At 64.2% G+C, this 115,343-nt stretch carries 96 protein-coding genes, 1 tRNA gene and 1 pseudogene (1 of these 98 running past the window's edge); 53 read left to right on the top strand and 45 right to left on the bottom strand.

Annotated features, from left to right (window positions below; translation table 11 throughout):
• Positions 1–178: 178 nt before the first annotated feature.
• Positions 179–1,012 carry a hypothetical protein gene (locus ABXH26_RS12700; protein WP_353567450.1) on the bottom strand — a complete coding sequence of 278 codons (834 nt, stop codon included), beginning with the start codon at positions 1,010–1,012 and terminating at the stop codon, positions 179–181.
• A 179-nt stretch (positions 1,013–1,191) separates the two neighbouring features.
• On the opposite strand from ABXH26_RS12700, the gene ABXH26_RS12705 reads away from it, so the two are divergent.
• On the top strand, positions 1,192–1,737 hold the full coding sequence (locus ABXH26_RS12705; RefSeq protein WP_353567577.1) for a phage integrase N-terminal SAM-like domain-containing protein: 546 nt from the start codon (positions 1,192–1,194) through the stop codon (positions 1,735–1,737).
• Between the two features lie 1,052 nt (positions 1,738–2,789).
• Here ABXH26_RS12705 and ABXH26_RS12710 read toward each other — a convergent pair.
• The 3 genes from ABXH26_RS12710 to ABXH26_RS12720 all read right to left on the bottom strand — a co-directional run bounded on the left by ABXH26_RS12710 (position 2,790) and on the right by ABXH26_RS12720 (position 6,162).
• Positions 2,790–3,581 (bottom strand): SDR family NAD(P)-dependent oxidoreductase, encoded by a 792-nt coding sequence (locus ABXH26_RS12710; protein ID WP_353567451.1) that lies wholly within the window; start codon positions 3,579–3,581, stop codon positions 2,790–2,792.
• Positions 3,581–4,006, bottom strand: coding sequence for a DUF6941 family protein (locus ABXH26_RS12715; RefSeq protein WP_353567452.1), 426 nt, complete (start codon positions 4,004–4,006; stop codon positions 3,581–3,583). Before ABXH26_RS12715 ends, ABXH26_RS12710 begins: the two co-directional genes overlap by 1 nt.
• Before the next feature lie 107 nt (positions 4,007–4,113).
• The gene (locus ABXH26_RS12720; protein WP_353567453.1) at positions 4,114–6,162 is read right to left on the bottom strand and encodes a penicillin-binding transpeptidase domain-containing protein; all 2,049 of its coding nucleotides are present in this window, start codon (positions 6,160–6,162) and stop codon (positions 4,114–4,116) included.
• Between the two features lie 412 nt (positions 6,163–6,574).
• Here ABXH26_RS12720 and ABXH26_RS12725 point away from each other — a divergent pair, with 412 nt between their 5' ends.
• Positions 6,575–7,606 carry a LuxR C-terminal-related transcriptional regulator gene (locus ABXH26_RS12725; protein WP_353567454.1) on the top strand — a complete coding sequence of 344 codons (1,032 nt, stop codon included), beginning with the start codon at positions 6,575–6,577 and terminating at the stop codon, positions 7,604–7,606.
• Between the two features lie 83 nt (positions 7,607–7,689).
• Here the strand turns inward: ABXH26_RS12725 and ABXH26_RS12730 are convergent, their stop codons facing one another.
• Entirely contained in the window at positions 7,690–8,085 is a 396-nt protein-coding gene (locus ABXH26_RS12730; protein ID WP_353567455.1) for a YkgJ family cysteine cluster protein, read from the bottom strand.
• Complete coding sequence (locus tag ABXH26_RS12735) at positions 8,085–8,810, bottom strand: peptidoglycan recognition protein family protein (RefSeq protein WP_353567456.1); 726 nt, start codon at positions 8,808–8,810, stop codon at positions 8,085–8,087. The genes ABXH26_RS12730 and ABXH26_RS12735 overlap by 1 nt, the downstream gene beginning before the upstream one ends.
• Positions 8,811–8,909: 99 nt before the next feature.
• On the opposite strand from ABXH26_RS12735, the gene mfd reads away from it, so the two are divergent.
• The 12 genes from mfd to ABXH26_RS12795 all read left to right on the top strand — a co-directional run bounded on the left by mfd (position 8,910) and on the right by ABXH26_RS12795 (position 23,454).
• A complete protein-coding gene (mfd, locus tag ABXH26_RS12740; protein ID WP_353567457.1) occupies positions 8,910–12,065 on the top strand; it encodes a transcription-repair coupling factor in 3,156 nt (1,051 codons plus the stop codon).
• A gap of 921 nt (positions 12,066–12,986) precedes the next feature.
• Positions 12,987–13,463 carry a 50S ribosomal protein L9 gene (gene rplI / locus ABXH26_RS12745; RefSeq protein ID WP_353567458.1) on the top strand — a complete coding sequence of 159 codons (477 nt, stop codon included), beginning with the start codon at positions 12,987–12,989 and terminating at the stop codon, positions 13,461–13,463.
• Positions 13,464–13,558: 95 nt separating this feature from the next.
• Entirely contained in the window at positions 13,559–14,680 is a 1,122-nt protein-coding gene (gene tgt / locus ABXH26_RS12750; RefSeq protein WP_434783427.1) for a tRNA guanosine(34) transglycosylase Tgt, read from the top strand.
• Positions 14,677–15,036 (top strand): preprotein translocase subunit YajC, encoded by a 360-nt coding sequence (gene yajC / locus ABXH26_RS12755; protein ID WP_353567460.1) that lies wholly within the window; start codon positions 14,677–14,679, stop codon positions 15,034–15,036. Before tgt ends, yajC begins: the two co-directional genes overlap by 4 nt.
• A 24-nt stretch (positions 15,037–15,060) precedes the next feature.
• Complete coding sequence (gene secD, locus ABXH26_RS12760; RefSeq protein ID WP_353567461.1) at positions 15,061–17,499, top strand: protein translocase subunit SecD; 2,439 nt, start codon at positions 15,061–15,063, stop codon at positions 17,497–17,499.
• Between the two features lie 202 nt (positions 17,500–17,701).
• Positions 17,702–18,952, top strand: a complete 1,251-nt coding sequence (nuoD, locus tag ABXH26_RS12765; protein WP_353567462.1) for an NADH dehydrogenase (quinone) subunit D — start codon at positions 17,702–17,704, stop codon at positions 18,950–18,952.
• A gap of 16 nt (positions 18,953–18,968) precedes the next feature.
• On the top strand, positions 18,969–19,670 hold the full coding sequence (locus ABXH26_RS12770; RefSeq protein WP_353567463.1) for a thioredoxin-like domain-containing protein: 702 nt from the start codon (positions 18,969–18,971) through the stop codon (positions 19,668–19,670).
• 18 nt (positions 19,671–19,688) lie between these two features.
• A complete protein-coding gene (locus ABXH26_RS12775; RefSeq protein ID WP_353567464.1) occupies positions 19,689–20,264 on the top strand; it encodes an NADH-quinone oxidoreductase subunit NuoE family protein in 576 nt (191 codons plus the stop codon).
• A 30-nt stretch (positions 20,265–20,294) separates the two neighbouring features.
• Positions 20,295–20,585: a ribbon-helix-helix protein, CopG family gene (locus ABXH26_RS12780; protein WP_353567465.1), complete on the top strand. Its 291-nt coding sequence runs from the start codon at positions 20,295–20,297 to the stop codon at positions 20,583–20,585.
• Complete coding sequence (locus ABXH26_RS12785) at positions 20,572–20,955, top strand: type II toxin-antitoxin system VapC family toxin (RefSeq protein ID WP_353567466.1); 384 nt, start codon at positions 20,572–20,574, stop codon at positions 20,953–20,955. Before ABXH26_RS12780 ends, ABXH26_RS12785 begins: the two co-directional genes overlap by 14 nt.
• A 12-nt stretch (positions 20,956–20,967) precedes the next feature.
• The gene (nuoF, locus tag ABXH26_RS12790) at positions 20,968–22,380 is read left to right on the top strand and encodes an NADH-quinone oxidoreductase subunit NuoF (RefSeq protein WP_353567467.1); all 1,413 of its coding nucleotides are present in this window, start codon (positions 20,968–20,970) and stop codon (positions 22,378–22,380) included.
• Between the two features lie 162 nt (positions 22,381–22,542).
• Positions 22,543–23,454 (top strand): rhamnogalacturonan acetylesterase, encoded by a 912-nt coding sequence (locus tag ABXH26_RS12795; protein WP_353567468.1) that lies wholly within the window; start codon positions 22,543–22,545, stop codon positions 23,452–23,454.
• Between the two features lie 59 nt (positions 23,455–23,513).
• Here the strand turns inward: ABXH26_RS12795 and ABXH26_RS12800 are convergent, their stop codons facing one another.
• From ABXH26_RS12800 to ABXH26_RS12815, 4 genes are all read right to left on the bottom strand, one after another.
• Positions 23,514–25,391, bottom strand: coding sequence for a tagaturonate epimerase family protein (locus tag ABXH26_RS12800; protein ID WP_353567469.1), 1,878 nt, complete (start codon positions 25,389–25,391; stop codon positions 23,514–23,516).
• Positions 25,392–25,447: 56 nt separating this feature from the next.
• Positions 25,448–26,218, bottom strand: coding sequence for a DUF6805 domain-containing protein (locus tag ABXH26_RS12805; protein WP_491850099.1), 771 nt, complete (start codon positions 26,216–26,218; stop codon positions 25,448–25,450).
• 6 nt (positions 26,219–26,224) lie between these two features.
• Positions 26,225–27,838: a glycoside hydrolase family 127 protein gene (locus ABXH26_RS12810; protein ID WP_353567471.1), complete on the bottom strand. Its 1,614-nt coding sequence runs from the start codon at positions 27,836–27,838 to the stop codon at positions 26,225–26,227.
• A gap of 118 nt (positions 27,839–27,956) precedes the next feature.
• Positions 27,957–28,029 (bottom strand) — tRNA-Ile (locus ABXH26_RS12815).
• Positions 28,030–28,483: 454 nt separating this feature from the next.
• Here ABXH26_RS12815 and ABXH26_RS12820 point away from each other — a divergent pair.
• Positions 28,484–28,996 (top strand): tyrosine-type recombinase/integrase, encoded by a 513-nt coding sequence (locus ABXH26_RS12820; protein ID WP_353567472.1) that lies wholly within the window; start codon positions 28,484–28,486, stop codon positions 28,994–28,996.
• Positions 28,993–29,739 (top strand): hypothetical protein, encoded by a 747-nt coding sequence (locus ABXH26_RS12825; protein ID WP_353567473.1) that lies wholly within the window; start codon positions 28,993–28,995, stop codon positions 29,737–29,739. Before ABXH26_RS12820 ends, ABXH26_RS12825 begins: the two co-directional genes overlap by 4 nt.
• A gap of 482 nt (positions 29,740–30,221) precedes the next feature.
• On the opposite strand, the gene ABXH26_RS12830 is transcribed toward ABXH26_RS12825, so the two are convergent.
• Positions 30,222–30,524, bottom strand: coding sequence for a hypothetical protein (locus ABXH26_RS12830; RefSeq protein ID WP_353567474.1), 303 nt, complete (start codon positions 30,522–30,524; stop codon positions 30,222–30,224).
• Between the two features lie 137 nt (positions 30,525–30,661).
• Positions 30,662–31,183: a hypothetical protein gene (locus ABXH26_RS12835; RefSeq protein WP_353567475.1), complete on the bottom strand. Its 522-nt coding sequence runs from the start codon at positions 31,181–31,183 to the stop codon at positions 30,662–30,664.
• A gap of 194 nt (positions 31,184–31,377) precedes the next feature.
• Between ABXH26_RS12835 and ABXH26_RS12840 the strand changes: the two are divergent.
• A pseudogene (locus tag ABXH26_RS12840) lies at positions 31,378–32,004 on the top strand (IS110 family transposase); the annotation flags it as partial.
• A 255-nt stretch (positions 32,005–32,259) separates the two neighbouring features.
• On the opposite strand, the gene ABXH26_RS12845 reads toward ABXH26_RS12840, so the two are convergent.
• The 14 genes from ABXH26_RS12845 to ABXH26_RS12910 form a co-directional block, all read right to left on the bottom strand.
• Positions 32,260–32,859, bottom strand: coding sequence for a hypothetical protein (locus ABXH26_RS12845; RefSeq protein ID WP_353567476.1), 600 nt, complete (start codon positions 32,857–32,859; stop codon positions 32,260–32,262).
• Positions 32,860–33,004: 145 nt separating this feature from the next.
• Positions 33,005–33,247, bottom strand: coding sequence for a hypothetical protein (locus ABXH26_RS12850; protein ID WP_353567477.1), 243 nt, complete (start codon positions 33,245–33,247; stop codon positions 33,005–33,007).
• Between the two features lie 273 nt (positions 33,248–33,520).
• A complete protein-coding gene (locus tag ABXH26_RS12855) occupies positions 33,521–34,024 on the bottom strand; it encodes a hypothetical protein (RefSeq protein WP_353567478.1) in 504 nt (167 codons plus the stop codon).
• Between the two features lie 140 nt (positions 34,025–34,164).
• Positions 34,165–34,773: a hypothetical protein gene (locus ABXH26_RS12860; protein WP_353567479.1), complete on the bottom strand. Its 609-nt coding sequence runs from the start codon at positions 34,771–34,773 to the stop codon at positions 34,165–34,167.
• 150 nt (positions 34,774–34,923) lie between these two features.
• Positions 34,924–35,223: a hypothetical protein gene (locus ABXH26_RS12865; RefSeq protein ID WP_353567480.1), complete on the bottom strand. Its 300-nt coding sequence runs from the start codon at positions 35,221–35,223 to the stop codon at positions 34,924–34,926.
• A gap of 736 nt (positions 35,224–35,959) precedes the next feature.
• Positions 35,960–36,409 (bottom strand): hypothetical protein, encoded by a 450-nt coding sequence (locus ABXH26_RS12870; RefSeq protein ID WP_353567481.1) that lies wholly within the window; start codon positions 36,407–36,409, stop codon positions 35,960–35,962.
• Positions 36,410–37,150: 741 nt separating this feature from the next.
• The gene (locus ABXH26_RS12875) at positions 37,151–37,411 is read right to left on the bottom strand and encodes a tyrosine-type recombinase/integrase (RefSeq protein WP_353567482.1); all 261 of its coding nucleotides are present in this window, start codon (positions 37,409–37,411) and stop codon (positions 37,151–37,153) included.
• A 1,162-nt stretch (positions 37,412–38,573) separates the two neighbouring features.
• Positions 38,574–40,391, bottom strand: coding sequence for a sodium:solute symporter family protein (locus tag ABXH26_RS12880; protein ID WP_353567483.1), 1,818 nt, complete (start codon positions 40,389–40,391; stop codon positions 38,574–38,576).
• Between the two features lie 10 nt (positions 40,392–40,401).
• Positions 40,402–40,686: a DUF4212 domain-containing protein gene (locus ABXH26_RS12885; protein ID WP_353567484.1), complete on the bottom strand. Its 285-nt coding sequence runs from the start codon at positions 40,684–40,686 to the stop codon at positions 40,402–40,404.
• A gap of 62 nt (positions 40,687–40,748) precedes the next feature.
• On the bottom strand, positions 40,749–42,029 hold the full coding sequence (locus ABXH26_RS12890) for an AI-2E family transporter (protein WP_353567485.1): 1,281 nt from the start codon (positions 42,027–42,029) through the stop codon (positions 40,749–40,751).
• Positions 42,030–42,097: 68 nt separating this feature from the next.
• Complete coding sequence (locus tag ABXH26_RS12895) at positions 42,098–43,093, bottom strand: TIGR01777 family oxidoreductase (protein WP_353567486.1); 996 nt, start codon at positions 43,091–43,093, stop codon at positions 42,098–42,100.
• A 14-nt stretch (positions 43,094–43,107) separates the two neighbouring features.
• A complete protein-coding gene (locus ABXH26_RS12900; RefSeq protein WP_353567487.1) occupies positions 43,108–43,584 on the bottom strand; it encodes a thiol-disulfide oxidoreductase DCC family protein in 477 nt (158 codons plus the stop codon).
• Between the two features lie 36 nt (positions 43,585–43,620).
• A complete protein-coding gene (locus ABXH26_RS12905; protein ID WP_353567488.1) occupies positions 43,621–44,019 on the bottom strand; it encodes a hypothetical protein in 399 nt (132 codons plus the stop codon).
• Between the two features lie 55 nt (positions 44,020–44,074).
• Positions 44,075–44,596 (bottom strand): GbsR/MarR family transcriptional regulator, encoded by a 522-nt coding sequence (locus tag ABXH26_RS12910; protein WP_353567578.1) that lies wholly within the window; start codon positions 44,594–44,596, stop codon positions 44,075–44,077.
• A 170-nt stretch (positions 44,597–44,766) separates the two neighbouring features.
• Between ABXH26_RS12910 and ABXH26_RS12915 the strand changes: the two genes are divergently transcribed.
• The 5 genes from ABXH26_RS12915 to ABXH26_RS12935 all read left to right on the top strand — a co-directional run bounded on the left by ABXH26_RS12915 (position 44,767) and on the right by ABXH26_RS12935 (position 52,889).
• Positions 44,767–47,856, top strand: coding sequence for an Ig-like domain-containing protein (locus ABXH26_RS12915; RefSeq protein WP_353567489.1), 3,090 nt, complete (start codon positions 44,767–44,769; stop codon positions 47,854–47,856).
• Positions 47,857–47,985: 129 nt separating this feature from the next.
• A complete protein-coding gene (gene pdxH, locus ABXH26_RS12920; RefSeq protein ID WP_353567490.1) occupies positions 47,986–48,621 on the top strand; it encodes a pyridoxamine 5'-phosphate oxidase in 636 nt (211 codons plus the stop codon).
• Between the two features lie 108 nt (positions 48,622–48,729).
• Positions 48,730–49,482 (top strand): ABC transporter permease, encoded by a 753-nt coding sequence (locus ABXH26_RS12925; RefSeq protein ID WP_353567491.1) that lies wholly within the window; start codon positions 48,730–48,732, stop codon positions 49,480–49,482.
• Positions 49,482–51,011 carry a Gldg family protein gene (locus ABXH26_RS12930; protein WP_353567492.1) on the top strand — a complete coding sequence of 510 codons (1,530 nt, stop codon included), beginning with the start codon at positions 49,482–49,484 and terminating at the stop codon, positions 51,009–51,011. Before ABXH26_RS12925 ends, ABXH26_RS12930 begins: the two co-directional genes overlap by 1 nt.
• Before the next feature lie 3 nt (positions 51,012–51,014).
• Complete coding sequence (locus ABXH26_RS12935; RefSeq protein WP_353567493.1) at positions 51,015–52,889, top strand: DUF4340 domain-containing protein; 1,875 nt, start codon at positions 51,015–51,017, stop codon at positions 52,887–52,889.
• Here the strand turns inward: ABXH26_RS12935 and purC are convergent, their stop codons facing one another.
• The 4 genes from purC to ABXH26_RS12955 form a co-directional block, all read right to left on the bottom strand.
• Complete coding sequence (gene purC / locus ABXH26_RS12940) at positions 52,890–53,606, bottom strand: phosphoribosylaminoimidazolesuccinocarboxamide synthase (protein ID WP_353567494.1); 717 nt, start codon at positions 53,604–53,606, stop codon at positions 52,890–52,892.
• 46 nt (positions 53,607–53,652) lie between these two features.
• Entirely contained in the window at positions 53,653–55,599 is a 1,947-nt protein-coding gene (locus tag ABXH26_RS12945) for a right-handed parallel beta-helix repeat-containing protein (RefSeq protein ID WP_353567495.1), read from the bottom strand.
• Between the two features lie 156 nt (positions 55,600–55,755).
• Positions 55,756–57,729, bottom strand: a complete 1,974-nt coding sequence (locus ABXH26_RS12950; protein WP_353567496.1) for a glycosyltransferase — start codon at positions 57,727–57,729, stop codon at positions 55,756–55,758.
• Positions 57,730–57,825: 96 nt separating this feature from the next.
• Positions 57,826–59,526: a metallophosphoesterase family protein gene (locus ABXH26_RS12955; RefSeq protein WP_353567497.1), complete on the bottom strand. Its 1,701-nt coding sequence runs from the start codon at positions 59,524–59,526 to the stop codon at positions 57,826–57,828.
• An 84-nt stretch (positions 59,527–59,610) separates the two neighbouring features.
• Between ABXH26_RS12955 and aroC the strand changes: the two genes are divergently transcribed.
• Complete coding sequence (gene aroC, locus ABXH26_RS12960; RefSeq protein WP_353567498.1) at positions 59,611–60,696, top strand: chorismate synthase; 1,086 nt, start codon at positions 59,611–59,613, stop codon at positions 60,694–60,696.
• 64 nt (positions 60,697–60,760) lie between these two features.
• Here the strand turns inward: aroC and ABXH26_RS12965 are convergent, their stop codons facing one another.
• Both ABXH26_RS12965 and ABXH26_RS12970 read right to left on the bottom strand, forming a co-directional pair.
• A complete protein-coding gene (locus ABXH26_RS12965) occupies positions 60,761–62,029 on the bottom strand; it encodes a tetratricopeptide repeat protein (RefSeq protein WP_353567499.1) in 1,269 nt (422 codons plus the stop codon).
• Positions 62,030–62,049: 20 nt separating this feature from the next.
• A complete protein-coding gene (locus ABXH26_RS12970) occupies positions 62,050–63,591 on the bottom strand; it encodes a DUF4331 domain-containing protein (protein WP_353567500.1) in 1,542 nt (513 codons plus the stop codon).
• Between the two features lie 161 nt (positions 63,592–63,752).
• Between ABXH26_RS12970 and ABXH26_RS12975 the strand changes: the two genes are divergently transcribed.
• A complete protein-coding gene (locus ABXH26_RS12975) occupies positions 63,753–64,160 on the top strand; it encodes a hypothetical protein (RefSeq protein ID WP_353567501.1) in 408 nt (135 codons plus the stop codon).
• A 16-nt stretch (positions 64,161–64,176) separates the two neighbouring features.
• On the opposite strand, the gene ABXH26_RS12980 is transcribed toward ABXH26_RS12975, so the two are convergent.
• Positions 64,177–65,517 carry an OmpP1/FadL family transporter gene (locus ABXH26_RS12980; protein WP_353567502.1) on the bottom strand — a complete coding sequence of 447 codons (1,341 nt, stop codon included), beginning with the start codon at positions 65,515–65,517 and terminating at the stop codon, positions 64,177–64,179.
• Positions 65,518–65,743: 226 nt separating this feature from the next.
• Between ABXH26_RS12980 and ABXH26_RS12985 the strand changes: the two genes are divergently transcribed.
• From ABXH26_RS12985 to ABXH26_RS13030, 10 genes are all read left to right on the top strand, one after another.
• Entirely contained in the window at positions 65,744–66,310 is a 567-nt protein-coding gene (locus ABXH26_RS12985; protein ID WP_353567503.1) for an RNA polymerase sigma factor, read from the top strand.
• A complete protein-coding gene (locus tag ABXH26_RS12990) occupies positions 66,307–66,984 on the top strand; it encodes a cupin domain-containing protein (protein WP_353567504.1) in 678 nt (225 codons plus the stop codon). The genes ABXH26_RS12985 and ABXH26_RS12990 overlap by 4 nt, the downstream gene beginning before the upstream one ends.
• 49 nt (positions 66,985–67,033) lie before the next feature.
• Positions 67,034–67,840, top strand: a complete 807-nt coding sequence (locus ABXH26_RS12995) for a hypothetical protein (RefSeq protein WP_353567505.1) — start codon at positions 67,034–67,036, stop codon at positions 67,838–67,840.
• Between the two features lie 93 nt (positions 67,841–67,933).
• Positions 67,934–69,418: an Asp-tRNA(Asn)/Glu-tRNA(Gln) amidotransferase subunit GatB gene (gene gatB / locus ABXH26_RS13000; protein ID WP_353567506.1), complete on the top strand. Its 1,485-nt coding sequence runs from the start codon at positions 67,934–67,936 to the stop codon at positions 69,416–69,418.
• A gap of 41 nt (positions 69,419–69,459) precedes the next feature.
• Positions 69,460–70,002 carry a nucleotidyltransferase domain-containing protein gene (locus ABXH26_RS13005; protein ID WP_353567507.1) on the top strand — a complete coding sequence of 181 codons (543 nt, stop codon included), beginning with the start codon at positions 69,460–69,462 and terminating at the stop codon, positions 70,000–70,002.
• A complete protein-coding gene (locus tag ABXH26_RS13010; protein WP_353567508.1) occupies positions 69,999–70,193 on the top strand; it encodes a hypothetical protein in 195 nt (64 codons plus the stop codon). Before ABXH26_RS13005 ends, ABXH26_RS13010 begins: the two co-directional genes overlap by 4 nt.
• A 49-nt stretch (positions 70,194–70,242) precedes the next feature.
• On the top strand, positions 70,243–71,043 hold the full coding sequence (locus tag ABXH26_RS13015; protein ID WP_353567509.1) for a DNA-methyltransferase: 801 nt from the start codon (positions 70,243–70,245) through the stop codon (positions 71,041–71,043).
• A 70-nt stretch (positions 71,044–71,113) separates the two neighbouring features.
• On the top strand, positions 71,114–72,412 hold the full coding sequence (locus tag ABXH26_RS13020) for an AAA family ATPase (RefSeq protein ID WP_353567510.1): 1,299 nt from the start codon (positions 71,114–71,116) through the stop codon (positions 72,410–72,412).
• The gene (locus ABXH26_RS13025) at positions 72,409–73,014 is read left to right on the top strand and encodes a hypothetical protein (protein ID WP_353567511.1); all 606 of its coding nucleotides are present in this window, start codon (positions 72,409–72,411) and stop codon (positions 73,012–73,014) included. The genes ABXH26_RS13020 and ABXH26_RS13025 overlap by 4 nt, the downstream gene beginning before the upstream one ends.
• 258 nt (positions 73,015–73,272) lie before the next feature.
• Positions 73,273–73,971 carry an HU family DNA-binding protein gene (locus tag ABXH26_RS13030; protein WP_353567512.1) on the top strand — a complete coding sequence of 233 codons (699 nt, stop codon included), beginning with the start codon at positions 73,273–73,275 and terminating at the stop codon, positions 73,969–73,971.
• 110 nt (positions 73,972–74,081) lie between these two features.
• Here the strand turns inward: ABXH26_RS13030 and ABXH26_RS13035 are convergent, their stop codons facing one another.
• Both ABXH26_RS13035 and ABXH26_RS13040 read right to left on the bottom strand, forming a co-directional pair.
• Complete coding sequence (locus ABXH26_RS13035; RefSeq protein ID WP_353567513.1) at positions 74,082–77,024, bottom strand: NACHT domain-containing protein; 2,943 nt, start codon at positions 77,022–77,024, stop codon at positions 74,082–74,084.
• A 2-nt stretch (positions 77,025–77,026) separates the two neighbouring features.
• A complete protein-coding gene (locus ABXH26_RS13040) occupies positions 77,027–78,400 on the bottom strand; it encodes a KAP family P-loop NTPase fold protein (RefSeq protein WP_353567514.1) in 1,374 nt (457 codons plus the stop codon).
• 241 nt (positions 78,401–78,641) lie between these two features.
• On the opposite strand from ABXH26_RS13040, the gene ABXH26_RS13045 reads away from it, so the two are divergent.
• The 9 genes from ABXH26_RS13045 to ABXH26_RS13085 all read left to right on the top strand — a co-directional run bounded on the left by ABXH26_RS13045 (position 78,642) and on the right by ABXH26_RS13085 (position 89,931).
• Complete coding sequence (locus tag ABXH26_RS13045) at positions 78,642–79,412, top strand: disulfide bond chaperone (protein WP_353567515.1); 771 nt, start codon at positions 78,642–78,644, stop codon at positions 79,410–79,412.
• A 334-nt stretch (positions 79,413–79,746) separates the two neighbouring features.
• The gene (locus ABXH26_RS13050) at positions 79,747–80,574 is read left to right on the top strand and encodes a fructosamine kinase family protein (protein WP_353567516.1); all 828 of its coding nucleotides are present in this window, start codon (positions 79,747–79,749) and stop codon (positions 80,572–80,574) included.
• 52 nt (positions 80,575–80,626) lie between these two features.
• Positions 80,627–81,412 carry an NlpC/P60 family protein gene (locus ABXH26_RS13055; RefSeq protein WP_353567517.1) on the top strand — a complete coding sequence of 262 codons (786 nt, stop codon included), beginning with the start codon at positions 80,627–80,629 and terminating at the stop codon, positions 81,410–81,412.
• Positions 81,318–82,079 carry an SDR family oxidoreductase gene (locus ABXH26_RS13060; protein WP_353567579.1) on the top strand — a complete coding sequence of 254 codons (762 nt, stop codon included), beginning with the start codon at positions 81,318–81,320 and terminating at the stop codon, positions 82,077–82,079. The genes ABXH26_RS13055 and ABXH26_RS13060 overlap by 95 nt, the downstream gene beginning before the upstream one ends.
• A gap of 127 nt (positions 82,080–82,206) precedes the next feature.
• Entirely contained in the window at positions 82,207–82,959 is a 753-nt protein-coding gene (locus tag ABXH26_RS13065; protein ID WP_353567518.1) for a PEP-CTERM sorting domain-containing protein, read from the top strand.
• A gap of 129 nt (positions 82,960–83,088) precedes the next feature.
• Positions 83,089–86,271: a preprotein translocase subunit SecA gene (secA, locus tag ABXH26_RS13070; RefSeq protein WP_353567519.1), complete on the top strand. Its 3,183-nt coding sequence runs from the start codon at positions 83,089–83,091 to the stop codon at positions 86,269–86,271.
• Positions 86,272–86,402: 131 nt separating this feature from the next.
• Positions 86,403–86,660 (top strand): 30S ribosomal protein S21, encoded by a 258-nt coding sequence (gene rpsU, locus ABXH26_RS13075; RefSeq protein WP_353567520.1) that lies wholly within the window; start codon positions 86,403–86,405, stop codon positions 86,658–86,660.
• Positions 86,661–87,742: 1,082 nt separating this feature from the next.
• Positions 87,743–88,168 (top strand): MarR family winged helix-turn-helix transcriptional regulator, encoded by a 426-nt coding sequence (locus ABXH26_RS13080; RefSeq protein WP_353567521.1) that lies wholly within the window; start codon positions 87,743–87,745, stop codon positions 88,166–88,168.
• A gap of 32 nt (positions 88,169–88,200) precedes the next feature.
• Complete coding sequence (locus ABXH26_RS13085) at positions 88,201–89,931, top strand: chloride channel protein (protein ID WP_353567580.1); 1,731 nt, start codon at positions 88,201–88,203, stop codon at positions 89,929–89,931.
• Between the two features lie 1,080 nt (positions 89,932–91,011).
• Here the strand turns inward: ABXH26_RS13085 and ABXH26_RS13090 are convergent.
• The 6 genes from ABXH26_RS13090 to ABXH26_RS13115 all read right to left on the bottom strand — a co-directional run bounded on the left by ABXH26_RS13090 (position 91,012) and on the right by ABXH26_RS13115 (position 97,560).
• The gene (locus tag ABXH26_RS13090) at positions 91,012–91,878 is read right to left on the bottom strand and encodes a ThuA domain-containing protein (protein WP_353567522.1); all 867 of its coding nucleotides are present in this window, start codon (positions 91,876–91,878) and stop codon (positions 91,012–91,014) included.
• A gap of 19 nt (positions 91,879–91,897) precedes the next feature.
• Positions 91,898–93,064, bottom strand: a complete 1,167-nt coding sequence (locus ABXH26_RS13095; protein WP_353567523.1) for a Gfo/Idh/MocA family protein — start codon at positions 93,062–93,064, stop codon at positions 91,898–91,900.
• 75 nt (positions 93,065–93,139) lie between these two features.
• Entirely contained in the window at positions 93,140–94,192 is a 1,053-nt protein-coding gene (locus ABXH26_RS13100) for a sugar phosphate isomerase/epimerase family protein (protein WP_353567524.1), read from the bottom strand.
• Between the two features lie 71 nt (positions 94,193–94,263).
• On the bottom strand, positions 94,264–94,977 hold the full coding sequence (locus ABXH26_RS13105; protein ID WP_353567525.1) for an aminotransferase class IV: 714 nt from the start codon (positions 94,975–94,977) through the stop codon (positions 94,264–94,266).
• Between the two features lie 7 nt (positions 94,978–94,984).
• Positions 94,985–96,025 (bottom strand): GNAT family N-acetyltransferase, encoded by a 1,041-nt coding sequence (locus ABXH26_RS13110; RefSeq protein ID WP_353567526.1) that lies wholly within the window; start codon positions 96,023–96,025, stop codon positions 94,985–94,987.
• Between the two features lie 125 nt (positions 96,026–96,150).
• The gene (locus ABXH26_RS13115) at positions 96,151–97,560 is read right to left on the bottom strand and encodes an MBL fold metallo-hydrolase RNA specificity domain-containing protein (protein ID WP_353567527.1); all 1,410 of its coding nucleotides are present in this window, start codon (positions 97,558–97,560) and stop codon (positions 96,151–96,153) included.
• A gap of 277 nt (positions 97,561–97,837) precedes the next feature.
• On the opposite strand from ABXH26_RS13115, the gene ABXH26_RS13120 reads away from it, so the two are divergent.
• From ABXH26_RS13120 to ABXH26_RS13150, 7 genes are read left to right on the top strand one after another with little or no spacing between them, the layout of a single operon-like run.
• The gene (locus ABXH26_RS13120; RefSeq protein ID WP_353567528.1) at positions 97,838–100,447 is read left to right on the top strand and encodes a hypothetical protein; all 2,610 of its coding nucleotides are present in this window, start codon (positions 97,838–97,840) and stop codon (positions 100,445–100,447) included.
• The gene (locus tag ABXH26_RS13125; protein ID WP_353567529.1) at positions 100,444–101,073 is read left to right on the top strand and encodes a hypothetical protein; all 630 of its coding nucleotides are present in this window, start codon (positions 100,444–100,446) and stop codon (positions 101,071–101,073) included. Before ABXH26_RS13120 ends, ABXH26_RS13125 begins: the two co-directional genes overlap by 4 nt.
• Positions 101,070–102,062, top strand: a complete 993-nt coding sequence (locus ABXH26_RS13130) for a prenyltransferase/squalene oxidase repeat-containing protein (protein WP_353567530.1) — start codon at positions 101,070–101,072, stop codon at positions 102,060–102,062. The genes ABXH26_RS13125 and ABXH26_RS13130 overlap by 4 nt, the downstream gene beginning before the upstream one ends.
• Entirely contained in the window at positions 102,059–103,528 is a 1,470-nt protein-coding gene (locus ABXH26_RS13135; protein WP_353567531.1) for a hypothetical protein, read from the top strand. The genes ABXH26_RS13130 and ABXH26_RS13135 overlap by 4 nt, the downstream gene beginning before the upstream one ends.
• Positions 103,525–104,859 (top strand): hypothetical protein, encoded by a 1,335-nt coding sequence (locus ABXH26_RS13140; RefSeq protein ID WP_353567532.1) that lies wholly within the window; start codon positions 103,525–103,527, stop codon positions 104,857–104,859. The genes ABXH26_RS13135 and ABXH26_RS13140 overlap by 4 nt, the downstream gene beginning before the upstream one ends.
• Positions 104,856–106,232, top strand: a complete 1,377-nt coding sequence (locus tag ABXH26_RS13145; RefSeq protein ID WP_353567533.1) for a hypothetical protein — start codon at positions 104,856–104,858, stop codon at positions 106,230–106,232. Before ABXH26_RS13140 ends, ABXH26_RS13145 begins: the two co-directional genes overlap by 4 nt.
• A 7-nt stretch (positions 106,233–106,239) precedes the next feature.
• Complete coding sequence (locus ABXH26_RS13150) at positions 106,240–106,449, top strand: hypothetical protein (protein WP_353567534.1); 210 nt, start codon at positions 106,240–106,242, stop codon at positions 106,447–106,449.
• A gap of 8 nt (positions 106,450–106,457) precedes the next feature.
• Here ABXH26_RS13150 and ABXH26_RS13155 read toward each other — a convergent pair whose 3' ends face one another.
• Genes ABXH26_RS13155 through ABXH26_RS13165 form a run of 3 tightly spaced genes read right to left on the bottom strand, consistent with a single transcriptional unit; the run spans position 106,458 to position 111,650 of the window.
• Positions 106,458–109,628: a glycosyl hydrolase 2 galactose-binding domain-containing protein gene (locus ABXH26_RS13155; RefSeq protein ID WP_353567535.1), complete on the bottom strand. Its 3,171-nt coding sequence runs from the start codon at positions 109,626–109,628 to the stop codon at positions 106,458–106,460.
• 27 nt (positions 109,629–109,655) lie between these two features.
• Entirely contained in the window at positions 109,656–110,552 is an 897-nt protein-coding gene (locus ABXH26_RS13160; RefSeq protein WP_353567536.1) for a hypothetical protein, read from the bottom strand.
• 57 nt (positions 110,553–110,609) lie between these two features.
• On the bottom strand, positions 110,610–111,650 hold the full coding sequence (locus ABXH26_RS13165) for a hypothetical protein (RefSeq protein WP_353567537.1): 1,041 nt from the start codon (positions 111,648–111,650) through the stop codon (positions 110,610–110,612).
• Between the two features lie 259 nt (positions 111,651–111,909).
• On the opposite strand from ABXH26_RS13165, the gene ABXH26_RS13170 reads away from it, so the two are divergent.
• The 3 genes from ABXH26_RS13170 to ABXH26_RS13180 all read left to right on the top strand — a co-directional run bounded on the left by ABXH26_RS13170 (position 111,910) and on the right by ABXH26_RS13180 (position 115,298).
• Complete coding sequence (locus ABXH26_RS13170) at positions 111,910–112,458, top strand: peptidylprolyl isomerase (protein ID WP_353567538.1); 549 nt, start codon at positions 111,910–111,912, stop codon at positions 112,456–112,458.
• Between the two features lie 276 nt (positions 112,459–112,734).
• On the top strand, positions 112,735–113,187 hold the full coding sequence (locus ABXH26_RS13175) for a hypothetical protein (RefSeq protein WP_353567539.1): 453 nt from the start codon (positions 112,735–112,737) through the stop codon (positions 113,185–113,187).
• A gap of 146 nt (positions 113,188–113,333) precedes the next feature.
• Positions 113,334–115,298, top strand: a complete 1,965-nt coding sequence (locus tag ABXH26_RS13180) for an ABC-F family ATP-binding cassette domain-containing protein (protein ID WP_353567540.1) — start codon at positions 113,334–113,336, stop codon at positions 115,296–115,298.
• A gap of 3 nt (positions 115,299–115,301) precedes the next feature.
• Here the strand turns inward: ABXH26_RS13180 and ABXH26_RS13185 are convergent, their stop codons facing one another.
• Positions 115,302–115,343 carry the final stretch of a squalene/phytoene synthase family protein gene (locus ABXH26_RS13185; protein WP_353567541.1) on the bottom strand. It continues 843 nt past the right edge of the window, so only the last 42 of its 885 coding nucleotides appear in the window; its start codon lies beyond the right edge, outside the window; it ends in the stop codon at positions 115,302–115,304.

The raw sequence follows: 115,343 nt of genomic DNA on the forward strand, positions 1-115,343 counted from the left end.
ACGGCCATCCGCCGCCGCCCGATCACGGCAAGTCGTTGACCCACAGACGCGGATTGAAACCGCAAGAGCGATAGCCACACCGCCCGTCCAACCCGCCTGGGCCCGTTCAACAACCGATAGCTTCGGGGCTACCGCCCGAAGCTATCTTTGGGGTTCGCCATCTGCTTACATTCTCGGGCTAGAAGCCAAACGGGTTCGAAGGCGTCGAGGACCGAAGTAGAAGATAGATGCCTCCACCAATATAAACGAGCCCGAATATCAACGTCATAATTCCCCGCCTTAGTTTTCTTCCAGCTTGGGGCCGCAGAAGCGTCTCAACATCGGAATCAGGCTTCTTCACACGGTATCTTCTGGCAAAGATTAGCGGTATGGCACAAGCGATTGTACCCACTCCGATCATCGTATACGCCGGAAATCTTAATGATCGAGAGAGACCCTCATACCGCTCTAATGGGGTGGAAATATCGCCTTTGAAGGTTACAGCCTGAATCTGTCGCTGTCCAACCACAGCACCAACAACCGAAACGTCACAATCGGATGGACCCTCGTAGACCAATTGCACGATGGCGCCGTCGTCGGGTTCGAGAATATCGAAGCTCAGCGGAACGGGAGCCTTCAAGTCGGTTTTGTCGTCGATCTTCAGCCCAGTTTCTGGGCGACTTATTCGCGTTAATGCTGACTCAAGAATCATGCAGCCATCAGGCAAGCCGATGGTAATTGGACGGAGAACGTCTGCGCGACGAATCGGCTTGTTGCCCGAATTCCAAACCGCAAGCTGAATAGAATTCACCGCGCCAGTCAGCTCACGGTCACGATGAAACATCTTTAGGTCCGATGCCACGCCGGGAGTAACAATCGGAGTTCTGACTGGATGAACGTAATATAGTAGCTTTGGAGAGACGACCGAGGACCGTGCGAAGTATATTCCGAGTGGAATACCTATGATCGATGCAAAGGAACCAACTATTCCTATCCACGGGTTGGAAAAGAATGTCAGGATACGGTTATTCATTGTCGAATTTCTTTCGGGCGAACAGTTTAAAGGTTTTCCTAGCTAGAAAAGCGGAGATCCTTGTCGGCGGACAGGAAAAAATAGGCCCTAGGGTAGGTTGTGATTGCTAAAATCGCTCCTAGGGGCTTTTTTGTCTTCGATGGAAGGGGAAGTCGCAAAAGGGCGAATTGGAGCGGAGGATGCGGGTGGAGGTGAGACGACGGGGGTTGACCCTCCGGACCGAGGAGGGCTACGTGAGCTGGTACCGCCGTTTCGTGAAATTCCACGGACTGCGGCATCCCTCGGGGATGGGCCGGGTGGAGGTGGAGGCATTTTTGAGCCATCTGGCCATGGATCGCAAAGTCTCGGCGTCCACGCAGTCGCAAGCGCTCAATGCGCTGGTGTTCCTGTTCCGGGAGGTGCTGAAGCAGCCTTTCGAGGGGGTCGAGGCGGTGAGAGCGCGGCGACCCCACCGTCTGCCGGTGGTGTTGGACCGGGAGGAAGTCAGGCGTCTGTTGGCGGAAGTGCCTGAAGGGACTCCGAGATGCCTGGTGGGGCTCCTCTATGGCTGCGGCCTGAGGGTTTCCGAAGGATTGAGGTTGCGGGTGAAGGACGTCGATTTCGGCAACGGGCTGGTGTGGGTGAGGCAGGCAAGGGCAAGAAGGACCGGTGCATCGCGATGCCGAAGAGGCTGGCGGACGGCCTCCGGCGTCAAGTGGCCGACGGAAGCGGTGGGAAACCGTTAGCCCCCCCTTTCCGATGCCCCTGCCGGGGGTGAATTTCCTTGGGCCGTTGGTTCGTCTTGGGTGCGTCGGGCAGGGAGGGACTCGAAGTGAGACCTCAGGGGGGCGGAGTTCTGGGGGCCTGCCCGGCGGTCGATGCCCGCCGCCCCCGTGCAGGAGCGGCGGGCTTTCGACCGCCGATTTCTTGAGGCGGGAAACCGGTCAATGCCGTTGGTTCGTCTTGGGTGAGCCGGGCAGGGAGGGACTCGACGTGAGACCTCAGGGGGGTGGAGTTCTGGGGCCTGCCCGGCGGTCGATGCCCGCCGCCCCCATGGGGTCGGCTGAAGCCGACGCACGGGGACGGGCGGGCAGGTTGCCCGCTCTCCCTATGGGCATGCTGCCGCTCTTGGTCGTGGGCGGCGACCCCGGCCGGTGAAGTGGAGCAACGACGATGCGAGATCGTCCATGCGTAAGGGATGCAGCCGAAAAGAGGTCCATCCCCCCTTCCCCAGCATGATCTCGATTCGTAACCTCCGAAGATGCGGGCCTGCAAGAAGAGGAGATGGCATGAAAATGCGCGATTCGGGCGAATCCCACCATCGGGTCCGTCAGGTTGCGAATTTGCCCGTCGGATCACCGATTTGGCCGCCAAATTAGAAATTTATCCGGCAGATCACTGATTTTTCCGCCAGATCACTGATTTGCGCGGGAAATTTGAAATTCGATGAGTCGAATTTCAAATTCGGCGGCCAAATCAGTAATTCGTTAGCTTAAGTTTCAAATTCGGCACGCAAATCACTAATTTACGCGCCAAATCACTGATCTGGCGGGGCGTTTTTGCCCCACGATTCGCACACCTCGCTGGTAGCCAATTCCTTATCCATTTGGAGACGCCGCAAGCAGCCCGAGGATAAATTTTTACATCTCCTGCGGCAAAATCACGCGCAGCGGAAGAAGTCCCGCCGTTTCCATGGAGAGAGACGGTGGAACGATGGATCCTGATCGGGAAGCCTCTTCGTTTCCTTTCCTCCTCCCGAAGGAAAAGGCCCCCACCCCGCGGTTGCCGGACGGCTGGCTCAGCGCCGGGGTCGCGAGGACATCGCGAGGCGGATGAGGGCGAGCGGCAGGAGGCTCAGGAGGGCGGCCGCGGCGGCGATCTTGAGGCCCGGATAGACCCGCGGGCGGTCGAGCTCCACGCCATCGAGCGCCTCGGACACCACCGTGGAGGCATCCACGTAAGACCACTCGCGCATCGGCAGGTCCTTGTTCTTTTTCCCGTCCCGTGCGGCCACCTCGCCGAAGCCGGTGTGAACCGGGCCGGGACAAAGGGCGGTGACGCGGATGCCGTGCTCGCGCAGTTCGATGCGCAGGGCCTCGGAAAAGCTGGAGACGTAGGCCTTGGTGGCGGCGTAGACGGCGAAGTCGGGGATCGGCAGCAGGCTGGCCAGCGAGCTGACCTGGATCATGTCCCCGCCCCCGTGGGCGATCATCCGCGGAGCCACCGCGTGCGACATGGCGGTGAGCGCCTCGACATTGAGGCGCAGCATGGCCTCGAGTTTCGACCACTTGGCTTCGGTGAAATCGCCGTAGTCGCCCATGCCGGCATTGTTGACCAGCAGGTCGGGCGCACACGCTCCGCAGGCGGCGAGGATGCGCTGGCGGTCGGCCGGATCGGTGATGTCCGCGGCCACGGTCACCACCTCCAGCGAAGGATGCGCCCCACGGAGCCCGTCGGCGAGCCGCTCGAGCAGGGTTTCCCTCCGGGCCGTCAGGACCAGAAGCTGGCATCGGCCGGCGAGCTGCCGGGCGAATTCCGCTCCCAGACCGGACGAGGCGCCGGTGATCAGGGCGCACCGGTAGGCTTTCATCAGCCCGCCGGGTTCGGAGCCGGTTGCTCGACGTGGACGATGCGCAGCGGCAGGCGCATCAGCAGCTCGCCATCGCAGGAGACATCCACCGAGTAGATGCCGGCGGCCGGGAAACGCAGGCCCTGGAGGTTCATGATGAGGTTGCGGGTGAGGAAGGGCACGTTGGGCGGCAGCTGGACCTCGAACTCGGGCTCGATCGGCATGTTCTGGGGGTCGAGCGCCTCGCCGTCTTCGTTGATGATGTTGATCGAGAGCTTGTGGCGGCCGGCGTCCTCCTGCGTGAAGCAGAAGCGGAGGGCCAGAGCGCACATCGGGTGCACGACCGGCAGCGCGCGGGCGGCGAGGGTGTCGAAGGTGCCGCTCACGACGAGCTTGCCATTGTAGTCGGCGGCGAAGTCACAAAGGGACGCGATTTGGATATCCATGGGATCTAGTTTTCGAACTGAGGGTTTCGCGGGCCCGACGGGGGCGCGCGGGCGCGACCATCACCCCTGCCATCCCACCCGTCCAGCGTGGAACCGCCGATTTTTCGTCACGGCTGCCCGCTGCCCGGGTCCATGGGTTCGACGGCGTTCACGGCGGGGTCGAAGGGCTCGTCACCGGTATCGAGCTGCTCCTCGTCGACCGGCAGCGCCGAGGGGACCTGTTCGTCGTCGCCTTCGATCAACTCATCTTCGAGGGGGCTGACCGGCAAGGCACGGAGGACGCCCTCGCTCTTCTCTTGTTCCTCCACCTCATCGACGACGGCCACCGCCTTGGGGGCGGGCTTGCACATCTCATCGATCTCGTCGCGGAAGTGGTCGAAAAACGCGGGCACCATCGGGGCGGCGTTGCGGCCGCCGCTGACGGACTGGCCGGGCCGTCCTTCGTAGAGGCATGCGAAGGCGAGGCGTGGTTGTTCGGCGGGCATGAATCCGGCGAACCAGGCCACGCCCTGGCGCTTGCTCTGTGGGCCCCACTGACCGGTGCCGGTCTTGCCGCAGATCTCGATCCAGCCCAGCCCCCCGGCGCGGCCGGTGCCGCTGTCGACGACCTCGCGCATGCCTTCTTTGACAATGTCGACGGCCTTTTCATCGAGCCCGAGCCAGTTGCGTTTTTCCGGCTGGGCCGATTTGAGCACGCGGCCGTAGCCATCCTGCACCTGCATCACGAGGTGGAGCTTCGGCAGCACCCCGCCGTTGGCGATCCCTGCCATGCCTTGGGCCACCTGCAGCGGCGTGGCCAGCACGGCACCCTGGCCGATCGACCAGTTCGCGGCGTCGCCATCAGTGATGGGGCGGTGGTATTTTTCCCGCACCCACTCCGGCGTGGGGATGAAGCCACCGAACTCGCCGGTCAGGGGCAGGCCGGATTCGGAGCCATAGCCAAGCCGGCGGGCCAGCGCCAGAAACTGCCCGGAGCCGACCTTGTTCCCCACTTGCGCGAACCACGGGTTGTTCGACCATTTCAGCGCGCTGACCACCGACAGGTCCCCGTAGGCGGAGTGCGACCAGTTCCACAGCTTGTGGTTGCCATACGTGAGGTAGGCCGGGCAATGGAAGGTCGTGCCGCGGTTGATGGTGCCGTTGTTCAGTGCGGCGAGGGCGATGATCGGCTTGAACGACGACGCGGGCGGGTAGCCGCCTTGGAAAGCGCGGGCGTAGAGGGGTTTGTCCGGATCCTCCTGAAGCTCCACGAACTCCTTCTGGCTGATCCCCGGGATCCAGTCGTTGAGATCGAAGCTCGGGTTGGACGCCATCACCAGCACCTCGCCGGTGACCACGTCGATCACCACGAAGGCACCCCGCTTGGCGTGATCATCCAGCACGTCCTCGGCGCGCTTCTGCCAGCGGAGGTTCAGGGTGGAAACCACGGCTCCTCCGGTGCGCGGTTTGCCCCGCTGCTCGCGCAGTAGCATTTCCCCCTTTTCATTGAACACCATCCGCAGGGTGGCGGACGTGCCGGTGAGTTCCTTGTCGTAGATCTTCTCGAAGCCGGTGCGGCCTTCGGGCTTCTCCCACAGCGGGTCGTTCAGGTTGATCGGTCCGGTGGGCAGCTTCCCCTCATCGCCGGTGTAGCCGATGATATGCGCGGCGAGGTCGTGCTCGGGGTAGTAGCGCTCGTAGATCGCCTGCAGCTCCACGCCGCGCGGCAGCTTCTTTTCCAGCTCTTCGGCCTCGGAGGCCTTGATGGTGGTGGAGATGGGCAGCGGCAGCCAACGGCGGTGCCGGTAGTGCTGGTAAAGTTCATCGTCGGTCGGCTCGTGGACGGCCCCGAACAGGCGCTTCGCCGCTTCCACCTTTTCGCGGCCCCAGGCGACCACGGAATCGCGCTCCTCGTTGGAGAACTGCTCGTATTGCACCGCCAGGCGATACACCACCCGGTTCTGGGCCAGCGGAAAACCTTCGCGGTCGAGGATCGGCCCCCGCGGCGCCGGGATTTCCAGCTGGATCGTCCGCGCGTCCTTGCGGTTGAAGATCGAAGCATCGTCGGCCGAGCCGATCGCGGACGGAGGATCTTCCGCCGGCGCGTTCTGGGCGTGGGCACTGAGTCCGACGACCGCGAAGGCCGCAAGCCGGTAAAGAGGGAAAGGAAACCGCATCCGGCATGGAGCCTAGATCGCGAGCGATGGCAGGGCAACGCCCAAAAGAACGGCCGTTCAGCGGGATTCCTGCCGGCGGAAAAGCCGTTGCCCGGCTGCATTCTCCTTCCCGGACGCACCTCCCGCCCCCCCTTCCCTCACGCGGGGCTCGATCCCGCCGGCCGGCCGGGATGTGCAAAATGTGCACATCGGGCGGGCTGAAGGGCTTGCCGGGGTCCTCGAATCCCGGCCGATTCCGGCATTCCTTCCTTTCGGTTTGATTTCCCGGTTGCTCCGCCGGCGGATCCCCCCCGAAAATTAGTCGCCGTGCCGAGATCCGTGCTCGCATCGGCGAAAACTCTGTGGGAATCTACGAAACACTCACCCGTATTTCTACGTGCTGAAATCATCTACATTCGATCTTTTGAAGCAAATGGAGGTCGCGACGACCTTCGACGAACTGTGCAGCCTGGTCACCGGGGATCTGCCGCCGCTCGTCAACGCGGCGGCAGGCACCGTTTTCCAGATGCTCGACCACCGGAAGGTCGAGATGGTGCGGGGAGACTTCAGCAAGGATAAAACCGCCGACAACTTGCAGCGGCTCAATGCGCTCCTTGAGCAGCATCCGCTGAGCGACGTGCTCCTGGCGCCGCTGGGTGGCCAGCTGGGCATCACGGTGAGCCGCCGCCTTCCCTCAGGCGAGTATAGCAAGAGCAAGTTCGCCAGGGAAATGTATCCCGAGCCGGTGACCGATTCCATGATCGGTGAGTTGTTCTCGTGGTGCCGCCGCAGCGCGGTGCTGACCGTCCGGCGCACCGAGGGGACCTTCACCGATGAGGAAATCGAGCGCTTCGATGTGGTCATCTTCGCCGCCAGGACGCTTTGCGATCGGATCGCCGGGCGCAACGTCGAGCGGGAGGTGCACAACTTCTTCATGACGCAGAGCGGAGCCGGCCCGGTGATGGCCTTCCTGATGAAGAGCGACGGCGGGGTGATGCCGGTGAACTACGAGGCACTGCGCTTCGTGGAAACGAACTGGGCGGCGGACGAGGCTTTCCGCCAGCTCGACGACAGCGAGGTCCGCCGCATCATGTCGCGGGTGGAAAGCTCGTGGCAGGATCCGCTGCGGGCCCGCTTCCAGGCCGTCGAGCTCGACCTCGGCGCCGGCAAGTCGACCTTTTATGTGCTGCCGAACTCGCTCAAGCAATTCTACATCTTCACCATCGGGCCTTCCCGCGAGCAGGGCGGCGAGGACCGCTCGCGGCTGGTGCTCACCGGCCGCCAGTGCGAGATCATGGAATGGATCGCCGAGGGCAAAACCAGCTGGGAAGTGGCCACCATCCTCGGCATTAGTCCGCGGACGGTGGAAAAGCACATGGAGGCCATCTTCCAGCGCCTCAACGTCGAGAACCGGGTGGCCGCCGCGCGCCGCTTCCTCGACCTGAAGGCGGGCGTGACCTTCTGAGTCCGTTTCCCCGACAGGTTCGCGGCCGGCAGGTCACGAACTCTCCGCCGTGCACCCCATGCGGCCGACCGACCGCGGCCCGATCAGGCCAGCCCCCGGTCGCGCGCTTCGGCCATCGGGATCGGCCGCGCTTCGCAAACCTCGCGCCAGCCCGGGAAGTTCCATTTGTTCGGGAAACCGGCGCACTGCGAGGGCTTCACCGCGTGGATCCGGCAGCCGCCGTCTTCCAGCATGATGCAGGCGTGGTCGGGCTGCTCGATCAAGGACAGTCCCTGGCGGTTCGTGCGCAGCCGCGTGAAGCGCTCGATGAACTCGCTTTCCTCCAGCCCGAGGTGGGCCGCGATGCGCGGGATCTCGTGCTCCTCCAGCCGGACGTCGCCCGGCCAGCGGCAGCAGGCGGTGCATCTCCGACAGACGTAGTAGGTGTCCGGGTCGAGCCAGGTGGTGGCGTTGCCCGGGCTGCCGCAGGAGGCGTCCATCAATTCGCCGCGTCGTAGTACTTCTGGCACAGCTGCTGGAAGCGGCGCCACTTGGCCCCGGGGCGCCCGTTCTCGAGCAGGAAGTGCGGGCAGTTCTTGTGCGGTTGGCTGAGGCCCTTCCGCTCCCAGTGGTAGTGCGGCACGATGCGGCTCGCCGGAATGTGGTACTGGTGCATCAGATAGGCGGTGAGGCGGGCGGTGCGGTCGATGGTCGCCTGGATGTTGCTCCCCCGCTGTTCACACATCTCGATGCCGATCGAGTAGTTGTTTCCCGGCCCGTCGAAGTCGGCATGCTCGCCCTGCTCGGTGCAGGGCATGTGCTGCACGGCGCTGTCGTCATCCACGGTGAAATGCCAGATCAGGTAGCCGATGCGATTGCCGCCCCGGCGCATCGGGGCACGCAGGGCGCCGCGTTTGAGGGCCAGCGCGTGCCGTTCGGCGTCGGCACTGTAGTTCTGGGTTGAGTGGATGGTGATGTAGCGCGGCGTCATCGGGCGGTATTTCCAGCGGCCCTTGGTCCCTTTCGGCACCATGTCGACGTGGAGGTTGATCGACCGCCGGAGGCCAGCGACTCCGTTTGTTTTCACCTGGGACACACTGGCCGCGGAGGTCCGGCTGCCAAACACCGGCACGCTGACATCGCTGTAGCCCGAGGACGGTCCGACCTGGCTGCAGTGCGAGAGGGTCAACGCCAGAACCGGAAGAAGGAAGAACTGCCAACGCATGGGGCAGGAAATACCACGCCCCGCACCGGCCGCAAAGCCGCGAAATCCGCATCGCTCCGCCTCCTTGCCAAAGCCCCGCGGCTCCCCCACGTTCCGCCCGTGCCTTCTCCGGCGCCCGATGCCTGGTTCCGCCCCGCCGCGGACCAGCCCGATTTCCGGAAACGCCTGGCCTCCGTGGCCGCAGGCGGCGGCCCCACCGTGTTCGATCACGTCGATCCCGCCGCGCGGGCGTGGCTGATCGCCCTGATCCTCGGCCACCCGGAGCCGACGCCGCGGGCGTGGATCCTCGACCCCTCGCCGAAAAACCGCGAGCGACTCGCCGCCGAGCTGCGGCTGTGGGGCGTGAGGGCCCGCATCCTGCCCGACCCCGCCACCGTCATCGAGGGCGAGGAAACACCGGACCCGGAGGGCGAGGCCGACCGCATCGACACCCTCGACTGGCTCCACCGCGCCAAACGCTGCGTGGTGCTCGCCGCGCCCGACGCCTTCGACCACCCCGCGCCGGTGCCCGGCGAGCTCTCGGCGGCGCGCGTGGTGCTGAAACGCGGCGAGGAAACCGATCCCGCGGAACTCGCCCGGCTGCTCACCGGGCAGGGCTTCGAACGCACTCCGCTGGTCCAGGGCCGCGGCCAGTTTGCGGTCCGTGGCGGCATCCTCGACATCTTCCCGTGGCACGTGCCGATGCCCTTCCGCGTCGAGTTCTTCGACACCGAGATCGAGTCGATCCGCGAGTTCGACCTCGATTCGCAGACGTCCGCCCGCAAGCTCGACCGCGCCGAGTTCGCCCTCGCCGATCCGGACATGGACGGGGCCGTCGGCGACTACCTCCAGCCCGGCGACGTGGTCATCGAGCTGGCCGATGATCCGGCGGAAAGCGACGCCGCGGTGGTCATCACCGCCCAGCCCGCCGATCCCGACGCCGAGGAGGACTTCTCGACCGCCTGCCACGCCGAGCCTTTCGGCCGCTTCGAGGCCGGCGACTTCGTACTCGAGGAAATCCGGCGCGACCGCTTCATCCAGCAGCTCGCGAGCTGGCATCGCGAGGGCTGGCACACCGCGCTCGTGTTCGCCAACCAAGGCGAGGCGACCCGTTTCCTCGAGCTCCTTCCCGCCGGCGGGGCCGATCATTTCACCGCCCTCACCGGTGACCTGATGGAGTCCTTCACGGTCCCGAGCGCCAGGGTGGCCATCCTTTCCTCGGCGGAAATCTTCGGCCGCTACCGCACGACCGCCACCGTCGCCTCGCGCACCAGCCGCCGCGCTGCGGAGGCAAAGGCCTCGCTGGAGGAAATCAACGAGGGCGACCTGGTGGTCCACTCGGAGTATGGCATCGGTCGCTTTTCCGGGATCCGTCGCAGCGAGGAAACCGAGGAGCTGCTCATCGAGTACCGCGATGGTTCGTCGCTCGCGGTGCCGATCGACCAAGCCCACCTCGTCGGCCGCTACGTCGGCCTCGGCGGCAAGGACCCGGAGCTGTCGAAACTCGGCGGCACGGCTTGGAAAAAAGTCCGCAAGCAGGCCGAGGACGCGATCCTCGACTACGCCGCGCGCCTGCTCCGCGTGCAGGCCGAGCGGCAGACGCACGAGGGCTTCGCGCACCCCGCCGACTCGCGCTGGATGTGGGAATTCGAGCAGTCGTTTCACTACACCGAAACCACCGACCAGATGCGCGCCATCGCCGAGGCCAAGCGCGACATGGAGTCGAAGAAACCGATGGACCGGCTGGTCTGCGGCGACGTGGGATTCGGGAAAACCGAGGTCGCCATCCGGGCCGCATTCAAGGCCGTGACCGGCGGCAAGCAGGTCGCGATCCTGTGTCCGACCACCGTCCTCGCCGAGCAGCACTGGCGGACCTTCCGCGAGCGGATGAGCGACTACCCGGTCCGCATCGACCTGCTCAACCGCTTCCGCACCGCCGCCGAGGCGCGCGCCACGGTGAAGGGGCTGGCCGACGGCTCGGTCGACATCGTGATCGGCACCCACCGGCTGCTTTCCGGCGACATCGCCTTCAAGGACCTCGGGCTGGCCGTAGTCGATGAAGAGCAGCGCTTCGGCGTGAAGCACAAGGAGCGCTTCAAGGAGATGTTCCGGCAGATCGACGTGCTCACGCTCTCCGCCACGCCGATCCCGCGCACGCTTTACATGGCCCTGATGGGCGCGCGTGACATGTCCACGATCGACACCCCGCCGCCGAACCGCGTGCCGGTCCACACCTCGGTCACGCCGTACGACGAGCGCGTCATCCGCGAGGCGATCCGCCGCGAGCTGGCGCGCGGCGGCCAGGTGTTCTTTCTGCACAACCGGGTCAAATCGATCGAGATGGTCCGCAAACGCCTCGCCGAGCTCGTGCCCGAAGCGAAGATCCTCGTCGGCCACGGACAGATGGAAAAGGACGAGCTGGAACTCGTCATGCGCGCCTTCGTCCATGGCGAGGCCGACATTTTGCTGGCCACCACGATCATCGAGACTGGCATCGACATCCCGAACGCGAACACGATCCTGATCGACCGCGCCGACCGTTTCGGCCTGGCCGATCTCTACCAACTCCGCGGCCGGGTCGGTCGCGCCGGGGAAAAGGCCTACGCCATCCTGCTGCTGCCTCGCGACCTCGTGACCGCCGGCGACGCGCGGAAACGCATTCACGCCATCAAGCAGTACACCGCGCTTGGCTCCGGCTTCCGCATCGCCATGCGCGACCTCGAAATCCGCGGCGCGGGAAACCTGTTAGGCACCAAGCAGTCCGGCCAGATCGCGGCGATCGGCTTCGACCTCTACTGCCGGCTGCTTCGGCAATCGGTCGACCGCCTGCGTGGCAAGCAGGCGATCCACCGCCACGAATGCTCGTTCAAGGCGGACTTCCTCGTCGTCCGCGAGGCCGCGCATTTGAAGGATCCGGGGAAAGGCCTGCCCGCCTATTTGCCCGGGGCTTGGCTGGAGGACACGCAGCTCCGCGTTTCCGCCTTCCGCGAGCTGTCCGAAGCCGCCGACGAGCGCGAGCTCGATGCGTTGACCAAGCGCTGGACCGACCGTTTCGGCCGGCTGCCGGGGCCGGTGGTGAACCTCCTTGATGTCACCCGCCTGCGCCTGCTCGCCGCCCATGTCGGGATCGCCTCCGTAGAGATCCAGGGCCAGCGGCTGATGATCCACCGCAACGGCGACTACCTGTTTCTCGAAGGCAAACGTTTCCCCCGACTCACCGAGACCCAGCCCCACGCGATGCTCAAAGAAGCGATTTCGATGGTGCGCTCAATCTAAGACCCCGGCAGCGGCATCCGGGCACAAGCGGGCCGGTGAGTGGATCCGGGGATCGGAGGTTCAGTCTCACGGGGGAAAAGATGGATTGAAGGGGGCTGTTGAAGGGGTGCCTCGGACTGGTGCTTCGGACTGGTGCTTCGAGGGGGCTTTGAAAATTGGCTTCGAGGGAGTGACTTCGCAGCGTCCGGGCTCCGAGGGCCAACGGCCCGCGCCATACCAGCCCGGGCTGAAGGCCCGGGATCAGAATCGCATTTCATCGGAGGGCTGAAGGCCTGATACATGCATCTGGGAACTTCGCCTCCTCCCCCCGCATGTGTCAGGCTTTCAGCCCTTCCCTTTCAATCCGCTCTGCAAGACCCGGGCCTTCAGCCCGGGCTGGTATGTCCGGGGCTTTCAGCCCTCGCTTCCCGGTCCTCGCACCAGGCACCAAGGACGATCGTGGCGGGCTCTCGAGCTTGTTCGTACGAGGTAAAATGGGGCAGGCTCCCAGGATCGGCGGCCCCAGGCACGCCGCTCCTTTATCGACCACGGACCAAGCACCAAGCACCACGGACCAAGCACCACGGACCAAGCACCACGGACCAAGCACCACGGACCAAGCACCACGGGCCAAGCACCAAGCACCAAGCACCAAGCACCGCACCAAGGACGATCGTGGCGGGCTCTCGAGCTTGTTCGTACGAGGTAAAATGGGGCAGGCTCCCAGGATCGGCGGCCCCAGGCACGCCGCTCCTTTATCGACCACGGACTACGGACCACGGACCAAGCACCAAGCACCGGCCCCGCTCTTCCTCTTCGCCGAACGAAACCCGCCGCTTATTTCGGAAAATCCGGCGTTCCACCGGCCGGGACCTCCATTTTCCTTGACTCGGCCTCTTCCGACACCTACCTCCCCGCCCCCACGAACGACCACCAGACGTCATGGCAAACGCACAAGTGATTCTCCGCGAAAAAATCGAAGGGCTCGGCGCCGAAGCCGACGTCGTGAAGGTCCGCGCCGGCTACGCGCGCAACTTCCTCGTCCCGCAAGGCAAGGCCTACGAAGCCTCCCAGGAAAACCTCAAGCACGTGGAGGACCTCAAGGTCGCCCGCGCCCAACGCGAGGCCGAGGAACTGCAGGTCGCCCAGGAACTGGCCACCAAGATCTCCAAGCTCCGTCCCAAGTTCACCCTCTCCACCGGCCAGGGCGGCAAGGCTTTCGGCTCGGTGACCTCGATCGACATCCACAGGGAGCTCGAAGCCGCCGGCATCGAGATCGACCGCCACGCGATCCACCTCGACAAGCCGATCAAACGCTCGGGCAAGAACGAGGTCGTGGTCCAGGTCCACCCAGAGGTGACCACCACCCTCACCATCAACGTCGAGACGGACGGCACCGAGGACGACTCCGCCGAGTAAACGGAGCACAGGCGTCCCGCCTGTGAACCCATCAAGACATCTCACCTGCCGGGCGGATTCCTGAAAAGGGTCCGCCCGTTTTCATGCCCACCCGCATGTTCGAAGTCCTCCAGCGCGACCCCGCCAGCCAGGCCCGCACCGGCCGCATGCAGCTCGCCCACGGCACGGTCGAGACCCCGATCTTCATGCCGGTCGGCACCCAGGGCTCGGTCAAGACCCTGCACCCGGATGAACTCGAGCTGCTCGGCGCCCAGATCATCCTGGGAAACACCTACCACCTCTGGCTGCGGCCCGGGCCCGACCTGATCCGCGACTTCGGCGGGCTCCACGGCTTCGCCGACTGGAAAAAGCCGATCCTCACCGACTCCGGCGGCTTCCAGGTCTGGTCGCTTTCGAAGCTGCGCAAGATCACCGAGGAAGGCGTCCGTTTCCAGAACCACCTCGACGGCGCGAAGATGCTCCTCACCCCCGAGCTGAGCATGGAAATCCAGGCCTCGCTCGGGTCGGACATCGCGATGCTCTTCGACGAGTGCCCGCCCTACCCCTGCGAACGGAAATACGCGGAGAACTCGCTCGGCCTCACCACCCGCTGGGCGAGGCGCTGCAAGGACTGGATCGCCGCCCACGAGCCGAAGTCCGGCGACGGCCGCCAGTGCCACTTCGGCATCGTCCAGGGCTCCGTCTGGGCTGAGCTCCGCGAGCAATCCGCCCGCGAACTCGTCGAGCTCGACTTCGACGGCTACGCGATCGGCGGCGTCTCCGTCGGCGAGCCCGAGGAGGAAATGTTCCGCGCCATCGAGCACAGCGTCCCTTTCCTGCCGGAAACCAAGCCGCGCTACGCCATGGGCCTCGGGACCCCGCCGCAGATTCTGGAAATGATCGCCCGCGGGGTGGACATGTTCGACTGCGTGATGCCAACCCGCGTCGCGCGCCACGGCCAGGCCTTCACCCTCGACGGCCCGATCCACATCAAGAACCTCGAGTTCGAGCGCGATCCACGGCCGCTTTGCGAGTCCGCCCACCCGCATGTGGCGAGGTTTTCGCGGGCCTACATCCGGCACCTTTTCCGGGCCGGGGAAATCCTCGCTTTGCGGTTGCTTTCCTTTCACAACCTGCATTTCCTCCTCGGCCTCGCGGCCCAAGCCCGGGCGGCGATCGGGGCTGGAAACTACCTCGAATTCAAAGACTCCTTCATCCGCCGATACACCCAGGCATGACCATGCTCCTCGCTCTCCAGTTTCTCGCCGCCGACCCCGCCCCGAAGCCCGGTGGCGGCATCCTCAGCAGCCAGCTCCTGATGCCGATCCTTCTGATCGTCATGTTCTACTTCCTGCTGATCCGCCCGCAGCAAAAGCAGCGCAAGGAACTGCAGGCCCGAATCAACTCGCTCAAGACCGGCGACCGCGTCATCACCACCGCCGGCATCCACGCCCTGGTCCACCACATCAAGGACAAGACCGTGACCCTCAAGGTCGCGGAAGGCACCATGATCGAGTTCGACAAGCAGGCCATCGCTTCCGTTCACAAGAAAGACGGCGCGGTGACCGAGGACAAGGTCGCCGAGACGAAGTAACTCCCATTTTCCCCAACTCCGACGATGACACCCGTGCTTGGCGTCACCCTGATCTCCGACCCGCTGGCCCTGTTCCTGTCCGGACTCGGCCTGTTGATTCTCTTCATCTGGTACTTCGCCACCGAGGCGGAGAAAAGGAAGCGCAACGTCGGCACCGTCCTCACCCTCGGCGTGTGCGTGCTCTCGGCCCTGGCCCTGTGGCCGCCGAAGGACAGCCTCAAGGGCGGCATCGACATCGTCGGCGGCTCCGCCTTCACCCTGAAGGTCCAGCCGAACGTCGATGAAACCACCGGCCAGGTGATCGCCCTGCGCCAGCGCGACCTCGACGAGGCCGTGCGAGTCATCGAGAAGCGCCTGTCGGAAACCATTCCCAACTCCGAACCGCTGGTCGTCAGCAGCGGCGAGGATTCCATCATCGTCCAGGTCCCCGGCATGGAGCCGGAAACCGCAGCCAACGTCCGCGAGGCACTCCAGAAGGTCGCCAAGCTCGAGCTTCGCGAGGTGAGCCGCGAAGGCGGCGCCATCGCCAAGGCCGTCTATGACGGCGACGAGGTCGTCCCCGGCTACGCCGGCTTCAAGTATGAGCGCGAGAACCGCGACGGCGAGATGGTCACCGACTACCTCCTGCTCAGCAAGCGGACCGCCATCGATGGCAAGGACGTGGCCGATGCCTGGCCGCAATCGGTCGGTGCCGACCATCAGGTGGGCATCAAGCTGACCTCCGAGGGCGGCAAGAAGATGGAGAACCTCACCAAGGGCATGACTCGGGAAGTGGACCGCATCGCCGTCCTGCTCGATGGCGAGGTGCTCACCGCCCCGGTCGTGCAGACCGTCCCGCTCGGCCAGAATTTCGTGATCCAGGGCCAGGACTCCTTCCACGACGCCGACAAGCTCGCCAGCCAACTTCTCAACCCCCTGCAGAACGCCCTGCAAATCTCCGAGGAGCGCTCGATCGCCCCCACTCTGGGTGCCGCCGTGGTCAAACAAGGCCTCACGGCCGGGATCGCCGGCCTCGCCTTCACCGCGCTGTTCCTGTTCTTCTACTACCGCTCCGTCGGCCTGATCGCGGTGGTCGCCCTGATCATCAACTCGCTGATCATCTTCGGTGCGATGGCGATGTTCAACTTCACCTTCACCCTGCCGGGCATCGCGGGCATCATCCTCACCATCGGCATGGCGGTCGATGCCAACGTGCTCATCTACGAGCGGCTGCGCGAGGAAATCGAAAATGGCAAGTCCCTGCACACCGCCATCGACACCGCCTACGCCAAGGCCTTCTCGGCGATTTTCGACTCGAACATCACCTCGCTGATCACCGCCGTCATCCTGTTCTGGAAGGCCAGCGGCACGGTCGCCGGCTTCGCCGTCACCCTGACCATCGGCCTCTTGGGCTCGATGTTCTCCGCCATCCTGATCACCCGCGTGATCTTCCGCTGGCTGCTGGATTCGGGCATGATGAAGAAGGTCACGCTGCTGAACTTCTTCCGGAAGTCCAACTTCGACTTCCTCGGCAAGCGCCGCCTTTCCCTCTCCTTCTCCAGCCTGCTGGTGGTGGTCTGCATTGCCACCCTGGCGGTGAAACAACAGGCCTCCCTCGGCGTCGACTTCACCGGCGGCAGCCTGATCGAGTTCCAGTTCCCCGAAAACTCCGAAGGCATCCGACACGCCGATGCCGAAAACGCCCTCAAGGACCTCGACCTCGCTTCGAAGCCGATCGTCCAGGAAGAAAAGGTCCCGGGCAGCGGCGAGCTGCTCACCATCCGCGTCGCTTCCGAGGATGCCGCGGACGTCGAAGCCCGCCTGCGCGAGGCTTTCCCCGACCCGCTCGCCACCCGCGTGCCCACCGCCGACGGGGCCGATGACACCAAGTATCTCGTCGAAGCCACCATCCAGTCGGTTTCGGCCGCGGCCGGTAAGTCCTTCCTGATGAATTCCGGCCTCGCGCTGGGCATCGGCCTGCTCGCGATCTTCATCTACATCAGCCTGCGCTTCGAGTTCGCCTTCGCCCTCGGCGCCTTCCTCGCCCTGGTCCACGACGTGATCGCCGCGGTCGGCATCGTCATCCTGATGGGCGGCGAGCTGTCGCTGATCCACGTCGGTGCCATCCTGACCATCGCCGGTTACTCGATCAACGACACCATCATCGTCTTCGACCGCATCCGCGAATCGCTGCTCACGGAAACCGGTCGCATCAAGGACATCATGAACGCCGCGCTGAACGCCACGCTCTCGCGGACGATGCTGACCTCGCTGACGACCATCTTCACCGTCGCCATCCTGGCCATCTTCGGCAGCTCGGGCCTGCGGGACTTCTCGATGATGATCCTCGTCGGCCTGATTGTCGGCACCTACTCGTCGATCTTCGTCGCCTCGCCGATCGTCCTGATCGCCGCCCGCAAGAAGAACCTCCGCAAGCAGGTCATCGAGTCGAGCCTTCTCGAAAAAGGCCAGGCCGAAGCTTGAGCTTCCGAGGATTTCAGAAACCACGGATTTACGGATTTCGGGATTTCCATCCAAATCATCCCAAAATCCCTTCAATCCGTGGTTCCACACAAACGCCTCTCCGGCACCGCGACGCGCACGCCGCGGCGGCTTGTGAAATATTTCACAAAGCCCTTGCGAGCCCTAGGCGATTGGCCCCTTATTCCCGCCGCCGCGTCATTTCATGAGCAGTCCGACTTCCACTGATTACGAAGCTCCCGACGTCGCCTCGAAGCTCGCCGACTATCATTCGGAGACCGAGGACCTGATGGGGGAAAAGATGGTCCTGAACATGGGCCCGTCCCACCCGGCCACCCACGGGGTGCTGCGGCTGGTGCTGGAGCTGGACGGCGAGGCGATCACCAAGGCGGATCCGGACATCGGCTTCCTCCACCGCGGCGACGAGAAGATCGCGGAAAACATGCACTACAACCAGTTCGTGCCCTACACGGACCGGCTCGACTACCTGGCCCCGCTGGCCAACAACGTGGCCTACGCCTGCGCGGTCGAGAAGCTGATGGGCTGGGAGCTGCCCCCCCGCGGCCAGGCCCTGCGGGTCCTCTGCTGCGAGCTGGCCCGGCTTTCCTCCCACATGCTCGGCGTGGGGGTCTGCGCCATGGACGTGGGCGCGATGACCGTGTTCCTCTACACCTTCACCGAGCGCGAAAAGGTCTACAACATGTGCGAGCAGCTCACCGGCGCTCGTTTCACCACCTCCTACACCCGTGTCGGCGGCCAGCTGCGCGACATGCCCCCGGGCTTCGAGGCCACCGTGCGCCGCTTCCTCGATGAGTGCGCGACGACGATCGACGAAGTCGGCCGCCTGCTCGACAACAACAAAATCTTCCGCGACCGGATGTGCGACATCGGCGTGATCGGCCCGGAAAACGCGATCGCCTACGGTCTGACGGGCCCGAACCTGCGCGGCTCGGGCGTCGCCCGCGACCTCCGCAAGGACAACCCCTACCTCGGCTACGAGAAGTATGACTTCGACGTGCCGGTGGCCGACGAGGGCGATTGCTACGCCCGCTATCAGGTCCGGATGGAGGAAATGCGGCAGTCGATCCGGATCATCAAGCAGGTCCTCGACACCATGCCCGACGGCCCGGTGAACCTGGCCCACGAAAAGAGCATGCTGCCGAAAAAGGAGCGCGTGCTGATGTCGATGGAGGAGCTGATCCACCACTTCATCGTCGCCACCCAAGGCATCGATGCCCCCAGCGGCGAAGTCTACTTCGGTGCGGAGAATCCCAAGGGCGAGCTCGGTTTCTACATCCACTCGACCGGCGGCGGCGTGCCCAACCGGCTGAAAATCCGCAGCCCCTCCTTCTGCAACCTGTCGATCTGCTCCAAGCTGCTGCCGGGGCACATGGTTTCGGACATCCCGGCCATCCTCGGCTCGCTCGACTTCGTCATGGGCGAATGCGACCGCTGATGTTATCGGTGCACCGATGAAAGCTACAACCCTTCTCCTGAGCGCCCTTTTCACCGGCCTGGCCTCCGCGGATTTCGAACCGTGGACCAATCAGGACGGCAAAACCGTCGACCTCGAACTCGTCTCAAAAAGCGAAAAGGACGGCGACACCGTCGGCACCTTCCGCATGCGCAACGGCCACACGGTGGACGTCGCGGCCTCGACCCTGTCCGCCGACTCGGCCTCCCGCCTGATGGAATGGGAACCCTCCGGGGAAACCGCGGACGCAGGCACCGCCCCTGCCGGCGGACCGAGCGTGTTCGACGACATTTTCGATGGCAACCTGGTCAAGCTCGACGGCAAGCGGCTCAAGAAAGTGAAGGACTTCCAGCCGCCGAAGAAGCACTACATCTTCTACCGCACCGCCTCCTGGTGCGGACCGTGCCACAAGTTCACGCCGTCCCTGGTGAAGTACTACAACGAGCATAAGTCCGACGACTTCGAGCTGGTGCTCATCACCTCCGACAGCAGCGAGGACGCCATGGAGGGCTACGCCGAGGAGATGGAGATGCCCTGGCCGCAGCTCAAACTCCGCAAGGTGGAGAAGTTCGACAAAGAGCACCCCGACAAGTGCAAGGGCATCCCCTACCTCGTGGTGACCGACCTCCAAGGCAAGATTCTCGCGGAGGGCAACGCCTACGGCATCTTGCCGCAGCTCGATACGCTCCTCAAAGACTGACTTTCCCGATATCCGCCCATGTCCGACAGCACCCTCGCGTCCTTGATTGCCTCCCCGGAAACGCCGGGCTCCAAGCACTTCCCGCCCTTCATCGCCGATGACGCGCTGGAGGCCGAGGCCGCCAAGCGCCTCGCCCAGTTTCCCGAGGACCGCAAACGCTCGGCCGTGCTGCCGATCCTGCACCACATCCAGCACAAGCACGGCTTCATCCCCGCCGAGGGCATCCAGTGGACGGCCGACCGTGTCGGCATCGAGCCGGTCAAGGTGCTGGAGGTCGTGACCTTCTACCCCGGCTTCCGCCAGACCGCGCCCGGCAAGTTCCACATCCGCGTCTGCCGCACGCTCTCCTGCGCCATGGGCGGCTCCTACGAGTTGATGGACAAGCTGTGTGAGATCACCGGCATCGACCGCGAGTCGCTCGATCCCCACCACCACCCGGTGGCCGTGTCGCCCTGCGGCACCTGGTCGGTCGAGTTCGCCGAATGCCTCGCCTCCTGCGGCACCGCCCCCGTCTGCCTGGTGAACGACGACTTCCACGAGGGCATCGCGCCGGACAAGGCGCAGGGCCTGCTCGACTCCTACCCAGCCTCTTGATTACCACATCCCGTGTGGTAATTTCGCTTCATGAGCACCCTCAAACGCACCAGCATGGCGCTCGATGCCGAATCGCTCGATACCTTGGAGCAACTCAGCCGCAGCTGGGACGTCTCCAAGGCCGAGGTGATCCGCCGCGCCCTGCGGAGCTCGAAGGAGGCCGATGACAACGCCAAGCCGCCGCGCCGGACTCCCCTCGAGGCGCTGATGTGGCTGCGGGAAAATGGCATTTCGCGCGAGGAGGCTGAAGCATTCAAAGCCGAGATCGGAGCCGAACGAATGGCTCGGAGAGACCCATGGGAACGCCATGCTGCACCTTGATACCAACGTGTTGATCGATCTCTCATCCAGGCAGTCCACGATCGCCGATACCGCCGCATCCTGGCTTCAAGCGGGCGAATCCTTGGCCTGTGCCTCCGTGACTTGGACCGAGTTCTGCAACGGCCCCTGCAACGAGGAGCAAAGAAGTTCCGCTCTCAGCCTGATCGAAGATCGGATTTCCGATTTCACCCGCCACGATGCCGAGTTCGCTTCCGAGCTGTTCAATGCCACGGGGAGACGGCGCGGCTCCGTCATCGACTGCATGATCGCCGCTTGTGCGATCGCGGAGAACGCCCGTCTCGCCACCTTCAATCTCCGGGATTTCCAACCCTTCGAACCCCACGGTCTCCGTCTCCAATCCCTCACCTGAACCGACCTCGCCATGTCCGACATCACCTACAAGCCCGGCAAGGAGCCCGATCCGCGGGAGTACCGCATGATCTTCAAAAACGTCGACCGCGAGGGTTGGGACCCGTCGATCGACACCTACCTCAACGACGGCGGCTACGAGCAGCTGAAGAAAGCCATGGACATGGACCCCAAGGTGATCACCGAGGAGGTCAAGAAATCCGGCCTGCGCGGCCGCGGCGGCGCGGGTTTCCCGACCGGCATCAAGTGGACCTTCATCCCGCCGAACAACACCAAGCCGGTCTACCTGATCTGCAACTGCGACGAGTCGGAGCCGGGCACCTTCAAGGACCGCTACATCGTCCACCAGGACCCCCACCAGCTCATCGAGGGCATGGTGATTTCGTGCTACGCCGTCGGTGCGAAGGTCGCCTACATCTACATCCGTGAGGAGTTTCCCGAAGGGGCCAAAATCCTGGAGAAGGCGATCGAGGAAGCCCGCAAGAAGAACTTCGTCGGCGCCAACGTCCTTGGCTCCGGGTTTGACGTGGAAATCTACGTCCACCGTGGGGCCGCCGCCTACATCTGCGGCGAGGAGACCGGCCTGATCGAGTCGCTCGAAGGCAAGCGCGCCTACCCGCGGATCAAGCCGCCCTATTTCCCGGCCGCGCTGGGCCTCTACATGTGCCCGACCATCGTCAACAACGTCGAGTCGCTGTGCCACGTGAAGCACATCATCCAGCGCGGCGGCGAGGAGTACGCCAAGCTCGGCGTGCCGCGCAACAACGGCACCCGCATCCTCTGCGTCTCCGGCGACGTGAAAAAGCCCGGCTATTTCGAGGTCGAAGTCGGCAAGCTGACCATGCGCGAACTGCTCTACGACATGTGCGGCGGCCCCAAGGACGGCCGCGAGTTCAAGGCCGTCATTCCCGGCGGCTCGTCGTCGAAAATCCTGCGCTGCGACGAGGAGTTCACGCTGAAGGGCCAGGGTCCGGACGGCAGCGACAAGAAGATCACCTTCTGGGACATCCCGATGGACTTCGACTCGCTCGCGGCCTGCGGCTCGATGGCCGGCTCGGGCGGCGTCATCGTCCTCGACGATTCGCGCAAGATGTCGTGGGTGCTCAACAACATCAACCAGTTCTACGCCCACGAATCCTGCGGCCAGTGCACGCCCTGCCGCGAGGGCTCGACGTGGATGCGCAAGATCTCCGACCGCCTCGTCGCCGGCCAGGCGACGCCTCAGGACATCGAGACGCTGGAGAGCGTGGCCTATCAGATCGACGGCAAAACGATTTGCGCCTTCGGCGAAGCATCGTCGTGGCCGGTCGAGGCGATCATCGGCAAATTCCGCGAGGAACTGCTCGCCGACACCAGCGAGGCCAACGAGGACGCCCGAGTGAGCCCGGAAGGCCAGGCCCAGCGCCGCTACCTCCAGCAGGTCTGACGACGCCGCGTTTCTCCTGAGGGCCACTCTCCCAGCCGCTCCACGGCCAGACCCGAGCGCGCCGGTTCGTTTCGTCTTCGAGGGCCGGCCACCCCGGTCGAAACCTCCCCTCCATGGGGAATGGGACGAAAGGAAAGCCCGTGCTTAACTCGGTGGCCCGACATGATTGCCCGCCTTCTGCCCCACGCCGGAAGGGGGTGGCTTTACGCCACCGCCCTATTCGCCCTGATGTCCCTGGCATCCGCCCAAGGGATCGCCAGGCCCAAGCTGAAGATCGATGACATTCCGCGGGAAACACAGGCCGGCGAAGGCCCGGGGCGATACGTGCCGCCGGTTCCGGCGAGGAAGAACCTGCCGACGCTGTGGCTGATCGGCGACTCGACCGTGCGCAATGGCTCGAAGGGCGACAACGGCCCCGAGGGCCAGTGGGGCTGGGGCGCGCCGATCACGGCCTACTTTGACCTGAAGAAGATCAACGTGGTCAACCGCGCGCTCGGCGGGACCAGCAGCCGTTCGTTTTATCACGACCGGTGGGAGGACGTCAGAAAACGGATCAAGGAGGGAGATATCGTGATGATGCAGTTCGGTGCCAACGATCACGGCGGAGCGAAGGGCAAGGGCGCGCTGGACGGCGTGGGCAACGAAACCGAGATGAATGGCGACGAAGAGGTTCACAGCTTCGGCTGGTATCTGCGCAGGTATGTCGAAGACACCCGCACGCAGGGCGGGAAGCCGGTGGTGTGCTCGCTGACACCGCGCAAGTCGTGGGCGGCAGACGGCAGGTTCCGGCGCGGCGGTGGCCACGCCGAATGGGCCTGGCAGGCGGCCAAGGAGACGAACGCGGCTTTCGTTCCATTGAACGAGATCATCGCCCGGCGGTACGAGAAGCTGCGCGAGCGCAAGGTGGACGCGCTCTACGTTCCCTCGCCCGCGGAGACCTTGCACACCGGCTGGGACGGAGCCGTGGTGAATGCCGAGTGCGTGATCGCCGGATTGAAGGCGCTGGATGAGGACCCGCTGGCGGATTTTTACAGCAAGCGCGCGGGCGCGATCCGGGCGTGGAAACAGCGGTAGATCCGAAAGAGAGGTGCCGGGATGGTGACCCTTCGCGGACGAAAGGGGGGCGCCCGGCGCTACCCTGCGATGTCGGCAAGCATGGCGTCGAAGGACGTGTAGCCCTCGAGTTTCTCCGCCGCGGCCCGGCAGGTGGCGGCGGGAACGATGCCCGTGTTTTCGCAAAGGAAAATGATGTAGCGCGCGACGTTCGAGGCGAAGTTCAGGCGGCCCACATCACTGATGGCATAGAAGCGCTCCCGCTGGCGGTAGCCGGCGGGCGAGTGATCGCCCAGGGCCGCCTTGTCGGCCTTGCCTCCCGCGGCGAGGACATAGAGGAAGTTATACTCGAACCAGAACATCAGGTCCGGGTCCGGGTCGAGCGACTCCAGCACCTCGCGGGTGCGCTCCGCCGAGGAGTGAAGATCGGCCGGCTCCGCCTGTCCCGCCGTCTTCAGCGATTCGGAGATGAAGGTTCGGGCCATGGAGCGCTCGGTCTCACTCTCGGCGAAGGCGCCGGCCACGGCGAGGTCGAGGGTGAAGGCATACCAGTCCTTCCACAGCTTCTGGTCGGCCTCGTCTGCGGAGGAGAATAGGGCGCGACCCATCTCGTAGGTGTAGCGGCCGCTGGTCTTGATCTCGAGCCGTCCGCCCGTCACCTCGCCCATGATCTGGTAGTTCTCGGCCGACTTGCCGGAGCCCGAGTGGAAACCGATGCTCACGCCGAAGGCGCGGCACACCTCCCACTGGCGTCCGATCATTGCACGCAGCTCCGCGTGGTCCGGATACGGCATGTTCTTTTGAAAGCCGAAGGCGGGCGCGATGAAGTTCACCGGCATATCCATCGCCTCGCAAAGGGCCAGCATGATGGCGGTGGCTTCCGCCGTGGTCAGGCCGGGGAGTTCATCAATCGACAACTCCCGGAGATAGATGCATCCGACTTGGGTGGAAAAATGCTTTTCCCGGATCGCGCGATACTTTTCATCGCGGATCCTCATCTTCCTCATTGCGGGCCAAACACGGCATAGCAGCTCGTTGAACTCCGATTCGTCGAGCGCCACCCCGGCATCGGCCACGCGGGTCTTCACGGTGGCCACCAGGGCGGCATCGACCTCCGAGGAAACATAGGCCGCCTGGGCGTGGGCACCCTCGGGAAGCCGGGTGACGCTGAGTTCCGGTGACAGATCGAAGGTGATGTAGGAGGCGAGCAGGCAGCCCTGCACGAGCTGGTCCTCGCGTGCGTCGTACCACCCGCCGATCGGTTGGTGATCGGCATTGAAGCTCCACGCGATCTTCCGCAGGTGGAAGCCGGTCTTCAGCTTGGCGAGCACGCAGCCGTGGCTCATGCCCTCCACGCTCTGGCCCTGGTGGCCTTCCGGCACGTCGGCGCCGATGAAGGGAAACGGCACCCTGGCCAGCCGGTCGGCGAGCATCGCATCCACATCGAACACCAGCTCGCGAGGGATGCTGCTCTGGTTCGCGGTGACGCCCGTGCCGAGCTGTGCCATGGCCCAATCGACCCCCGGCCAGTGAAGCGTGGTGAAACGGGCGCCCACGCCAATGGTCGCCTCTCCCAGCCGCTGGTTGGCGGTCGGGAACACGGTGGCCTCCGGGTCATGCTGCTGGATGGCGTCCTTCATTTCCAGCAGGTGCGCGAAGGTCGCGGGAAAGGCCAGGCGACCGTCGGCGAGATCGATCGAGTCACCGGACAGCGCGCCGCTCCCCCGCCCCTCGGCTGCAGGAGCCAGCAGCCAGGCGTGATCGCCTCTGGCGTTCTCCGCGAGCTGCCATGTCCCATCGACGGTCGTCACCGAGCTGTGCGGATACACCGTGATCCCCTCACCCGCCTGCAAATCCGCGGCCAGCGCGCACCAGTCCAGACAGAAATCCGGGCTGACGCACGGGTTGTTGGCGATGCGGAGGTCGTTCGCGAGCAGGAAATCGTTGATGGCACTCATGGGTTTGCGGGTCCACTGTGGCCGCTTCGACCGCCGGGACAAGTACCCCGATCCTTCTACTCCGCCTTCATCAGCCGCACTTCGTAGATCCCTCCGGCGACCCATTTCGTGGCCACGAAGCGGATGGTGAGCTTGCCATCCCCGGCTGCCGCCAGGACCTCAGCGGGGATCGGGAAACGCTTGTCCATGAAGCGGCCCGGCATCTCCGCGTCCAGCGTGACCTGCGCGATGCGGTTGCCGTCGGCGAAAATATCAAAGGCCCGGTCGCGGTCGCCGCCCCACAGGGTGAGTCCCAGCTCGGCCGCGGACGCGCCCCGGGTATCGAGCGTGTATTGGAACGACTTTCCATCCCGCCAGCGCCGGCCCTCGTGCTCGCCGGTCTGGGTCTGCTCACCCTCGAAACCGTGCTCCACCTCGGGCTGTTGCTCGCCGGTCGCCACCGCATCGAGCGTGCGCGCTTCGAGGGCCTCGCGCGCCTTTTCCGCGGCAGCCAGCTCCGCCTGCCGCAGGGCCAGTTCGTTTTCCGAAAGGATGTTCCAGTAGATCTGGTAGCGCTGCCCCTGAAGGCCGAAGAACGGAGTCAGTGGCAGACCGTCCGAAGAAGGCGGACTGACCACGTCCTTGATCCGGAAATGAAGCGGCTGCCCATCGGGATCCGGCACCACGTGCCGCGGCAGCTCGGCGGGGGTGGTCGCCAAGGCCGGCACCTTGTCCAAGGGCACCAGCGGCCCGCCCGCGATATGGTCGCCGCGTCCGGACCCCGCCCGCTCGCCGATGAGGTCCTTCGTCCCGGCCGGCGTGGCCATCACCAGGGGCCCGTGCAGGATGGCATACTAGTCGGACCCGTCGGGCAGCTCTTCGACGCGGGTCCGCATCGGCAGCGCGACCTCGACCCGGTCGCCCGCCTCCCATTCACGACGGATGGCGGCATAGGAGCCCGGCTCCGATGAAATCCGGGCGTCCTCGCCATGGATCGTCACCTTGAAATCCTGCTCAGCGACCCAGTCCGGGTGCCGGAGGTGCAGCGTGAAGGTCCGGGGCTGCGGCGGATCGAGGATGAGCACCGATTTTTCCTCGAACGGAAACTTCGTCTCCTGCCGCAACTTGAGGCCTCTGGGCGAGGTCTTCAGCTCGGAGGCGATGAACAGGTTCACGTAAAGGCCATCCGGCGCCAGCGCGTAGATGAACTTTCCATACTTGCCCGGGTTTTCCATGCCGCTGCCGACGCAGCACCAGAACGACTTTTCCGGCGTGGAATAGACGCGGTAGTGAGCCGGCCGCAGCGGGGTGAAATAGACGTAGCCGGGATGCCCGGGGTCGATCGCCGACAGGATGTGGTTGAAGAGCGCGCGCTCATAGAAGTCGGCGTATTCCGCCTTCGGATGGCGCTCGAAGAGCTGCTCGGTAAGGCGCAGCATGTTGTAGGTGTTGCAGCTCTCCGGCCCTTCGCGGTGTTCCAGCATGCCGTGGAAATCCCGGGGATCGTTGAAGTGTTCCGAAACGCTGTTTCCACCGAAGGCGATGGTCCGTTTCCCCACCACGTCCTGCCAGAAAAACTCGGCCCCGGCGTCGGCACGGGCGTCGCCGGTGAGCGTGGCGATCCGCTCCAGGCCGATCACCTTCGGGATCTGCGTGTTCGCGTGCTTGCCGGTCAGCTCGTCGCGCTGGTCGATCAACGGGTCGAGGATGGCGTGGTGGTTGAAGCGCTTGGCGAGCTCGAGGTATTTCTCATCGCCGGTGATCGCCGCGATGTCGGCGAGCACTTCGTTCATGCCGCCGTGCTCGGAGGTCAGCATCGCCTGCACCTGCTCGTCGGAGAGCCGGGAAACGAGGTCCGCCGCCCAGTCGCCGAAGTTCACCAGCAGGCTCTTGGCCTTTTCCCGCCCGGCGATCTGATAGGCATCGCGGAGACCGGCGAAGGTTTTGTGGATGTTGTAGAGCGGCACCCACTTGTCGTTGAGGCCGAAGCCGTGGGCGTTGATCTTCCCGTTCGCGACGTCCTTCCACATGGCTTTTCCGCCGGGCACGCCGCCGAGATAGCCGTTGCCATTGGCCTTCTGCACGCCCTCCAGCTCGTCGAGCATGGAGTCGAGACGCTTGGCCAGCTTGCCGTCCGGGGTGTCGGCGCCCGAGGCGATCATCATCGACAGCGCCGAAAGATAGTGGCCGGCGGTGTGGCCATCGAGGCCCATGCTTTCCCAGTTGCCATAGGGCGGTGCCTTCGGCCGCAGCCCCGCCTCGCGCAGAAAGGGCGCCAGCAAGCGGTCGGGATCGAGGTCGAGCAAGTAATCACGGTTGGCCTCCACGGCGCGGGCGAAAGGGCCGTCCCCGGTCAGGCGCACGGAAGTCAGTGGAAAAAGCCGGGCACCGCCGACCTCCGCCCGCCCGATAAGCGGTAGCAGCAGGGAGATCGCGGAGGCCGCGCCACAAGAAAGCAAGCGGGTCATGAGCAAAGAAACGTTTCACATCCCGGCTCTTTGGCAAGCTTCGCCCCATCGACCCATGTGGGGAGACGGCCATGCCGAGCAGACCCGATTTTCAACCCATGACGGCGTGCTCAGGAAGTAGGCCCGGCGGGATTCGAACCCGCGACCAAGGGATTATGAGTCCCCTGCTCTAACCGCTGAGCTACAGGCCCTTTAAAGGATTCCCGACGATTTCCTTGATCCGTCCATACCGCGCTGGAAGCAAAACGACACGCCTTGAAGCAAGACGCTCTCAGTTTCGAAAATCCAGAGTGGCGAACCTCTTTCGTCATCGGGGCGGCAATTACTACGCAGTCGCCAAGGTGGCTGGCAAGGTTCGACGTCGGACTCTCGACACCGACGACTTCAACCTGGCCAAGAATCGCCTCCCCGCAGCACTCGAGGAACTCCGTGGGGCTTCAGCCGCCGGGACCGCTGGCACCCTTCGGGAAGCGATCAATGCAGAGGCAGACGGGAAGGATCCGACCGTGAAGGCGACCACCCGCCGCTATTATCGACAAGTTGCCGCGAGCCTCCTGAAGACGAGCGACGCCAGCGACGAGAAGCCAGCCGAGAAACCACTCCCTAGGGCCACGGTGGCCGATTTGAGAGCCTGGATGGACGAACATGCCGAGCGGGCGAGCCCGGATCCTCGACAGCATCGCTTCCCAGCAAAAGCGATCGAGCAAAGCCGCTGCTACCGTGGTCCAATTCCTCGCCGGCACTGGGCTGCGCATTTCCGAAGCTCAGTCCCTTCGGTGGCGCGACATCGAACCAGAGGCCTTCGTTCTCCGGACCGCGAAGAATGACGAACTTCGGAGAGTGCCGCTCACGACGGCAGCCAAGGAAGCGCTGGAAACCCTCCGGGCCATGTTCCCCTCCGGTGCACAGGATCCGGTGTTTCCGATGAAGTCTCCTCGAATCGCCCTGGCGAACGCCTGCAAGCGGCTCGGCCTCCCTCATCTCCGAATCCACGGCCTCCGCCACATCTTCGCCACTCGGACTCTGGAAGCCGGCGTCGATGTTCCCACGGTGGCCGCTTGGCTGGGGCATCAGGACGGCGGAGCCCTCGCCATGCGCACCTACTCTCACATGATCGAAAAGCACTCCGACCAACAGATTCACAAAGTCAGGATATGAGCGACCTCCCCGACCAATTCACCCTCGCCTCTCTCGCCACCTCTTGCGAAGGGCAGACACCCGAGTCGCGGGTTCGAGCCGCCCTCAGCATTTGGCGAGCCGCTGGTGAGATGATCGAAAAGGAGCGGCCTCGCCCGATGGTCGACTACTACTCACAGCAAGCAGCGGAAATCATCCGGGCGGCGACCGATTCAATACCCTTCGCCTCGTGGCTCAGCTCGATGATGCCGGGTTTGAAACCCCAGACCAGAAGAGCACGCTACCTCGATTTCCTATTCGCCAAAATTGAGGCGGGGCACGCATTCGCGAGGGAATACCTCAGAGGGTTCCATTCGATGCCCCAGGAGAACGACGATGAAAAGAAACTCACCGAGATGGACCCCATCTTTCACGAGGAGGCGAGACAGGTCGTGATGCCGGAGCAACGCGGCTCGGCCCCTCGCCCGGTGACTCTGGATCCTTTCAACCCTCCTACCGAAACGACGAAGGCAGACCCGACGTTCATCTGGAGCATGATCACCACTCCCTACTCGAGCGGCGTTTCGATCCAAGAGCCGAGAAAAGCCACCGATCAGGCGAAACACCTCGCACAATGGCTGGAGGAGCATGGCATTCCTCTCACCGATGCCATACGCACGGAGACTGCCAAGTTTCTTCGATGGCACGCGAAATCCCGAAAGCAAGCCCGCTCCGAGAACGCCAAGAAGGCAGCCCGGGCAAGGCATTCTGGCGATCGGAAATAGTTCGCCCCGCCCGTTACCGACTGCGCCAGAGAAGGCGAGGATCGGGTCGCTATGAACGATTCTATTCCGATCAACAGCAATATTGTCCGCACTCCTGAACTCCAGCATCTGGCTCAGCAGGTGGCCCGACTCTGGGGGCTATCAGTTCGCTTCGAGCCGATCGCCGGGAACCATCTGATTCCTCCGGACTTCCCGCGAGCGCGGTTCGTTGCCTTCACTCTCTCCTCAGGCTCCAAATTCCAGTCAGGCCAGCTTGAATGGATCAAATGGGACCGGGTAACCAGCCTCGAACAGAAACTCAGCAGCTTGCTCCCGCGGAGGTAGAGAATGGCCCCGGTCTCACTGGGGGAGAAACCGGAGCCTTTTGAGGGAAGACAATCTTAGGGCTCAATCTCCGACTCGTGGCGGGCATGGGATTGGGTGAGGCTTGTTCTGCATTATTTCTAGCGGTTTGCATGTAGCAGAACCGCTGCGAACTCAGTTCATTCTGGAACACGCTCTGACCAAGTCTCCATTCCATGTGGCGGTCGAAAAATCAGATATCCTGATTCAATCCATGCCGTCACATGCGCATTCAGGTTCTCTCGCGTGCCAACCACAAAGCCATCATCCACAATCTTGAATCGAAGTTTATGAACACTCATTCTACCGTCATCTTGTCGATAGCTCATCAGAAGAATATTCGGCTCAATGAACTCATATTCCTCGTCGCCGTCCGATACATTCTCAATCTCACTCCCAACAATTCTCCATCGCCCATGCAGATCAGTTAGATGGAGCTTCATTTCTTTGCAGAACGTCGAGTCCTCTCACACCCGCCCGAAGGCGAGGCTTCGACTGGGGTTTGAGGTTGGATGGACATGACGGCTAGAACTCGCGGCGGGTCAGGGGTTCTGTGAGCCGACTTGTTCGCCCATCTCTTCTATTCTCGATCCTGTGTGCTGTCAGTGTGCGGTCGCAACGCAACTTCAATGGTGCTTGAGTACGGTAGCACTCCAAAAAACCGGTCAGTGATGCTGAATCGCGGCCCGTCCTCGGATGTTCTCGCGAAGACGATTAAGCGACCCGTGGGAGCTTGCGGCATGATACTCTCTTCACCATCTTCGTCGTCGCCGACCAAATACAATCCACCGTAATACACGCTTAACGCCTTCCCCCGAAGAAACTCGTCGCCCTTCAGAACCTTCTCCACCTTGAGTTCGATTGTCATCCCTGCATGTCCCATCGTGGAGTTGATCCCACCCTGAGTAACTTCAGCTATGCAGATAAGGTCCGAACGATCCGCTAATTGTCTAAATCGGTCTTCCTCGACCTTCATTCTCGCGACGTTACCGGCAATCTCTGCATCCGTGAGTTCTCCTAGGCAAGCACCTGCTGCCGCAAGAAAGGCAGGCACTAGGATGGCCACGCGGAATCCTGAGGATCGTATCGATGCACTTTTCATGGCGAGACCCTATGGCTGCGACTTGAAGCAGTCGGGCGCCTCCGGGGTGGGTTGAAGGTTGGAAAGGAGGTGTCGTGTCTGGTTCAATCCGTGGGCTATCGCCCCGACACGTCGCGGCGACCTATCCAACATCAATCGATCGCTACGAATGAAAACGAACTCAGACACGACCCGCTCACTACCTCGGACTCGACGTCCATAAAGAACAAACGGTCATCGCGATCCTGGACGACGACCGCGACGCGGAGCCGCGCCACTATGGATCGGTCACGACTTCCCAGCACGCGCTGGAGCGCGCCGTGCGCCGCATCGCGAAATCACAAGGCCGCAAGCTCTCCGACCTCCACGTCGGTTACGAGGCCAGCGGCTGCGGCTTCTGGATTGCCCGCAGGCTCCGGCAGATGGGCGTGCGCTGCGAGGTCATCGCCCCCTCGCTCATCCCCACGCGCTCCGGCGATCGCGTGAAAACCGACAAGCGGGATGCCGCCAAGCTCGCCCGCTTGCTGCGCGCCAATGATCTCGTCGCCGTCCCTATCCCCGACGCGCTCGACGAAGCCATCCGCGACCTCTGCCGCGCCCGCACCGACGCCGGCGACGACCTCCGCCGCGCCAAGACACGCCTGCTCGCGCTGCTCCGCCGCCTCGGCTACCGCTACGACGGCAAGACCCACTGGACCCAGGCCCACCGCAACTACCTGCGCGGGCTCAAGCTCCCCGATGCCGCCCACCACCGATCCGAATCCCGGAGCGGTTCGCCCTGCGGCCCCCGCGGAGGTCGTCAAACGGCCATCCGCCGCCGCCCGATCACGGCAAGTCGTTGACCCACAGACGCGGATTGAAACCGCAAGAGCAATAGCCACACCGCCCGTCCAACCCGCCTGGCCCCGTTCAACAACCGATAGCTTCGGGGCTACCGCCCAAAGCTATCTTTGGGGTTCGGCTTCTTGTTTTAGCAGGTTCAAGCACTGGTGCCTACCCTGCCTAGGTCATTCAAAAATCAGCCCCTGCGACAACGAGCAAACCTACAGGATCTGGGCCTCTGGAACGGAGCAACACAACCCATCCTTTTCTGCTGGTCACCACGCCTTTGCTCCGCGTGATCCCGTCCGAATTGTTGCCCCGATTCGTTCTTCGAGCGTGACCTCAATATCAATGAGTTCGCCGTTAACGGACCGACTCGCTACCGATGCATTCAGATTTCTACCCTCCGAAGAAACGGAGCCCGTGTCGGAAACCGATGTGGAGCCCAAGTTTATTGAAGGAAGGATCTCTCGCATTTGCTCCCGAGAGAACAATCCGAGTAACTGCTCGGAGAAACGCCGTTCCTCTGGAGAAGTGTCGACATCTGGATTCTCGATACGCTCTACTTCAGGAAAATGGCTCAAGACTTTTGAGAGTTCGTCAGGTGACAACCGGATCAGTCCAAGTTCACCGTCGATGAGTGCCAGTTTGGACGGAAGACTCGCTGTATTATCAATCGGGTCCCTTCGACGCCGTGCGTCGGCTCCTCGTTGTTCTTCGGTGGCAGCCACAGTGTCTCTTACCTCCACGGGTCGCACTTCGGGCAATTTGGAAACGAGGGAGTCTTTGCTTTGTTGTGTGACCCGCCAAAGGGTTGTGATGGCCGCGATAAGAACAAGCACCAGTACAAGGGGCCATTTAGTCTTGTAGGTCATTATTTGCAGATTGAGATAGGGACGCCGGTCATCCGGCGCCCCCCTCGCAGATCCCGGCGTGCGGAACTACCGCACCGGGCTCCTCGGATGGACGCGCTTCGATTCCGCGACGCCGTTGGTTTCTGTTTCTGACTTCATCGTTTACTCATGCTCTCCCGGCTTGTCGAGCCTCCCGCCAGCTCCAGGGTAACGGGGTTTCCAAGATCTTCGGCCGCGGTATTTTCCACCGCTCCCATGCCTCGGCAAACTCCGCCCAGGTGAAGCTGCGCCGCTGGCTGCGGCGGTTCCACCATTTTAAGGCCAAGCGCCGGACCTGGTGCAGCAGTTGCCACAAACGCAGCGAATTCCCGATCACTCCGAAGTAGCGGCTGCGAACGACGGCTTTCACCGTAAAAGCGCCCATGCTTCGCCGCGTCCCGGAAACCCCGCTCCACCGGCGACTCGCACTTCTCCCGGCGCGGGCGAATCCCGGAGCGATTCGCCCCGCGGCCCCCGCGGAGGTCGTCAAACGGCCATCCGCCCCCGCCCGATCACGGCAAGTCGTTGACCCACAGACGCGGATTGAAACCGCAAGAGCGATAGCCACACCGCCCGTCCAACCCGCCTGGGCCCGTTCAACAACCGATAGCTTCGGGGCTACCGCCCGAAGCTATCTTTGGGGTTAGCCTTTCTTGTTCCGGATCTCTAGGTCCTTCTCACCGGCAGCCATCACTTCAGGGCTTCCTGCGCGATACTGGGCTTCATGATACTCAGTTCCATCCTTCGGCCAGTTGCCTGAGCAAACATTGTCGAAGTAGGTTATTGAGCCGTCCGGATAAACGATCCAACCCCACCCACAATCGTTCTGGAATAAACTCATGTAATTTCGAATGGGAATGTTCCGAAGCGGAGTGGGATCGGTCTCTTCGTTTGAGGAGCGACGGTCTCCGTAGTGAAGCAACCGCACAGTGATCCCCAGTGTTTCGAGGCGGTCCCGAACCAAATCGAAATTCCTTTTTGGTGAGCTTGAATAAAGATTGGCGTTCGCGAATCTCTCGGCTTCAAGGAGTTTGAGAGTTGCCTGCGCCTGCTTTGATAATTCCCGAACAGCCTCTCTGTGTTCCTCAGCTACCAGTGGGGAAACAAACATCAACGCGAGAAAGGCTGGAACCAAGGTGCGCATCATAAGGTTTCTTTGCCGATTGAGGTAGGGACGCCGGTCATCCGGCGCCCCCCTCGCAGATCCCGGCGTGCGGAATGACCGCACCGGGCTCCTCGGATGGACGCGCTTCGATTCCGCGACGCCGTTGGTTTCTGTTTCGGACTTCATCGTTTACTCATGCGCTCCCGGCTTGTCGAGCCTCCCGCCAGCTCCAAGGTAACGGGGTTTCCAAGATCTTCGGTCGCGGCATCTTCCACCGCTCCCAGGCCTCGGCAAACTCCGCCCAGGTGAAGCTGCGCCGCTGGCTGCGGCGGTTCCACCATTTGAAGGCCGAGCGCCGGACCTGATGCAGCAGTTGCCACAAACGCACCGAGTTCCCGATCACTCCGAAGTAGCGGCTGCGAACGATGGCTTTCACCGCCGAACGCAGGCCCACCCTGAGGAAACGAAATATGAAGAGCAATGGTTCGAACCTCCTGCTTCCCTGCGACGTTCTCAATCAACACTTGCGCTCCGCCACTAGCGGACTTGGATTGATTTTCTTCTGGTTCAGATATTATCAACGGAACCTTCACAAGGCCGGTCCCTGGGATCTCAAACTCGATCTTCCAGTCACTCTCCGCCCCTCTCGATATCTTGGCTACGTTCATTATCTCATCCATCGGAGCCCACGCCATAACCCACGTTCCTTCGCTAATATCCGCAGCTGGCAGCGCGACCGGAGTCATGAGCGCGATCAGAAGCGGGACTAAAGTCTTCTTGGGTGTCTTCATATCTTGGTTTTTGCAGCTTGAGGTAGGGACGCCGGTCATCCGGCGCCCCTCGCAGATCCCGGCGTGCGGAGTTACCGCACCGGGCTCCTCGGATGGACGCGCTTCGATTCCGCGACGCCGTTGGTTGCTGTTTCTGACTTCATCGTTTACTCATGCTCTCCCGGCTTGTCGAGCCTCCCGCCAGCTCCAGGGTAACGGGGTTTCCAAGATCTTCGGCCGCGGCATTTTCCACCGCTCCCAGGCCTCGGCAAACTCCGCCCAGGTGAAGCTGCGCCGCTGGCTGCGGCGGTTCCACCATTTGAAGGCCAAGCGCCGGACCTGGTGCAGCAGTTGCCACAGACGCACCGAGTTCCCGAGCATCTGCCGGTCGAGCAGGCGGGCAAGCGACCGGAAGCGATGCTTCGGGTCTTTCGCCGCCTTGGTTTCCAGGGCGGACAGGGTGCTTGACACGCTTGATGAGAGGGTCGTCCGTCCTCTCGCGTGGGTGCTCTGTCCGCGTTGTCCATCCGCCCGCTCCTTTGCCATGGGATCGGCTTTCCCGTCTCGGACTACTATGGGCGGATCTGATTCCCGGCGGCCCTGCATGTCGTCTCCAGTGAGTTGATCGACATGGAGCCGCTGGAGATAAATCGTCTCCTGCGGCATGGCCTCCGGGCCTCCCGAGTTCAAGGTGCCGCCCTCCTCAGGGCGGTCATTGGTTCGCTTCTCTTCCGACATGCCACGGTCTTGCTGGACCCCGACGGAACCTTGGGACACTCGCCTGTGACGCATCCTTCGGTGCTGGCTTCCCTGTAACGTTAGCAGGTCGCCTTCCGCATCGCACTCTTACGGGGCTGTATCAACCTTCAGGCGCTTGCGAGACGCCCTGTGGCCTGCCGGATTTTGTCCCCTTCGGGACCTGCGGTCAGGCTGCGCGGTTGGATCGCACTCCGTGCTTGGCAGTCTGTGTACGCTTCGATAAAGCCGTTTCCCCATCCATGGGACGTGACAGGCACGTCTTCCGGAGTTTCGTTGTTCACGCGGTTTCTCCCGCGACATTTCCATGGGTTAGCTGACTTCATCGCAACACTCGGTAATGACTACTGGCTAGGTTTTGTCATATCTGGACTCTCACCAGATCAGAAGCGCCTCGCTTCGCTCGGCGCACAACGATAGAGTGGAGGCACCGGCGGAGGGAAGCTCGAATTCAACTTGCAGCGTTTTCGCCGGTTGCCTCGCACGGCTTGTGCTGCGATCGGATTCTCTGGGGATAGATGGTCAAAGCGAGCTCAAGTCCGAGTTCTTCCATACGGCGAAGAGTGTCGACCGAAAGACGATCATTGAACGGACTGCAAAGATCATCTGCGAGGTAGCCAAGATCAATGACTCTTCTTGTGGCATGCTCCCAGACTTCACGCGCCAAACCTTGCAACTCAGAGATCGAATCACAAAAAGCTCCAATCTTCTCTTCGGCTGTCTGATCATCGCGGTCTTCATCCGAGTGAACCTCGAACGAAGCAAGGTAGGAAACCGGATCAGTCGAACCGCAATACATCTCGGATAATCGGTTTCCATATTGGGCAAAAAACGCCCTAATCGGCTCCAAGTCTTCGCTGGAAGCAATCTCCAAATCGGCGTTAATAAACTCAATCGGCATCGAACATGGGGTATCTATGATTCTTGCAGAACAGGGTGTTTAATAGGCGATTCGGATCGTATATCTCGAACGCCATCGGGGGCAGGATGACAGGCGATTTGTTGATTTAACAAGGAGAATGGGAGGGTTGGAGCGTGATATCAGGGGCGCGAGGGATGAGCTGGAGGACGGTGGGGCGCTGCGCTGATATATCGGCGTTTGGCGTCGCGCGAAGGCCGTATTGGGTCCGGGTGTGGAGGTTTTACGCGATGTCGGGGTGGTTTTGCCTCGTGTCGAAGCGCTCCGGAACGGGGTCGGGGCGTTTGGAGCGATGACGGGGCGATCGTGGTTTGGAAGGCGAGGTAGCGTCCGCGCTGGATTCGGCCTTTGGAGTTTAGATCCTTGGAGCACCGGGGCGGGAATTGCCGGGACGGTGGAGAGCGGGTCCGCCTGCGCCCCTTGCGGGGCTTGGATGAGATGGGCTTCGGATCCACCGGGTGAACCCGGTGGCTACAGCCCTACGCCCCGGTGGGGCTGAACGGCAGTGGAACGCCGGCCTTTTCGAGCTTTCGAGCTTTCGACCTTCCGACCTTCCGACCTTTCGAGCTTTCGAGCTTTCGAGCTTTCGAGCTTTCGAGCTTTCGAGCTTTCGAGCTTTCGAGCTTCAGACTTTAGCTCCTTGGAGCGGCGGGGCGGAGTTGCTGCGGTTAGAGTCACCGGCCGTTGGAGGGGTCTTTGACTGGAGCCTCGCGGTGCTGCCTATCACTGGAGTATTCCAGCATCGAGCGGGCTCTCCACTCCGAGGCCGTTTTCTCCAATCGCGACGTGGAGACTCGGTGGCGGTGATGTCATCGTGCCCAGAGGTTCCTGAATCCGGCGCAGGTCGGTCCCGCTCTCCAGCAGGTGGGTGGCGAAGGAGTGCTGCAGGGCGTGACTGGTGACCTGCTTTTCGATCCCGATCGCGTGGGCGGCTCGCTTGATCGCGCGGTTGTAAACGCCGTCGTGGAGATGGTGGCGGCGCACGATTCCCCCCGGAGAGTCCTCCCTTCCGACCGTGGCGGGATCGATGGCGGTTTTGGTGGCGGGAAAAAGCCAAAACCACGAAGCTTTGCGAGGCCCGGCGGTATTTGCGCGAGAGCGCGTTGGGCATCCAGACGCCGGCGAGGGCCGCCTCGCGATCTTATCAAGCTTCGGAAGGGGCGACGGAAGCCGTCGGAGAACGTTCGCCCCCCCTTCCGATGCCCCTGCCGGGGGTGAATTTCCTTGGGCCGCTGGTTCGCCTTGGGTGAGTCGGACGGGGAGGGACTCGAAGTGAGACCTCAGGGGGGCGGAGTTCTGGGGGCCTGCCCGGCGGTCGATGCCGCCGCCCCCATGCAGGAGCGGCGGCTTTCGGCCGCCAATTTCTTGAGGCGGGAAACCGGTCAATGCCGTGGTTCGTCTTGGGTGAGCCGGGCAGGGAGGGACTCGAAGTGAGACCTCAGGGGGATGGAGTTCTGGGGGCCTGCCCGGCGGTCGATGCCCGCCGCCCCCCATGGGGTCGGCTGAAGGCGACGCACGGGGACGGGCGGGCAGGTTACCCGCTCTCCCTATGGGGCATGCTGCCGCCCTTGGTCGTGGGCGGCGACCCCCGGCCGGGGAAGCGGAGCGATGACGATGCGAGATCGTCCATGCGTAAGGGATGCAGCCGACAAGAGGCCCATCCCCCCTTCCCCAGCATCATCTCGATTCGTAGCCTCCGAAGATGCGGGGCCTGTAAGGAGAGGAGATGGCATGAAAATGCGCGATTCGCGGCGAATCCCACCATCGGGTCCGTCAGGTTGCAAATTTGCCCGTCGGATCACCGATTTGGCCGCCAAATTAGAGATTTATCCGGCAGATCACTGATTTTTCCGCCAGATCACTGATTTGCGCGGGAAATTTGAAATTCAATGAGTCGAATTTCAAATTCGGCGGCCAAATTAGTGATTCAAAGGAATTAATTCGAATATCTCTCGTCTCCCCCGGCGCGGAGATAAAATTTTATCCGATCAAAGCCGATCCGCCGCTCTTCAAGGGTTCGCCCTTGAAATTCACCGGCCGCCGGCGACTGCATTGAGGCGCGGCGCACCTTCCTTCGCTCGCCAGAACGACGGAGAGGCCTGGCAGGTCCGGTTGACTGCGCCCCGGTCGGTGGCTGGATGGCCCTTCAATGAGCCACCGGGCCGCTGTCCTCCTCACCAAAGGCGGCGCGGGGCAGGCGCACGCGCTCGACCAGGTCCTTCACCGCTTCGGGCGGCGCGGGCGTGGCGAGAGAGATGGCGATGGTGACCGCGAAGTTCACCAACATGCCGATCATGCCGATGCCCTCGGGCGAAATGCCGAACCACAGCTGCTCGACTTTTCCCTGTCCGAGGCCCGGCAGGCCGAACTTGAAGAAGCAGATGTAGAGCGCGGTGAAAACGAGGCCGCAGAGCATGCCGGCCACCGCTCCCTCACGGGTCGCGCGTTTCCAGAAGATGCCGAGGATGATCGCCGGGAAAAACGATGAGGCCGCGAGCCCGAAGGCGAAGGCCACGACCTGGGCGACGAAGCCCGGCGGCTTGATGCCGAAATAGCCGGCCACGCAGACCGCGACCCCGGCCGCCAGCCGCGCCACCAGCAATTCCTTCTTTTCCGAGATCGAAGGGTTGATCGTCCGCTTGACCAGATCGTGCGCCACCGAGGTGGAAATGACGAGCAGCAGGCCTGCCGCGGTGGACAGGGCCGCCGCCAGTCCGCCGGCCGCGACCAGACCGATCACCCAGTTCGGCAGCTGCGCGATCTCCGGATTGGCGAGCACGATGATGTCGGCATCGATGTAGAGCTCGTTGGTGGAAGGCGTCGGCGCATTGGTCACCAGGCGCTCGCCGGACGGGCCGGCGGTGCCGTCCTCGTCGAAAGTCGGAGCCAGCTTCGGTGCCCCGGGCGCGGGAGCGAAGGGCGCGCCGCTGCCATCGTACTGCACGCGGCCGTCGCCGTTCTTGTCGAGCCAGGCGATCAAGCCGGCGTGCTCCCATTTCTTGAACCACGACGGCACCTCGGCGTAGGATTTCCCGGGGATGGTTTCGAGCAGGTTGGTCCGTGCGAAGACCGACACGGCCGGCGCGGCGGTGTAGAGGATGGCGATGAAGAGCAGCGCCCAGAAGGCCGACTTGCGGGCGTCGCTGACCTTTTTCACCGTGTAGAAGCGGACGATCACGTGCGGCAGACCGGCGGTGCCGACCATCAGGGTCAGGGCGATCGCGAACACGTCGATCATCGGCTTGTGGCCCTCCGTGTAGGCGGCGAAACCGAGCTGCTCCTGCAGGCCGTCGAGCTTGTCGAGCAGGTAGGTGCCGTCGCCGGTGGTCGCGCCGAGGCCGGTCTGGGGCAGCGGGTGGTTTGTGAGCATCAGCGAAATGAAGATCGCCGGCACCATGAAGGCGAAGATCAGCACGCAATACTGCGCCACCTGAGTGTAGGTGATCCCTTTCATCCCGCCGAGCACCGCGTAGAAGAAGACGATGGCCATGCCGGCGATGACGCCCATGTTGATGTCCACATCGAGGAAGCGGGAAAACACGATCCCCACCCCGCGCATCTGGCCGGCGACGTAGGTGAAGGACACGAAGATAGCGCAGATCACCGCCACCACGCGGGCGGCGTTCGAGTAGTAGCGATCCCCGATGAAGTCCGGCACGGTGAACTTCCCGAAGCGCCGCAAGTACGGCGCGAGCAGTAGAGCGAGCAGCACGTAGCCGCCGGTCCAGCCCATCAGGTAGACGGAGCCATCGCGACCCATCGAGGAGATCAGCCCCGCCATGCCAAGGAAAGACGCGGCGCTCATCCAGTCGGCACCGGTGGCCATGCCATTGGCGATGCTGGGCACGCCGCCGCCGGCGACGTAGAAGTCCTTGGTGGAGCCGGCCCGCGACCAGATGGCGATGCCGAGGTAGAGGGCGAAGGAAAGACCGACCAGAAGCCAGGTCCATTGGGTGACGTCCATGGTTCCGGGCTCAGTCGTTTTTTCCGAGAAGCTCGCGGTCGAGCCGGTCCATCACCTTCACGTAGGCGGCGATCAGCAGCACGAAGGCCACGATGCTGCCCTGCTGCGCGAACCAGAAGCCGAGCTTGAAGCCGGTGCCGGGGATGCGGATTTTGTCGAGCTGATCGACGAACAGGATGCCGCAGCCGTAAGACACCGCGAACCACACGCTCAGCAGGCCGGCCAGCCAGCGCAGGTTTTTTTTCCAATAGCGGCTCCGGGCCGCTTCGTCGGGAAGGGTTTTCTCGTTACTCATGGGTTTCCGACCCGTCTAGCAGCCGGGCAAAAAACCGCCAAGTCCCCTGTTTGAGAAATCGCTCAGGAACGTCCGGCCGCTTCGGCGGCGTCGGTCACCCCTTCCTCGGGTTTCTCCTTCACGCCCTCGGTCAGGATCCGGGCCTCTTCCGCCGGCCGGCGCGGCTCCTTTCCAATCGCCACCGCGATCCAGCGGAACTCGTCGCTGCTGTCGAGGAGCACCTTGACGACCATCGTCAGCGGCACCGCCAACAGCATCCCGATCGGCCCCCACAGCCAGCCCCAGAAGATGACGGAGACAAGCACGATCAGGGTCGAAAGCCCGAAGCGGCGACCCATCAGCATGGGCTCCAGCACGTTGCCGAGGAAGGTATTGATCAGGAGGTAGCCGCCCAGCACGGCCACCGCATAGGGCGGGCCGGAGACGAGCAGGGCGAGCAGCGTCGGCGGCACGCCGGCGATCACCGAGCCGACCACCGGGATGAAATTCATCGCGAAGGCCATGATTCCCCACAGCAGCCAGAAATCGATCCCCGCCGCCCAGCACAGCGCGCCGGCCATCAAGCCGGTCACCAGGCTGATCGCCGTCTTGATGCCGAGGTAGCGCTGGGTATCGCGCAGCGCGATGAGCATCCGCTGGATGTTCGGGCCGCGCGCCTCGCTGATGGCCTCCATCCGCCGCCCGAACATGCGGGCCTCGGTGAGCATGAAGATGGTGAGGATGATCACCACCACCGAGGTGCCGAAGAAGCTCACCAAGCGCCCGAGCACGTCCGTGCCCACGTTGACGATCTGGCTGAATCGCAGGTCGCGGAGCTGGCCGACCATGGCCTCGGCCACCTTGGAGACCCGCGCGTCCTCGTCCGGCACGGGAATCGGCTCGACCGGCTGGGCTTTCGGGGCCTCGGCGATGGCCTCATCGAGTTCCTCCTCGCTCATCCCGCCTTGGGCCGGGCTCGGTTCCCACAAGTGCTTGATCCAGTCCTCCGCCCCGGCCACATCCTCGACCATCTTGTCGAGCTTGGCCGCCGTGAGGTCCTTGTACTGCGATTCCCAGCGGGTCTGCAAATCCCCCACCACCGACAGCGCACAGAAGATCACGCCGGCCAAAAATGCGAAGTCCACCAGCACCGTCAGCAGGACCGCAATGGTCCGCGGGACCCCGCGGTTGCGCAGCCAGTTGGTGATCGGAAAGCTGACCGTGGCGATGAAGAAGGCCAGCAGGACCGGCACGAAAAAGCTCTGGGCGGCCTTGAGTCCGGCGATCAGCACCACCAGCGCCGCCAACAGCATCAGCACCTGGGCGGCGCGGGGTCGGCGGAGCGGACTGCTGGTTGGCGTCATCGGGTCGGGCCGACTCTAGTCCGCCCGGCTGGGGGTGACAAAGCAATCCTCCTTTTCCCACGCGAATTTCACGCCGGCTCCACCCGGCGCGGGGAAACCCAAGCCCGGTGACCGACGCTGCGTTTCACCGGTCGACCGAAAAAGCCCTCGACGCCGGGCCGCTCGAGCAGGTCCGCCACCGCTGGCCCGAGTTCCGGCCAGCGGAAGCCGAACCCCTCGGCCTCCAGCCGTGCCGGCACCACCCAGCGGCTCTTCAACACCAGCTCGGTCTCGGTCCGCATCAGGCAGGCTCCGATTTCCAGCATCCAGCGCGCGGCCGGCAGCCCCACCGGCATGGCCACCGTTTCCCGCAGGGTCCGCATCAGCTCCGCATTCGTCGGGACCCGCGGGGCGGTCAGGTTGAAGACGCCGTCAGCCAGCATGTCCTGCTCGAGGTGCTCCATCGCGCCGATGAAATCCTCCATGTGGATCCACGCCACCCGCTGGCGGCCCGGCCCCATGCGTCCGCCGAGGCCGCTCTTCGCCAGGCGGCGCAGGACTTCCAGCACCGTTCCGGGCTCATCGGCCAGCACCATGCCGGTCCGCAGCGCCACCTTCCGCACCGCTCCCGGCACCTTGGCGGAAAAAAACGACTCTTCCCACGCCCGGGCGACTTCCACCGAGAAGCCCTCGCCCGGTTCGCCCGACCACTCGTCCTGCGGCCGGTCCCGCGCGTCGCGATACCAGGTCGCCGTGCTGGAGTTCATCCACACCCGCGGCGGCACCTTGCAGGCGGCGATCGCCTCGCCGATCGCACGCGTCGAGTCGACCCTCGAGGCCAGGATTTCCCGCCGGTTCGACTCGTCGTAGCGGCAATCCACCGAGCGCCCCGCCAGATTGACCACCAGCGCCGCGCCCTCCAGCGCCAGCGACCACGGACCGGGCGTCCGCCCGTCCCACGGCAGGAACATCGCACGCCGGTCGATGCCCTCCCCGTGCCGCGCCACCGCCGCCACCTCGCGGCCCTGGTCGAGGTAGTGCCTCGTCAGATAGCGCCCCAGGAAGCCGTTGGCGCCGAAAATCACGACATTGCCCGTGTTCACCGGCCACCTCCCTCCACCGTGGCCATGGTCGGAAAACGGCAGCTGCCGGAGTCGCACTCCTTCTCCAGCGGGGCGAGCGCCTCCGCCAGCTCCGCCTCCGATCGCAGGCTCGCCAGCGCCGAGATCCTCAGGCGGTTCCGCGAGATCGCGTGGACGATCGTTTCCAGCCACGGGCGGAAATGGGGTGCCGCCAGCCGATGGGACCACAGCCGGTATTCCCGGGTCGCCCACAGGCACACCAGCCAGGCATCGCTGCCCTGCCACCAGCGTCCGTCATCGGCCCGCACCACACAGTCCCGGTCGGCCCCCAGCTTCAACAGCCCGGGAAACTCCCGCTCGGCCCGTGGGGAATCGTAGCCGATGAACTCCACCTCCACCCACAGGGCGCTCGTTTCCAGCCATTGGCGGAACCGGCAGCACAGACCGCAGCGGACATCGTAAAAAACCGTCAACCGTTTCATCGTGGATTCCATGAGCTTGTGGTGACCTTGGCGATCCGGCACCGCCCCTCACCGCACCGGGGTGACCACCCCCGCGGGCGGCACCGGGGGGCCGCTGCGTTCCAGCTCCGCGCGGCGGCGGAGTCGCGTGAAAATGAACAGATTGAAGAAGTGCATGGCGCCCAGCACCAGCAGCACCACCCCCATCTTGCCGCTCAGCACCTCGAAAACCCCGCGCACCTCCGATACCTCCCCGGCCACCTTCAGGTAGAGCGAGACGAAGCCGATGTTCATCAGATAAAAGCCGACCACGAGCAACTGGTTCACGCTGTCCGCCAGCGCCTCGCGGCCGTGGAAGCAGTCGATCAGGAAAATCCGGCCATTGCGGTGGAGCGTCCGGGCCACCCAGATGGTGAGCGGCACCGCCAGGGCCAGATACAAGGCGTAGGTCATCGTCGTCGCATTCATGATTTATCGTTCGTTTTGTTGTTTCGGGAAATTCTGAAAATTACGGGTAAAATCCTCAGCCCAGCAGTTTGGCCGCGAGCTGGACGGCGAAGCCGTGCTTCATGGTTGAAACGCGATCCGCCACCGTGGAGGCGAAGCCCACGAACTCCTCCAGCTGGCGCATCTGGTCATGAAACTGCCGGCCCTCCGCCGTGGTGAGCTGGCTCGTTTCCTCCGCGCACTGGTGCAAGACCCCCAAAGCGGGCTCGATTTCCCGCCGTTTGCGCTCCTTCGCCACGATCGTAAAGATCTGCCAGACATCCTTTTCCGCCTCGAAATACTCCTTCCGGTCGCCCTTCTTCACCACGATCCGCACCAGGCCCCAGGCCACCAGTTCCTTGAGGTTCGTATGCGCGTTCCCCCGACTGATCTGAAGTTCCTCCATCACCTCGTCCGTGCTCATGGGCGCCGGGGCGACCATCAGCAGCGCATGAATTTGAGCCATAGTGCGCGGAATTCCCCACTGGGTGCCCAAGGCCCCCCATTGGCCTACGAACTGCTCACGTGCTTCTTCCAACTTTGACCGCTCGTCTGTCACTGTTTTCAGAAAATACCGAAAACAACCCCAACGCAACCCTAAACACGAACTCCCCGCCGAAAGGTTCCGTCTTGATTCCTCGCGAGTGACGAATCAGACACGAAGCAAACCGTGGCGCGGTCTCCTGTTTGGAGCAAACAATCCCTGTCGATCAACCCAGAAGTCAGTTTATGAAACACCGTAATCTACGAGCCAGTTCTGCTGTCTCCTTCCTCCCGGCGGCAATTGTTGCCATCTCGGCTGCGGGTGCCGCACCCGTCGAAATGAATGGCGCGGGCAGTTACAGCGAAAATTTCGATACTCTGCCGATTGCTGAAGCCAGCAACACTTGGACGGATGATACCACATTGAACGCTTGGTATTCGAACCGGGTTGTCATCCTTGCGGATACAGGATCGACGACCTCAGGTGGTCTTAGGGGCTATGGCGCCCTCGATTCGACCGAACGGGCGCTGGGGTCCCTTGGCTCAGGCTCGGCAAATCCCGTAATCTACGGAGTGCTTCTCTACAATTCAGGCAGTGTTCCGGTTGAGATCAGTTCGATCACATACACCGGCGAACAATGGCGTGTAGGTGGCACGAACGCCGTGGATAATACCCTTTCCGTCGATTATCAGGTCTACGATACCGACCCCAGTGCCGGTCTCGACCTCTCTCTTGGTTCTTGGTCGGCGATCCCTACGGCGAATTTCAGCTCGATCACCGACAACGGAACTGCTGGGGAGCTCGATGGCAATGCACCGGAAAACCAGCTGGCGGTGGACTCAGGCTCGATTCAAATCGTGGTGCCTGCGGGACAGTATGTCGTCGTCCGCTGGTCGGATCCGGATAACTCCAGCAGTGATAACGGCCTTGCGGTGGACGATCTGAACATCCAGTGGGTTGAGAGTACCGGAGTGGATGTGTTGCCCCCGGAGCTGGTGAGCACGACTCCAGCGGACGACAGCGTCACCGTACCCGTTGAAACCGTGGAAGCGGGCGACACCCTCGTTGCCCTCTTCAATGAAAACATCCAAGTCGGAACCGGTATCATCAACATCCGTGAGGTGGATGGTGATGCGATCGTCGATAGCATCGACGTGACCGACGACTTCAACTTCTTCGCCTTCGACAACGAAGCCGACATCACCCTCGGCACCTCCCTCGAACAGGGCAAGGCCTATTACGTGGAGATCCCGAGCGGCGCGATCCTCGACCTGGAAGGCAACGCCTTCGCGGGCACCACCGCGACCGACTGGAACTTCGAAGTCCCTGCCCCAGCCGGTCCGCCGAGCGTGGTGGTGAACAAGATCCTCAACGGCGCACCCGACACGGTCGAGCTGCTGGTCATCGCGGATGGCACCCCCGGCACGGAACTCGACATGCGCGGCATGATCCTGAAGGACTTCTCCGGCAGTGGCGATAACGGTGGCCGGTATCTCTTCACCGATGACGCGCTGTTCTCGGACTTGACGGCCGGCACGCTGATCACGGTCGTGTCCGGTTCATCGGTTTCTTCCGATACGGATGATTCCGACTTCACTCTAACGCTCGGTCTGGAGGATCCGGTCTATTTCACCCATCTCGCCGGCGGCTTCGATATTGCCAATACCGACATGGTGATGATCAAGGCCGCGGGGAGCGACGAGGCAGGTGTGCTCGGCGGCATCCACGCTTTGGTGGCTGGATCGCACCCGCTGGCAGCGGACTTCACGGGTGCAAAACTCACCTCCGAGTTCGGAGGTTCCAACAGCATCATTTATGCGAACAACTCGACGAGCACGCTCGATGACTATAACGGGTCCGACACGTCGCTTGTTCCCTCGACCGAGCTTTCATTCGGCGCGCCGAACAATGGTGAGAACGCCATCTACATCGCCTCCTTGCGTGGGACGAATCCCGCTGACGGAGACGGTGCGGCCTTCGTAGTCAATACGACTGACACGAGCATGTTCAATTCGCTCCAAATGTTCGACGACGGCCAGACGGGACAGTCCGCGACCGTGTTCATCAATGCCACCATCAGCAGCGTCACGCTCAGCGATGTGACCGTGGAGGTCCCCTCCGTGCTCGGAACTCCGACGGTAGGGACGGTTTCCCTGTCCGGCTCCGGTGCCACGAGTGCCACCTTCGGCGTTTCCGGACAGACCATCACCATTTCCAATGCCGCTGTCACAGACGTCGATGACCTGCAGGTAACCGTGACGGGCCTGTCCACTCCGGTTCCTGTGGCGGGAGAGACTGGCAATTACCCCTTCCAAGTCTCAACGACCGCCTCGGGAGGATCTCTGATGCCGATTGCTAATCAGCCAGCGGCCCACGTGATTGCACCCATCATTGGAATGCGTGGCATCAATGCCAATGGAGTTGCAGTAGAGGCAGGCACGGTGGTCGCCGTGGAAGGCGTTTCTACCGAACAGGATTTCGGAAATACCGGAACCTCCAACTTCAGCGCCTTCATCCAAGACTCTACTGCCGGGGTGAACATCTTCTCCTCGTCGGAAGATCCGATGCTGGTCCGTGGCAATCGCTTCGCCATTGTCGGAACGGTCGCCCAATTCAACGGACTGACGGAAATCGTTCCGCTTTCCGCTTCCAGCGTGGTCGCACTGGGTGCCGATGTCGAACCAGCTCCGGTCACGGTTTCGCTGGCGACACTTCTTGAGAATCCTGAAGACTACGAGGGTCGCCTGATCACTGTTGAAGCCCTTTCCTATGTTTCGGGGACATGGGGTCTAGGTCAAACCGTCAAACTTGAGGACTCCTCTTCGAATCGCTTGGATATTCGCATCCAAGGCGGCTCCAGCGCCGCGACGGAGCCGGTTTACCCCGCTTCCATCACTGGTGTGCTCGGTCAGTATGACACTTCTTCACCCTACAACGCCAGCTACCAGCTGATGCCCCGTGACGAAGCCGATGTGGTCGGTGGCGTCTCCGGCGGCGGCTATGCCGATTGGGCGGCGCTCAATGGCGTGACGGAAGGTCCGGATGGGGATGACGACATGGATGGCATTGCCAACCTGATCGAATACGCCCTCGGCCTGGATCCCCAAGTGGGGAATGGTTCGCCGGGGACCTTCGATGGCTCGACGCTGAGCTTCACGAAGTCGGCCACCGAGCGGACCGATGTGACCTACACCATCGAAACCTCGTCCGACCTCGGCGTTTCCGATCCGTGGACTCCGGTCACGGCGGACACCAACGATGCGAGCACGATTTCCTACACCCTGCCGACGAGTGGCGCGAGGTTGTTCGCGCGCCTGGTCGTGACCCAGAACTAAGAAGACTTCCGGCCTGCTGCTTGGTCATCATCGTCGGGCGGTCCCGGGAAATCCGGGGCCGCCCGATTCGTATCGAGGCGGGCCGTTTTTTGCGGCTGCAAGCCGGCGGGAAAGCGGCTTGGGTTGGGCATGGACCTGTCCGACTTCCGCCGCGAGTACTCCGCCAAGGGCCTTCATCGCGAAGACCTGTTCGACGATCCGATCCGCCAGTTCGAGGCGTGGTTCACGCAGGCGGTGGGCCTCAACCTTCATGAGCCGAACGCGATGTCGCTGGCCACCGTGGGTGGCGGAGGCATGCCGCTGCTGCGGACGGTGCTGCTGAAGTATTTCGATGCCCGGGGCTTCGTGTTTTTCACCAACTACGAGAGTCGCAAGGCCCGGCAGATCGAGGTGAACCCGCAGGTGTCGCTGCTGTTCCCCTGGATCACGCTCGAGCGGCAGGTGGTGGTGCAGGGCCGGGCCGAGCGGGTGGGAACGGCGGAGTCGCTCAAATACTTCGCCAGCCGCCCGCGCGACTCGCAGATCGGGGCCTGGGTTTCCAGCCAGAGCTCGGTGATCAGTTCGCGCAAGCTGCTGATGCAGAAGCTGGACGAGCTGAAACGGAAGTTTTCCGACGGGGAGGTGCCGCTGCCCTCGTTCTGGGGTGGCTTCCGGGTGGTGCCGGAAACCGTCGAGTTCTGGCAGGGCGGTCCGGCCCGGCTGCACGACCGCTTCCTCTACCAGCGCGCCGGCGAGGAGTGGGAGATCGAGCGCCTGTCCCCGTGAGGGCGTCCTCCTCGCGGCCTGGCCTCCCGCCCCTGCGTTTTTTGGTTTTCCGCCCCGGCGGCATTCCGTAAGCAAGCGGCCCGCCGCCGCATCGCGACACCCGTTCCCATGTCCACCCTTCTCATCCTGCTCCGCAAAGAGCTCAAGAGCTTCATTTACAACCCCTTCGGCTGGGTGGTGGTGGCGGCGGTCACGCTTGCCAACGGAGTCGGCATTTCGACCGCCATGAAGGGCTTCGTCGACACGCCCTCGCAGGACAGCCTGACCTTCGTGACCTTCCATTCGCCGGTATTCTGGTTCTGGTTCCTGTTCATTTTCCCGCTGATCACCATGCGGCTGTTCGCGGAGGAGGAAAAAACCGGCACGCTCGAAACCCTGCTCACCGCGCCGGTGCGGACCTGGCAGGTGGTGGGGTCGAAATACTTGGCGGCGCTGGTGTTCTTCTGCCTGGCCTGGCTGCCGACGCTGATCCAGTTCCACCTCTTCGGCTGGGTGGCGGACTTCCCGGACGCCTGGACGCCGGGCGAGATGGGTGCCACCTACCTGATCCTGTTCCTGATGGGTGCGGCCTTCACGGCGGTCGGCTGCTTCGCCTCGGCGCTGACCTCCAGCCAGATCATCGCCGGGCTGCTGACGCTCGCCTTCCTCATGCTGCTCTACTTCATCGGCTACGTGCCGGTGATCTGGGGCGGCTCGTTCCGCGGGGTCGGCATCTTCGACTACATCTCCTGCCAGAACCACCTCGCCACCTTCGCCAAGGGCTGGATCGACACCAAGCCGGTCGTCTACTACCTCACGCTGGCGGCCACCGTCCTTTTCCTCACCTATCAGGTGGTCGATTACCGCCGCTGGAAACGCTGATGTCCCAGGATTCCCCGAAACCCGCCCGCCCGATCACCCGCTTCCGAGTCGGGTTCCTTTCGGTCGTCCAGATCGTCTGCGTGATCCTGTTGTTCCTGGCCGTCAACTTCCTGTCCTCCCAGTATCACCAGCCCTTCGACCTCAGTGATGACCTCGGTTTCACGCTCTCGCCCTCGACCCAGCGCTACCTGGAGTCCCCGGCCGTGCAGGAGCGGGAAAAGCCCATCCAGCTGATCATCGCCTTCCCGGCCGACTCGCCCTTCTACCCGAGAATCCGCCCCATCGCGGAGGAGATCGCGCGGGTGTCGAAGGGCAAGGTGGACCTCACCGTCATGGACCCCATCCGCTCCGCGGACAAGGCCGAGGCGCTGGCCGCCGAATACCACCTCCAGTTCACCCAAGGGCTGGTGGTGATCGATGCCACCCCCGCGCCCGGCGCGGAAACCGAGGGCTCCCCCGCCGAGGCCGCGGGCCAGGGCAAGCACGTGCAGGTGGTCCGGCTGGAGGACATGCTGGTGTTCGAGACCGATGCCCAAAACCAGCGGCGGGTCCGCGGCTTCATCGGCGAGGAGGCCTTGCGGGCGAGCTTGGTGAACGCGATCGAGGGCAAGCCCCGGCGGATGTGGGTTTTCACCGACAAGAGCGACCTGACCAGCGGAGCCAACGAAGGCGTGTGGGGCACGCTGGTCACCCAGCTCGCCACCCAGAACATCCTGGCCGAGGAAAAATCCCTGGCGGAGACCGAGCAGGTGCCGGAGGACGTGGATGCGGTCGCGATCATCGGCGCGGCCACCGAGTTTTCCGCCGCCGAGCTGGCGGTGCTGGAGAACTACTGGCGCAGGCCCCGGTCGTCGGTGCTGATCACCACGGGAAATGAAAACGTGCCGGCCGGTCTGCGGGCCTTCCTGCGGACCTACGGCGTCACCCCGCAATCCGATCGCGTGATTTCGACGCACGGTGGCAAGGTTCAGACCACCGTGACGGCCACCTTTTCCAAGGGCCTCGACTTCCTCCGCGACCTGGCGGGAAAATCGACGCAGCTGGAGGGCCCGACGCGCAGCCTGGAGGTCCGCGAGAACGCCGAGGATCTGCTCAATCAGCGGATCATGCCCTACGCCCTGCTCAACGCCGGATCGAAGTTCTGGGGCGAGAGGGATTTCCCTTCCGAAACGCCGGTGCGCGATCCCGATGCGGAACCCGCCGCGCCCGCCCTGGCTGCGGCGGTGGTGCGCGGCAATGCCACCGACGACCGCTTCGCCGGGCAGGTCTCGCGCATGGTGGTTATCGGCAACACCTCCTTCCTTTCCCCCCAGCACCTCCGCACCACCAACCTGGACTTCTTTTCCTCCTGCGCCAACTGGCTGATCGGCCGCGAGGACCTGGCCGGCCAGGGGCCCTCGAACCTGCGCCTCTACAAGCTGCCGCTGCTGCCGCCCCAGGTCACCTTCATCAACCGCGTCAACCTCATCGCGCTGCCGGCCCTGATCCTCGTCATCGGCGGCTTCGTCTGGTCCTCGCGCCGTAGCTGAGCCATGCGTTCCTACGCCACCACCACCCTGCTGATCCTCGTCACCCTGGTCACGGTGGCGATCGCCGGGATCTACGTGCGGCAGGGCGACCTTTCCCGCTTGTTCGGCCAGCCGGCCACCCACATCGGACAGACGCTCTACGACTTCGACCCGCGGCTGGTGAAGCACATCTACCTGGCCTCCAACGGCGTCGGAGCGAGCTGCATGCACAGCGAAGACAAGGGCTGGCTGGTGGTCGAAAAATGGGGCACCGACCGGATGGATCCACGGGCGGCCCAGAAGCTGATGGAGTTCGTGCTCGGCGCCCGGGTCGAGGGCGGCATCCCGACCGACAAGCTTGAAAGCTCCGCCATCAACTTCGCCGACGGCAAGTTCGCCCTGCGTTTCGGCGATGCCGCCGACGAACCGCTGGCCAAGTTCTGGATCGGCCACCGCACGCCGTGGTTCGGGACCGAAGCCGAAAGCGGCGACCCGATCCCGACCGTGTTCGTCGCGCCCCGCGACCGCAGCCGCAAGGACTACGTCTATGCCTGCACCGACGAGGTCGGCATCCGGGACGTGCTGGGCGATGGCTTCCGCCACCTGCGCGACCACCATCCCTTCCTGTTCCGGCCGAATCTCATCGAGCACCTGCGGATCAAATCGACCCAGGGGGAAATGATGCTCACTCAGGCAAGGCCCGGCTTCTGGTCGATCACCAAGCCCCTCGACCTCAAGGCCGATCCCGGCAAGGTCAAAACCCTCCTGCAAGGACTCTACGACCTGGAGGCGGTCCGCATTTACAACCGCGACGAGGTCACGCTGCCGGCCGACAACACCCAGTCCCACCAGCAGGTCGCGCTCAAGCTGTTCACCGCGGAGGAAGAGGTCGTGCTCGATATCTACCCGCCGGCGACCGAGGTCTCGCAGACCGTCATGGCGGTCATCAGCGACCGGCCCAACACCGTCTTCGAGCTGCCGCGGGTGAAGTCCACCGATCCGGGCATCAAGACCTCGCTCACCGAGCTGCCGCTGACCGTGAATTCCCTGCGGGATCCGACCCTGACCTCAATCGCCCCGGCCGGCATCCGCAGCATCTTCATTTCCCCGGCCACCGGCGAGGACATCCGCATCACCCGGCCGACGCCGAAGGACCACTTCGAGCTGCTGATCGATGGCGGACTCGAGGAGCCGAACGAGGAAGCCCTCTACGCCCTGATCAAGTCGGTCAGCGAGGCCAAGGTGGCCGAGTTCGTCTCGGACACCGCCACCGACCTCGCACCCTACGGGCTCGACCAGCCCTTCCTCATCCTCCGCTTCGCCGGCTTCGACGATTCCACCATCGAGCTGCGTTTCGGCGAAGGCAAGGACGGCGGCATCCACGTGATGCGCGGAGGTACGACGACCGTCGTACGCATCGATCCCGCCCTGCTCGGCGTGATTCCCACCCACCTCTGGGAGTGGCGGAATCCGCATCTGTGGAAAATCAGCCTGCCCGACGTGATGGGCCTGGCCCGCCGCGTCCCCGGAAAGCCCGAACTCCAGCTGCTCTACGACTTCGCCTCGGAAACATGGAGCGCCAAGCAGGAGGGCGAGGACCGCTCGGTCGGGCTCAATGCCGGAAGGGCCAACCAGCTCCTCAAGCGGCTGCTCGAGCTGAAGGTCGCCAATTGGCTGCCGCCGGGACAGGCGGATCCCATCCAGCTGGCCGCCGATCCCGGCCTGGTCATCGAGCTGCTGGTCCAGGAGCATAAGGACGATGGGCAACTCCTCGGAATCCGCCGCGTGCAGCTGATCGTGAAGGGCAACGTCGGTGCCACCAACACCCGTCCGGAGGCCTTCCTGCTCGATCCGAACCTGATCGAGCAGCTCAAGATCGACCTGTTCGCCTTCGACTGATCAGGCGGAAGTCGCCTTTTTCACCCGCTCCAGCACCTCGGCGTAGGCCTCCATCACGTTGCCCAGGTCGCGGCGGAAGCGGTCCTTGTCCATCTTCTCGCCGGTCTTCAGGTCCCACAGGCGGCAGCCGTCGGGGCTGATCTCATCGGCCAGCACGATCTTCGACGGATCCTCCGCCAGGCGGCCGAACTCGAGCTTGAAATCGACCAGCTTGAGTCCGCACTGGGCGAAGAACGCGATCAGGATGGCGTTCACCTTCAGCGCCGACTCGCGCAGGAAGGCGAGGTCGTCCTCCGAGGCGAGGCCGAGTTCGCGGATGTAGTCGTCGTTGACCAGCGGGTCGCCCAGCTCGTCGCTCTTGATCGAGAACTCGACGATCGGCCGGGAAAACTCCCGCCCTTCCGCGACCCCGGTGCGTTTGCAGAAACTGCCGGCCGCCAGGTTGCGGACGATCACCTCGACCATCAGGATATCGACCTTCCGCACCTCGACGTTGGTCTCATCGATCTGGCGCACGAAGTGGGTCGGCACGCCCTCCTTTTCCAGCATGCCGTAGATGGCGGTGCTGATGGCGTTGTTGAGCCGGCCCTTGTCGTCGAAGCTGGCCTTCTTTTCGCCGTTGAAGGCGGTCGCGTCGTTCTTGAACTCCATGCGGAGCACGTTCGGATCTTCCGTCGCCCACAGCCGCTTGGCCTTGCCTTCGTAAAGGAGAGTCATGCCGCTAGGTACGGAGCCGCCGACGCGCGGTCAAGCAAGCTCGGCTTCAGTTTCCGGCAGCAAAACTGACGTTCTGGCGCAGATCGCGGCCGTCGTTGGAGCGCAGCCGGTTGGTCTCGTAGGTGTCGGCCCGCAGGCCCTGCTCGAGCGTCAGCCCGTCGCCGTAGTTGTCCTCCAGGGTGTTCTTCTCGACCCTCACGCTGAGCGCGGCGAAGCGGATCAGCATGCCGCCGAGATGATTCTCCGAGCAGCTGTTGCCGTGGACCGTTCCGGCCGCCCCCGCGCTGAGCAGAATGCCGTATTCGCGGTTGCCGGTGATCGTGTTGCCGGTCAGCTCGAGCTTCTCGGCGGCGGAGTCGACGAGGATGCCGTTGCGGCTGTTCTTGGTGGCCTGCGAGTCGGTGACCACCGCCGAGGCGCCATCCCAGATTTCGTAGCCATGAGCGAAGTTCCCGGTCGACTTGCACTCGCGGGCGACCATCCGACTGCCGGACCCGCGGGCGGAAAAGCCGTCCCAGCCGTTGTTCTCGAAGCCGCACTGGACGGCTTCGGCCTGGCCGGCATCGAGCACCTCGAGGCCGTTGCCTGAAGCATCCTTGAAGGTGCAGCCGGAAAACTCCACCTCGCTGCCGCGGACCTGGACCGCCGGGAAGCGCTTGTCGGAGGCGTCGAAGCCCTTGCATTGAAAGGTAATCCCGGTGACCACCGCCCCGGTCGCTCCGGGACCGAAGGTGATCGCCGGAGCCTCCAGGGCGGTCGATTCCAACATCGTCCCCCCCTCGCCCGCGCCTTCGATTTGGACGGGGAAATCGACGACGACGCCGGCATCGAAGGTCCCCTCTCCCAGCACCACGCGGTCCTTCGCCCGGACGTTCTTCAAGGCATCGGCCAGGGTCGGCACGTCCTTCGGCACATGCAGCGTGCGGCTGTAGGAGGCCACCTTTTCATACACCTCGCGGACCTCGGGGTCGTGCGGAGCCAGCGCGATCGCTTCCCGCATCCACTCCATCACCTTGGGATCAAACTTGCCGGCATCCCGCAGCTTGGCGGAAGCCGCCAGCTCCCGCGCGCGGGTGAGGTCGAGCCGTTCCTGCTCGCGACCGGCGGCGATCTCCTTCGCCAGGACGGTAATCAAATCGTCGCCGGGAATCGCGTTGGCCAGCTCGGTCACGCCGTCCTCGGCCACCGCCCAATCGCGCTGCTCCACCGCCTCGCGCACCTCGGCGCCGAGGGTCTTGCGCAGGGAGTCATTGCGGGCGTTCCGGATCTTCTCGCTCAGCGCCAGGACCGCCTCGTCCTCCGGATAGCGGGCCAGCACCTTGTCGGCGGCCTCCCGAGCATCGTCGAGCCGGCCGGCCTCGAAGGCGGCTTGGGATTCGCCGGTCCAGTATCCGACGAATTGCTCCTGCTCCTCCTGCATGCCCACCTCGATGCTGCGTCTGCCGTTGGCGGCGATGGCCGAGCCGGGATCCAGCTCCTCGATCCGCAGGTAGCTGCGGGTCGCCTCCTCCCAGCGCCGGCTGTTCACCAGCCCCGCACCAAGCCGTTCGAGGAGCATGATCTCCTTGCGCCGGTTCAGCTTGTTGACATCGGAGACATACTTGTAGGCCATGCCGCCGCCGATGCCGCCGATGACCATGAAAATCATGGTGTAGACCAGAAAGCGCCCCTTCGAGGACTTCTTCGCGGGCTCCTGCACGGGTTCCGGAACCTTGGGTTCCTCCGGCTTCGGCGCGGGCGCGCCCATCACGTCGTGGGGCACCACGGTGGTGCGCGTCGGTTTCGGCGGAGCCGGCTCGTCGAGGAAATTGTCGCGCTTCGACTTCATCGCCGACCCGGAGACCGATCCCGGCACCAGGGCCATCACGCCGGCCAGCTTCGCCTGGCGGCGGCGGTCGGCTTCCTCGCGCAGCGCCGCCATGGCCTGGTCGAACAGCTCAAGCTCGGACTGGAATTGGTCCGCGAGCTTGTCGGTGGGGGCAGTGCGGACCATTTCGGCAAGCCGCTCGCGGGCCTCGCCGAGACGCCGCACCGCTTCGCTCGGCTCCTCCTCCGTCGAAATTCCCAGTATTGCTCGTGCCTCCTCCAAGGTCATGGTGGGCGCGCTTTACCACCCCCGTCTGGGTTCGGAAAGCCCCCTTTCGGGAAATCACGCGGAGAGCGCGGCCGGCCCGGTCTCCGCTCCGCGAAGGGCGCCATTCAGCGGTCGCTCGCCGTCGTGGAGGCGCTGGCTCAGACCTGCCATGAAATCCTCGTAGCGGACCAATTCCATGGTGCCGTCGAGGTGCTCGATGATCGCCGTCAGGCTCTCCACCCAGTCGCCGGAGTTCAGGTAGCGCACGCCGCCGACCTGGCGGTCCTCCGGGGTGTGGATGTGGCCGCAGATGATGCCGTCGCAGCCGCGGCGGCGGGCGTATTCCTGAAGCTGGTGCTCGTAGTTGTCCACGAAGCTCACGGCCGACTTCACCTTGGCCTTCACCTTCTTGCTCAGGGAAAAATACTCCTTTCCGCGCCACGCGCGCCAGTGGTTGTACCAGCGGTTGATGACCAACATCGAGTCGTAGCCCACGGCCCCGAGCACCGCCAGCCACCGGTGGTGGGTGGAAACGCTGTCGAAGCCATCGCCGTGGACGACCAGGTAGCGCTTGCCGTCGACCCCGGTGTGGAGGTGCTCCTTGACGAACTCGATCGCGCCGAAGGACAAGGGCAGGAAGCGGTCCAGCACGTCGTCGTGATTGCCGCGGCAGTAGACCACCCGGGTGTTCTCGCGCTCGGTTTTCTTGAGCACCTTGCGCACGAAGCGGCTGTGGCGCTTGCGCCATTTCGAGCCGCGCTTGAGCGCCCAGCCGTCGATGATGTCGCCGTTGAGCACCAGCTTCTCGCACTTCACGTGCTGCAGGAAATCCACCACCTCGTGAACCTTGCTTTCGGCGGTGCCGAGGTGGATGTCCGACAGGAACACGGTCCGCAGCTCCATTTTGCCGAGCTTGCGCTTTTCCTTCCTCCGCAGGGGTTTCGGGCCCGCCGCGCGGGAAATCCGCTCCAGCTCCGCCTCGAAGGTCTCCACCACCTGGTCCCAGCCGACCTCCTCGACCGAGCGCCGGGCCTCGGCGCGCAGGTCATCCTGCCACAGGGTCAGCGCGAAGCCCGCCATCTCGCAGAACTCGTTCGAGTTCCCTTTCTGCGCCTTGAGCCCGTTGCGCCCGTGGTCGACGTGGCGGGCCGAAGCGGCGTAGTCGTAGCTTACGGTCACCAACCCGGAGGCCATGCCCTCGAGCAGCACGTTGCCGAAGGTTTCCGTTTCGCTGGGGAAAAGGAGGATGTCGGCCGAGGCATAGTGCCGCGCCAGATCCTCGCCACTGCGCACGCCGGCCCAGTGGACGAAGGGATGCTTCGACTTCAGCGCGTCCTTCACCGGGCCGTCACCCACGCAGACGCACTGCAGGTCCGGCATCCGCTCGCGCATCCGGCGGAAGCACTCCATCGCCAGCGGCAGGTTTTTTTCCGGCGCCACGCGGCCGACCACGATCGCCACCGGCGAGCCCTCGCGGGCGCCCCATGAGGCTCGCAGGTTGGTGTCGCGCCGGTCGGGATGGAAAAGCTTCGTGTCCACCCCGCGGCCGAGCAGCGAGACGTTTTCAAAACCATGCTCGGTCAGCGCCGCCACCACGTCGGGGGTCGGTGCCAAGGTGACCGCGGCCTTGCGGTGCACGCGCCGCAGCCAGGCCATGGTCGCCGGCTGGAGCCCGCCGAGGCGGTACTGCTCCATGTACTGGTGGAAATTCGTGTGGAAGCCGGTGGCCACGGGGATGCCGAGCAAGTTCGCGGCCTTGATGGCGGAGATGCCGAGCGGGCTCTCGGTCGCCACATAGATCGCGTCGGGCCGGCGTTTCAGCCAGCGCTTGCGCAGCTTGAAGGGCCCGGGCAGGCCGACCCGCACTTCCTTGTAGCCCGGCAGCGAAATGGAGGCGGCCAGCGTTTCCCCGGCGGTCTTCGTTTCCCCGGTGCGGACCACGTGGACCAGGTGTCCCCGCTCCCGCAAGCCGTGGGCGAGACGCCCCAGAGTCATGGCCACTCCATTGATGTCCGGTGCGTAGGTGTCGGTGATGATGTCTACCCTCATCGGTTAGGGGCGCTTGAAACTACCCGCCATTTAAATAACCGATTGAGTCGCCCGCCAACGTCTGCATTTCGGTGTCGGTTTCGACACCTCTTCCGCTCACCTCCGCCAGCGGCGCTCCATCGTTTCCAGCTCCTTGCCGTCGATGTCCTTGGCGATGGCCTTCCAGCCGAACGGACCCAGCTCGACGCGGTAGAAGTGGTTCACGCCCTGCGCCGCGATCAGCCACGGGCGCTTCTTCAGGGCATCCTCGGGGACCGTACGGGGATGGACCGACCACGCCCCGGCACCGAGGTAGGGAACGCCGGCCTTTTCATCCACCTTCCCGCCGCGCAGGGGATGCGTCATGGAAAACACGTGGTGGTCGTTCTCGAACACGGCATCGACCTGGAACTTCTCGATCAGCGGGCACCACTCGGCCTGGATTTCCTTCGAGTCCTCCTTGGTCCCGCAGCCCCAGGCCGGCCGGTGGTAGCAGACGAACAGCCGCGGGATTTCGCGACGCGCCTCGAGCGTCTTTTCGAGCCATCCGGTCTGCGCCGCGACCGCTTCGACGTGGCCGGAGTCGAGCAGGACGAGTGACATTTCGTCACCGAAATCGATGGCCTGCCGCGCGCTGCCGGTCTGCGGCATCTTGAACAGCGAAAAGAACTCCCGCGCGTGGTCGGGGCCGGGAGCATCGACCGGACGGTAGCCGTTGCCGACCACCTCGTGGTTGCCGATCGCGACCACCAACGGGACCAGCCGGCCGTCGGGCGCGCGGACGTTTTCGACCCACGAGTCGATGAACTCCGCCCAGCGGCCGGGATTCTGGTCGTTGGTGTAAGCCAGGTCGCCGCCGAGCATGACGAAATCCGGATCCTCCCCGCCCGCGCGGCGGTTCATCCGGTCCATCGGCTCGCGCTCGTGGTAGACATCGCCGCCGGTCACGAAGCACAGGTGGTCGACCTTTTCCGGCGCGGTGCGGAATTTCCAGGAGGCGTCGCCAATCCGGATCTCGACCACCTTGCCCGCCGGCAGCTCCGCCAGATCGACGTGGGCCACCTGGTGCGAGGTGTCCGCGAAAGTCGCGCGGCTGACTTGCTGGTCCCACCACGCGTCCTCGCCCTCGATCCGCCAGGAAAAAGCCGGCTGCTCCGGCTCCGGCGCGGCGGTTTCCCCGCTGACCCGCGTTTTCCAGCCGATCTCCGGCGTTTCCCCCGCCAGATACTCCCAGCTGGCGGCATCGGGGATGAGATACCAGTGCTGGTCGCCCTCCGGCACGGCCAGTCGCAGGTCGAGGGTGAAATCCGAGCTACCGAGCCCGTCATTGATGCCCAGGGCGGCGATCACGTGCTTGCCGGGAGCGAGCGATCCGATCGAGATCCGCTCCCAGCCGGAGGCCTCGTGCTTTTCGATCACCTGCCACTTGCCATCGACCACCCGCGCGTTGCGGATGGCCTTCTCGCGGCCATCCACCCACAGCACGAAGGCATCGTCGTAGCGCGCCATCAGGTCCAGCGAGGTGTTTTCAGGCAGAGTCTCCGGGACGGTGAACTCCCGGCGGATCGCGATTTCCTGATACCTGCCCTCCATGCCGCGGAGCACCGTGCGGTCGTCATCGTCGCCATAGCCGAAGCCCGAAGGACCGGCCTGCCATATCCCCTCGGTGCCCTCGACCGCCGCCGTCTCCAGCCAGCGCACCGAAGCCTCGTGCCGCGGGTCGCCACTCCACTGGACGAGCGGCCCATGCACCTCCGCCGCCAACCAACCGCCGGGCATCACCGCCGCCGCGAGCATCCATTTCCTCCAATCCTTCATGTCCCAACAGCTACGCCTAACAGGCCGCGCATCCTTCGGCAATTCGCACTTCGCAGCCGCCGGTTCCCTCCTACACTCCCGCGCATGTCTTCGAGCTTCGGCCACGCTTTCCGCATCCACACCTTCGGCGAATCCCACGGCGGAGGCGTCGGCGTCATCATCGATGGCTGCCCGCCCCGCATCCCGCTCACGGAAAAAGACGTGCAGCACGAGCTCGATCGACGCCGGCCGGGGCAGTCGGACATCGTCACACCGCGCAAGGAATCCGACACCGCGGCCATTCTTTCCGGCACCCACGATGGCCTCACGCTCGGCACGCCGATCGCGATCGTGGTGAAGAACGAGGACCAGCGGCCCGGCTCCTACGACGAAATGGCGGTGAAATACCGGCCCTCGCACGCCGACTACACCTATGACGCCAAGTACGGCATCCGCGCCCTGTCCGGCGGCGGCCGGGCCTCGGCCCGGGAAACGATCGGCCGGGTCGCTGCGGCCGCCGTCGCCCGCAAGGTGCTGGCCGAACTGGCTCCCGGACTGGAAATCCTCGCCTGGGTGAAATCGATCCACGACCTCGAGGCCGATGTCGACCCCGCCACCGTCACGCTCGACCAGATCGAAGCCAACATCGTCCGCACCGGCGACGCCGAGGCGGCCAAAAAGATGATCGCCCGCATCAAGGAAATCCGCGCCGAGGGGAATTCGATCGGCGGCGTGGTCGAGTGCGTCATCCGTGGCTGCCCGCCGGGCTTGGGTGAACCCGTTTTCGACAAGCTCGAAGCCGAGCTGGCCAAGGCCATGATGTCGCTGCCCGCGACCAAGGGCTTCGAGATCGGATCCGGATTCGCCGGCTCCCGCATGACCGGCCGCGAGCACAACGACCCCTTCCGCATGGTCGATGGCAAGGTGCGCACCACCAGCAACCGCTCCGGCGGCATCCAGGGCGGGATTTCCAACGGCGAGAACATCGTTTTCCGCGTCGCCTTCAAGCCCACCGCCACCATCATGACCTCGCAGGAAACGGTCACAAGCTCCGGCGAGAACACCGAGCTCTCCGGCAAGGGCCGCCACGACGCCTGCGTGCTGCCGCGGGCCGTGCCGATGGTCGACAACATGGCCGCGCTGGTCCTCTGCGATCACCTGCTGCGCCAGCGCGGCCAGTGCGGGGCATGAAAAAACCGGGAGCAGGTCACTCGCGACCCACTCCCGGTTCACAGCAGCTCCAGCCGAAAAGCCGTCAGTGGACCGTGGCGCGGAGCCGCTCCAGCTCCTCGCGCGCCTTCGGGGCCTCGATCGGATCGAAGTCCGGATTCAGGTCCAGCGCCTGCATGAGCTGCTTCCTCGCACCCGAGACATCGCCGGAGGCGGCGGCGATCATGCCGGCGTGGTAATGGAAACGGGGCTCGGCCGTGCCGAATTTCATCGCCCGGCGGATCATCCGCTTGGCCAGCTTTAGGTCGCCTGACTTGTAAGCGCACCAGGCGTAGGCGTCAGCGGCGTGGATGTTGGGAAACTGCTCATAGGCCAGCTTTCCCTCGGCCAGCGCCTTTCCGGCATCCATGTCCTGGTCCGCCATGAAAAGGGCGAGCTGGGCACTGCCGACATGATGATCGACACCATGGTGGTGGTGCTCCGCATGCCCGTGGCTGTGCTGATGGAATGCCAACACCCGGGAGGTCCACTTTTTCACCGCCCCGTCATCGCCCCGGCGCTTGGCGAGCTCCACCAGACCGACCAGCGGTTCATGGGTGGGGTTCACTTCGACCGAATGTTCGTAAAGCGATCGGGCTTCGTCGTCGTTTCCCCCCGCCGCACGGATCATGCCCATGATCATCAGGACACGCGGGTTGTCGGGAGCGAGTTCGAGAGCTTTCGCCCCTTGCTGAACCGCCGCCTTCGTGGCTCCGGTCTTGAATTGCATTAAGGCCAGCTCGGCCCGGCACCAGGCCTCGTTTTCGGGAACCCGGCCGCCGGCATCGATCGCCTGCCGCATCAGCGCCATCGCACGATTCGTATCACCGGTGAGCCACAGCAAGTGGGCTCCACGGCTCAGCGTGGAAAGGTCGGCCCGCAAGTCGAGCGCCTGCTGGAAGTGATCGAAGGCCGCGTCGTACTCGCCCAACTCCATCTCCCCGTCACCGAGGAGGGCATAGGCAAAAACACATCTCGGATCCCTATCGATCGCCTTGTGAGCCCACTCGGCGCCTTCATCAAAGCGGTGCTCGGAGTTCGCGACCCAAGCCATCCCGGCGAGCGCGCGCTCGTCGTCCGGTGCCAGCTCAAGCGCCTCACCGTAGGCCTCGCGGGCCTCCGAGAAGTCGTGATCGAGCGTGTTGCGGGCGTGCTGCATCCATGCTTCGCCGATTTGGAGCCAATCTTCCGCCGTCGGATCTCTCGACCCGATCCTTTCCTGCAATCGGGTCACCTCGGGCGGAGCTTCCGCTTCATGGGCGGAACCCGAACCCGCCAGCGAGGCCAACAGCAGCAAGCATGGAAGTGATTTCATGATCCTCGGTCGTAGGCGTCTCATCGCGAGCTCTCAGCGGTCGAAACCGGGGCCTGGCGTTGGTCCACCGTCGGTCCCGCATGCGGGGTTCCGAGGTAGGGAAAGACCTGGTTGTAGAGCTGATCGTTGGAATTGACGTTGTCACCGACGACCGTGATCGGATCGTAGGCCGGCCCGCTGGCCACGGCGGACAGGGCGATGTCCACCACGTCGTCGCCCGGACGCCGTCCGTTCGGCCAACCGCCGGTATCGCCACCGAGCAGGCTGAGGCGCGAGTAGCCGGACTGCCCCGGCAGCAGCACGGGTCCGGTGGTCAGGTCGACCCTCAGCACGTCCGGGATGAAAATCGCGGCCAGGTCGGTGCGGCCGGTCGTCGCCAGTGGCGTCGTGCCATCGGTGCCGAAGAGCACGGCATTGATCAGGAAGGCGACCTCCGGATTCTCCGCGTAGGTGCGGAACATTTCGTCATCGGTCGGCTGGGTCATGTTGTAGTGGTCTTTGTCCCGCAGGGCGACCAGCACCTCGTTGAAGAGCGGATTGCCCAGGCGGTTGATCTGCACCCAGGGACCCGAGGTCCGGGTGTCCCGCCCCTTGTTGCGCAGGGTGACCCGGTGGCGGCTGACCGAGGCATACACGCCCACGCCGCTCTGGTCGCCGAGCAGGGGCGAAGCGTAAGCCACCGGCTCCAGCTCGCTCATCGGGATCTGCACGGCGTAGGTCAGCACGTTGAAGCCCTTGAAGCCATCCACCCCGCCGCCGGCCTGGCCGAGGCCGTTGGTATCGTCACCCGCGATGATCCGGGGATCGAGGAAATCGAAGATGCCCGGCGTGTCGGCGTAGAATCCGTCCTCCCGCGGACCCGCCCACACCACCGTGCCATCGGACAGCGAAGAGATGCCCTGGGCGGTCAGGTCGTCCAGTTCCTCCATCGAGGTCGCGCCGGAGATCGCCTTGCCGTCGGGACCGTTGTAGGCGGGCGTCGTGCGCGGCCCGACATTGGGCGGCGGCACCAGGAAGCCTTCTCCCGAAACATCGGCGCGGTTGCCGAAGCCGAATCCGAAGCCGGAGAAGTAGAACGAATGGAACCCCCCGAAGAACGACCGGCGGGTGTTCTTGTACTTCGTCACCGAATAGGTCTGCGTGTAGTTCTGCTGGGCGTCGCCGATTTCCATGATCGGCCCGACCCCGGTGCCGCGACCGTAGGAGAGGATGGTGTCCGGGTTCTTGACGTTGCCGGTGCGTGAAGAGAACTCGAAGTCGTAGCGCATGGTCTCCATGCCGGTCACCGGATCGGTGATATGGATGCTGTAGCGCGCGTCGTCGGCGAAGCGGTCGTAGATCACGCCGTCACCCGGATCGGAAAACGGATGGACGCTCACGATCACGTTCAGCACCTCGGTCGAGGGATCATCGTAGCGGGTGCCGACGAAGGCGTAGACATCGGTCAGGTTGGCATCGGGATCCTGCTTGATCAGCGGGGCATCGCTGTGACTCGAAGCCTCGACGGCGGCGGGAACGACCGCCGCCACGAGCAGCAGGCTTTTCCACAAGGAGCCTCTCACACGGAGACCGCGATTCGGTGTTAGGGAAAATTTCATCATATCATCAGTTGGGATTCTCAAGACGAGGTCATCCGATCCACCCGGATCGCACGACCTCATCAGAGGCAACGCGCCCCACCCCCCGATCGGATGCCGTGAATCCGATATTTTCTTCCGGGCGTATGCTTCATGACGCCATGCTTTCCCCTCACCACCGCCTTTTCGTGATCCGCGCCACCGCCGTCGCGCTCGTCGTCGCGGCCCTTGCCTTGTGGAAAACCGGCCGCCCCGGCGAGCCGTCCGGGTCGCCGACCCCGGGCGTCATCCCGCCCGCCCGCCAGCGCGCCGAGGGCCCGGGGACCCGGGGACCGCTCAGCCACGAGGTGGTGACGCGCATGGGCGGCGACGACTGGCAGGCGCGCTTCACACGGGACGACGGCGGGGTTTCGGCGGAAAACCGGGAGGCGATCGTCGAGCTGGCCGGCGAGCTCCAGTGGGCCCTTTCCCACGGAGCCGAGCCGGATGGCCCGGACGCGCAGGTCTACGTCGAGACCATCCTCACGCTCGCCAACGACCGCTCCGCCGAATGACCGAACTCCGGCTGTCCTAGTAGTTCACCGTGAGGCCGAGGCCGACCACGTGGGCATCGAAGTCGAGCTTGCTGTTGGCATACTCCCCGGCCCGGTAGCCGCTTGCCATGACCTTGGCCGCGCCGCCGAACTGGTACTCGTAGCTCAGGTCCAGCCGCCAGGAGTCCTGCCGCCAGCCGAGGCCCACCGCCAGCGTGTGCTCCAACAGCGAGGCATTGAGCGGCGTGGCGAAGGCCGACGGGACGGGCGACTCGCCCCAGCGCCAGCCGCCGCGCAGCGACCACTGGTCATCGATCTCATACTCACCTCCCAGCCCGATGACCCAGGTGTTTTTCCAGCGGACCGGCACCCGGTCGGCCACGTGGGCACCGATCGCGCCATTGATCGCCGCATTGGTGCCGCCGGTCAGGGAAACGTCGAGCACGTCGAAGGCATTGCCCCAGCCGATCCAGTCCAGCCGCAGCCCGGCCTTGAAGCGGGGCAGCATCTGCCACGCCAGACCCGCGCCGGCCACCGTCGGCAGCGCATTGCGCGTGTGGGCCCGGTAGTTCGCCAGCGCTGGCGTCCCTCCGAGCCCGAGCGGCGGCAGCTGGGCGCTGAAATCCGCCCCGGCCCGCCCGTCGAGATCCAGCGTGACCTGCGGCCGGCAGTGAAACTCCACCCTCACGTCGTCCCGCGGCTCCCACACCGCCCCGAATTCATACATCGCCTCCCAGCCATCGGTCGCCAGGTCCAGATCCACCTTCGCGCCCGCCAGCGCGGGATGGGTTTGAAAAATGAACGGCGCATCGAAATCGACCCGCCCGTAGACCGCCCCGATGCTGGCCCCGACCGCCCAGCCATCGCCGAGCCTCCATCCCAGCCCCACATTCGCCCGCGCCGCCAGGAAACCGCTGTCGTGGGGATGCGCCGCGCCATAGGAAATGCCGCCGATGCCGCCCGCCGCGTCGGGAAACACCCACTCGCCCTTGGCCGCCGCCAGCGGCGCCACCGAAGCCCCGAGCGTGACCGCCCCGCCCGCCGGGCGCCAGGCCAGGCCGGCCTCGGGGAAGCCGCCCGGAACCTCCATCTGATAGCGCCGCCCGCCTTTGGTGAAGCGACCGTTCGCCCAGCCGCCACGCAGGGAAATCGTCCCCTGGTCACCCCCGAGCATCGCCAGCGCCGCCGGGTTGGTCTGCATGGCGGACAGCGCATCGCCATCCGTGCCCGCGAAAACGCCCGCCGCCCCGGCATCCCGGGCACCGAAGCCCTCATGCAGCACTCCGTTTCCCGGGGCCACGCCCGCGGCGCCCAGCCAGGAAACCGTCAGAAGCTGGAGAAACCGCCGCACCACGCCCTTCCTTCTCAAGCGAAGCACCGGCTGTCGAGAAAGGGTGTCGCCGCGAGCGAGTCTTGAGGGGGATCGGACTCGCCGCGGCGACCGGGTTTTTTCGGGCCGGTCCACTGTCCCGGCCCGTTCGGGGGAAAACGGGACGTCTTCGTGGGGAGCAACGCGCCCGGGCACCGGACGGATGCGTCTTCTTCGGAAAAAACGGTAGCCGCCCCGCTCAACCCGCGACAACGTCACGCCCGACTCCCCGAAGATGACTGAACCCGAGCCGGAAATCCTCCTGTCCCGCATCGCCTCCGGATGCACGGAGTCCTTTTCGGCCCTCTACGATGCCTTCAGCTCGTCCCTTTTCGGCATCGCCCTCGGCGTCACCCACAACCACGCCGAGGCCCAGGAAATCCTGCAGGAAGCCTTCCTCGCCATCTGGAAAAAGGCCGACCGCTACGATCCGCGGCTGGGCAAGGCCTCGACCTGGATCATCCACCTGACGCGCAACCTCGCCATCGACCGCCTGCGCAAGCGACAGCGGCGGGACGCCGGCGACGACCGCTTGCGCCAGGAGCCGCGCTTTGAGAGCATGCCGGAAAATCCGACCGGCCTCCTGATTTCGAAGGAGACCGCCCAGCACCTCCGCGAAGTTTTGCGAACCCTTCCTGACGACCAGCAGCAGGCATTGGAACTTGCTTTTTACGAGGGACTTTCACAGTCGCAGATCGCCGAGCGGCTGGGAGAGCCGCTCGGAACGATCAAATCACGCATCCGAAGAGCGATGGAACGCGTTCGTTCCGTGGTGACTCGCGACGAAGCCGATCCTGTATGAACCACCCGCCATCCAAGCCCGATCCCCGCGATCTCGCGGAGGAATTCGGTGTGATGACCGCCCTGGGCGCCCTCGACGGGCCCGATGCGGCGGCGATGGAGCATTGCGACGAGTGCCCCTTCAGCCAGGCGGCGCGCTCGGCGATGGGCTACGATGAAAGCGTGGCCGCCATGGCCTCCGCGGCCTTCGCCCCGGTCGACCCGCCCGCCGACCTCAAGGCCGGCATCATGGCCCGCATCCAGGCGGACAAGCTCTCCCAGAAGGACGCCCCCCTCGCGGGCTTTCATTTCCTCCGCCATGACGAAGGCGAGTGGACCCCGCTGCCCGGCGGCAAGATCCGGCTCAAGGTGATCTCCGACTTCGCCGACAGCCCGCACACGCTCATCCTGCTCGAAGCCGATCCCGGCGGCGTGTTTTTCCCTCACGCCCACAAGGGCACCGAGGAGGTCTACATGATCAGCGGTGACCTGGAAACGGAGGGCCGCGTGATGGGTCCGGGCGACTACCTCCGCTCGGCGCCCGGCACGCGCCACCATAAGGCCGTGTCCCATCAGGGCTGCCGCGCCCTGATGATCACCGCCCGCCAGAACCACCCGCGCCGGACCTACAAGCTCTACCAAGGCCTGGTCCGCTCCCTGCGCTCGCTCCGCGGGAAAAGCCATCAGGCGAATTGATTCGGCGGCCCCGTTTCCCCAAGGTCCGCCCCGCGCCCCGGCCGCCTGAATGAACGAACTCGTCTCCGCCCTCAACTTCGACCGCATCCCGGACATCAGTCTCGGCACCGCGGCGCTGTTGATCTTCGGGGCGATCGCCAGCCTGGCCGTGCTCAAGGGCCTGGTGCGCATCCTCTGGGGCAGTGCGGTGGTCTGTGTGGCGGGCTATGCGGCCTTCGTCACCTGGCGCGACGCCCCGGCGATGTCGCGCGACCTGCTGGGCACGGAATCGCAGCTGATTTCCTGGGGCCTGCCCGTGCTGGTGTTCCTACTGGCCGCGCTGCTCCTGCGCGGGGTGGCCAAGGGCATCTTCAGCGCTCTCCGCTCGCCCAATGCCGAGGCCGCGGAAAAAAACCGCCGCTCGCCGGTCCGCTGGGCCTTCACCCTGCTGTTCAGCCTCATCCCCACCGCCGCCCTGTGGTTCGGCGGGGTCACCCTGCTGCGCCACGCAGGCTCGGTGGCGGAAATCCAGGCCTTCGTGGAAAAACACGACCTCCCCGACCACACCGAGTTCCTCGCCCGGCTGAAGGAAAGCGTCGATACCGCCCTGCCCAGCTCCTGGTTCGAGTCCGTCGATCCGCTCACCTCCGATCTCCGCGTGCGCCTAGCCAAGCTCATCGCCGCCGCCGACGACCCGCCGCCGAGGGCCATCCCGGTGTTTGAGGAAAGCCAGATCCGCGACCTCATCCTGTCCGACCCCGAACTCAGGGCCCTCGCCCGCCAGGGCCGCTACTCGGAAATCCTCCGCGACCCCCGCCTCGACCGCCTCCTCGAAAACGACAACCTCCGCGAAGTCCTCGCCCGGGCCGACCTCTAAAATCCTTGGCCATCCTCCCCGCCACCCGCTTCACTCTCGCCGGTTGCCCGGTTTCAGCCCTGAAAACTGGACACTGAAAACTAGCAAACTCTCATGAGCTTTCTCGTCACCATCGGCCTCGAAGTCCACTGCCAGGTCAAAACGAACACCAAGATGTTCTGCGCCTGCGAAACCTCCTTCGCCGACGAGCCGAACACCCACACCTGCCCCGTCTGCCTCGGCCTCCCCGGCGCCCTGCCCGTCCTCAACCGCCACGCCATCGAGAAAACCCTGCTCGCCGGCCTGCACCTCGACTGCGGCTCGCCCGAAATCTCCAAGTGGGACCGGAAGAACTACTTCTATCCGGACATGCCGAAGAACTACCAGACCACCCAGATGGACCTTCCCCTCTGCCTCGGCGGCGAGGTCCCGGTGTATGATTTCAACTACCCCACCGACGTCAAAAAGAACATCCCCCGGCCCGATCTCAAGGTCCGCCTCAACCGCATCCACCTCGAGGAAGACGTCGCCAAGTCCACCCACCTCGGCACCTCGTCCATCATCGACTTCAACCGCGCCGGCACGCCGCTGATGGAGATCGTCACCGAGCCCGATATCGAAAGCTCCGCCGAGGCCTTCGCCTTCCTCCGCTCGCTCCAGATGATCCTCCAGCAGGGCGGCATTTCCGATGCCGACATGGAAAAAGGCCAGCTCCGCTGCGACGTCAACATCTCCATCCGCCGCCAGCCCTCCGATCCCTACGGCAACCGCATCGAGCTGAAAAACCTCAACTCCATCTCCGCCGTCCGTCGCGCCATCGACTATGAAATCGAGCGCCAGTGGGAAGACCTCCAGCAAGGCATCGAGCAGGTCCAGAGCACCCGCCGCTGGGATGACGACCGCGGCGAATCCCAGCTCCTCCGCACCAAGGAAGACGCCCACGACTACCGCTATTTCCCCTGCCCCGACCTGCTTCCCATCCACACCGCGCCGCTTCTCGAAAAAGTCCGCCCCCTCCTCACCGAGCGGCCCCACGAGCGCGCCGCCCGCTACGAACAGGACTACGAGATCACCGCCTACGACGCCTCCGTCCTCGCCGCCGATCTACCCCTCGCCTCGTACTTCGAGGCCATCATCCAAAGGAGCACAGGCGTCCCGCCTGTGAATCAACAAAGCGCCTTCCCTCCCAAAAAGGCCGCCAACTTCCTCCTCAACACCCTCCTCGGCCTCCTCAACGAGCGCTCCATCGCCATCGCCGACTGCCCCGTCCCCGCCGACAAGACCGCCGACCTCCTCGCCCTCGTCGAGTCCGGCCAGCTCGCGCTCAACCAGGCCAAGGAAGTCCTCCTCGTCCTCTTCGAATCTCCCGGAAAGGACCCCGCCTCCATCGCCAAGGACATGGGCTTCGAGCCCGCCGACGCCGGCGAACTCGAAGGCTTCTGCGATCAGGCCATCGCCGCCAACCCCAAGCAGGTCGAAGAGATCAAGGCCGGCAACGAGAAGCTCATCAACTTCCTCACCGGCCAGGTGATGAAGCTTTCCAAAGGCAAGGCCAACCCCAAGCAGGTCACCGAGATCCTGCAAAGCAAGTTGCTCTAACGGTGGCGGCGGATTCCATCCGTCATGCCCCCTCACCAAACATGGAACCGAAGCGCCACCTCCCCGAATTCGCCTACTCCTTGTTCCAGCGCTTTGCCGACGAAGGGGTGCCCCTCGTTCTGGCGGGCGGCTGGGCCGTCTGTTTCCATGGCTACTCCCGCGCCACGCTCGACATCGACTACATCTGCCGTAGAGATCAACATGACTCTGCTTGCCGCTTGATGGAGCGCCTTGGCTTCGTGCGGAAATCCGACGGGATGGCTTCGCGCTTCAAACATGAGCTCGATCCCTCCATCCCCTTCACCGACCTGATCTGGGTCGATGACGAAACGTTCCGGGTCATGGCTGAAACAGCGGTCTCATCCCCCGAGCCCCTGAGCGTTTCGATGCTCGGTCTCCGCTCCCTGGTGGCGATGAAGCTCCACGCTCTCAAGGATGGTGCCACCCGCGAACACAAGGACCTCCTCGACCTCCGCAAGATCATCGCACGAAATCCTCGTCAGATCGGGCATGACGAGCTCCGGCTCATGTGTCATCGTTACGCCACTCCCGAAGCATTCGACCAGATCCTCGGACCGTCATGAAAATCATCGAGCTCAATCTCCCGGACCTCTCCGACCACCCGCCCGACCCGCAGGTATCTCTCGGCGTGTTCGAAGCCTGGGTCCGCGGCGACTCCGCCACCCGTTCCCGCGCGGAAATGACCGATGAGCAGATCCAGGATGACTTCATGCGCAACGAAGGCCGCATGGAGGAGTTCCGCTATCAAGGCTGAACCGGAGCGCTGGCTTCAGCCGGCGCGTTTCCTACCTAAACCCGGTCCCGTGACCTTGCATCTCCTCCTCGGCGACTGCCTCCAAGTCCTCCCCACCCTCCCCGCCGGGTCGCACGACCTCGTCGTCACCTCCCCGCCCTACAACCTCGGCATCGCCTACCGGACCTACGACGATCGCAGTAGCCGCGCCGAGTTCCTCGATTGGTGCCAGCAATGGGCCGCCGAGGTGAAGCGCGTGCTCACCCCCGACGGCTCGTTTTTCCTCAACGTCGGCGCCGCCCCCTCGAACCCGCTTTTCCCCCACCAGGTCCTGCTCGCCCTCACCGACGAGCTTTTCGTCCTCCAGAACACCTTCCACTGGATCAAGTCGATCACCGTCCAGACCCGCTCCGGCGAGTCCATCAGCGCCGGCCATTTCAAACCCATCAACTCGAAGCGCTACGTCAACGACTGCCATGAGTATGTCTTCCATCTGACCAAGACCGGCGATGTCCCACTCGACCGCCGCGGTGCTGGCGTGCCCTATCAGGACAAGTCGAACATCGCCCGCTGGGGCCACACCGGCGGCCAGGACCTCCGCTGCCGCGGCAACACCTGGTTCATCCCCTACGAGACCATCAACTCCCGCGACAAGGAGCGCCCCCACCCCGCCACCTTCCCGGTCGCGCTCGTCGAGCAATGCGTCCGCCTCCACGGCAAAGGCGAAGAAACCCGCCTCCTCGACCCCTTCCTCGGCATCGGCAGCTCGGCCGTCGCCGCCAAACGGATGGGCCTCGCCCACTTCACCGGCATCGAGCTCGACGACCACTACCTCGCCGTGGCGAAGGAGCGGCTTGAGACGCTGCTTTAGCCCTCGAGGCCGTCTGGAGGCGAAAGCGTGACATCACCCCGGTCCAGCCGATACCTTGCCGCCGGAATCGATGCTCACCCACCTCCAACTTCACCAGATCGGCCCCGCTCCAGACCTCGAAGCGGAGTTCGGAGAGCGCGTGAACCTCGTCACCGGTGACAACGGTCTCGGCAAGACTTTCCTCCTGGACGCCTGCTGGTATGCGCTGACTTGGTCCTTCGCCGGCAACCGAGCATTTTACCCGTCGCCGACCGCTGACAAACAGGATCCACCCACGATCGGATTCTCTGTGTGTCGGGCGGATGCTAAAGAAGGTCCGGTATCCGTAAGCCAAGCATTCGACTTCGGGATGCGGATGTGGGTGAACTCAGAGGCATCTCAAGGAGCGAGCCGCACCATCAACCAGTCACTTGTCCTCTATGCACGAATTGACGGTGGCTTCTCCGTTTGGCAGCCGGTCCTTAGCTCCGATGGTTCTTTCAAAGGCGGCGAAGCGATCCACTTTCGGGCCGCGGATGTCTGGAACGGGTTGTCAGAGGGTGGGAGTCGCGATGAACGTGTCATCTGCAACGGCTTCCTGCGAGACGTGGAGAACTGGCGACTGAAGGGTAACGGTGATTTCAAGACGCTTCAGGCGGTGTTGGAGCAGCTTTCCGCCAGTGAAACCGAAGTGATGCAGATCGGGCCAGCGGAGCGCTTGGGGCGGGATGCCATGGAAATCCCTACGATCCAAATGCCGTATGGAAGGGTTCCTGTGACATTGGCCGCGTCCGGCATGAGGCGGGTGCTTGCGCTGGCTTACCTGCTGGTGTGGGCATGGCGGGAGCACCACATTCAGTCCGAGATCAGACGTGAGAAGCCAACTCGCCGAATGGTTCTACTCTTCGACGAAGTGGAAGCCCACCTCCATCCCAAGTGGCAGCGCGTGTTCCTGCCCGCGCTTCACGAGGTAGTCCGGTCCTTGCTGATGAAGGACGAGGCGGACTCCGTGCAGATCATTGCGACCACCCATTCCCCTCTGATCACCGGATCGGTCGAGTCCCTCTGGAGCGACGAATCCGATCGGCTTTTCGACTTCGACCTGGAAGACGGAAAGGTCGAATTCGAGTGCATCCCATTTCACAAGCTCGGAGCTGCGGAGCATTGGCTGGAGTCGGATTCCTTTGGCCTGCCCAGCAGCTATCCGGTAGCGGCACAGAAGGCGATTGAGGCGGCGAACGACTTCATGGCCAAGCATCCCGTCCCCGCGAAGGCACCTTCGGAAGCAGCCGCTACCATCCATGACGAGCTACGGAAGGCTCTCGGTGGAGAAGACGAGTTCTGGCCGCTGTGGAAGCCCTATTTTGACCGTGTGAAGGAGTCGTCATGATCCCGGTAGCCCACCCCATTCCTGAGCCGCCGGATTTCGACAAGGAGTGCCGCGAGCGTGGGACCGTATGGTGGGCCACCCGTCGTCTGCGGGGGGAACACCTCAATGCTTCCGACTTCCCCAACTACTGGACGCAATACGAAGCTCACCTCTCAAACGCGTTTCACCAGCGTTGCGGTTGGTGGGCCATGTGGATTGCAGAAGGTCAGGTCGAGCACTACCTATCCATCAAGAACCACCCCGGCCTGGCATACGAATGGAGCAACTACCGGTTCGTGGTCGGCTCGGTCAATGGATCCAAGCGCAATCATGACGACAAGGTGCTCGACCCTTTCGACGTCGAGGACGGTTGGTTCGAAGTTCTTTTGCCCTCCATGCAGCTGATTCTCACGGATCACATTCCTCCGGAGAAGGTGCCCCAGGCCGAGTTCACTCTGAAGCAGCTGAGGCTTAGAAACGGAACGAAAGTCGTGAGAAGCCGCAAACATTGGTATGACCAATTCAAATGCGGAAATTTGGACCTCGAAGGTTTGAAGCTTCATGCCCCACTGGTGGCCGAAGCAGTGGGGAAGCTCCAGTCCACAGGGCAGTCTTTGCCTTGATCGGCTTCGCTCCCGCACACGATCGGAACGAGGCACGTCGCCTCTGCCCCTTTGTTATCTAGCAGCGATGAAACACTTGTCGCTCGACAACGAGACGTCTTTCGGTTCATGAAGTTGCCATTCTTGCAGTCGTGGGAATAGCACTCGATATCCCCTATCCGATGGCCTGGACCGGTTTCTCCCGGCTGCCCTTGCGCATCCCTCTCATGAGGTCATACGAACTTTCCTTTCTCCCCCCGCTGCAACCAACACCAAACCATGATCAAATATAGTCTGATCGAAAACGTCCTCACCCCGGACCCCAACGACTACTATGCCCAGATCCAGATCACCGGCCGTGCCGGTGGCGAGGATCTTGTCGACCGCATGCTCTCCATGGGCAGCACGGTCACTAAAGCCGACCTCCTCGCCGTCATGAACCTCCTCGACGAGGCCGCCCTGGCCCTGCTCAAGGAGGGTTACCGCGTGGACCTGGCCGGCATCGTCGATCTCTACCCGCGCCTCCAAGGCGTGTTCGTGGGGCCCGGCGATGGCTATGACGCCTCCCGCCACTCCCTGAGTGTCACGGCCACCGCCTCGCAGGGCTTCATCGCCCGCGTCCGGGCCGATGCCTCGGTGCAGAAAGAGGAGACCGTCACCCCCATGCCCGTCCCCTTGCAGTTCCTCGATGCCGCCAGCGGCGATGCCAACGGAGCGCTCACCCCCTCGAATATCGGCACCCTCGCCGGCAGCCGTCTCAAGTTCGATCCCGGGAAGGCGGACGAGGGCGTCTATTTCATCGCCAGTGGAGGAGGTGAAACCAAGGTCACCGTGGTTTCCATCAACAAGCCCGGCCAGCTCGTCTTCCTGACGCCGGCGCTCGCCAGCGGCGATTACAGCCTGCAGGTCCGCGCCCGGGTGAACAAGAGCGCTGAGGTACGTGTCGGCACTCTGGACGCCACCCTCACCGTCCCCTGACGCCCAACCCGGTCCTGCACCGGGCACCAGATCCGACCGGATGTCGACTCCGCATCCGGTCGGACGATGACCCGAGATCCGGTCGGATAATGACCCGACCTCCGGGCGAATCAATACACCCCCACCCCTCGTTTCCGCAGCCTCGTGACCGTTTCCGGAAATTGATTCCCAAGTTCCTCTAGGATGAGAAAGCGCAAGGCCTCTAGATCCTCCAGTGGCCTCATTTCTACTAAGGACGTGCAGTTTAGGAGGGAGAGACTCTTCAAGGCTTCTAGATCTTTCAGACTCCCCACATCGGCCAAGGACCTGCAGCCATTCAGGTTAAGTTCCACCAAGCTCCTCAGATCCTTCAGTGCGCCCACGCTCTCCAAGGATGAACAGCCGCTGAGATCAAGCCATTTCAGGCTCGTCAGATCCTCAAGCGGTCCCACGTCCACCAAGGATCTGCAGCCGCTGAGATCGAGCCCCTCCAAGCTTTTCAGCTCCCTTAGTGGTTCTATATCAACTAAAGACTCCCAGCCGCCAAGGTTGAGCCCGTTCAAGTTCTTCAGATTTTTGAGCGCCCACACATTGCTAGTGGCCCTGCATCCGCTAAGGTCAAGCTCTTCCAAGGCTGTCAGTTCCTTCAGCGGTTCCAAATCGACCAAAGACGTGCAACAGCTGAGGTCGAGCCCCTCCAAGCCTTCCAGGCCTCGTAATGCCTCCAAATCCACCAACGACGCACAGCTACTGAGGTTGAGCCACTTCAAGCCTTTCAGATTCTTTAGCGGTTCGAAATCAGTCAATGACGCACAGCCACTAAGGTTTAGACCCTGCAAGCCCTGTAGATCCTTCAACGGTTCAAGATCGACCAAGGAGGTGCACCCGCTCAAATCGAGGAAGTCGAGGCGCTTCAAATCTTTCAGGGGCTCCACATCGACTAGGGAGGCGCACCCGCTAAGGCAGAGAGTATGCAGTTCCTCCTGCTTCTTCAGCGGTCTCACGTCAGCCAGAGACGCGCAAGCGTCGAGGGAGAGCCTTTGTAGACCCGCTAAGTCCCTTAATGGTGAGAGATCGACCAAGGAGACACAGCCGCTGAGGTCAAGCCAACTCTGTGAGCTTCTTTCCCGGAATGCTTCCTTGAGAGAATTCCAAGCACTTTGTAGCATATCTCTCCTAGCAAAGAGTTGCTGAGATACTCCGTTTCTCGCGGACCACCATTCCCCCTCGCCTTCGTTGGAACATCGATTCAGCTCCCACCGCCAGCAGGCTTCCATGAGGCGCTGGCGCAGGTCTTGGGACAGAGCCACATGAGGATCCCCGGCGATCCGAGCGGCGAGCAGCCAGCGGGCTCGGTCTTCGGGCTGGATATTTTGTTTTTCGGTGTCGGATGGGAGCGTGGATGCTTCCAAATAGAGCCTTTCCAAGATCGGCTCACACCAGTCGATGGCGAGCGTCTCGAAGAGGAAGACCAGCGCTTCCTGCCATAGGGTGGTGCCGCAGTAGCCGCGGAGAGCAGTGATGGAAGTCGGGCTGATATCTTCTCCCCCTAGGTTCGGGAAAAGATTCCCCTTTGCCCAGACTGGCTTGACGATTTGTGCGGCGAGGTACCGGGCGGCGAAGAACTCCTGGAAACTCAGGTGGAGGAAGCCGAAGCGCTTCTCGCCCCTGGCCAGCAGCAGCCCGGTGCGCCGCTGCACGTAGTCGAGGAATCTCTCGGCCTCGACCCCCGCCTCACTGCCGAAGCGTGTTTCCATCGCCTTCTCGAGCCACCCCCGGACCTCGGCTTCGGTGGCGAGATACTCCCGAGGCTCACCTTCGGGTGCATCCTCGCGTTCGATCTGACCACCCGCTGTCCGGGCCAGTTGCATCTCCCAGCCCACCCGGGCGAGCCACGACATCTTTTCCTCGAAGGTGTAGGGAGGCAGGTCCTTGAGCTTGCGGAACTCGTCGATGGTCTTGAGGTAGGCTTGGGAGATCTGAAGGTAGAGTTCCGCCCGGCCGTCCGGCAGCTTCGCCCGCACACGGTAGATCAGGGCGATGAGGGTGAGGAGGTTCGGGATGCGTGCCAGCTCCTTGGTTCCTGCATCGGCATTCAGGGCCTCGATCAGGTTCTTCGTGGTCTCTTGCGCTAGGGCCGGGTCGGGCTCGCGGAGACGGAACCAGTTCTCGATGAATTGACGGACCTGGCGGTCGGTGAAGGGCGAGAGATGAAGGATCTCAGCGAATTCGATCGAGGCCCTTCGATCTTGGGCGGCGGCCAATACACCTTCGTCATCTTCCGCTTCGGAAGGCAGGAGATTGCGACTTCCCGATGGATCGGCATCTAGGAATAATCTGAAACCTGCCATCGGCAAGCACTCCTGGGAGAAGTCCATTTCGGAATACCCGACCACCCGTGAGGTGAGAACCCAGCGACAGCGCGACCACTTGTGCCACCCCTCCCACACCGCATCTCTCAGCACCTTGCGGCGAGCGATACCTCCCACTTCATCGATGCCGTCTAGGAGGATGACGGCCTGGCCCGAGTCGAGGAGCTTTTCCAGCAGGTCCCGGTCTTTCGCCAACGGCGCGGCGAATGGGCGGCTGAGGAATTGCTCCAGCAGCACATCCCAGCTGAGGGACACGCCCAGCGGAAGGTCCCGCAGAATGAAGGGCAGAGGCACGAGTCGCCCAAGCGTGCCGCTCACCTCGTTCTCCAGCGGTTGGGCCAGGGCGGTGCAGAGCCAGTTCGTGACCGTGGTCTTTCCCGTGCCGGGATCGCCGAGCAGGACCAAACGTTGGTGTTCTACCAGAGCCTCCAACAGAGGTTGGGTGGCCTTGAGCGCCGTGGCTTCATTGAATTCCCGGGTGCCGAGTTGCTCCGGCCCCACCCTTGGCTCGACGAAGAGAGAGCGGAGCGGCAGGTCATCGTTCCGCTCGTCCACATCCGGCAGACCGAGCAACTTCACGCTCCCATGGACCAACCGGAGCTGCTCGAAATAGCGGATCAACCCGGTGTGATCCAAGGGGTGGATGAACCTCTCGCGATCAGGCTTGGTGGGGCCGAACTGGACAGCAGTGGTTACGAACATGGTCAGTGGCCGAGAAAGGTTTTCAGGTCATTGAGATTCACCCCTGCGTTGGCAACGAGACGTTGGCAATGGAGGACGTTTCCGTAGGCGAGGTCAGTGAATCGTGTTTCAAACTCAACCGACCCTTGCTGTCCTACCTTCCCTTCCCCCGGCAGCTCAAGCGCTGCGAGTTCGGGGTGGAGGTAGCTGTTCTCGTATATCTGGCCGGGGCCTAAACGGGCTTTCTTATCCGAACCGCGAGCAAACCCATGCAATTCGAAAAAGAACCCCGGCTCCGATTCCACGTGACGCCAGAGGCGGGGATGGAACTGCTGGAGGCAGGCGATGATGCACATGAGAGGAGCGTCCGAGGAAGACGGTGCGGTCGACGTTTCGTCGTTCACACCGGACTGGTAGAGCCGAAGCAAGGCGTTGGCGAAGGCTTTGATCCGCCGGGCGTTGGCGGGGAGGAATTGGTGAGCATGGAGGAGAGCGATCACCGCTTCGATAAACTCGTCGTCGAGTTGGTCCCCGAGCCACTCCCTCAGCAGGGTCTCTTGGGCGGCCGGTGACACGAGAGGCAGGTGCCAGACGTTGGCGCAGATTTTCTCAAGGTATTCATGCGCCCGGATCATGAGGTCCGCAGACCCGTTGCGGTTGGAAGGCATCACCTTGGCCAGCGCCCGTTCCACCTCCCGCTGATTCAAGCCGAGGACGAAGACGCAACGGCGAAGGTTGAGGTAGACCTTGAGAGATTCGAGGAGACGGTAAGCGGTTTCCGGCTCGCAGCGGTCGAGGTCGTCGATGAAGACGACGAGCCGACGGTCTTTCCCGCTGTCCTCTTCCTCTCCCAGCAGCTTGCCGAGGGCCTCATCAAGGAACTCGCGGAGTTGCGCGGAAGGAAGCGCGGTGGCGAGGTTCTCGCGCTCCCATGCCTCTCCGGCCTCTTGGATCTTGGAGGCTTGGAAGCCGATCTTCTTCGTGACGTCCTCGATGGACATCAAGGCTCCGCGGATGGCGACTTCGCTCATCTTGCCCGCAGAGGTGAGAAACTTCTGCCCGAAGGAGAGCTGCGACCGTATCTCGTGGAGCAGGGCCACCACCGGCGCGCTCTCGTGCTGATAACGCCAGGCCTCGAACCAGATGGGAACGATGTGCGGATGAGCAACCCCTCCCTCGCCTGCCGCCGGATTCTGCGGGCAGCGCCCCGAAAGGTGATATTGGAGCGCGTGGAGGAAGCTGGTTTTCCCAGAGCCCCAATCGCCATGAACTCCGACCACCAGCGGCGGATCACTGTTGGCCACCGCGTGGGCGATCTGCTCGATGAGCCGCTTGCGCTCGGGCAGGTGCTCGATATCGAGGCAGGGCTCGTCGGAGATCAGTTGGAGCATACTCATGGAAGAAGGCCCGATTACCTATCAGGCCATCGAAGGGGGCACAATCCGGGGTTGCGTCTGGAAGTGCTTCGGCGAAAAGCTTCCTATTCATGATGCCGCATGCCAAGCGGGCGGCCTGAAGGTCGCATTCCAACCCGAACTCGACGACCAACTACCTCGCCACCACCCACGAGCGCCTGGACCCGCTTCTCTGATCCACTTCACGCTTGGCACCCGCCGTTTCCGCGCGTAGCGCGGGCCCGTGTCCGAGCCCATCTCCGTCGAGGAATTCACCCGCGTCGAGTCGATCTTCGTGCGTCATCGCAACGTGCTGGCCGTCCGCGCCCAGTTCACGCCGATCTACACCGACTACTACCTGCACCTGATGCAGTACGGGCTGCGTAATCCCGAGGAGCTTGATTCGATGCTCAAGGACCTGCTCGCCGGGCTCACGCTGCATCTCGTCGCCCGCCCGTGGGCGGAAACGATCGCCTGGACCGTGAACCTGCGCGCACCCCGCGTGAACCTTTTCGCCACCGGCGGATCGATCCCTGAAAGCATCACCGGCCGTCTTTTCACCGAGGACGTCCGGGAGACCGATCGCGATCTGTTTTATTCCCAGACCACCACCCAGCCGGGGGCCGAGCCGCGCACTTCCACGCTCCAGATCGATGGCCGCGACCCGCTGTTCTGGGTGGAGCAGTATTACATGCAGTCCGAGCAGCGGCCGGCGAAGGTGTTCCGTTTGCCCGACGAAACCTTCGTCCTCGTCGCCGCCCAGCCGGACTACGACGAGGAGTGGTTTGGCGCGCTCGACGTCGCGGCCGTCTCCGGGCTCGAACAGGCCGAGGAAACCAAGCTGCTCGAGACCCGTCGCTTCCGATTCCATTGCGGCTGCGATCTGGGAAAAATCCTGCCGGTCCTCGCCCCGTGGCGCGACAAGGCCGACGAGCTTTTCCACGGGGAAAACCAGATCATCGTCCAGTGCCCCCGCTGCGCCGCCCGCTATGAGGTGACGCGGGATATGCTGTAGGCATGGCGCAAGCCTCCGGCCTGCGAAAGGGGCGGCTGCCTTCGGCTGCCGGGCAGGAAGGCCGCAGTGCGACCGCTCTCAATGTCGCTTCGAGTTCCCCCGAGCCCGCCTCCTCAAGGGACCACTCGAGCCGATGTCATCATCGGCGCTCCACGACGCAAGCCTCCGGCCTGCGAAAGGGGCGGCTGCCTTCGGCTGCCGGGCAGGAAGGCCGCAGGGCGAGCGCTCTCGATGTTGCTTCGAGTCCCCCCGAGCCCGCCACCTCAGGGACCACTCGAGCCGATCGGACCCCGGCTTTCCTTTCGCAAGCCGGAGGATTGCGCCACCCTCCCTCATGCCCGACTTTCACGCCATCGCCCGCGAACTCGGTCCGCGGCCTTCCGGCCAGCCGCGGCCCGTGTCCGGCGGATGCATCCACGACAGCTACCGGTGGGGCGAGTGGTTCATCAAAACCAACTCCGCCCACCACGCGGACCCCTTTCGCGCCGAAGCCGAGGGCCTGCGCGCCCTCGCCGCCGTCGGCACGATCCGCGTGCCGGTCGTCCTCGGCCACGGCCTCACCGGGGACACCGCCTGGCTGGCCCTCGAGGCCCTGGACCTTGCCTCATCCGGAGACGAAGCCGCCCTCGGCGAACAACTCGCCGCCCTCCACGCATCCACCGCCGATGTCTTCGGCTTTCCCCACGACAACTACCTGGGGTCCACGCCGCAGCCGAACCACCCGACCGCATCCTGGCCGGGGTTTTTCCGCGACCAGCGCATCGGTCATGTCTGCCGCCTGCTGCGCCGGCAGGGAAATGTGATCCCGGAGAGCGATGCATTTCTCGAAGTGCTGCCCCAGCTGCTGCCGGCGGACCCGCCCGCCAGCCTGCTCCACGGCGACCTGTGGGCGGGAAACAAAGGCTTCCTTTCCGACGGCACTCCGGTCCTTTTCGATCCCGCCGTCTATCACGGCGATGCCGAGACCGACCTGGCCATGACCCGCCTTTTCGGTGGCTTCGGGCCGCGCTTTTACCAAGCCTACCGACACCACCGCCCCGCGCCCGATGATGAAGCCACGCTCCACGGCCTCTACAACCTCCACCACCTGCTCAACCACGCCCTGCTCTTCGGCGGCGGCTATCTGGCGCAGGCTCGCGGGGTCATGCGTCGCTATCTTTAGTGTCGCCGCCTGCGCGCCCGATCCGCTCGCGATACCGTCGCCCGCGCCCTCCGTGACCCGCGGCGAGGCCATCGCCACGGCGTTTGCCTACACCCGGGTGAAATGGAGGCCCGGGGAGCGCCACGTGCTGCACGGGCCGGACGCCGACGGCATCGAAGTTCACACCCCCGACGCCTCTCTGCCCGAGCGCGGCTGGTGGAAAGCCGGCGAAGCTGCCATCGGAATGCCTTACCAGTGGGGCGGCTTCGACACCCCGCGGGAATTTCTTTCCTCGCTGGATCGAGGCGAGGCGGCCGGGGATATCTCCACCCCCACCAAGCGCCGCCTTGGCGACGCCGGCACCAGTGGCCACGCCTGCGGGATCGACTGCTCCGGCTTCGTTTCCCGCTGCTGGCGGCTCGCCCGGTCCGTCTCCACCCAGGACCTGCCGTCGATTTGCCAGCCCCTGAACGCCTGGGATCACCTCCAGCCCGGCGACATCCTGCTCAACGACCGCCACGTCGTGCTCTTCGCCGGCTGGGACCGCGGCGGAAAATCCGTGCTCGCCTACGAGGCCGGCCCGTTTCCCGTGTGGCGCGTCAACGCCGCCTCGATCCCGGTCGCCAAGCTCCGCCGCGAAGGCTACGCGCCCTGGCGATACCGGGGGGATCCGCGATTGACTCAAAGGCCGACACTCCCCCCTTGCCTCCTGCGCCGGCTCGGCCATGCTCCGCAGCATGCAAACCGCTGGTTTTCTCAAGGAAATGTTCGGGCTCCAGGGCAAGACGGCCGTCGTCATCGGCGGCACGGGCGAACTCTGTGGGGTGATGGCCGAAGGTCTCGCCCACGCCGGCTGTGAGGTGGTGCTGGTCGGCCGCATCCGCGAAAAGGGCGAGAAGAAGCTCGAGCGGATCGCCGAATTCGGCGGCGAGGGCTATTTCATGCCGGTCGACGTCACCTCCACGGAGTCGATGAAGAAGCTCCTCGACCAGGTGGTGGAGAAATCCGGCCAGGTCGATATCCTGATCAACGGTGCCGGCATCAACGCCCCCACCCCATTCCTCGACATTCCCGAAGATGAGTTCCACCGCATCATCGACACCAACCTGACCGCCGTGTTCCGCTCCTGCCAGGTGTTCGGGAAATACTTCATCGAAAACGAGGTCGCCGCCTCGATCATCAACCTCGGCTCGATGTCCGGCATCGTCCCCCTCAGCCGCGTGTTCACCTACTCCGCCACCAAGGCGGCGGTCCACAACCTGTCGAAAAACCTGGCCCGCGAGTGGGCCGAGTATTCGGTCCGCGTCAACACGCTGGTGCCCGGCTTTTTCCCCGCCGAGCAGAACCGCAAGGTGCTCGATGAGAGCCGCGTGCTCGACATCCTGCGCCAGACGCCGATGAGCCGCTTCGGCAGCCCCGATGATCTCATCGGCGCCACCCTGCTACTGGCCTCGAACCGCGCCGGGGCCTTCATCACCGGCACCGAAATCGTGGTCGATGGCGGCTTCAACGCGATGAAGATCTGAGGGGCCTGCGGCCCGGTCCTGACATCAAAAAGCGGCGAACTTCCAGCGATCCCCGAATGTCGGGGAAAGCGATGGAGGCCGAATGGATTTGCGCGGAACCCGCCATCCTTGGTAGGACGCCAAGGTGATGAAAGTTCCCCCGCTCTTCATTTCGCTCCTTGCCTGCGCCCCCTCCCTCGCCCTCGCCCAGGTTTCCCTATCGGAAACGGTGACCTACACCGGCAGCTTCGGCTTCGGCAGCAACAGCTCCTCGCTCACTGAGGCCGACTTCGGAACCAATGGCATCTTCGCCGAGTACGTGATCGTCGGAGGAATCCCGAAATTCGATCCGACCCTCGGCACGCTGACCGCCATCCGGGTCTCCGCGGCCTATGACTTCGCCGCCGAGGCGACCTTTGAAATCGGTCCGGTCATCGAGCCCCTCGACGACTGGCATGGAGGCGTCGATTCCTTTTCGTTCGAAGTCGGCATCCACATGGCCAAGACCAGCGAGCCCGGGGTCCACTACGTCCTCGGCGAGACCAGCGAGTATTTTCCATCCAGCTACGACGTCGATACCGGGAACTTCAGCGACAGCAGCTCGGTCATCGGCTTCCACGACTTTTCGGATGGGGAAACCGACATCATCTCGTGGGCCGACACCGCGGATTTCGTCGGCAGCGGAAATGTCGAGGTGCTGAAGGGAACCATCGTGGTGCCGGCGGTCGGAAACTTCCAATTCAACAACGTCGAGGGACTCTACCTCGATACCTATGCTGAAATTTCCGGGGGTTCCGTCATGGTCTCCTACGACTACCTCCCGGTGCCCGAACCCTCGGCTGCCTTGATGACGATGGCCGGCCTGGCGTGGGTCGCCGGGCGCCGCGGATCGCGCGCTTGAGGGACGCCGCTTGCCAGCCGGCCGAAGCGTGGGAAATTTGGAGGGCCCGTGCGGCTTGCACCGGGGGGAATCGCGTTGTAAAGACGCCGCCCCCGCCGGTGCCTCGCCGGCGGCGAACCCAGCTTTCTCATGATCAAGTGGATCTTGCAAAAAATCGTCGGTTCCAAGAACCAGCGTGAACTGAAACGCATCCGCCCCACCGTCGAGCGGATCAAGGAAATCGAAGAGGCGCTCCAGAACGAGCCGGAAGACAAGCTCCGCGAGCTGACCGAGAAATGGCGGGCCCACCTCGCCCGCTACCATGAACTCAAGGCGCCGCCGAAGCCCCAGCTCGAGCGCGCCGACACCGCCGCCTTGGAGGAAGCGGCCGCGTCCGTGGAGGCCCGCCTCGCCGATCTGCGCGAGGAGTTTCCCTCACTCCCGGCCGGCGTCGAACCCAGTGTCGAGTCGATCGAGGCCGCCAAGGCCGCCTTTCGCGAAATCGAGCCGCAGTTCCAGAAGTCCCGCGCCCGCTACCTCGACCAGATCCTGCCCGAGGCCTACGCGGTGGTGAAAAATGCGGCCCGCCGGCTGAACGGGACCACCATTTCGGTCTCCGACCAGGAGATGCTGTGGGAGATGGTCCACTTCGACGTCCAGCTGGTCGGGGGGATCGCCCTGCACCGCGGCATGATCGCGGAAATGCAAACCGGTGAGGGCAAGACCCTGGTCGCCACCCTGCCCGTCTATCTCAATGCGCTGACGGGCCTCGGCGTCCACGTCATCACCGTCAACGACTACCTCGCCCGCCGCGACTCGGAGTGGATGGGGGCCGTATTCAAGTACCTCGGCCTCACCGTCGGCTGCATCCAGAACCAGATGCCGCCGTGGGAGCGCCGCGAGCACTACGGCTGTGACATCACCTATGGCACCAACGCCGAGTTCGGCTTCGACTACCTGCGCGACAACGGCATGGCCGGCTCGAAGGAGGACCAGGTGCAGCGCGGCCACTACTTCGCCATCATCGATGAGGTCGACTCGATCCTGATCGACGAAGCCCGGACGCCGCTGATCATTTCCGGGCCCTCGACCGTCTCCAGCCACCAGTTCGACCGCTACAAGCCGCTCGTCGACCAGCTGGTGAAGCGCCAGACGCTGCTCTGCAACGAGCTCGTCAACGAAGCCAAGGAGCTGCTCGAATCCGACCCCGAAGCTGCCGGCCGCAATCTTTTCAAGGTCAAGCTCGGCCAGCCCCGCAACCGCCAGCTGCTGCGCATGATGCAGGAGCCGGACACCCGCCGCCTGCTGGAGAAAACCGAGCTGTCCTTCTATCAGGACGCCCAGAAGAAGGAACTGTTCGAGCTGAAGGAAGAGCTGTTTTTCACCATCGACGAGAAGGCGAACGACGCCGACCTGATGGAAAAGGGCCGCGAGTTCCTTTCTCCCGGCGATCCGGAGGCCTTCGTGCTGCCGGACCTCGGCAGCGTGCTGGCCGAGATCGATGCCGATCCCGAGCTGACCGACGAGGACCGCCAGGCCCGCAAGGAGGAGGCCCAGAACCGCATGGACCACCAGGCGGAGAAGATGCATAACATCTCCCAGCTGCTGAAGGCCTACTGCGTCTTCGAAAAGGACGTCCAATACGTGGTCGAGGACGGCAAGGTGATGATCGTCGATGAAAACACCGGCCGGAAAATGCCGGGCCGGCGTTGGTCGGATGGACTCCACCAGGCGGTTGAGGCCAAGGAAGGCGTGGTCATCGAAAAGGAGACCCAGACCTACGCGACGATCACCATTCAGAACTACTTCCGTCTCTACGAGAAGCTGGCGGGCATGACCGGCACCGCCGAAACGGAGGCCGCCGAGTTTTCCGACATCTACAAACTGGACGTCCTGCCGATCCCGACCAATCGCCCGAACCAGCGCAAGGATCTCAACGACCAAGTCTTCAAGACCCGCCGCGAGAAATACAACGCGGTGATCAAGAAAATCGAGGAAGCCCACCAGAAGGGCCAGCCGGTGCTCGTCGGCACCGCCTCGGTCGAGGCCTCGGAAACGGTCTCCCGCATGCTCCAGCGGGCCAAGATCCCGCACGAGGTGCTCAACGCGAAGAACCACGCTCGGGAGGCCGACATCGTCACTGCCGCCGGCCAGCCGAAGGCGGTCACTATTTCCACCAACATGGCCGGCCGCGGCACCGACATCAAACTCGGCAAGGGCGTCGCCGAGCTCGGCGGCCTGTTCGTCATCGCCACCGAGCGCTACGAATCCCGCCGCGTCGACCGCCAGCTGCGCGGCCGCTGCGCCCGCCAGGGGGATCCGGGCCTGAGTCAGTTCTACATTTCCTTCGAAGACGACCTGATGCGGAACTTCGCCGCGGCCGACCGCATGACCAACATGATGGAGCGCTTCGGCATGGAGGAAGGCGAGGCGCTCGAGCACTCGTGGCTCAACAAGTCGGTCGAGACCGCCCAGAAGCGCGTCGAGCAGCGCAACTACACCTGGCGGAAGCGCATCCTTGAGTTCGACGACGTAATGAATCAGCAGCGGGAGGTCGTTTACGGCTACCGCAACGAGGTGCTCACCACCGAGGACCCTCGCGAACTGGTCAACGAGATCATCGAAAAGGCCGTACCGGCCAAGGTGGAGGAATATCTCAGCGAGCGGGACGAGGAATCGCCCGACTACAACGAGCTGCTCCACTGGGTGAACGGCACCCTGCCGATCCGCATCGCGCCGGAAGACCTCGACATCGAGCACGCCACCGCCGAGTCGATCTCGGACGTGATCGTTTCGAAGGTAAAGGAAGTCTACGAGGCCCGCGTCGGCAACCTGCCGCCGGAGATTCTGGAAAACGAGGAGCGCCGGATGATCATGGCGTCCATCGACAAAGAGTGGCAGGCCCACCTTTACAACATGGACGCCCTGCGCGAGGGCATTTCGCTGCGCGCCCAGGGTCAGAAGGATCCTCTGATCGAATACAAGAACGAGGCCTACAAGCTGTTCATCGACCTCATGGCAGGCATCGACCAGGAGGCATTGCAGAACCTCTTCCGCTCGGCCAGCCGCATTGAGGACTTCCTGCGCCAGCACTTCGCGGCCATGCAGGAACGTCACGCCCCCCAGCAGCAGGTTCCCAACCAGAACGTGGCCTCGACCGGCAACTCGGCCCACATCCATCCCGAGGCCATGGGGGCCGCCTCCAGTGACTTCAAGCTGAACCTGCCCAAGCGTCGGCCGCCGAGCTTCAACATCGACAGCGTGGGCCGCAACGCCCCCTGCCCATGCGGCTCCGGCAAGAAATTCAAGCAATGCTGCGGCCGCGAGGCGTGAGCGACGAAGAGCGCCGGGCCCGGGCGGATTCCGAACCCGTGGCGGCCCGCCGGCCGTTGAAACTCCCCGCTTGACAACATCCGATGCGCGGATAGCCTCCGCGCCCCGACTCGAAAGGACGACTGATACACATGACCGAACAACAACTGCGTGGCGTAATCGTAAAGAAGGGCGAACCCGTTGACCGGGCTCTCAAGCGCCTGAAGACCAAGCTCGACACCGAGGGCATCCTCGAGGAAATGCGTCGTCGCCGCGCTTTTGAATCGCCGACCCAGCGCAAGCTCCGCAAGCAGCGCACCGCTCCGAAGCGCAACAAGGTCCGCTGGAAGTACGTCAGCCCGGCGCAGGAAGCGAAGGCCGAAGAGGCCGCCGCCAAAAACAACGCCTGAAGCCATCCAGGTCCTTTCCCACGAGTGAAGCGGTCATCCCCGGATGCCCGCTTTTTTCGTGCCCACGTGACGCCAGCCTCCGGCCTGCAAAAGGGGCGGCTGCCTCCGGCTGCCGAACAGGAAGGCCCCAGCGTAACCGCTCTCGATGTTCCTTCGAGTTCCCCCGAGCCCGCCTGCTTGAAGGGACCACTCGAGCCGATGTCATCATCGGCGCTCCACAACGCAAGCCTCCTGCTTGCAAAAGGGGCGGCTGCCTGCGGCTGCCGGACAGGAAGGCCCCAGCGTAACCGCTCTCGATGCCGCTTCGAGTTCCCCCGAGCCCGCCTCCTCAAGGGACCACTCGAGCCGATGTCATCATCGGCGCCCCACGACGCCAGCCTCCTGCTTGCAAAAGGGGCGGCTGCCTTCGGCTGCCGGACAGGAAGGCCCCAGCCCGACCGCTCTCGATGTTCCTTCGAGTTCCCCCGAGCCCGCCACCTCAAGGGACCACTCGAGCCGATGTCATCATCGGCGCTCCACGACGCCAGCCTCCGGCTTGCGAAAGGGGCGGCTGCCTTCGGCTGCCGGACAGGAAGGCCCCAGCGTAACCGCTCTCGATGCCGCTTCGAGTTCCCCCGAGCCCGCCACCTCAAGGGACCACTCGAGCCGATGTCATCATCGGCGCTCCCCGCCGCCAGCCTCCGGCTTGCAAAAGGGGCGGCTGCCTTCGGCTGCCGGACAGGAAGGCCCCAGTGCGACCGCTCTCGATGTTCCTTCGAGTTCCCCCGAGCCCGCCAACCCAAGAACCCCAACAGCCGGTGCCTTCAGCCAGTGCCTTCCCCGCCGCATCACCCGCCAGCGCTCGCCCGCATCATGCATCATCGAGCGGCTTCCTTCGCCTACCGGACACTCGCTGCCCCTTTGCCGCGATCCGCAGCCGAGCCTTTCCGCCAGCCCCGGTGCTTTCACGACAACCTCGACAGCCATGCCAGAGCGAAAGCGTGCAGCTCAGGATTCATCGCGGTCACCAAGCGATGAATCGGCCTCGGGGCGTGAACAAGCCGCTTGCAAAGTATCGCACTACGACCTAATCCCTGCGCCCGATGTCCGACTCACGAAAGAAGCTTTCCGATGGCGACTACGCGCGTCTTGCGGATTTCCGCTTCGCTCTGCGGCGTTTCCTCGAGTTCAGCGCGGACGCCGCCAAGGGCGAAGGGCTGACTCCCCGCCAACACCAGGCGATGCTGGTCATTCGCGGTAGCGAAGGCGGGCGTGCCAGCGTGGGACGCCTCGCCGAACGGCTCTGCCTCAAACCGAATACCACGGCCGAACTCGCCCAACGCCTTGAGGCCGGGGGCTGGATCACCCGCGAACCGGGACAGGCCGACCGGAGAGTGGTGGTCCTCGCGCTCACCCCCGCCGCCGAGGCGAAGCTGGAGCACCTCAGCCATGTGCACCGCCGGGAACTTGGCCAGATCGGCCCGGAGATCGCCGCTCTCTTCCAATCGCTGGCCGAGGAGGAGAAATGAGGAGCCCGTCGCGGGAACGATTTCGGATGCCGATGCTCGCCCTCGGGGTGGGGGCGGTGGTCGCGGTCGCAGGAATCGGCCTTCTCCAGCTGATCCACCTGATCACCAACCTCGCTTTCCGGGGTGAATTCTCCTGGCACGAGGCTCCGGCCACCTTTTCGCATTTCGGATGGCCGGCCATTTTCGTCCCGGCGGCTGGCGGGCTCGTCATCGGCCTGGTGGCACGATTCGCGGCGCCCGAAGTGAGCGGTCACGGCATTCCGGAGGCGATGCAGGGAGTGATGGTGAACCAAAGCCGGATCCCGCTCCGGGTCGCCATTCTCAAGCCCCTGGCAACGGCGCTTTCCATCGGCACCGGGGGACCCTTCGGCGCGGAGGGTCCCATCATCGCTACGGGAGGCGGCATCGGTTCCCTCTTTGGCCAATGGATTCCCCACAGTCCCGCGGAGCGGAAAGTGATGCTCGCCGCGGGAGCGGCGGCGGGAATGACCGCGGTCTTCGGCACGCCCCTTGCCGGGGTGCTGCTGGCCGTGGAGCTGCTCCTTTTCGAATTCAAGGCGCGGAGCCTCCTTCCGGTGGCCATGGCGGCCGGAAGCGCGATGGCCGTGCGCGGACTCCTGGATCAGCCCTTTCCGATGCTCCCCCTCCCCGCCCCGGACGCGCCCGGTCCGGTGATTGCAGCGGGAGCCGTGGTCATCGGGCTCGTTTGCGGCGCGGTCGGGGCAGGCATGACCGTGGCCCTCCATCGCATCGAGTCCCTCTACGAGCGCCTCCCTTTCCCGCGCATGGGATGGCCGGCGATCGGCGGGTTGCTCGTCGGCCTGATCGGCTGGCTCGATCCCCGCACCCTGGGTTCGGGTTACTTCAATCTTCGGGCCTTGCTCGATGGCGACATGGTGGTGAGCGCCATCGCCACGCTCGCCGTTCTGAAGTTCCTTTCCTGGTCCCTTTACCTTGGAAGTGGAACGGCAGGCGGGACACTGGCCCCGGTGATGACGGTGGGAGGAACGACAGCCGCACTGGTCGCGCACGCACTGATTCTTCTGCCGCCGTTCAACGATCTGCCCATCGGCATCGCTGCGCTCATCGGCATGGCCGCGGTATTCGCGGGGATGTCCCGGGCATTTCTCGCCTCCGTGGCGTTCGCGTTTGAAGCGACCCATTCCACTTCAACCTTCGGGCCGCTCCTTCTGGGTTGTGCCTTTGCGGTGCTGATCTCCCGGGTGCTGATGAAGGAGTCGATCATGACCGAAAAGCTGGCCCGCGACGGCGTCCGCGTGCCCGAGGACTACGAGCCGGACCTGTTTGCCACGACGCCGGTCTCCGCCGTTATGAATCGAAACCCTCTGACGGTATCCCCTTCACTCCTGCTCTCGGATCTCCTCGTCAAAGCCGGAGACGAGGCGGACCCGCTGAGCAAGCCGCGCATTTTCCCGATTGTCGGAGAGGACCGGATTCTCCGAGGAATCATTTCCCGCTCCGACCTTCTGGAGGTCATCCATTCGGACCGGGAGACGCAGGTGGAAGAAGTTGCCCTCCGCGAACCCCACGTCATCCACCCCGACGAGTCCCTCGCCGAGGCGGCCGACCGGATGCTTTTGCACGGCATTGGCCGGCTCCCCGTAGTGGAAAGGGGGGCGCCGCCCGTCCTCGTCGGCCTGATCACGCGAAAGGAGATCCTGGATGTCCGCAGGCGGCGGCTGCAGGACGAACTCGGACCTGGATTGTCGCCAAGGCTCGCAAGCCGGCGTCGGCCCGCATGAGCTGCAAGTTTCTTACGCGGCGCGAAGCACGTGGGTGCACCTGAGGTTTCCCACGCGGCTCACCTCTGCCGCGGTCCGTTGGCTCTTCGAAAGGGGCGGCTGCCTCCGGCTGCCGGGCAGGGAGGCCGTAGTGCGGCCGCTCTCGATGTTGCTCCGAGTTCCCCCGAGCCCGCCACCTCAAGGGACCACTCGAGCCGATTTCATCATCGGCGCTCCATGGCGCGAGCCTCCGGCTTGCAAAAGGGGCGGCTGCCTTCGGCTGCCGGACAGGAAGGCCGTAGTGCGACCGCTCTCGATGTTGCTTCGAGTTTCTCCGAGCCCGCCTCCTCAAGGGACCACTCGAGCCGATTTCATCATCGGCGCTCCATGGCGCGAGCCTCCGGCTTGCAAAAGGGGCGGCTGCCTTCGGCTGCCGGGCAGGGAGGCCGTAGTGCGGCCGCTCTCGATGTTGCTCCGAGTTCCCCCGAGCCCGCCACCTCAAGGGACCACTCGAGCCGATTTCATCATCGGCGCTCCATGACGCAAGCCTCCGGCTTGCAAAAGGGGCGGCTGCCTGCGGCTGCCGGGCAGGAAGGCCGTAGTGCGAGCGCTCTCGATGTTGCTTCGAGTTTCTCCGAGTCCGCCTCCTTGACGGGCGGACTGGTTCATCCGGTCACGTCGAGTTCCCACTCGGCCGACTCCTCAAGGAATCACGCGTTTTACTTACGCTTCCACACCCCTGCCGTTGAAGGCGGGGAAGGAAGTCGGTTCTTCTCCCACACCGGGTTTGAAGCCGCGCATCATGGACCTCGGAGCGGCCCGTCACCCATCCATAACGCCACCCGCCCTGCCCGGCGGTCGATGCCCGCCGCCCCCATCGCTGACACCTTCGCCCATCCGCGGCTGTCCAGCTTGCAGCCGCCTCGAAGCGACTCCCGAACTGCCCGCTCCACCCACCTGCCCGGCGGTCGATGCCCGCCGCCCCCATCGCAGACACCTTCGCCCATCCGCGGCTGTTCAGCTTGTAGCCGCCTCGAAGCAGCACCCCGAACTGCCCGCTCCACCCACCTGCCCGGCGGTCGATGCCCGCCGCCCCGTTGTTTATTTCACTTCGGCTTTCAGATCGCCGATCGCCCACTGGATGCCGGCAAGGTAATGCCTCAGCACCTTGGGGTTCCAATACATGTCGTGGTTGTGCCCCAGCGAGCAGTAGAACACGCGGCCCTTGCCCCAGTTCCTCGCCCAGGCCACGCCATAGTCGTTGTCCTTTCGCTTCATCCCATCGACCTTGGCGCTTTTCGTGGGATCGAGCCGCAGCAGCATGGTCACCTTCGATGAGTCGTAGGGCTCCTTGAATTGATAGATTTCTTCCGGAAACTCCATCGATTCACCGCCGAACATCTTCGCCAGCGGGTGGTCCTTGGCAGCGGGTTCCACATCAATGTGCACCTGCTTGTCCGAGGTCCAGGGATGGCCGTCGAAGTAGCCATTCATCATCTCGCCGTATTCCGGCCAGTTGTAGAAGGTATCGGTGGCCGCGTGGATTCCCACGAAGCCTTTCCCGCCCTTCACGAAGGCCATCAGACTGTCCTGCAGCTCCTTTTCATCGGCCGCTCCGTCGAAGGCGTTCTGGGTCGTGCTGAGGAAAACAATGGCGTCGAACTGGTCGATCCTGCCCGGCTCGAAGTTCGCGAGATCATCGCTGATCACCGCCTCGAAGGCTCCGGTTTTCTTTCCCATTTCCGCCAGCGCGACCTTGCCGGTGGCGATCGAGTCGTGCCGGAATCCGGCAGTCCTTGAGAAAACCAGCACTTTGCGCGGTTTTTCCGGCTTGGCGAAAGCGTCGGCCGGCAGGGCCTCCGCGATCTTTTCCGCGGCTCCTGCCGGAGCTTGTTCGTTTTCCGGAGAGGCGGCGATCAAGAGGGCGGCACCCAAGGCACCGAGCGACAGAAAAAGGGCGGGTTTCATGAGGTTCCAGCGATGAGGTTCAGACGTCGAGCTTGGTCCAAGAGGCGTTGGCCTTCGAAGAAGCCACGACCGCCTCGATGAAAGCCATCCCGCGGACGCCGTCACGGATTTTCGGATAATCGGTGGTCAGCGGATCCGGCTCCACGCCATCGGCGACCGCCCGGACGTGGTGGGCGAAGTTCCGATAGAGATTGGCGAAGGCCTCAAGGTATCCCTCCGGGTGCCCCGGTGGCGTGCGGCTTGCCGCCGCGGCGGCCGGAGAGAGATAGCCGCTGGAGGTGCGATAGACCTCGGCCGGCTTGTCACTCCATTTCACCCGCAGCGTATTGGGACGCGTCTGGTGCCATTCGAGCCCACCTTTCTCGCCCCACACCCGGATGTTGAGATTGTTTTCCTCACCCACGCTGATCTGGGAGCAGTGGAGGACGCCCTTCGCCCCGCCTTCAAAGCGCAGCAGAACGTTGCCGTCGTCGTCGAGCAGGCGCCCTTCGACGAAGGTTGTGATATCGGCCGCCAGTTCGGAAATCGCCAGCCCGGTGATGAATTCAGCCAGATTCTCGGCGTGGCTGCCGATGTCTCCGAATGCGCCGGCAGCTCCGGATTTCTTCGGATCGGAGCGCCAGGCGGCCTGCTTCTTGCCGGTGTCCTCGAGCTTGGTCGCGAGCCAGCCTTGCGGGTACTCCACCACCACCTTGCGGATTTTTCCCAGCTCGCCCCCGGCGATCATGTCGCGGGCCTGCTTCACCATCGGGTAGCCGGTGTAGTTGTGGGTCAGCCCGTAAAGCAGGCCGGTTTCCGCGACGATCTTCGCCAGTTCCTTCGCCTCGGCGAGATCGAGCGTGGCCGGCTTGTCGCACATCACGTGGAAGCCGCCCTCCAGCGCCGCCTTGGCAGCCGGGAAATGGACGTGGTTCGGGGTGACGATCGACACGAATTCCATGCGCTCGTCCGCCGGCAGCGCGGCCTCCTTCTCCATCATTTCCTGGTAGGTCGCGTAGCAGCGCTGAGGCGGCAGGAAAAGATCGGCGCCGGAGTCCTTCGACCGCTGGGGATCGGAGGAAAACGCGCCGCAGACGAGTTCGATCTGGCCGTCCATGGCGGCGGCGATGCGGTGAACGGCCCCAATGAAGGCCCCCCGGCCCCCGCCGACCATGCCGTAGCGGATTTTTCTTTTGAATGCGCTCATGCTTTCCTGAGTCCAGCCTTGCGGGAAGCCCAAGAAGTTGCGCGCGCAACTACTTGAGTCACCGCCGGAAAAAGCTCACTGGTTCTTGCGGTCGAAGGCGGCGTCGAAGGCGGCTTGGTTGACCGGGAAATCGAGGTCCTTGACGTAGGCACAGCTTTCGGTGGCACCGTGGAAGCGGTCCATGCGGCCGTCCTCCCACTCGATGGAGAGCGGACCGGCGTAGCCAGCGTCGTTGAGTGCCACGATGACCTCCTCGAAGTGGATATCGCCCCGGCCGACGCTGCGGAAATCCCAATAGCGCCGGGGATCCCCGAAGTCGGTATGGCCCCCGAACACGCCGACCTCGCCGCTGCCATGGCCCCACCAGACGTCCTTCATGTGGGCGTGGTGGATGCGCTCGGCGAAGCGGCGGATGAATTGCACGTAGTCGACCCCCTGGTAGCCCAGGTGGCTGGGATCGTAGTTGAAACCAAAGCGCGGATGGCCGCCGAGCGCGTCGATGGCGCGCTGGGCGCTGGCGATGTCGAAGGCGATCTCGGTCGGGTGGACTTCGAGCGCGAAATGGACGTCCTCCTTTTCGAAGGCGTCCATGATCGGACCGAAGCGCTCCGCGAAGTCGTCGAAGCCGGCCTGCACGTAGGCCTGGCTGGTCGGCGGGAAGGCGTAGAGCGCGTGCCAGATGGACGAGCCGGTGAAGCCGTTGACGACGGCCTTGCCGGAGCCGGGCGTGCGGCCGGCCATGTAGTCCTTGCCGGCATCGACGAATTTGCGGCAGGCCTTGCCGGCATCAATCATTTCCCGGGCGGCGCGCTGGCGGACGCTTTCGGGGTCGCCATCGCCCCAGACGTGGCCGGGCAGGATCGATTCATGTCGGACGTCGATGGGATCGCAGATCGCCTGCCCGACGAGGTGGGCGGAGATTGCGTAGCAGCCGAGGTCGTTCTTTTCCAACAGCTCCCAGAGCCGCGGAATGTAATCGGAGTCGCTAAGGGCCGCCTGGACGTCGAAATGGTCGCCCCAACAGGCGAGTTCGACGCCATCGAAGCCCATGGCTTTGACTTTGGGGAAAAGTTCGGCGGCGGGGAGGTCGGCCCACTGGCCGGTGAAGAGCGTGACGGGTCTGGGCATGGTGATGCGAGTAGGTGCGTGAGGCTACGCTCCAACCTTTCACCTCTGACAGGGAAAAGACGAATGGCCGTTCAGCCGGTCGACTGAGACCGCCACTCGGCGCTGACTTTTCCGCGGGTCGCGGAGGTCAGATACACCGCCTCCGCCGAAGCGAGGTCGGCCGGGACAAGCACGGCCTCATCCGCCTGGCCGGACTCCAGCAGGCCGCGGCGGAAGGTGCCGGGAAGGCAGCCGGATGAGAGCGGCGGTGTGAGCAGGCGGCCTTTCACCTGAAGGAAGAGGTTCGAGGTCGCGCCCTCGCAGAGTTCGCCGCGGGTGTTGAGAAAGACCGCCTCGTCGGCACCGGCCTGGCGGGCGGCATCAAGGGCGAGGAGGTTTTCGGCGTAGCTGAGGCATTTCACCGCGGCCAGCGGCGACGCTTCGTTCTTCGGCCACGGCGCGAGGATGAAGCTGAGCCGGTCCGGCGGTTCCGGACAGGGCGCGAGGCTGAGAAGGGTGCGCGCCCCCTCACCGTGAAGTTGATTCAATGAGCCTGCGCCCGCAGTGCGGACGATGCGGACGCGCTGCCTCCCCCGCCCCAACTCGGGCGCGAGCGCGGCGAGGATGGCCTCGCGGTCGGGCGGATCGATCTCCAGCACCCGGCAGCCATGCTCCATGCGCTCGAAATGCCAGTCCGGCCGAACGAGCCGGCCATCAAGGGCAAGCAGCGTTTCGAAAACCCCGAGGCCGTGGCTGTGACCGCGGTCGAGAGGGGTCGGGTCGCCTTCGAGAATCCAGGTTTTCATGGCACGCCTACAGGGCCTTCACGAATACCCGCGAATCGCGGCCGCTGGCTTCCAGCTGGGCCCGGCGCGTGGCGGGCAGCACGTCCTTTTCCGCCGGCGAGTAGCCGACGCGGTTCTCAAAGAAGTCGGCGGCCCGGTTGGTGAGGGCATAGACGCGCGGCACGCCTTTTTCCCTAGCCAGGTCCTCGGCGTGGTAAACGAGGTCGTAGCCGTAGCCGCGGCTCTCGTGTGACATCTTGACGTAGAGACAGGCCACCTCGGCCAGGCCTTCGGCCGGGTATTCATGCAGCGCCACGCAGCCCACGACGTTGTCGTCGACCGTCAGCACGCGGTAGTCATCGAGCTTCGCGGCGATGTCCTCGTAGTTCCGCGGCACCAGTTTCGTGCGGCGGACCGAGCGCCCGATCATGCCCAGCAGCTCGGGAATGTCCTCCTCCCGCAGGGGCCGGATCTCGCGGTAGGCATCGGCGTGGATCATTGTGCCGACGCCTTCGTTCGAGAACAGTTCGTCGACCAGCACGCCCTGCCGGCGGCCATTGAGGACGTGGACCCGCGGCACGCCACGGCGACAGGCTTCGGCCGCGGCCTTGAGCAGCGCGCCGCCGGTGACGTTGGGTTTTCCCGAAAGCTCCACCGCATCCGCGGCACGGACCGCGGGGACGGGTTCGCCATCGATCAGGATGGCCTCCTCCAGCAGCGCGATCAGCTTCAGCGCGCCGATGCCGAGGGTGAAATCGACGACCTTTTCGTCGAGCGGATCCTGCGAGGAGGCATCGACGATCACCGTCTGGCCGCGGTCGAGAATCGCCTTGGCCTCCTCCACCGCGCCGGGCTCGCCGATCTTCTTCGGGCAGCGGGCGGCCATGATCTCGCACTCCAGCGTCCAGTCGTAGAGATCCGCCACGTCGCCCCCGAGCACGCCGAGGACGAGCTTCACGCCGACGTCCTCCAGCGCCGCGAGGTCGAGCAGGGTTTCCGCGACCGCGGGCTCGGGCAAAAGCCCGGCCTCGATCAGCACGACGAAGATCCGGCCGCGGAACTGCGGCACGTATTGAAGGACTGCCCTGACGTCACTTTGCACCGCCACGGGCCGGGTGGTAGCAGTCGCAGGCGGTGGCGGCAAGCGGTGTGACGATGGATTGCGGCGCACCCGCCCGCTGAAGCCCCGCTCTGTTAGAACACCACCGTTTCGCCAAGCAGTCCGACGCCGATCTCGCCGCCGTGCTCGCTCCGCAGGGCGTCGCAGAGGGCCCTCGATTTCTCGGGCTCTCCGTGCACCAGCCAGACCTTGGACTTGCTTCCGGTGGTGGCGTGAAAATAGTCCATGAGCTCCGAGTGATCCGCGTGTCCGGAAAACGAGTCGATCGCCTCGACCGCGGCGCGGACCTGGTGCTTTTTCCCGAAGATGTTCACCTCCTCACGACCATCGCGGATGAAGCGGCCGAGCGTGTTTTCGGCGCAGTAGCCGACGAAAAACACGGTGTTTTCCGGATCGCCGATGCCGTTTTTGAGGTGGTGCCGGATCCGCCCGGCTTCGCACATGCCGGAGGCGGCGATGATGATGCAGGCACCTTGGACCTGGTTGAGTTTTTTCGATTCATTGACCGCCCGGACCAGCCGCAGGCCCTCGAAAATAAAGGGATCGATGCCGTCATCGAACAGGAACTCGTAGACCTCCTCGTTGAAGCACTCCGGATGCAGCCGGAAAATCTCGGTCGCCCCGACCGCCAGCGGGCTATCGACGTAGACCGGCACGCGGGGTAGCCGCCCGTTGTGGAAAAGCCGGTTCAGCACGTAGAGCACCTGCTGGGTGCGCTCGACCGCGAAGGCCGGGATCATCACCTTGCCGCCGCGGTTCAGCGATCGCTCCAGAACCTCCGCCACGGCTTCGTCGGCCCCGGTTGGCGGCAACTCGTGCTCGCGTCCGCCGTAGGTGCTCTCCATGAGCAGGAAATCGACGTCCTTCACCGCCACCGGGTTGTTGAGGATCTCGTTTTGGCCGCGGCCGATATCGCCGGAGAAAAGAAAGCGCTTCCGTTTCCCGCCATCGTCGTGATCGGTCACTTCCAGCAGCACCTGCGCGGCGCCGAGGATGTGGCCGGCATCGAAAAAGGTCAGCGTCACGCCATCGGCGATCGGCATCGGCCGCTCGTAGCCCACCGTGACGAACTGCCGCAGGCAGCGTTCGGCATCCTCCTTGTGGTAGAGTGGCTCGACCGGGGGCAGGTGCTCCCGCTTGCGATGCTTGTTGAGCCATTCCACGTCCTGCTCCTGGATGTGGGCGCTGTCCGCCAGCATGATCGTGCACAGGTCGCGGGTGGCGAAGGTGGCGTAGATGTTGCCGGTGAAACCCTTGCGACTGAGGTTGGGCAGGTTCCCCGAGTGGTCGATGTGGGCGTGGGACAGCACGACCATGTCGATCTCGGCGGGGTCGAAGTACGGGAAGCAGCAGTTCACCTCGTAGGCGTCGTGACGCCGGCCCTGGTACAGGCCGCAATCGAGGAGGATCTTCTTGCCGTTGATCTCCAGCAGGTGCTGGGAGCCCGTGGTGGTGCCGGCCGCACCGCAGAACTTGAGTTTCACGCTACCAGCCTCGCGAGACGCGGGGTCGGTGCAAAGAAAGAAGGTGTCATGGTCCGGCCACCCGCCCTCGGCAACGCCGGCCGGGCACGCGCCATGCTGGGACCGCCGGACGAAGAACGTCGCGGGCGCCGCTCATCCCCGGGGCGGATCCGAAGTCCGTCCCGTACGACTGCGCCTAATCTTGCCGACCTTCATTTCCGCTGGCTAACCGGCCGATGCTTTGGAATTTTCCGGCAAACCCGGACGATCCTAGATTCCTAGATTTTTCACCCTGCCGATGCTCGATCCGAAACCGACCCGCACGCCCCTGCCGGAGTCCCTCCGCCAGCAGTTGGTGGACTATCGTCGGCAACTGTGGCGGACCAAGGTTTCGGAGGCCGTGTTCGCGGGCATTTTCGGACTGCTGCTGTCGTTCCTGCTGGTTTTCGCGATCGATCGCTTCTCCGCCACGCCGCCTGGGGTGCGGCTGGTCATCCTGCTCGCCGGCACCTCGCTTGCCGCCGTGTTCGCGCCGCTGTGGCTGCACCGCTGGGTGTGGCGGCATCGCGATCACGACCAGCTGGCCAAGTTGATTTCGCGCAAACATCCGGGCCTCGGCGACCGGCTGCTGGGCGTGATCGACCTGGCCAACCAGACCGAGAACGAGGACACGCTCTCGCCGCGCCTGCGGGCTGCGGCGATGGAATCGGTGGCCAGCGAAACGTCCACCCGCAAGCTCGACGACCTGCTGCCGCTCTCCCGTCACCGCCGCTGGTCGGTGGCGGTGATCCTGCTGTTCCTGATCGCCGGCGCGGCCCTGACGCTGGTCCCGGAAGCGGGCCTGAACTCACTCCGCCGCTGGCTGCTTCCGCTGGCGGAAACGCCGCGCTACACCTTCACCCAGCTCGAGCCCTTCGCCAACGAGGTCGCGGTGCCGATGGGTGAGGCGTTTTCCCTCGACTTCCACCTGACGGAAAAATCCCGCTGGCAGCCCGGCGACGGCACGGCCCGATACGGCTCGCAGGATCCCATCCACAGCCGGCTGGCCGACGGTGGGTATCGCTTCGAGTTCCCCGGGCAGTTGCAGCGGGATTTCGTGCGCGTCGAGATCGGCGATGCCATCCACAAGATCCTCGTCACGCCTTCGCTGCGTCCCACCATCACCCGCAGCGCGGCCACGCTCGATTACCCGGACTATCTCCAGCGGCCGCAGGAAAAGATCGCCCTCGCCACCGGCACGCTGCGCGCGGTGAAGGGCTCAAAAGTGAGTTTCTCGGTCGAGTCCGACCGTGCCCTGACCGCCGCCGTCGCCGGGCCGGTGGTGCCGCTTGAGGCTTCATCCGACCCACTCGATTCGCTGTCGGTGGCCGAAATGGAAATCCATGGTGCCGAGGCGACCACCTTGCCGATCGACGTCCGTGACACCTCGCTGCGGGTGCCCCTGCAATGGACCGATTCGCTGGGGCTTTCAGGTGCTTCGGGCTTCGAGCTGAGGATCGAGGCGGTGCCCGACGAATCGCCGACGGTCTACACCGAGGGCCTGTCCGGCACGCGGGCGATGCTGGCCACCGAGACGCTGGATTTCACCGCCACCGCCGCGGATGACTTCGGACTGCGGGAGATCGGCATCGAGTGGCAGGGAGAACCCTCCCACCCCGGCGCCGACGACCGCGCGGAGGGATCGCTGACCCTTCAGCAAGGCGCCCCGGACCTCGGCCGGGCCGGCGTCCCGGTCGCCTTTTCACCGGAGGCCTATGGGATCCGCCCGCAGAAGCTGACGATCCGCGTCTATGCCACCGACTACCTTCCCGATCGGGGCCGGGTCTACTCGCAGCCGCTCACGATTTACATCCTGACCCTCGAGGAGCATGCCCAGATGCTGAAGAACCGCTTCGACCGGGCAATCGGCGAGCTGGAGGACCTGGCGCGCCGCGAGCGCAATCTCTACGAGGAAAACCAGCGGCTCGAGCGCATGGATGCCGCGCAGCTCCGCAGTCCGGAGTCGCTGGAGCGCCTCAGCCAGCAGGAGGCGCAGGAAAACCAGCAGGCCCAGGCGACGAAGGAACTCGCCGACCAGATCGAGCAGCTGTTCAAGGACAGCGCGCGCAATGAAACCATCGATCCCGAGACCCTGCGACGGATGAGCGAGATGATGAAATCCCTGCGCGAACTCGGCCAGCAGGACCTGCCGAAGGTGGGTGGCAAGCTCGGCGAGGCTGGCGATGCGAAGAACACCGACGAGAAGAGCGAACGCGACATGCAGGAGGCGGTGGAGCAGCAGAAGGACGCGCTGGAGAAGATGCGCGAGACGATCGAGAACGCCAACGAAGCCAACCAGCGCTTCGAGGCGAGCACCTTCGTGAGCCGGCTGAAAAAGGCCGCGGGCGACCAGGATGGCGTGACGAAGTCCACGCTCTCGGGCTCCGAGCAGTTCGGCCTGCGGCCCGAGGAGCTGGATCCCGCTGATCTCGGCGACCTGCAGGACCTGCTGCGCCTCCAGTCCTCGACCACCTCGGACATCCGCTGGATCGAGGAGGACCTGGGCCACTTTTTCACCCGCACCCAGAACCCGGACTACGGCAAGGTGTTCGAGGCCATGCAGGGCTCCGGCATCCAGATCGCGCTGGAAACCATCCGCCAGCAGCTCGAGCGCAACCAGGGCTACCTGGCCGCGTCGAACTCGGACCAATGGGCCAACAAGCTGCGCGAGTGGGCGAAGCTGCTCGGTGACGCCGCCGACAAGGCCAACGGCGGCGGTGGAGGCGGCGGTGGAGGTTCATCCGAAGACGAAGACTTCGAGTTCATGCTGCGGGTGATGCGCATGGTGCAGGAGGAGCAGGACCTGCGGGCCCGCACCCGCGCGCTCGAGACGCTCCGCCGGTCCGTCCAACCCCACGAAACGCCATGAAATCCCTGTGGATCCTTGTTTCCCTGTGCCCCCTGCTCGCCCGCGCCGAGGAGGCCTCGCCGGACGCCTACGCGGAGGCGAAGCAGCGGCATCAGGAAAGTTCGCGCCGCTTGTCGGACTCCCAGGACGAGCTGGCCGCGGACGTGCAGCAGCTCACGATCGAGCAGACCGACGGCGAGGTGATCAAGCTCTTCAACGAGGTCGAAGAGGCCATGGACGAAGCCTCCGAGCGCCTGTGGGAGCACGAGACCGGAGGCGAGACGATCGCCGCCCAGACCGAGGTCATCGAAAAAATCTACCAAGCCGCCAAGAAGCGGCAGCAGCAGAAGCAATCCGGCGACGGCTCCGGTCAGGGCAGCGCGATGATGGACATGCTGGAGCGGCAGCTCGGCTTGAAGCCGGGGGGCCAGCCGCAGCAGAACGGCGAGGCCTCGCAGCAGGGTGATGGCGAGGGCATGACCGGCGACACCGACCTGGCCAACGGCGAAACCGGCGGGCCGATGAGCGGAGCTTCCGCCCGGCGCCGCGTGCCGAAGGGGGCCGGGGTGGCGGGAAAAAGCCTGCCCGCCGAATTCAATGATGCCCTCAAGGCCTACAACCGCGCCCTGCTGCGCCTGGAACCATGAGCGGGCTCCGGATTTCCCTACTGCTCGCCTGGGTGGGCGGACTGGCGACCCTCGACGCCCAGGTGATCCCCCGCCGGCCGAATGATCCGATCCCCGCCCAGCTCGAGTCGATGTACGAGCGGGGGCTGACCTACCTCGTCCGCAGCCAGAATGCCGAAGGCTCGTGGAACGACTCGATGGGGGGCGAGCCGGCCGTGGTGGGGCTCTGCCTGAAGGCCTTTCTCGCCCATGGCGACGACCCGAACCACGGGCCCTACGCGGAGACGATCGGCCGGTGCATCGACTACATCCTGTCCAACCAGAAGGACCGCAATGGCTACATCGGCAACTCGATGTACAACCACGGCTTCGCCACCCTGGCGCTGGCGGAGGCCTACGGGATGGTGGACAATCCCAAGATCGCGCCGGCCCTCCAGCAGGCGGTGGACCTGATTCTCTCCGCGCAGGAACGCAACCCGGCCGGGGCCTGGCGCTACTCGCCGGAAAGCCGCGATGCCGACACCACCGTCTCCGGCTGCCAGTTGGTCGCCCTGTTCGGGGCGCGAAACGCCGGCCTCGGAGTGCCGGAGGAGTCGATCCGCAAGGGACTGGCCTTCCTTTCCCGCTGCCGCGGCGAGGACGGGTCCTATGGCTACACCTCGGCTGGCGGAGGCAAGCCGACGCTCACCGCCATCGGCGTGCTGTGCCTCTCGCTGGCCAAGGAGGAAGGAGGAAAGGCGTTCGACAAAAGCGTCGATTACCTGGGTGAGAACCTCGATTACCGCGACCAGCACTACCCATATTATTTCGAATACTACATGTCCCAGGCCCTATTCCAATCCAGCGACGACCTGTGGAACCAATGGAATGACAAAAACCTCCGCTACCTCGCCGTGCTGCAGCGCACCGATGGCTCCTGGCCCGGCGACAAGGGCGAGGCCTTCAGCACTGCCGGCGCCCTGCTGTCCCTGGCGCTCAACTACCGCTACCTCCCGATCTACGAGAAATGACGTACTTCCCGACGTTCATCCGCCTGCTTCCGTGGCTGGCCGGCATCGCCGCCGCGGAGCCGACGGACCTGCTGCGCCTGTCCGACGGCAGTCTGGAGGGGCACTTTGCCGGCATCGACCGCGGAGGCATGCTGCACTGGAGCCGCGACGACGCCGGGCGCGAGCTGGAGTTCCGGCTGGACAAGGTGCGCCACATCGCGCTGCGCGGGGCGCAGCCCTCGGAGATCACGGCCGATCTTTCCCACGTGAGCCTCGTCAATGGCGACCGGCTGCCGGGCAGGATCGCGTCGCTGGACGACCGGCGGCTCGAACTTGCGACGGACTTCGCCGGCACGCTCGAGATTCCGCGATCCAGCATCGAATCGCTCAAACCCAATCCCTTCGGCGGGCGCCTGATCTATGCCGGCCCGTTCGATGGCGATGGCTGGGAAACGATCGATCCCCAATCCGACGATCCTGAACGCTACGACGACGACGAGGATGGCGAGCGCGCCGCGAAGGGGCCCACCTGGCGCCGCTCCGGCGGCTATTGGTATTACACCGGCGGCGCGGAGGCCCTCCGGCGTCAGGTCGGCCTGCCGCGCAAGTCGGTGTTCCGTTTCCACCTCGACTGGAAATCGCGGGCCCCGCTCTCGATCGGGTTTTTCGCCGACTTCGCCGTCCCCCCCGCGGCGGAGGACGTGCCGGCAGAGGCCGACCAGCCGCCCCCGCGGCGCCCCGACCTTTCCACCGCCGCCTTTGGCAACTCGCTGGTGCTGACGCTGCGCAGCAGCTACGTGACGCTCCAACGCTGCGGCTACGACGCGGAGTCCGGCGCGTTTTCCCGGATGGTCCAGACCACGGCGACCACGGTGCGCTTTGAGAATCACCAGTCCGCGGACTTCGAGCTTCGCTCCGATCTCGATGAGGGCACGGTCACCTTGTTCGTCGATGGTTCCTACGCGCTCCAGTGGAACGTGGCGGATGACCTCGACGGCGCGGATCTCGGCAGCGGGATCGGTTTCCTGGTGCCGGGCAACCCCGATGCGATGCGCCTCTCGGACATCCTGATCGCCGAGTGGAACGGCATGCCGGATGCCGCCCGCAGCCTGCGGCACCCGGAGCGCGACCTCGTGCTGCTGACCAACGGGACCGACCGGTTTTCCGGGAAAATCACCGGCATCGCCGGCGGGCAGCTCTCGCTCGCCGGCTCCTATGCCGACCTGACGGTGCCGCTGGACCAGGTCGCGGAAGTCCACTTCGCCCCCCATGAGCAGGCCGAGCCGGCAAGCGGGGCGGACGATCCGGTGAAGATCCTGTTTCAACCGGTGGGCCGGATCAGCGGTGAGATCACCGAAGCGGATGCCACCCGCGCCGTGGTGCGCTCGCCGCTGCTCGGCGAATTGCAGGTCGGGCTGGCCGGTGCGTCCTTGCTCGAATTCAAACAGGAGGGACAATTCCTCAGCAATTGGGACGACGATCTATGACCGCACGCGCGCTTCTGCTTACCACGCTGCTGGCCAGCGGCCCGCTGCCGGCGGACCAGGTTTCGCTGGCGGACGGTGGCGGCCTTACCGGCGAGGTGGCGGCCTTGGATGCCGCGTCGCTGACGCTTCGCTCGCCGCTGGCCGTGGAGCCGCTGGAGATCCGCCTCGACCGTGTCCGGGAGGTACTTTTCCCCCAGTCCACCACCGCCCGGATCAGCTCCCACGAGGCGCGGCTCGAGCTGGTGAACGGCGACCGCATGCCCTGTGACGTGCGATCGATCGGGCCGGAAACCGTGGCCATCACCACCGGCTATTCCGATCCGCTCCAGGTCCGGCGCAGCTCCATCCAGGTCATGCAGCTCGGCATCCGGCCGCGCCGGATGATCTATCAGGGACCGAGCGAGGACGACTGGAACCTCAGCAGTGCTTGGAAACTCGAGGACGGTGCGCTGGTGTCGCAGAAACCCGGTGCCGCCGTGCTCAAGCCCGGCAAGTTGCCCGCTTCGTTCTCGCTGGAGTTCGAGCTGGCGTGGGACGGCCTGCCGAACCTGGAAGTTTACCTCTGTTCCGGCACGGAAACCCCGGGCCGGAGCAAGGACAACCGCTACCGCCTGCGGGTCCGCAACACACGGGTGGAGCTGGACCGCCAGAGCACTGGCGTGAACACCTTCCAGCCGCTCGGCCACGCGCCGATTCGGCTTTCCGATGATCCCAATCACCGCGCCACCTTCGAGGTCCGGGTGGATCGGGCGAACCGCAAGCTGCAGCTGCTGGTGAATGGCGAACCCGCGCTCCGCGAAATGACCGACCCGGTCGATGCCCCGGAGGACTCGATCGTGATCTTCCAGTCCCTCAACAACGATCCGGGTACCCTGGAGGTCGGGCCGGTCATGATCCGCGCATGGAATCCCGCCCGGGAGCGCGATTCCCGCGAAGAGCGCGGCGACGGCGAGGAGGACGCGCTGATCGACATCGACGGCCAGCGTTTCAGCGGTCAGCTGATCGGCACGCAGGAGGGCGGTGAGGGTTCGGTCATCCTCTTCAAGAGCCCTCATTTTCCGGAGCCGCTCGAGATCCCGCTCGACCGGGTGACGACGGTGTTTTTCCGCTCCCCGGAGGAAAGCCCGCCGCGCTCGGCGCTGCTGGTGGGGCTGCCGGATGCCGGACTGCTGAGCGCCACCGGCTGCGTGTTCGAGGGCGACCGCGCGCGCATCGACCACCCGCTGCTGGGGCGTTTCACCGCCCGTCGCGATGCCCTTCGCGCCCTGGCCCGCCGGCAGTCGGCGAAAAAGGCGGACCCCGACGATGAGGAGGCGTCCGAAGAGCCATGATCGCCGCCCTTCTTGCCCTCGTGGCGGCAGCGGGATCCGCCAATCCGATGACCGCCCAGTTCGCCAATGGAGACCAGGTCCACGGGGAGCTGCGCTCGATTTCCGACAGCCGCTTCGGCTGGCAGGCGGACTGGCTGGGCAAGGCCGCCGAGTTCGTGCTCGACGACCTGAACGAGATCCGCATTCCCACCGCCCGCGAGGCCGCCCTTCCGGAGGGAGAGCACACCGCGCGGGTGATTCTAAGCAATGGCGACCAGCTGCGCGGAGTGCTGCGCGCGCTCGACGATGAAAAGGTGATCCTGCGGACGCAGTACGCGGGCGACCTCACGCTGCGGCGGGACATGGTGGCCAGCCTCGACATCCGCGACCGCGCCGTGACCCTTTTCCGTGGCCCGTCCAGCATGGAGGGCTGGACCTTGACCGACGAAAAATCCTGGGACTATGCCGATGGCGCGCTGGTGTGCCGCGGCTCCGGCGGGATCCGGCGAGATGTGGGACGGCACCAGAAGATCAGCGTTTCCCTGGACATCACCTGGAACGAGCGCACCGACCTGAGCCTGCGGACCCACGGCAAGCCGGGCAAGGACAAGGACGGCGAGTTGGAGACCTTCTACGAACTCGCCTGCCAGAACCAGTATATCTCGTTCCGCAAACGCATTCATCTTCCCGGCGGTCGCCGGACCCAGATCCAGCCGATCGGCTCCGTCGGCGCGGTGGATGATCTGAATCGCGAGGGTGTCGTTCGCCTGGAGATGCAGCAGGATATCGAAAAGGGCGTCTTCCGCCTGATTATCGGCGATCGGGTGGTCTCCGACTGGCGCGACAATGATCCGGATGCCGGCGACTTCGGGCCTTTCCTCGAGCTGCGGAGCCAGCAATCCGCCGGCACGCGGGTCAGCCGCATCCAGGTGGAAAGCTGGGACGGCATCCTTGAAGGCGGGTTCCAGACCCGGCGGAACTTCATGGGCGATGCGGAACCCGAGGAACCGGAGCCCGAGGATTTCGGGAGCAAGATCCTCCTCCGCAACGGCGACGCGGTGGAAGGCGGCATCCGCGAAATCGAGGACGGCATGGTGACCGTTCACTCCGAGCTGAAGGACTTCTCGCTCCCGGTCTCCCGGCTGCGGACCTTCGCGCTGAGATCCGAGGACGACGCAAAGGATCCGGAGAAATTCTGGAAGCCGATCCGGCGGAACGGCGACATCCGCGCCTGGTTCGCGGATGGGGGCGCGGTGACCTTCCGGCTGGACTCCTTTGAAAACGGAGAGCTGACGGGAACCTCGCAGACCTTCGGGACGGCCACGTTCGACTTCTCCGTGTTTTCCAGGATCGAGTTCAACCTCTACCGCACCCCCTCCTGGTTCGCGCGCTGACGCCCCCATGTTCCATCCCTACCAACTGCTCGCGGGTTTTGTCTTCGGCACCATCGGCTGGGGCATCTGGCGCTACGGCCGGTCGCTCGACCGCTGGAAGCCGAAGGTCATCGGCGTGGCCCTGATGGGCTATCCTTACCTGATCACTAACGTCATCTGGCTATGGGTCATCGGCGTCGCCCTGCTGGTGCTGTTCTTTTTCCAGCATGATGACTGAGACGCGCGTCAGTCCGCTTTCTCCCCCGGCGCGTAGACGGCGAGGTCCCAGAGGGACAGTCCGTATCGGGTCGCCCTTTGAAGCCCCACCACCCGCAGGTAGCGGCAGCTGACCGGAGCGAACGGCACGAGGTCCTCACCGCCGTCGCCGTCGGTCACGTGGGCGGCGATCTTCCAGCTCTTGCCGTTGACCGAGGTCTCGATGCGATACTCCGGCGCATAGGCGGCCTCCCACGAGAGTTCGACCGAGCCGACCTTTTTCGGCGAACCGAGATCCACGGCGATCCATTGCTGGTCCGCGTATTCCGAGGACCACCGGGTGGACGGATCCCCATCGACGGCATTGGCCGCCGCGTGGTCCTTGACGCTCGACGCCTTCGCCGGCCGGTTCAGGGCAAGGTTCCGGGAGGCGGCGTGGGTATAGTCGTGGATGTCGGGCAGGTCGGTCACCCGGCCCTGCCGGTAGAGTTTTCGCGCTACGTTCCAGCCATCCACGAGGACCTGGGTGGTGCGGGGATCGACGCCGTCCGGGTAATCGATCCGGATCGATCGCGCTTCTCCCGGAAGCAGCGAGATGAAGTTGTCGCTGTAAAAGGCAGGCCGGACCGGTTTCCCATCGCGCGAGTCCTGGAGCCGGACCCAGACCATGAAGGCGAGACCCTTCGACGGATTCGCGACGTCGATCCGAGCGAACGGGCGCCCCTTCTCCTCACCCTGCGTCAGCTGGGTTTCCAGCTCGACTTTCGGCAGCTCCGACAAGTCGCCGAAGCCGGCGAAAAGCGGCCCCGTCCAAGTACGGCCGGGCTCGTACTTCTGGTTCGAGCGCCAGTAGAAGTTCTCCGAGACCATCTTTCCCGTCCGGTCGCGCAGCTCGAGCTTGATGAAGTGGACCGGCGACAGGTTTTCCGGCAGTTCCACCTGCTGAACCCCGGCGAGAAAACGGTCCGGCGGCAGGTCGAAGCGGGTCGTCTTGTGATACACTTCCGACATGTCGAAGTTGAGGATTCGGGCATCCAGCGACAAGCCGCGGAATGCATGCGGCAGTTCGTTGTTCACCGAGACCGTATTCTTGATGAAATCATACTGCGCATGAACGGGCTCATGGGCATTCTGGCTGAAATACAGGCCGGCGGTGGGCTCCAGCGACCAATCCCACATCCGCCCGCACACCTGCGGGTTCGGGCTGTTCAGATACCAGAACAGCAGTCCGGTGCTGAAGCGGTCGCCATCCTCGAAGCGGTTGGCGTTCCAGCATTCCCAGATGGCCTTGTGGACGAGTCCCCCATACATCTGCGCCTTGTAGGCATACTCTTCGATGCTCGCTGAGCGACCGTATTGGTTCGTGCAGTTCCGGTAGGCCTTCGTCATGCCGTGGAAACCGCCGCCGTCAAGGTAGTCCCAGGTCCGGGTATCGATCGGCCACAGCTCGGACTCGGGCATCATCTCCCGCAGGGCATCAATGGTCGGCAGGATCGGGGCACCGTATTCCGGGCACAGCCCGTGGATGCGGCTGCCGCGCGGCGAGGCGGTATCCTCGTAATACCACATCGGATTCACGGAAACGTAGGGGCTGCCGTCGTGGATGCCGTCGATCTCCGAGGCCGCCTGGTAATCGCGCGTCCCGTCCAGTTCATCCAGCAGGTCCTCGATCGGGACGATGGTGGTGGCCGTCCGCTCATTGGCGGAGACGTAGTAGGCGAGGCTGGGATGATTGCGGATGCGCTTGACGGTGTCGGCGACGTTGGCCCGGTAAAGCTCGGTATCCGCGGGCAGCTCGGTGTTTCCCGTGAGCCAGAACTCCGCCCAGACGAGGATGCCCATTTCGTCGCAGAGTTCGAAAAAACGATCGGACTCGGTGACGCCGCCGCCCCAGAAGCGGAGGAAGTTCACCCCGGCCTGGCGCGTGTAGCGCAGCTCGGCCTCGGTGCGCGCGTCGCTGGTGCGGCACATCGCCTCGGGGATCCAGTTCGCTCCGTGAAGAAACAACCGTTTTCCGTTCACATAGAAAACCCGGCTCTTGTCCGGCGTGTTGCGGTCGGTGCGGATGTCGCGGATGCCGAAGCGTGTGGCGACCTCGTCGGAGACCGAGCCATCCTGAGTGAAGCGGACGGTCAGATGATAGAGCGGTTGGTCGCCCTTGTTGAAGGGCCACCAGAGCTTCGGCTTGCGGATCACCAGGTCAGGGAAAATGCCCGGCCGGAAGGTGAGCGTGCGGGTTTCATGGGGATCCAGGCTTACCGCCTGGCGCAGGTGGATGTCCCCCTCGGCGATGTGCGCACTCAAGGTGCCGGCCTGTCTTTCTGCCGTGGCATTGGTCACCTCGACCGAGATCGTTTCCGAGGCCGAAGATGTGGAAGGCAAGGGCAGCGAACTTTTCACGAACGGATGCCTCAGGGTCACGGGGCCGGTAGCGAACAGTTTCACGTCCCGCCAGATGCCCGTGTTGCGGTCGCGGATGCCATCGTCGAAGGTGAAGTCCCACCCGGCGGTCATCAGCATCGTGGTGTAGCGGCCGATCTTGCCGTCGGCACCGTTCGCGTTCTCGTTCGAGGCGTTACCACCGGCATGGGTGGGAGAGGAGAAGCCATTGGGCGGATCGATCGGGTGCACGAGCACCGCCAGCGCATGTTGGTCGCTGCCCGGCGTCACCAACTCGGTGATATCATAAACCCCGCGCTGGAACATGCCGGCGAGCTGGCCCACCTGCCGACCGTTCACCCAGACGTCCGCCTGGTAGTTCACGCCCTCCAGCTCCAGCCAGACCCGCCGGCCGGCATATGATTGCGGAACGCTGAACGGGGTGCGGAACCAATAGGTGTAATGGTCGGCTCCCACGTCGGAGATATCGGGAATCAGGTTGCGACCACGATCATTGTTGCGGCCGAAATAAGGGTCGGGATAGACGCCATTGGCAACGAGGCTGTGGAGCACGGTGCCGGGCACGATCGCCGGCTGCCAGCCCGCCGGCGAAAAACCGGGCATCGAGACTTTCCGGCCGCCTTCCGTGTCGCCGGCGCGCTCCATTTTCCAATCGAACGATCCGCCGTGCCCGGCCGTGGATTCCAGGGTGATCTCCCCCCGCCCATCCCCGGCCATGGCGGTTGCAATTCCCAACAGCCACGCAGTACCCGCGACGATGGGGAGGAGATGATGATGGGTCAGGAAGCGCCCGGCCGCCATGATAATGATGATATAAATATTGAGAATTCAGTGAAGCCCATGCCGGCGCCGACGGCGGATCGCCAGCAAGCCCAGCCCGCTGGCGAGGGAGAGAACCGAAGGTTCCGGCACCGAGACGGACTCAAGCAGGCTGGTATCGGAGATGCGGATTTCGTCCCACTGATAGACGATGTCTCCACTGGCATTGGGCGTGTAGCCGAAAAGCAACAAACTCGACATGGAACCGACCGCCCCACCGGTTGCCGTTCCCCGCCAGGCCACGCCGGTCGCCGCCTCGGTATCGGTGGCGGCCGCGTTGAGAGTGGCGGCATCCAGGGAACCGTAGAAATTGCCCAGTTGCGCCTCGTTCAGCACCCAGGCCGAAGTGGTTTGGGCGGTGGCGCTGAACTCGAACAGCATCACATAGGTCTGGCCGTCCACCAGCGACACGGTAGGCAGCGGGGTCCCCGATCCCTCGGCGCGGAGGTTCGGGCCCTCGATTCCGTTGGAGCTGTTGTAGCCGTTGCCCGACCACACGAAGGAGGCGCTGTTGTCATTATCGCCCGGCGAGCCGACTCCGATCCCGCCCACGGTTCTCGCGTTCGAAGCCGCCAGCGTGGTATTGAAAAGATAGCTGCCATACAGCGTGGTGGTCGGCAGCGGCGCGCTCAGCTCCACCGAAGCCTGCTTGCCGGAGGTGGTCACCAGATTCAGCGCCAAGCTGCCTCCTTGGTTGGCGACGCCGGTCATCGACAGGCTGGTGGCCTGGTTTTTGAAAAACCCGGAGCCTGACCAGTTCCCGGTGAGGCCGAGTCCGGTGGCGGCGTTGCCGAAAAGGTCGGTGCCGGTGTAGCCGGTGAAACTTTCGTTCACCAAAACCGCTGCATGGGCTGCGGCGGAAAAACCCAGCAAGGGAATCAGAATGCGGGAGGGTATCATGTTCATGGTTCTTTTTTGTTTTTTGGGGGAAGGAAGGTGGATTGCCTGCGACTCGGTGGGCACTCACTCCGGGAGGGCGATCCGGTAGAAGGCCTTGCCCGCGGGCGCCGACTCATCGACATAACTGCCGGAGGTTTCGCCGGTTGAGAGCGGCTGGAAATGATCGAGCCCGAAAGTGGAGCGTTCGATGGTTACCGGCTGCCCGCCGGACTTGTAGGTGATCGTGAAGGCGCCCGGTCCTCCGGATACGCCGGTGATTTCCAGATCAGGTGGCAGCGGCGGTCCTACCACGGCATCGAGCAGGCCGGAGTCCGAGATGCGGATCTCATCCCATGTGAAAATGATATCCCCGTCGGCATTCGGCGTATAACCGAACAACAGGAGATGAGTCATCGGATCCACCGCGGGGCCGGGCTCGATGAAGCCGGTCCAGGCGACGCCGGTCGGGTCCTCGGTGTTGGTTGGCGCGGCATTCAGGGTTTCGGCATCAAGTGAGTTGTGGAAATTCGCCAGCTGCGCTTCGTTCAGCACCCAGGCCGAAGTCGTGCCTTCGGCACCGTTGAACTCGAACAACATGAGGTAGGTCTGCCCATCGACCAGGGACATCGCGGGCAGCAGCGTGCCGAATCCTTCGGAACGAATGTTCGGGCCCTCGACCGAATTGGCGCTGTTGTAGCCGTTTCCCGACCATGCGAACGAAGCGGAGTTATCATTGTCGCTCGCTGCCCCCACGCCGATTCCCCCCACGGTCCTGGCATTGGAAGCCGGCAACGTGGTGCTGAAAAGATAGCAGCCGTAGAGCATGGTGCTTGGCAGCGGGCTCGCCAGCTCCACCGCGCTGGTTTTTCCGGCGACGGTTACCAGGTTGATGGCCACGCTTCCTCCCGAGGATCCGACCCCCGCCATGCTGAGGCTGGTCGGCTGGTTCTTGAAGTAGCCGGATCCGTTCCAACTGCCGGTCAGTCCCAGTCCGGTCGCCGCACTGCCGGACAAGTTCTCAGCGGTGTAGCCGGTGAAGGATTCGTTGACGAGGATATCGGCGCGCAGGCCGGTCGCGAGGACCAGCCACAAGGCGGATCGAACGAGCGTTCGGTCGGGCTTCATGGGTTGGAAGGGTTTTGGAGGGTTTGGTGACAGCACTTCTGCACGGGCAGCGGAAGCCGAGGCACTGGAAAGGAATGATTGCGGACGGCGAATCCTTAGCAGGATGATCCGAAAGATCGGCGCGGCACCGCCTTTCGGGAGGTGGGGAGGATGTCCGGGACTTCTCGAAACCGACCTCTGCCTCCCGCAGATCCGATGAGCTGGACAAGGCCGGCATTTTCGCTGGCTCCGTCCGCTCCGCCCGCCGATGGTGTCCGCCATGTCCGACATCCGCATCACGCTCCACACCGACAAGGGCGACATCGACGCCACTTTGTTCGCCGACAAGGCCCCGCTCACCGTCGCCAATTTCCTCAATCTCGCCAAAAGCGGCTACTACGATGGCGTCGCCTTCCACCGGGTCATCGACCGCTTCATGATCCAAGGCGGCGACCCGACGGGTACCGGCCGGGGAGGTCCGGGCTACAAGTTCGCGGACGAGTTCCATCCCGACCTCAAGCACACCAAGCCCGGCATGTTCTCGATGGCCAACGCCGGACCCGGCACCAATGGCTCCCAGTTCTTCATCACCCTCGTTCCGACCCCCTTCCTCGACAACCGCCACTCCGTGTTCGGCGAAGTCACCGGCGGTCAGGACGTCGTATCCTCGATCATCGGCAAGACCAACACCGGCGAGCCCGGCTGCAAGGCCGACCCCGCCGGCAAGGGGGACGCCATCCGCTCGATCACCATCCATGACGACCCGAGCGACCTCTTCGAGCTGAAGAAAGACCATGTCGAACACTGGAACTCGATCCTTTCGAAGTAAGGCGACCCTACGCGATTTGGGGTATTCTTAGGATTTCCAAAATATCTTGAGTCTTTTTCGGCCCCGGGGTTTTCGCCGCCCCGGGGCCGAATCATTTTGGATAACCTACTCATTTTCAGAATACGGCGATCTTTTCCTCAATGATCGACCATCCTACGCGATCGCGTAGGATGATGAAGTGGGGTTGAATATCCGGGCGCTCGGATGGCAAGTTCCGCCCAGTTGTTCGGCCCTCCCCCGGGTCCTTCACCCTCCCCCTGACCCCCACCCCCCTACATGAAAGCTGCACTGATCCTTTGTGGATTGGCTTGCGCCGTGACCACGGCCCTCGCCCGCCCCCAAGCGAATGTTTCCAGCCAGACCTCCTCCGCGGCCATGGTGGAAACGAATTCCCCCTACGATTCCATCATCCTGCACGATGGCACCAACTGGACCCTGGTTCCCCAGGGTGCCCTGCTCCACGTTCCGGAAGGAATGCTCGAACACATCGTGGATCGTCCCCTCGGCAACATGATGTCGTGGAAGGAGTTCCTTGATCGCAATCAAGCCTGGCTGGGCGCCGAATCGGTCACCCTCCGCCAGGCGGAAGGCAGCGAGGCGATCCACGCCAGCCGCATCGACTATCTCCACCGCCAAGCCCGCATGATCGTGGCCGTGTGCCCCGACGCGCCGGTGGTGGTGTCCGCCCCCGATCCCGGCGATCTGCCGCAAACCGCGCAAATGCGCTGACCCACCCCGGTCTCAATTTCGGAGCACCGGCCGGGCGCTCGGGCGTTTTTGCACAGCCCCTTGCCCGGACATCCGGCCGGTCTCCGCCCTCTTCTCCAGTCCGCAGTGGACCTCTCGGACGAGGCGTGCATGCTCCCGCGCGCCGCATGCTTTCGATCCAGAATCTCCGAGTTGAATTCGGTCCCCGCATCCTGTTCGAGGACCTCTCTTTCACCGTCCAGCCAAGGGAACGGATCGCCTTCGCCGGCCACAATGGTGCCGGCAAGTCGACGCTCATGAAATGCGTCGCCGGCTCGATCGAACCCAGCGCCGGCAAGATCACCCATCCGAAAGGATACCGCATCGGCTATCTGCCCCAGGAAGGCATCCACGTCCACGGCCGCAGCTTGTGGGACGAAACCATGTCCGCCTTCGGCGAAACGCTCGGCCTGCAGGAAAAGATCGACCGCCTTTCCGCGGAGCTGCCGAAGCTTGATCCGCGTTCCTCGCCCTACGCCGAGCTGCTCGAGGAAATCGGCGGCCTCGAGCTCCAGCTCGAGGCGACCGATCCCGCCAAGCTCAAGCCCAAGGCCGAATCGGTGCTTCAGGGCCTGGGCTTCAAGCGCGATGACTTCTCGCGCGACTGCGGCGAGTTCTCCGGCGGCTGGCAGATGCGGATCGCCATGGCCAAGCTGTTCCTTTCCGAGCCCGACATCCTGCTGCTCGACGAACCCACCAACCACCTCGACATCGAGTCCCAGCGCTGGGTCGAGCAATATCTCCATGCCTACCCCGGCGCGATCCTCATCATTTCCCACGATCTCGCCCTGCTCGACGCGCTGTGCACCCGCACCATCGCCTTCCACCACGGCCGGGCCGAGGAGTATGCGGGAAACTTCAGCTACTTCCTGCGCGAGTCGGTCCACCGCAAGGAAGTCCACCGCAAGCGCTACGAGGCGCAGCAGAAGGAGATCGCCGAAACCAAGCGCTTCATCGACCGCTTCCGCGCCTCCGCCAACAAGGCCTCGCTGGTGCAGTCGCGCATCAAGCAGCTGGACAAGATCGAGCTGATTCCGCCCCCGGAGGACGACGACGCGGTGATGAAGTTCCGTTTCCCCCAGCCCAAGCCCTCCGCCCACCTGGTGGCGAAGCTGGACCACGCCACGCGGCACTATGGCGACCTCACCGTGTTCCGCGATTTCGATTTCGAAATCACGCGCGGCGAAAAGCTGGCCATCGTCGGTCCGAATGGTGCCGGCAAATCGACTTTCTGCCGCATGATCACCGGCCAGGAGGAACCCAGCTCCGGCAGCCACGAGTTCGGCGGTAAGGTCGCCACCTCGTTCTTTTCCCAGACCCACGCCGACACTCTCGATCCGGAAAAAACCGTGCTCGAGACGGTCGAGGAAGCCACCTCCCGCGAGACCGAGGGCCAGGCCCGCAATCTCCTCGGCTGCTTCCTTTTCCGCGGCGATGACGTGTTCAAGAAAGTCGGCGTCCTGTCCGGCGGCGAGCGCTCGCGTGTGGCGCTGGTGCGGATGCTGGTGCAGCCGGCGAATTTCCTGATCCTCGACGAGCCGACCAACCACCTCGACGTCCAGAGCCAGGAGGTCCTTCAGAACGCGCTGAGCGACTACGAAGGCACGGTGATCATCGTTTCTCACAACCGCTCCTTCCTCGATCCCCTGGTCGCCAAAACCCTGGAGTTCCGCCCCGGCCACCCGCCGCGCCTGTTCAGCGGCAACATCACCTACTACCTGGAAAAGACCGCCGAGGAAACGAACGGCACCCGTCCTCCGTCCTCCCCCGCCCCCGGCTCCAGCCCCGCCCCGCCGCAGAACCGGAAGGAACAGCGACGGATCGAGGCCGAGCTGCGCCAGAAGCGCGCCAAGGTGCTGAAGCCCCTGGAGCAAGAACTCGAGGTCCTCGAGACGAAGATTGCCGAACTCGAAGGCGCGCAGGCCACCCTCACCGACGCGCTCTCTTCACCCGAAATCGCGGCGGATCCCGACAAGCTGCAGCAGACCGCCTCGGCCGTGCAGCAGGTCACTGAAAAGCTCGAAAAGGCCTACAGCCGCTGGGGCGGGCTGTCCGATGAGATCGAGAAGCTCACCGCCGAACTGGAGGCCTGAACCTCACCAGAAAACCGCCCGCGCCAGGCAGCGGCGGACCACCGG

Origin of the sequence: Haloferula sargassicola, assembly GCF_040362925.1 — a bacterium.
Classification (GTDB): Bacteria; Verrucomicrobiota; Verrucomicrobiia; order Verrucomicrobiales; family Akkermansiaceae; genus Haloferula; species Haloferula sargassicola.

Coding starts and splice junctions, on each gene's coding strand:
- ABXH26_RS12700 (WP_353567450.1), bottom strand. CDS start 1,012: ATGAATAACCGTATCCTGACATTCTTTTCCAACCCGTGGATAGGAATA.
- ABXH26_RS12705 (WP_353567577.1), top strand. CDS start 1,192: ATGCGGGTGGAGGTGAGACGACGGGGGTTGACCCTCCGGACCGAGGAG.
- ABXH26_RS12710 (WP_353567451.1), bottom strand. CDS start 3,581: ATGAAAGCCTACCGGTGCGCCCTGATCACCGGCGCCTCGTCCGGTCTG.
- ABXH26_RS12715 (WP_353567452.1), bottom strand. CDS start 4,006: ATGGATATCCAAATCGCGTCCCTTTGTGACTTCGCCGCCGACTACAAT.
- ABXH26_RS12720 (WP_353567453.1), bottom strand. CDS start 6,162: ATGCGGTTTCCTTTCCCTCTTTACCGGCTTGCGGCCTTCGCGGTCGTC.
- ABXH26_RS12725 (WP_353567454.1), top strand. CDS start 6,575: ATGGAGGTCGCGACGACCTTCGACGAACTGTGCAGCCTGGTCACCGGG.
- ABXH26_RS12730 (WP_353567455.1), bottom strand. CDS start 8,085: ATGGACGCCTCCTGCGGCAGCCCGGGCAACGCCACCACCTGGCTCGAC.
- ABXH26_RS12735 (WP_353567456.1), bottom strand. CDS start 8,810: ATGCGTTGGCAGTTCTTCCTTCTTCCGGTTCTGGCGTTGACCCTCTCG.
- rplI (WP_353567458.1), top strand. CDS start 12,987: ATGGCAAACGCACAAGTGATTCTCCGCGAAAAAATCGAAGGGCTCGGC.
- tgt (WP_434783427.1), top strand. CDS start 13,559: ATGTTCGAAGTCCTCCAGCGCGACCCCGCCAGCCAGGCCCGCACCGGC.
- yajC (WP_353567460.1), top strand. CDS start 14,677: ATGACCATGCTCCTCGCTCTCCAGTTTCTCGCCGCCGACCCCGCCCCG.
- secD (WP_353567461.1), top strand. CDS start 15,061: ATGACACCCGTGCTTGGCGTCACCCTGATCTCCGACCCGCTGGCCCTG.
- nuoD (WP_353567462.1), top strand. CDS start 17,702: ATGAGCAGTCCGACTTCCACTGATTACGAAGCTCCCGACGTCGCCTCG.
- ABXH26_RS12770 (WP_353567463.1), top strand. CDS start 18,969: ATGAAAGCTACAACCCTTCTCCTGAGCGCCCTTTTCACCGGCCTGGCC.
- ABXH26_RS12775 (WP_353567464.1), top strand. CDS start 19,689: ATGTCCGACAGCACCCTCGCGTCCTTGATTGCCTCCCCGGAAACGCCG.
- ABXH26_RS12780 (WP_353567465.1), top strand. CDS start 20,295: ATGAGCACCCTCAAACGCACCAGCATGGCGCTCGATGCCGAATCGCTC.
- ABXH26_RS12785 (WP_353567466.1), top strand. CDS start 20,572: ATGCTGCACCTTGATACCAACGTGTTGATCGATCTCTCATCCAGGCAG.
- nuoF (WP_353567467.1), top strand. CDS start 20,968: ATGTCCGACATCACCTACAAGCCCGGCAAGGAGCCCGATCCGCGGGAG.
- ABXH26_RS12795 (WP_353567468.1), top strand. CDS start 22,543: ATGATTGCCCGCCTTCTGCCCCACGCCGGAAGGGGGTGGCTTTACGCC.
- ABXH26_RS12800 (WP_353567469.1), bottom strand. CDS start 25,391: ATGAGTGCCATCAACGATTTCCTGCTCGCGAACGACCTCCGCATCGCC.
- ABXH26_RS12810 (WP_353567471.1), bottom strand. CDS start 27,838: ATGACCCGCTTGCTTTCTTGTGGCGCGGCCTCCGCGATCTCCCTGCTG.
- ABXH26_RS12820 (WP_353567472.1), top strand. CDS start 28,484: ATGCCGAGCGGGCGAGCCCGGATCCTCGACAGCATCGCTTCCCAGCAA.
- ABXH26_RS12825 (WP_353567473.1), top strand. CDS start 28,993: ATGAGCGACCTCCCCGACCAATTCACCCTCGCCTCTCTCGCCACCTCT.
- ABXH26_RS12830 (WP_353567474.1), bottom strand. CDS start 30,524: ATGAAGCTCCATCTAACTGATCTGCATGGGCGATGGAGAATTGTTGGG.
- ABXH26_RS12835 (WP_353567475.1), bottom strand. CDS start 31,183: ATGAAAAGTGCATCGATACGATCCTCAGGATTCCGCGTGGCCATCCTA.
- ABXH26_RS12845 (WP_353567476.1), bottom strand. CDS start 32,859: ATGACCTACAAGACTAAATGGCCCCTTGTACTGGTGCTTGTTCTTATC.
- ABXH26_RS12855 (WP_353567478.1), bottom strand. CDS start 34,024: ATGATGCGCACCTTGGTTCCAGCCTTTCTCGCGTTGATGTTTGTTTCC.
- ABXH26_RS12860 (WP_353567479.1), bottom strand. CDS start 34,773: ATGAAGACACCCAAGAAGACTTTAGTCCCGCTTCTGATCGCGCTCATG.
- ABXH26_RS12870 (WP_353567481.1), bottom strand. CDS start 36,409: ATGCCGATTGAGTTTATTAACGCCGATTTGGAGATTGCTTCCAGCGAA.
- ABXH26_RS12880 (WP_353567483.1), bottom strand. CDS start 40,391: ATGGACGTCACCCAATGGACCTGGCTTCTGGTCGGTCTTTCCTTCGCC.
- ABXH26_RS12885 (WP_353567484.1), bottom strand. CDS start 40,686: ATGAGTAACGAGAAAACCCTTCCCGACGAAGCGGCCCGGAGCCGCTAT.
- ABXH26_RS12890 (WP_353567485.1), bottom strand. CDS start 42,029: ATGACGCCAACCAGCAGTCCGCTCCGCCGACCCCGCGCCGCCCAGGTG.
- ABXH26_RS12900 (WP_353567487.1), bottom strand. CDS start 43,584: ATGGAATCCACGATGAAACGGTTGACGGTTTTTTACGATGTCCGCTGC.
- ABXH26_RS12905 (WP_353567488.1), bottom strand. CDS start 44,019: ATGAATGCGACGACGATGACCTACGCCTTGTATCTGGCCCTGGCGGTG.
- ABXH26_RS12915 (WP_353567489.1), top strand. CDS start 44,767: ATGAAACACCGTAATCTACGAGCCAGTTCTGCTGTCTCCTTCCTCCCG.
- pdxH (WP_353567490.1), top strand. CDS start 47,986: ATGGACCTGTCCGACTTCCGCCGCGAGTACTCCGCCAAGGGCCTTCAT.
- ABXH26_RS12925 (WP_353567491.1), top strand. CDS start 48,730: ATGTCCACCCTTCTCATCCTGCTCCGCAAAGAGCTCAAGAGCTTCATT.
- ABXH26_RS12930 (WP_353567492.1), top strand. CDS start 49,482: ATGTCCCAGGATTCCCCGAAACCCGCCCGCCCGATCACCCGCTTCCGA.
- ABXH26_RS12935 (WP_353567493.1), top strand. CDS start 51,015: ATGCGTTCCTACGCCACCACCACCCTGCTGATCCTCGTCACCCTGGTC.
- purC (WP_353567494.1), bottom strand. CDS start 53,606: ATGACTCTCCTTTACGAAGGCAAGGCCAAGCGGCTGTGGGCGACGGAA.
- ABXH26_RS12945 (WP_353567495.1), bottom strand. CDS start 55,599: ATGGTCCGCACTGCCCCCACCGACAAGCTCGCGGACCAATTCCAGTCC.
- ABXH26_RS12950 (WP_353567496.1), bottom strand. CDS start 57,729: ATGAGGGTAGACATCATCACCGACACCTACGCACCGGACATCAATGGA.
- ABXH26_RS12955 (WP_353567497.1), bottom strand. CDS start 59,526: ATGAAGGATTGGAGGAAATGGATGCTCGCGGCGGCGGTGATGCCCGGC.
- aroC (WP_353567498.1), top strand. CDS start 59,611: ATGTCTTCGAGCTTCGGCCACGCTTTCCGCATCCACACCTTCGGCGAA.
- ABXH26_RS12965 (WP_353567499.1), bottom strand. CDS start 62,029: ATGAAATCACTTCCATGCTTGCTGCTGTTGGCCTCGCTGGCGGGTTCG.
- ABXH26_RS12975 (WP_353567501.1), top strand. CDS start 63,753: ATGCTTCATGACGCCATGCTTTCCCCTCACCACCGCCTTTTCGTGATC.
- ABXH26_RS12985 (WP_353567503.1), top strand. CDS start 65,744: ATGACTGAACCCGAGCCGGAAATCCTCCTGTCCCGCATCGCCTCCGGA.
- ABXH26_RS12990 (WP_353567504.1), top strand. CDS start 66,307: ATGAACCACCCGCCATCCAAGCCCGATCCCCGCGATCTCGCGGAGGAA.
- ABXH26_RS12995 (WP_353567505.1), top strand. CDS start 67,034: ATGAACGAACTCGTCTCCGCCCTCAACTTCGACCGCATCCCGGACATC.
- gatB (WP_353567506.1), top strand. CDS start 67,934: ATGAGCTTTCTCGTCACCATCGGCCTCGAAGTCCACTGCCAGGTCAAA.
- ABXH26_RS13005 (WP_353567507.1), top strand. CDS start 69,460: ATGGAACCGAAGCGCCACCTCCCCGAATTCGCCTACTCCTTGTTCCAG.
- ABXH26_RS13010 (WP_353567508.1), top strand. CDS start 69,999: ATGAAAATCATCGAGCTCAATCTCCCGGACCTCTCCGACCACCCGCCC.
- ABXH26_RS13020 (WP_353567510.1), top strand. CDS start 71,114: ATGCTCACCCACCTCCAACTTCACCAGATCGGCCCCGCTCCAGACCTC.
- ABXH26_RS13025 (WP_353567511.1), top strand. CDS start 72,409: ATGATCCCGGTAGCCCACCCCATTCCTGAGCCGCCGGATTTCGACAAG.
- ABXH26_RS13030 (WP_353567512.1), top strand. CDS start 73,273: ATGATCAAATATAGTCTGATCGAAAACGTCCTCACCCCGGACCCCAAC.
- ABXH26_RS13035 (WP_353567513.1), bottom strand. CDS start 77,024: ATGTTCGTAACCACTGCTGTCCAGTTCGGCCCCACCAAGCCTGATCGC.
- ABXH26_RS13040 (WP_353567514.1), bottom strand. CDS start 78,400: ATGAGTATGCTCCAACTGATCTCCGACGAGCCCTGCCTCGATATCGAG.
- ABXH26_RS13050 (WP_353567516.1), top strand. CDS start 79,747: ATGCCCGACTTTCACGCCATCGCCCGCGAACTCGGTCCGCGGCCTTCC.
- ABXH26_RS13060 (WP_353567579.1), top strand. CDS start 81,318: ATGTTCGGGCTCCAGGGCAAGACGGCCGTCGTCATCGGCGGCACGGGC.
- ABXH26_RS13065 (WP_353567518.1), top strand. CDS start 82,207: ATGAAAGTTCCCCCGCTCTTCATTTCGCTCCTTGCCTGCGCCCCCTCC.
- secA (WP_353567519.1), top strand. CDS start 83,089: ATGATCAAGTGGATCTTGCAAAAAATCGTCGGTTCCAAGAACCAGCGT.
- rpsU (WP_353567520.1), top strand. CDS start 86,403: ATGACCGAACAACAACTGCGTGGCGTAATCGTAAAGAAGGGCGAACCC.
- ABXH26_RS13080 (WP_353567521.1), top strand. CDS start 87,743: ATGTCCGACTCACGAAAGAAGCTTTCCGATGGCGACTACGCGCGTCTT.
- ABXH26_RS13085 (WP_353567580.1), top strand. CDS start 88,201: ATGCTCGCCCTCGGGGTGGGGGCGGTGGTCGCGGTCGCAGGAATCGGC.
- ABXH26_RS13090 (WP_353567522.1), bottom strand. CDS start 91,878: ATGAAACCCGCCCTTTTTCTGTCGCTCGGTGCCTTGGGTGCCGCCCTC.
- ABXH26_RS13095 (WP_353567523.1), bottom strand. CDS start 93,064: ATGAGCGCATTCAAAAGAAAAATCCGCTACGGCATGGTCGGCGGGGGC.
- ABXH26_RS13100 (WP_353567524.1), bottom strand. CDS start 94,192: ATGCCCAGACCCGTCACGCTCTTCACCGGCCAGTGGGCCGACCTCCCC.
- ABXH26_RS13105 (WP_353567525.1), bottom strand. CDS start 94,977: ATGAAAACCTGGATTCTCGAAGGCGACCCGACCCCTCTCGACCGCGGT.
- ABXH26_RS13120 (WP_353567528.1), top strand. CDS start 97,838: ATGCTCGATCCGAAACCGACCCGCACGCCCCTGCCGGAGTCCCTCCGC.
- ABXH26_RS13125 (WP_353567529.1), top strand. CDS start 100,444: ATGAAATCCCTGTGGATCCTTGTTTCCCTGTGCCCCCTGCTCGCCCGC.
- ABXH26_RS13130 (WP_353567530.1), top strand. CDS start 101,070: ATGAGCGGGCTCCGGATTTCCCTACTGCTCGCCTGGGTGGGCGGACTG.
- ABXH26_RS13135 (WP_353567531.1), top strand. CDS start 102,059: ATGACGTACTTCCCGACGTTCATCCGCCTGCTTCCGTGGCTGGCCGGC.
- ABXH26_RS13140 (WP_353567532.1), top strand. CDS start 103,525: ATGACCGCACGCGCGCTTCTGCTTACCACGCTGCTGGCCAGCGGCCCG.
- ABXH26_RS13145 (WP_353567533.1), top strand. CDS start 104,856: ATGATCGCCGCCCTTCTTGCCCTCGTGGCGGCAGCGGGATCCGCCAAT.
- ABXH26_RS13150 (WP_353567534.1), top strand. CDS start 106,240: ATGTTCCATCCCTACCAACTGCTCGCGGGTTTTGTCTTCGGCACCATC.
- ABXH26_RS13155 (WP_353567535.1), bottom strand. CDS start 109,628: ATGGCGGCCGGGCGCTTCCTGACCCATCATCATCTCCTCCCCATCGTC.
- ABXH26_RS13160 (WP_353567536.1), bottom strand. CDS start 110,552: ATGAACATGATACCCTCCCGCATTCTGATTCCCTTGCTGGGTTTTTCC.
- ABXH26_RS13165 (WP_353567537.1), bottom strand. CDS start 111,650: ATGAAGCCCGACCGAACGCTCGTTCGATCCGCCTTGTGGCTGGTCCTC.
- ABXH26_RS13170 (WP_353567538.1), top strand. CDS start 111,910: ATGTCCGACATCCGCATCACGCTCCACACCGACAAGGGCGACATCGAC.
- ABXH26_RS13175 (WP_353567539.1), top strand. CDS start 112,735: ATGAAAGCTGCACTGATCCTTTGTGGATTGGCTTGCGCCGTGACCACG.
- ABXH26_RS13180 (WP_353567540.1), top strand. CDS start 113,334: ATGCTTTCGATCCAGAATCTCCGAGTTGAATTCGGTCCCCGCATCCTG.